This window comes from Bradyrhizobium sp. B097, from assembly GCF_038957035.1.
GTDB lineage: Bacteria > Pseudomonadota > Alphaproteobacteria > Rhizobiales > Xanthobacteraceae > Bradyrhizobium.
Window position 1 is genome coordinate 2,243,250 of record NZ_CP152412.1, and the last position, 113,625, is coordinate 2,356,874.

The 113,625-nt window shown below is 65.3% G+C and carries 104 protein-coding genes and 1 tRNA gene (2 of these 105 running past the window's edge); 66 read left to right on the forward strand and 39 right to left on the reverse strand.

Annotated elements, in window-relative coordinates:
• The 3 genes from AAFG07_RS10410 to AAFG07_RS10420 all read right to left on the reverse strand — a co-directional run.
• Positions 1–390: the 5' portion of a GNAT family acetyltransferase gene (locus tag AAFG07_RS10410; protein WP_342727186.1), read on the reverse strand. 51 nt of this gene lie to the left of the window's left edge; only the first 390 of its 441 coding nucleotides appear in the window; it begins with the start codon at positions 388–390; its stop codon lies off the left edge, out of view.
• A 14-nt stretch (positions 391–404) separates the two neighbouring features.
• Positions 405–1,832, reverse strand: a complete 1,428-nt coding sequence (locus tag AAFG07_RS10415; RefSeq protein ID WP_092124607.1) for an FAD-binding oxidoreductase — start codon at positions 1,830–1,832, stop codon at positions 405–407.
• Between the two features lie 111 nt (positions 1,833–1,943).
• Positions 1,944–2,930, reverse strand: coding sequence for an L-threonylcarbamoyladenylate synthase (locus tag AAFG07_RS10420; protein WP_342727187.1), 987 nt, complete (start codon positions 2,928–2,930; stop codon positions 1,944–1,946).
• 78 nt (positions 2,931–3,008) lie between these two features.
• On the opposite strand from AAFG07_RS10420, the gene AAFG07_RS10425 reads away from it, so the two are divergent.
• Positions 3,009–3,085, forward strand: a tRNA-Pro gene (locus AAFG07_RS10425).
• 291 nt (positions 3,086–3,376) lie between these two features.
• Here the strand turns inward: AAFG07_RS10425 and AAFG07_RS10430 are convergent.
• Positions 3,377–5,209, reverse strand: coding sequence for a PQQ-binding-like beta-propeller repeat protein (locus AAFG07_RS10430; protein WP_342727188.1), 1,833 nt, complete (start codon positions 5,207–5,209; stop codon positions 3,377–3,379).
• Positions 5,210–5,478: 269 nt separating this feature from the next.
• Here AAFG07_RS10430 and AAFG07_RS10435 point away from each other — a divergent pair, with 269 nt between their 5' ends.
• The 3 genes from AAFG07_RS10435 (at position 5,479) to AAFG07_RS10445 (ending at position 9,268) form a co-directional block, all read left to right on the forward strand.
• Complete coding sequence (locus AAFG07_RS10435) at positions 5,479–7,053, forward strand: sugar ABC transporter ATP-binding protein (protein WP_342727189.1); 1,575 nt, start codon at positions 5,479–5,481, stop codon at positions 7,051–7,053.
• A complete protein-coding gene (locus AAFG07_RS10440; RefSeq protein WP_342727190.1) occupies positions 7,050–8,042 on the forward strand; it encodes an ABC transporter permease in 993 nt (330 codons plus the stop codon). Before AAFG07_RS10435 ends, AAFG07_RS10440 begins: the two co-directional genes overlap by 4 nt.
• 74 nt (positions 8,043–8,116) lie before the next feature.
• Positions 8,117–9,268: a substrate-binding domain-containing protein gene (locus AAFG07_RS10445; RefSeq protein WP_342727191.1), complete on the forward strand. Its 1,152-nt coding sequence runs from the start codon at positions 8,117–8,119 to the stop codon at positions 9,266–9,268.
• Between the two features lie 80 nt (positions 9,269–9,348).
• On the opposite strand, the gene AAFG07_RS10450 is transcribed toward AAFG07_RS10445, so the two are convergent.
• The gene (locus AAFG07_RS10450) at positions 9,349–10,143 is read right to left on the reverse strand and encodes a DeoR/GlpR family DNA-binding transcription regulator (RefSeq protein ID WP_342727192.1); all 795 of its coding nucleotides are present in this window, start codon (positions 10,141–10,143) and stop codon (positions 9,349–9,351) included.
• A gap of 348 nt (positions 10,144–10,491) precedes the next feature.
• Here AAFG07_RS10450 and deoC point away from each other — a divergent pair, with 348 nt between their 5' ends.
• From deoC to serA, 9 genes are all read left to right on the forward strand, one after another.
• Positions 10,492–11,409 (forward strand): deoxyribose-phosphate aldolase, encoded by a 918-nt coding sequence (gene deoC / locus AAFG07_RS10455; RefSeq protein WP_342729116.1) that lies wholly within the window; start codon positions 10,492–10,494, stop codon positions 11,407–11,409.
• Between the two features lie 10 nt (positions 11,410–11,419).
• A complete protein-coding gene (locus AAFG07_RS10460) occupies positions 11,420–13,807 on the forward strand; it encodes an aldehyde dehydrogenase family protein (RefSeq protein WP_342727193.1) in 2,388 nt (795 codons plus the stop codon).
• Between the two features lie 80 nt (positions 13,808–13,887).
• Entirely contained in the window at positions 13,888–14,343 is a 456-nt protein-coding gene (locus AAFG07_RS10465; protein WP_342727194.1) for an RbsD/FucU family protein, read from the forward strand.
• Between the two features lie 4 nt (positions 14,344–14,347).
• Positions 14,348–15,271 (forward strand): ribokinase, encoded by a 924-nt coding sequence (locus AAFG07_RS10470; RefSeq protein ID WP_342727195.1) that lies wholly within the window; start codon positions 14,348–14,350, stop codon positions 15,269–15,271.
• Between the two features lie 7 nt (positions 15,272–15,278).
• Positions 15,279–16,154 (forward strand): sugar ABC transporter permease, encoded by an 876-nt coding sequence (locus AAFG07_RS10475; protein ID WP_298365488.1) that lies wholly within the window; start codon positions 15,279–15,281, stop codon positions 16,152–16,154.
• Positions 16,151–17,188: a carbohydrate ABC transporter permease gene (locus AAFG07_RS10480; RefSeq protein WP_342727196.1), complete on the forward strand. Its 1,038-nt coding sequence runs from the start codon at positions 16,151–16,153 to the stop codon at positions 17,186–17,188. Before AAFG07_RS10475 ends, AAFG07_RS10480 begins: the two co-directional genes overlap by 4 nt.
• A 49-nt stretch (positions 17,189–17,237) precedes the next feature.
• A complete protein-coding gene (locus tag AAFG07_RS10485; protein WP_312000884.1) occupies positions 17,238–18,677 on the forward strand; it encodes an extracellular solute-binding protein in 1,440 nt (479 codons plus the stop codon).
• Positions 18,678–18,760: 83 nt separating this feature from the next.
• Positions 18,761–19,852 (forward strand): sn-glycerol-3-phosphate ABC transporter ATP-binding protein UgpC, encoded by a 1,092-nt coding sequence (ugpC, locus tag AAFG07_RS10490; RefSeq protein WP_342727197.1) that lies wholly within the window; start codon positions 18,761–18,763, stop codon positions 19,850–19,852.
• A 356-nt stretch (positions 19,853–20,208) separates the two neighbouring features.
• The gene (serA, locus tag AAFG07_RS10495; protein WP_342729117.1) at positions 20,209–21,462 is read left to right on the forward strand and encodes a phosphoglycerate dehydrogenase; all 1,254 of its coding nucleotides are present in this window, start codon (positions 20,209–20,211) and stop codon (positions 21,460–21,462) included.
• 9 nt (positions 21,463–21,471) lie between these two features.
• On the opposite strand, the gene AAFG07_RS10500 is transcribed toward serA, so the two are convergent.
• Complete coding sequence (locus tag AAFG07_RS10500) at positions 21,472–22,911, reverse strand: short-chain fatty acyl-CoA regulator family protein (RefSeq protein WP_342727198.1); 1,440 nt, start codon at positions 22,909–22,911, stop codon at positions 21,472–21,474.
• 144 nt (positions 22,912–23,055) lie between these two features.
• Here AAFG07_RS10500 and AAFG07_RS10505 point away from each other — a divergent pair, with 144 nt between their 5' ends.
• Together AAFG07_RS10505 and AAFG07_RS10510 are read left to right on the forward strand one after the other, a co-directional pair.
• Complete coding sequence (locus AAFG07_RS10505; RefSeq protein ID WP_342727199.1) at positions 23,056–24,684, forward strand: isocitrate lyase; 1,629 nt, start codon at positions 23,056–23,058, stop codon at positions 24,682–24,684.
• A gap of 223 nt (positions 24,685–24,907) precedes the next feature.
• Positions 24,908–25,435, forward strand: a complete 528-nt coding sequence (locus AAFG07_RS10510) for a DUF4269 domain-containing protein (RefSeq protein WP_342727200.1) — start codon at positions 24,908–24,910, stop codon at positions 25,433–25,435.
• A 9-nt stretch (positions 25,436–25,444) separates the two neighbouring features.
• On the opposite strand, the gene AAFG07_RS10515 is transcribed toward AAFG07_RS10510, so the two are convergent.
• From AAFG07_RS10515 to AAFG07_RS10545, 7 genes are all read right to left on the reverse strand, one after another.
• The gene (locus AAFG07_RS10515; RefSeq protein WP_342727201.1) at positions 25,445–26,659 is read right to left on the reverse strand and encodes a PepSY-associated TM helix domain-containing protein; all 1,215 of its coding nucleotides are present in this window, start codon (positions 26,657–26,659) and stop codon (positions 25,445–25,447) included.
• On the reverse strand, positions 26,652–27,677 hold the full coding sequence (locus AAFG07_RS10520) for an extracellular solute-binding protein (RefSeq protein ID WP_342727202.1): 1,026 nt from the start codon (positions 27,675–27,677) through the stop codon (positions 26,652–26,654). The genes AAFG07_RS10515 and AAFG07_RS10520 overlap by 8 nt, the downstream gene beginning before the upstream one ends.
• 1 nt (position 27,678) lies before the next feature.
• Positions 27,679–29,904 (reverse strand): TonB-dependent siderophore receptor, encoded by a 2,226-nt coding sequence (locus tag AAFG07_RS10525; RefSeq protein ID WP_342729118.1) that lies wholly within the window; start codon positions 29,902–29,904, stop codon positions 27,679–27,681.
• A gap of 386 nt (positions 29,905–30,290) precedes the next feature.
• On the reverse strand, positions 30,291–30,524 hold the full coding sequence (locus AAFG07_RS10530) for a hypothetical protein (RefSeq protein WP_173641314.1): 234 nt from the start codon (positions 30,522–30,524) through the stop codon (positions 30,291–30,293).
• A 211-nt stretch (positions 30,525–30,735) separates the two neighbouring features.
• Positions 30,736–31,662 carry an acyl-CoA thioesterase domain-containing protein gene (locus AAFG07_RS10535; RefSeq protein ID WP_342727203.1) on the reverse strand — a complete coding sequence of 309 codons (927 nt, stop codon included), beginning with the start codon at positions 31,660–31,662 and terminating at the stop codon, positions 30,736–30,738.
• Positions 31,662–32,777, reverse strand: a complete 1,116-nt coding sequence (locus AAFG07_RS10540) for a hypothetical protein (RefSeq protein ID WP_342727204.1) — start codon at positions 32,775–32,777, stop codon at positions 31,662–31,664. The genes AAFG07_RS10535 and AAFG07_RS10540 overlap by 1 nt, the downstream gene beginning before the upstream one ends.
• Positions 32,778–32,832: 55 nt before the next feature.
• Positions 32,833–34,056, reverse strand: a complete 1,224-nt coding sequence (locus AAFG07_RS10545) for an ABC transporter substrate-binding protein (RefSeq protein ID WP_342727205.1) — start codon at positions 34,054–34,056, stop codon at positions 32,833–32,835.
• Between the two features lie 202 nt (positions 34,057–34,258).
• Here AAFG07_RS10545 and AAFG07_RS10550 point away from each other — a divergent pair, with 202 nt between their 5' ends.
• The 10 genes from AAFG07_RS10550 to AAFG07_RS10595 all read left to right on the forward strand — a co-directional run bounded on the left by AAFG07_RS10550 (position 34,259) and on the right by AAFG07_RS10595 (position 43,392).
• Complete coding sequence (locus AAFG07_RS10550) at positions 34,259–35,812, forward strand: long-chain fatty acid--CoA ligase (RefSeq protein WP_342727206.1); 1,554 nt, start codon at positions 34,259–34,261, stop codon at positions 35,810–35,812.
• A gap of 137 nt (positions 35,813–35,949) precedes the next feature.
• Positions 35,950–36,876, forward strand: coding sequence for a phosphotransferase family protein (locus tag AAFG07_RS10555; protein WP_342727207.1), 927 nt, complete (start codon positions 35,950–35,952; stop codon positions 36,874–36,876).
• Entirely contained in the window at positions 36,873–37,382 is a 510-nt protein-coding gene (locus AAFG07_RS10560) for a hypothetical protein (RefSeq protein ID WP_342727208.1), read from the forward strand. The genes AAFG07_RS10555 and AAFG07_RS10560 overlap by 4 nt, the downstream gene beginning before the upstream one ends.
• Before the next feature lie 188 nt (positions 37,383–37,570).
• Positions 37,571–38,830 carry a Rieske 2Fe-2S domain-containing protein gene (locus AAFG07_RS10565; protein WP_342727209.1) on the forward strand — a complete coding sequence of 420 codons (1,260 nt, stop codon included), beginning with the start codon at positions 37,571–37,573 and terminating at the stop codon, positions 38,828–38,830.
• Positions 38,830–39,327, forward strand: coding sequence for an aromatic-ring-hydroxylating dioxygenase subunit beta (locus AAFG07_RS10570; protein WP_342727210.1), 498 nt, complete (start codon positions 38,830–38,832; stop codon positions 39,325–39,327). Before AAFG07_RS10565 ends, AAFG07_RS10570 begins: the two co-directional genes overlap by 1 nt.
• A gap of 13 nt (positions 39,328–39,340) precedes the next feature.
• Positions 39,341–40,135, forward strand: a complete 795-nt coding sequence (locus AAFG07_RS10575) for an enoyl-CoA hydratase-related protein (protein ID WP_342727211.1) — start codon at positions 39,341–39,343, stop codon at positions 40,133–40,135.
• A gap of 3 nt (positions 40,136–40,138) precedes the next feature.
• Entirely contained in the window at positions 40,139–40,891 is a 753-nt protein-coding gene (locus tag AAFG07_RS10580; protein WP_342727212.1) for an SDR family oxidoreductase, read from the forward strand.
• A 1-nt stretch (position 40,892) separates the two neighbouring features.
• Positions 40,893–41,828 (forward strand): alpha/beta hydrolase, encoded by a 936-nt coding sequence (locus tag AAFG07_RS10585; protein ID WP_342727213.1) that lies wholly within the window; start codon positions 40,893–40,895, stop codon positions 41,826–41,828.
• Positions 41,825–43,018, forward strand: coding sequence for an acyl-CoA dehydrogenase family protein (locus AAFG07_RS10590; RefSeq protein ID WP_342727214.1), 1,194 nt, complete (start codon positions 41,825–41,827; stop codon positions 43,016–43,018). Before AAFG07_RS10585 ends, AAFG07_RS10590 begins: the two co-directional genes overlap by 4 nt.
• 56 nt (positions 43,019–43,074) lie before the next feature.
• Positions 43,075–43,392, forward strand: coding sequence for a hypothetical protein (locus AAFG07_RS10595; RefSeq protein WP_342727215.1), 318 nt, complete (start codon positions 43,075–43,077; stop codon positions 43,390–43,392).
• A gap of 13 nt (positions 43,393–43,405) precedes the next feature.
• Here AAFG07_RS10595 and AAFG07_RS10600 read toward each other — a convergent pair whose 3' ends face one another.
• From AAFG07_RS10600 to AAFG07_RS10635, 8 genes are all read right to left on the reverse strand, one after another.
• Positions 43,406–44,149: an NAD(P)H-dependent oxidoreductase gene (locus AAFG07_RS10600; protein WP_342727216.1), complete on the reverse strand. Its 744-nt coding sequence runs from the start codon at positions 44,147–44,149 to the stop codon at positions 43,406–43,408.
• Between the two features lie 202 nt (positions 44,150–44,351).
• Positions 44,352–45,512 (reverse strand): ABC transporter substrate-binding protein, encoded by a 1,161-nt coding sequence (locus AAFG07_RS10605; protein ID WP_342727217.1) that lies wholly within the window; start codon positions 45,510–45,512, stop codon positions 44,352–44,354.
• Positions 45,513–45,546: 34 nt separating this feature from the next.
• Positions 45,547–46,593 carry a branched-chain amino acid ABC transporter permease gene (locus AAFG07_RS10610; protein WP_342727218.1) on the reverse strand — a complete coding sequence of 349 codons (1,047 nt, stop codon included), beginning with the start codon at positions 46,591–46,593 and terminating at the stop codon, positions 45,547–45,549.
• Positions 46,593–47,465, reverse strand: a complete 873-nt coding sequence (locus AAFG07_RS10615; RefSeq protein WP_342727219.1) for a branched-chain amino acid ABC transporter permease — start codon at positions 47,463–47,465, stop codon at positions 46,593–46,595. The genes AAFG07_RS10610 and AAFG07_RS10615 overlap by 1 nt, the downstream gene beginning before the upstream one ends.
• On the reverse strand, positions 47,466–49,400 hold the full coding sequence (locus AAFG07_RS10620; RefSeq protein ID WP_342727220.1) for an AMP-binding protein: 1,935 nt from the start codon (positions 49,398–49,400) through the stop codon (positions 47,466–47,468). It lies immediately after the preceding gene.
• A complete protein-coding gene (locus tag AAFG07_RS10625; protein WP_342727221.1) occupies positions 49,400–50,194 on the reverse strand; it encodes an ABC transporter ATP-binding protein in 795 nt (264 codons plus the stop codon). Before AAFG07_RS10625 ends, AAFG07_RS10620 begins: the two co-directional genes overlap by 1 nt.
• Positions 50,191–51,045 carry an ABC transporter ATP-binding protein gene (locus AAFG07_RS10630; RefSeq protein ID WP_342727222.1) on the reverse strand — a complete coding sequence of 285 codons (855 nt, stop codon included), beginning with the start codon at positions 51,043–51,045 and terminating at the stop codon, positions 50,191–50,193. Before AAFG07_RS10630 ends, AAFG07_RS10625 begins: the two co-directional genes overlap by 4 nt.
• A 5-nt stretch (positions 51,046–51,050) precedes the next feature.
• The gene (locus tag AAFG07_RS10635; protein WP_342727223.1) at positions 51,051–52,361 is read right to left on the reverse strand and encodes an FAD-dependent oxidoreductase; all 1,311 of its coding nucleotides are present in this window, start codon (positions 52,359–52,361) and stop codon (positions 51,051–51,053) included.
• Positions 52,362–52,612: 251 nt separating this feature from the next.
• Here AAFG07_RS10635 and AAFG07_RS10640 point away from each other — a divergent pair, with 251 nt between their 5' ends.
• Complete coding sequence (locus AAFG07_RS10640) at positions 52,613–53,248, forward strand: TetR/AcrR family transcriptional regulator (protein WP_342727224.1); 636 nt, start codon at positions 52,613–52,615, stop codon at positions 53,246–53,248.
• A gap of 25 nt (positions 53,249–53,273) precedes the next feature.
• Here AAFG07_RS10640 and AAFG07_RS10645 read toward each other — a convergent pair whose 3' ends face one another.
• Together AAFG07_RS10645 and AAFG07_RS10650 are read right to left on the reverse strand one after the other, a co-directional pair.
• Positions 53,274–54,413: a thiolase family protein gene (locus AAFG07_RS10645; RefSeq protein ID WP_342727225.1), complete on the reverse strand. Its 1,140-nt coding sequence runs from the start codon at positions 54,411–54,413 to the stop codon at positions 53,274–53,276.
• 18 nt (positions 54,414–54,431) lie between these two features.
• Positions 54,432–54,851, reverse strand: a complete 420-nt coding sequence (locus tag AAFG07_RS10650) for a zinc ribbon domain-containing protein (protein WP_342727226.1) — start codon at positions 54,849–54,851, stop codon at positions 54,432–54,434.
• Between the two features lie 96 nt (positions 54,852–54,947).
• Here AAFG07_RS10650 and AAFG07_RS10655 point away from each other — a divergent pair, with 96 nt between their 5' ends.
• The 9 genes from AAFG07_RS10655 (at position 54,948) to AAFG07_RS10695 (ending at position 63,747) form a co-directional block, all read left to right on the forward strand.
• Complete coding sequence (locus tag AAFG07_RS10655; protein WP_342727227.1) at positions 54,948–55,604, forward strand: TetR/AcrR family transcriptional regulator; 657 nt, start codon at positions 54,948–54,950, stop codon at positions 55,602–55,604.
• Positions 55,601–57,151 carry an AMP-binding protein gene (locus AAFG07_RS10660; protein WP_342727228.1) on the forward strand — a complete coding sequence of 517 codons (1,551 nt, stop codon included), beginning with the start codon at positions 55,601–55,603 and terminating at the stop codon, positions 57,149–57,151. Before AAFG07_RS10655 ends, AAFG07_RS10660 begins: the two co-directional genes overlap by 4 nt.
• Positions 57,148–57,939, forward strand: coding sequence for an SDR family oxidoreductase (locus AAFG07_RS10665; RefSeq protein WP_342727229.1), 792 nt, complete (start codon positions 57,148–57,150; stop codon positions 57,937–57,939). The genes AAFG07_RS10660 and AAFG07_RS10665 overlap by 4 nt, the downstream gene beginning before the upstream one ends.
• Before the next feature lie 9 nt (positions 57,940–57,948).
• Entirely contained in the window at positions 57,949–58,722 is a 774-nt protein-coding gene (locus AAFG07_RS10670; RefSeq protein ID WP_342727230.1) for a crotonase/enoyl-CoA hydratase family protein, read from the forward strand.
• A gap of 2 nt (positions 58,723–58,724) precedes the next feature.
• The gene (locus AAFG07_RS10675; RefSeq protein WP_342727231.1) at positions 58,725–59,699 is read left to right on the forward strand and encodes a nitronate monooxygenase; all 975 of its coding nucleotides are present in this window, start codon (positions 58,725–58,727) and stop codon (positions 59,697–59,699) included.
• Between the two features lie 28 nt (positions 59,700–59,727).
• Positions 59,728–60,945 (forward strand): ABC transporter substrate-binding protein, encoded by a 1,218-nt coding sequence (locus AAFG07_RS10680; protein WP_342727232.1) that lies wholly within the window; start codon positions 59,728–59,730, stop codon positions 60,943–60,945.
• 165 nt (positions 60,946–61,110) lie between these two features.
• Entirely contained in the window at positions 61,111–61,599 is a 489-nt protein-coding gene (locus tag AAFG07_RS10685; protein WP_342727233.1) for a DUF417 family protein, read from the forward strand.
• Between the two features lie 533 nt (positions 61,600–62,132).
• Entirely contained in the window at positions 62,133–63,263 is a 1,131-nt protein-coding gene (locus AAFG07_RS10690; RefSeq protein ID WP_342727234.1) for a serine hydrolase, read from the forward strand.
• Positions 63,264–63,414: 151 nt separating this feature from the next.
• Entirely contained in the window at positions 63,415–63,747 is a 333-nt protein-coding gene (locus tag AAFG07_RS10695) for a hypothetical protein (RefSeq protein ID WP_342727235.1), read from the forward strand.
• A gap of 7 nt (positions 63,748–63,754) precedes the next feature.
• Here the strand turns inward: AAFG07_RS10695 and glgA are convergent, their stop codons facing one another.
• On the reverse strand, positions 63,755–65,209 hold the full coding sequence (gene glgA, locus AAFG07_RS10700; protein WP_342727236.1) for a glycogen synthase GlgA: 1,455 nt from the start codon (positions 65,207–65,209) through the stop codon (positions 63,755–63,757).
• On the reverse strand, positions 65,206–66,468 hold the full coding sequence (gene glgC, locus AAFG07_RS10705) for a glucose-1-phosphate adenylyltransferase (RefSeq protein WP_173641338.1): 1,263 nt from the start codon (positions 66,466–66,468) through the stop codon (positions 65,206–65,208). Before glgC ends, glgA begins: the two co-directional genes overlap by 4 nt.
• A 247-nt stretch (positions 66,469–66,715) precedes the next feature.
• Between glgC and AAFG07_RS10710 the strand changes: the two genes are divergently transcribed.
• The gene (locus AAFG07_RS10710; RefSeq protein ID WP_342727237.1) at positions 66,716–67,948 is read left to right on the forward strand and encodes a rhodanese-like domain-containing protein; all 1,233 of its coding nucleotides are present in this window, start codon (positions 66,716–66,718) and stop codon (positions 67,946–67,948) included.
• A gap of 727 nt (positions 67,949–68,675) precedes the next feature.
• On the opposite strand, the gene AAFG07_RS10715 is transcribed toward AAFG07_RS10710, so the two are convergent.
• The 3 genes from AAFG07_RS10715 to AAFG07_RS10725 form a co-directional block, all read right to left on the reverse strand.
• Entirely contained in the window at positions 68,676–69,506 is an 831-nt protein-coding gene (locus tag AAFG07_RS10715; protein WP_342727238.1) for a hypothetical protein, read from the reverse strand.
• A 744-nt stretch (positions 69,507–70,250) separates the two neighbouring features.
• Complete coding sequence (locus AAFG07_RS10720) at positions 70,251–71,549, reverse strand: serine hydrolase domain-containing protein (protein WP_342727239.1); 1,299 nt, start codon at positions 71,547–71,549, stop codon at positions 70,251–70,253.
• A gap of 107 nt (positions 71,550–71,656) precedes the next feature.
• The gene (locus tag AAFG07_RS10725; RefSeq protein WP_342727240.1) at positions 71,657–73,033 is read right to left on the reverse strand and encodes a PLP-dependent aminotransferase family protein; all 1,377 of its coding nucleotides are present in this window, start codon (positions 73,031–73,033) and stop codon (positions 71,657–71,659) included.
• A gap of 81 nt (positions 73,034–73,114) precedes the next feature.
• On the opposite strand from AAFG07_RS10725, the gene AAFG07_RS10730 reads away from it, so the two are divergent.
• On the forward strand, positions 73,115–73,540 hold the full coding sequence (locus AAFG07_RS10730; protein WP_342727241.1) for a DUF983 domain-containing protein: 426 nt from the start codon (positions 73,115–73,117) through the stop codon (positions 73,538–73,540).
• A gap of 149 nt (positions 73,541–73,689) precedes the next feature.
• Here AAFG07_RS10730 and AAFG07_RS10735 read toward each other — a convergent pair whose 3' ends face one another.
• Positions 73,690–74,937, reverse strand: a complete 1,248-nt coding sequence (locus AAFG07_RS10735) for a multidrug effflux MFS transporter (protein WP_342727242.1) — start codon at positions 74,935–74,937, stop codon at positions 73,690–73,692.
• 267 nt (positions 74,938–75,204) lie between these two features.
• On the opposite strand from AAFG07_RS10735, the gene AAFG07_RS10740 reads away from it, so the two are divergent.
• Entirely contained in the window at positions 75,205–76,539 is a 1,335-nt protein-coding gene (locus AAFG07_RS10740) for an MFS transporter (protein WP_342727243.1), read from the forward strand.
• Positions 76,540–76,645: 106 nt separating this feature from the next.
• Here AAFG07_RS10740 and AAFG07_RS10745 read toward each other — a convergent pair whose 3' ends face one another.
• The 4 genes from AAFG07_RS10745 to AAFG07_RS10760 form a co-directional block, all read right to left on the reverse strand.
• A complete protein-coding gene (locus AAFG07_RS10745; protein ID WP_342727244.1) occupies positions 76,646–77,278 on the reverse strand; it encodes an aspartate/glutamate racemase family protein in 633 nt (210 codons plus the stop codon).
• A 173-nt stretch (positions 77,279–77,451) separates the two neighbouring features.
• A complete protein-coding gene (locus AAFG07_RS10750) occupies positions 77,452–78,462 on the reverse strand; it encodes an amino acid ABC transporter substrate-binding protein (RefSeq protein ID WP_342727245.1) in 1,011 nt (336 codons plus the stop codon).
• Between the two features lie 50 nt (positions 78,463–78,512).
• Positions 78,513–79,868, reverse strand: coding sequence for an aspartate aminotransferase family protein (locus AAFG07_RS10755; protein ID WP_342727246.1), 1,356 nt, complete (start codon positions 79,866–79,868; stop codon positions 78,513–78,515).
• A gap of 5 nt (positions 79,869–79,873) precedes the next feature.
• Positions 79,874–80,749 (reverse strand): MurR/RpiR family transcriptional regulator, encoded by an 876-nt coding sequence (locus AAFG07_RS10760; RefSeq protein ID WP_342727247.1) that lies wholly within the window; start codon positions 80,747–80,749, stop codon positions 79,874–79,876.
• A gap of 195 nt (positions 80,750–80,944) precedes the next feature.
• On the opposite strand from AAFG07_RS10760, the gene AAFG07_RS10765 reads away from it, so the two are divergent.
• The 15 genes from AAFG07_RS10765 (at position 80,945) to hemC (ending at position 97,238) form a co-directional block, all read left to right on the forward strand.
• Positions 80,945–82,057 (forward strand): ABC transporter permease subunit, encoded by a 1,113-nt coding sequence (locus AAFG07_RS10765; protein WP_342729119.1) that lies wholly within the window; start codon positions 80,945–80,947, stop codon positions 82,055–82,057.
• Between the two features lies 1 nt (position 82,058).
• Complete coding sequence (locus AAFG07_RS10770; RefSeq protein WP_342727248.1) at positions 82,059–83,180, forward strand: ABC transporter permease subunit; 1,122 nt, start codon at positions 82,059–82,061, stop codon at positions 83,178–83,180.
• 298 nt (positions 83,181–83,478) lie between these two features.
• Positions 83,479–83,979 carry a hypothetical protein gene (locus tag AAFG07_RS10775; protein ID WP_342727249.1) on the forward strand — a complete coding sequence of 167 codons (501 nt, stop codon included), beginning with the start codon at positions 83,479–83,481 and terminating at the stop codon, positions 83,977–83,979.
• Positions 83,980–84,053: 74 nt separating this feature from the next.
• The gene (locus AAFG07_RS10780; protein WP_342727250.1) at positions 84,054–84,848 is read left to right on the forward strand and encodes an FCD domain-containing protein; all 795 of its coding nucleotides are present in this window, start codon (positions 84,054–84,056) and stop codon (positions 84,846–84,848) included.
• A gap of 24 nt (positions 84,849–84,872) precedes the next feature.
• Entirely contained in the window at positions 84,873–86,291 is a 1,419-nt protein-coding gene (locus AAFG07_RS10785) for an amidase family protein (RefSeq protein WP_342727251.1), read from the forward strand.
• A gap of 40 nt (positions 86,292–86,331) precedes the next feature.
• Positions 86,332–87,762 (forward strand): amidase family protein, encoded by a 1,431-nt coding sequence (locus AAFG07_RS10790; protein ID WP_342727252.1) that lies wholly within the window; start codon positions 86,332–86,334, stop codon positions 87,760–87,762.
• 216 nt (positions 87,763–87,978) lie between these two features.
• Positions 87,979–89,199, forward strand: a complete 1,221-nt coding sequence (locus AAFG07_RS10795; protein ID WP_342727253.1) for an ABC transporter substrate-binding protein — start codon at positions 87,979–87,981, stop codon at positions 89,197–89,199.
• Between the two features lie 593 nt (positions 89,200–89,792).
• Complete coding sequence (locus AAFG07_RS10800; RefSeq protein WP_342727254.1) at positions 89,793–90,545, forward strand: hypothetical protein; 753 nt, start codon at positions 89,793–89,795, stop codon at positions 90,543–90,545.
• Between the two features lie 124 nt (positions 90,546–90,669).
• The gene (locus tag AAFG07_RS10805) at positions 90,670–92,262 is read left to right on the forward strand and encodes an NAD(P)/FAD-dependent oxidoreductase (protein WP_342727255.1); all 1,593 of its coding nucleotides are present in this window, start codon (positions 90,670–90,672) and stop codon (positions 92,260–92,262) included.
• The gene (locus AAFG07_RS10810) at positions 92,259–92,669 is read left to right on the forward strand and encodes a cytochrome c (protein WP_342727256.1); all 411 of its coding nucleotides are present in this window, start codon (positions 92,259–92,261) and stop codon (positions 92,667–92,669) included. The genes AAFG07_RS10805 and AAFG07_RS10810 overlap by 4 nt, the downstream gene beginning before the upstream one ends.
• A gap of 19 nt (positions 92,670–92,688) precedes the next feature.
• Positions 92,689–93,177: a Rid family hydrolase gene (locus AAFG07_RS10815; RefSeq protein WP_342727257.1), complete on the forward strand. Its 489-nt coding sequence runs from the start codon at positions 92,689–92,691 to the stop codon at positions 93,175–93,177.
• Positions 93,178–93,305: 128 nt separating this feature from the next.
• Complete coding sequence (locus AAFG07_RS10820; RefSeq protein WP_342727258.1) at positions 93,306–94,724, forward strand: M20/M25/M40 family metallo-hydrolase; 1,419 nt, start codon at positions 93,306–93,308, stop codon at positions 94,722–94,724.
• A complete protein-coding gene (locus AAFG07_RS10825; protein WP_342727259.1) occupies positions 94,724–95,542 on the forward strand; it encodes an aspartate dehydrogenase in 819 nt (272 codons plus the stop codon). Before AAFG07_RS10820 ends, AAFG07_RS10825 begins: the two co-directional genes overlap by 1 nt.
• Positions 95,542–96,162 carry a bifunctional nicotinamidase/pyrazinamidase gene (gene pncA / locus AAFG07_RS10830; RefSeq protein WP_342729120.1) on the forward strand — a complete coding sequence of 207 codons (621 nt, stop codon included), beginning with the start codon at positions 95,542–95,544 and terminating at the stop codon, positions 96,160–96,162. Before AAFG07_RS10825 ends, pncA begins: the two co-directional genes overlap by 1 nt.
• 65 nt (positions 96,163–96,227) lie before the next feature.
• Positions 96,228–97,238 carry a hydroxymethylbilane synthase gene (gene hemC / locus AAFG07_RS10835; protein WP_342727260.1) on the forward strand — a complete coding sequence of 337 codons (1,011 nt, stop codon included), beginning with the start codon at positions 96,228–96,230 and terminating at the stop codon, positions 97,236–97,238.
• Positions 97,239–97,264: 26 nt separating this feature from the next.
• On the opposite strand, the gene AAFG07_RS10840 is transcribed toward hemC, so the two are convergent.
• Positions 97,265–98,053 (reverse strand): crotonase/enoyl-CoA hydratase family protein, encoded by a 789-nt coding sequence (locus AAFG07_RS10840; RefSeq protein ID WP_342727261.1) that lies wholly within the window; start codon positions 98,051–98,053, stop codon positions 97,265–97,267.
• Between the two features lie 32 nt (positions 98,054–98,085).
• Entirely contained in the window at positions 98,086–99,216 is a 1,131-nt protein-coding gene (locus AAFG07_RS10845; protein ID WP_342727262.1) for an SRPBCC family protein, read from the reverse strand.
• A gap of 170 nt (positions 99,217–99,386) precedes the next feature.
• Here AAFG07_RS10845 and AAFG07_RS10850 point away from each other — a divergent pair, with 170 nt between their 5' ends.
• Positions 99,387–100,337, forward strand: a complete 951-nt coding sequence (locus tag AAFG07_RS10850) for a LysR substrate-binding domain-containing protein (RefSeq protein ID WP_342727263.1) — start codon at positions 99,387–99,389, stop codon at positions 100,335–100,337.
• Between the two features lie 36 nt (positions 100,338–100,373).
• On the opposite strand, the gene AAFG07_RS10855 is transcribed toward AAFG07_RS10850, so the two are convergent.
• The 3 genes from AAFG07_RS10855 to AAFG07_RS10865 are packed head-to-tail and all read right to left on the reverse strand — an operon-like array spanning position 100,374 to position 102,972.
• Complete coding sequence (locus tag AAFG07_RS10855; RefSeq protein ID WP_342727264.1) at positions 100,374–101,117, reverse strand: DUF1045 domain-containing protein; 744 nt, start codon at positions 101,115–101,117, stop codon at positions 100,374–100,376.
• Between the two features lie 20 nt (positions 101,118–101,137).
• The gene (locus AAFG07_RS10860) at positions 101,138–102,310 is read right to left on the reverse strand and encodes an alpha-D-ribose 1-methylphosphonate 5-triphosphate diphosphatase (protein ID WP_342727265.1); all 1,173 of its coding nucleotides are present in this window, start codon (positions 102,308–102,310) and stop codon (positions 101,138–101,140) included.
• Between the two features lie 14 nt (positions 102,311–102,324).
• Positions 102,325–102,972 carry a chloramphenicol acetyltransferase gene (locus AAFG07_RS10865; protein WP_342727266.1) on the reverse strand — a complete coding sequence of 216 codons (648 nt, stop codon included), beginning with the start codon at positions 102,970–102,972 and terminating at the stop codon, positions 102,325–102,327.
• A gap of 210 nt (positions 102,973–103,182) precedes the next feature.
• Between AAFG07_RS10865 and phnC the strand changes: the two genes are divergently transcribed.
• From phnC to phnE (AAFG07_RS10885), 4 genes are all read left to right on the forward strand, one after another.
• Positions 103,183–103,998 (forward strand): phosphonate ABC transporter ATP-binding protein, encoded by an 816-nt coding sequence (gene phnC, locus AAFG07_RS10870; RefSeq protein WP_212311529.1) that lies wholly within the window; start codon positions 103,183–103,185, stop codon positions 103,996–103,998.
• A 75-nt stretch (positions 103,999–104,073) separates the two neighbouring features.
• On the forward strand, positions 104,074–105,003 hold the full coding sequence (gene phnD / locus AAFG07_RS10875; RefSeq protein WP_342727267.1) for a phosphonate ABC transporter substrate-binding protein: 930 nt from the start codon (positions 104,074–104,076) through the stop codon (positions 105,001–105,003).
• An 80-nt stretch (positions 105,004–105,083) separates the two neighbouring features.
• Positions 105,084–105,965 (forward strand): phosphonate ABC transporter, permease protein PhnE, encoded by an 882-nt coding sequence (phnE, locus tag AAFG07_RS10880; RefSeq protein WP_342727268.1) that lies wholly within the window; start codon positions 105,084–105,086, stop codon positions 105,963–105,965.
• Positions 105,965–106,813, forward strand: a complete 849-nt coding sequence (gene phnE / locus AAFG07_RS10885; protein WP_342727269.1) for a phosphonate ABC transporter, permease protein PhnE — start codon at positions 105,965–105,967, stop codon at positions 106,811–106,813. The genes phnE (AAFG07_RS10880) and phnE (AAFG07_RS10885) overlap by 1 nt, the downstream gene beginning before the upstream one ends.
• 165 nt (positions 106,814–106,978) lie before the next feature.
• On the opposite strand, the gene phnF is transcribed toward phnE (AAFG07_RS10885), so the two are convergent.
• The gene (gene phnF / locus AAFG07_RS10890) at positions 106,979–107,704 is read right to left on the reverse strand and encodes a phosphonate metabolism transcriptional regulator PhnF (protein WP_092124688.1); all 726 of its coding nucleotides are present in this window, start codon (positions 107,702–107,704) and stop codon (positions 106,979–106,981) included.
• A 116-nt stretch (positions 107,705–107,820) separates the two neighbouring features.
• Here phnF and phnG point away from each other — a divergent pair, with 116 nt between their 5' ends.
• The 8 genes in view from phnG to phnN are tightly spaced (at most 13 nt apart) and all read left to right on the forward strand, a layout consistent with a single transcriptional unit that may run on beyond the window.
• Positions 107,821–108,282, forward strand: coding sequence for a phosphonate C-P lyase system protein PhnG (phnG, locus tag AAFG07_RS10895; protein ID WP_342729121.1), 462 nt, complete (start codon positions 107,821–107,823; stop codon positions 108,280–108,282).
• A 4-nt stretch (positions 108,283–108,286) separates the two neighbouring features.
• On the forward strand, positions 108,287–108,895 hold the full coding sequence (gene phnH / locus AAFG07_RS10900; protein ID WP_342727270.1) for a phosphonate C-P lyase system protein PhnH: 609 nt from the start codon (positions 108,287–108,289) through the stop codon (positions 108,893–108,895).
• Positions 108,896–108,898: 3 nt separating this feature from the next.
• Positions 108,899–110,002: a carbon-phosphorus lyase complex subunit PhnI gene (locus tag AAFG07_RS10905; RefSeq protein WP_342727271.1), complete on the forward strand. Its 1,104-nt coding sequence runs from the start codon at positions 108,899–108,901 to the stop codon at positions 110,000–110,002.
• Positions 109,999–110,883, forward strand: coding sequence for an alpha-D-ribose 1-methylphosphonate 5-phosphate C-P-lyase PhnJ (locus tag AAFG07_RS10910; protein ID WP_342727272.1), 885 nt, complete (start codon positions 109,999–110,001; stop codon positions 110,881–110,883). Before AAFG07_RS10905 ends, AAFG07_RS10910 begins: the two co-directional genes overlap by 4 nt.
• Positions 110,876–111,673 (forward strand): phosphonate C-P lyase system protein PhnK, encoded by a 798-nt coding sequence (phnK, locus tag AAFG07_RS10915; RefSeq protein WP_050423104.1) that lies wholly within the window; start codon positions 110,876–110,878, stop codon positions 111,671–111,673. Before AAFG07_RS10910 ends, phnK begins: the two co-directional genes overlap by 8 nt.
• A gap of 8 nt (positions 111,674–111,681) precedes the next feature.
• Positions 111,682–112,380, forward strand: a complete 699-nt coding sequence (gene phnL / locus AAFG07_RS10920) for a phosphonate C-P lyase system protein PhnL (RefSeq protein WP_198964452.1) — start codon at positions 111,682–111,684, stop codon at positions 112,378–112,380.
• A gap of 13 nt (positions 112,381–112,393) precedes the next feature.
• Entirely contained in the window at positions 112,394–113,548 is a 1,155-nt protein-coding gene (locus AAFG07_RS10925) for an alpha-D-ribose 1-methylphosphonate 5-triphosphate diphosphatase (RefSeq protein ID WP_342727273.1), read from the forward strand.
• Positions 113,545–113,625 carry the beginning of a phosphonate metabolism protein/1,5-bisphosphokinase (PRPP-forming) PhnN gene (gene phnN / locus AAFG07_RS10930; protein ID WP_342727274.1) on the forward strand. Its footprint extends 513 nt past the window's final position, so only the first 81 of its 594 coding nucleotides appear in the window; it begins with the start codon at positions 113,545–113,547; its stop codon lies beyond the right edge, outside the window. The genes AAFG07_RS10925 and phnN overlap by 4 nt, the downstream gene beginning before the upstream one ends.

The following is a 113,625-nucleotide window of genomic DNA, read 5'->3' on the forward strand; positions in this document are numbered from 1 at the left end:
CGATTCCTCATAGCCGAGCGATCGGTAGAATGCGCCGGCCTTGGCGTTCTCCCGACGCACCAGCAATTGCAGCTTCGGCACGCCGGCATTGCGCAGCCAGTCCTCGGCCGCCGCCATCATGGCGCGGCCAAGCCCCTTGCCCTGGAAGCTGGGGTCGACTGCAACGTAATAGACCCAGCCGCGATGGCCGTCATGGCCGACCATCGCGGTTGCGACGATCGTGTCCGAGCTGCGGCCGACCAGCACGGCCGAGCTCGGTCCGCGCCGTGCCAGTGCGATGTCGGCGGCCGGATCGTTCCACGGCCGCGTCAGGCCGCACGCCTGCCACAGCGCGACGACATCGGCGACGTCGGCGTCGGTGATCTCTGCAATGGCCAGAGAGGAGGGCATTGTCGCCTGCACGGTCACAGCACCTTGCCCGGGTTCATGATGCCGAGCGGATCGAGCATCGCCTTGACCTGCCGCATCAGCTCGATCGCGACCTTGTCCTTGACGTCGGGCAACTCGTCGCGCTTGAGCACGCCGATGCCGTGCTCGGCCGAGATCGAGCCGCCCATCCGCAGCACGATCTCGAACACGACGGCATTGACGTCGTGCCAGCGCGCCAGGAAGTCGGCCGCATTGGCGCCGACCGGCTGGCTGACATTGTAGTGGATGTTGCCGTCGCCGAGATGGCCGAACGGCACCGGCCGCGCGCCCGGGATCAGCTTTACGACCGCCGCATTGGCCTCCGCGATGAAGGCGGGAACGGCTGCGACCGGCACTGAGATGTCGTGCTTGATCGAGCCGCCCTCCGGCTTCTGCGCCGCCGACATCTCGTCGCGCAGTTTCCAGAACGCCTGACGCTGGCTCAGATTGGCGGCGATGACGGCGTCATCGACGATGCCGTCTTCCATGCCCTGGGCCAGGATCGCCTCCAGCGCGTCGCGGGCATCGTCGCGCGACGACGACAATTCCATCAGCACATACCAAGGGTGCTTGCTCTCCAGCGGATCGCGGATATCGATGCCGTGGCGGATCGAGAAATCGACCGCGATGTCGGCGAGCAATTCGAAGCTCGTCAGGCTGCCTGCCGCCTCGTTGCGCGAGATCGACAGCAGCTTCAATGCCGCCGCCGGCGATTTCAGGCCGACATAGGCGGTCTCAACCGCGCGCGGCTTCGGAAACAGCCTCAAGGTTGCGGCGGTGATGATGCCGAGCGTGCCTTCGGCACCGATGAACAGGTTGCGCAAATCGTAGCCGGTGTTGTCCTTCTTCAGCTTGGACAAAGCGTTGAGCACGCGGCCATCCGCGAGCACGACCTCGACGCCGAGGGCCATCTCGCGCGCCACGCCATAGGCGAGCGCTCCGGTGCCGCCGGCATTGGTCGAAAGGTTGCCGCCGATGGTGCAGCTGCCTTCGGCGCCGAGCGACAGCGGAAACAGCCGGTCGACGTCAGCTGCCTTCTGCTGCGCGATTTGCAGCACGACGCCGGCCTCGCAGGTCATGGTGTTGGATTCGACATCGATGTCGCGGATCTTGTCGAGCCGCCGCAGCGACACCACGACCTCGCCATGATGCGGTGTCTGGCCGCCGACCAGGCCGGTGTTGCCGCCCTGCGGCACCAGCGCGATCCTGTGCTCGCTCGCAAGCTTGCAGATCGCAGCGACTTCGGCGGTCGAGCCCGGGCGCAGCACCAGCGGCGAGCGGCCGTGAAACAGGTCGCGCTCCTCGGTGACGTAAGGCTCGATGTCGGCGGCATCGGTCACGGCATATTTGTCGCCGACGATAGCGCGGAATTTTGCAAGCAATTCGGGCGGAAGCGGCGGCACCGCTGATTGGACGATGTTCATTTTTTCTTGGTCTTTCACTCAGTCGGGATCTTTATTGCGGCATGACCTCTGCGCAAACGCTTGGCGTTTGTCGCGGGGAAAACCGGCTTGCACCTTTCCGGGTCATGCTTGTTACCGCCCAACCGCTGCGCGGCGCAGCCGGTCATTGATGGCTTCGCCCAACCCGTCCTCGGGAATGGGCATCACGGCGATAGCATCTGCGTTTCTCGTGTCGAGCGTGCGAAGGTAGCCGAACAGATTGGCGGCGGCCTCGGCGAGATCGCCGCGCTCGGACAGGTTCATCTCCACGGAGGCGCATTCGCGCCGCCCGACCTTGACCGGTCCGAACGCCAGCAAGGCTTCACCGACATGGACGTCGCTCGCATTGAGCCGGACCGGTGTCCGCGGCGCATAATGTGACGCGAGCATGCCCGGGGCGATCGGCTGAGCGTCGCCTTCCGCATCGGGGGGCGGCGATTGCAGCGGATGGCCGAGCACGCGCTCGATCTCGGCCCGCGTCAGCCCGCCCGGCCGCAGCAGCACCGGATCGGAGAAGCAGCCGACGATGGTGGATTCGACGCCGACCTCGACCGGGCCGCCGTCGACGATCATGTCGATCCGGCCCGCCAGATCGCCGTTCACATGCTCGGCCGTGGTTGGCGAGACATGGCCGGAGAGATTGGCCGATGGCGCTACCACCGCACCGCCGAACGCCTTGATGATGTCGCGCGCCACCTTGTGGGCCGGAATGCGTATCGCGACCGTGTCGAGCCCGGCGGTCGCGAGCTCGGCGACCGGGCAGGAAAGCGCCTTCGGCAGCACCAGGGTGAGGGGACCGGGCCAGAACGCTTCCGCCAGTCGCAAGGCCTGCCCGTCGAACAGGGCGATCCGGCGCGCTGCGCCGAGATCGGCGACATGGGCGATCAGCGGATTGAAGGCCGGCCGGCCTTTGGCCTGGTAGAGCCGGGCGATCGCGGCGGCGTTGCCGGCGTCGGCGCCGAGGCCATAAACCGTCTCGGTCGGAAACGCCACCAGGCCGCCCTCGGCCAGGACCCCGGCCGCGGTCGCCGTAGCGGCGGCGCCGGCGGGCAAAATGTGCGTTTTCAGACCTGTATCCACTGTGACTCAATTCCTCAATTGGTTGCCTGTGGTCCCTTGCGGTCCCCGAAACCCGACGCTATAAGCCGGCCTCTTAGTCGGAGTGTGGCTCAGCCCGGTAGAGCACTGCGTTCGGGACGCAGGGGTCGCAGGTTCGAATCCTGCCACTCCGACCATTCTTTCAAGCACTTATAGTTTCTGTGTTTTTTGTGCGCAACGAAATGCGCATCGATTTCGGGCGCGGCAGCCATGTCGGTCGATTCGATTCGACGCCGCTCGGAACCTGACGCGCGACGATTGTTGGGCGCGAGGGCAAAGCCGCCTGACGTGATGTTGCGTAGCCACGTCACCAAGCACCAGAAGGCCTCCCGTCGGACCTGTCAGCCGATCCTGGCCGACATCAAAGCACGAATAGCCCGTGGCGAGTAGTGCTCAACGTGCCGTCGCAAATGCTGACATTGCGTTTGTCAGGGGTTGCCGACCTCGAAGGCCAGCAGGACGTTGCCGGGCAGGCCGCCCCATTGCGCGTAGCCGGAATTGACATACAGCATGCCGTCGACGACGACCGCGCCGGGGCCGTCCATGGCGCCGCCACGGGCCGGAACGCCATTCACGGTGGTGTAGTCGCGCGCGGTGTCGATCTCCCAAAGCAGCCGCGCATCATCGGTGGCGTAGGCGCGCAAGAAACCGCTCACGCCACCCGAGAAGACGACGCCGGGAATGAGGGTGATCGCCGCGGAGAGGGCGGGACTGCATTGGGGACGATCGCCACAGGCAACCGGCGCCACCTGCATCGCGATTTTCCCGGTCGCAAGATCGAGTCCGAACAGGCCGCCGCCTTCGCTTGAATTGAGACGCCTCGAGCCGTCCCTCAGGAACCGCACGTCCGAATTGGCGACATAAATTCGCTCCTGGTCCGCGGCGGAGCCCCACTCGGTTCCTCCCAATGGGCCACCTTGGCCGATCCGCGTCTGCCACAGGATCTTGCCCTCATGGTCGGGATCGAGCGCGTGCACCACGCCGGATTTCTGGCCGATCACCAGCACGCGTTGTCCGTTATGCAGGGTCACCAGGATGGGCGATTGTCCGAAGTCGTGGTCGGGACCGCGGTCCTGCGGACAGTTGGTCTGGTCGGTGCCGAAGCACGCCACGACGAAGCTGTCCTTCGGCGTCGCCTGCTGATGCCAAAGCATTCGCCCGGTCGCGAGATCGAACGCGAGGATGGCATCGCTGGTGTCGGTTGCCGGGTCGGCATAGCTGTTCGATGTCGCGACATAGAGCGCCTGGCGCTGAACATCGATCGTCGGCGCGGACCAGACCGACGCGCCGGCCGGACCGAACAGCTGGGTGCCGATGGCGTTCGTCCGCGTGGCCTGCGGCGCTTCGGGGATGGTGTAGGCCTTCCAGATCTGCGCGCCGGTTTCGGCCTTCAGTGCGACGACGCTGCCGCGAAACGTGCAGCATTGGTAGGTGGGGCGGGACCCGATGGCCTCTTCGATCGATGAGACGCCGACGTAGACGACGCCGGCATGGAAGGTTGCGGCACCGGTAATCCGGGCGGCCAGATGATCGTCGACCTTGCTCTTCCAGATCAGCGCACCGGTCGCAGCGTTCACGGCGTAGACGTTGGCGCGCACATCGCCAAAGAAAACGGCGGACCGACCATTATCCAGCGGGGCAACGCTGATAGCCGCCCGGACCGGCGCCTCGGTCGGAAACACCCAGCGGGTGCATCCACTCTTGGCGTAGAGCGCGTGGACCTTGCGGTCGCCGCCGCCCACGAAAAGCAAGCCACCGACCACAGTCGGTTGAGCGTTGGCGTTGGATGTGTCAGCGAATCCGAAGGCCCATTTCAGACGCAACCGGGAGACCTGGTCTGGCGTGAGGCCGGCCATCGCCGCCGGCTGAAACCGGCTGTTGTTGAGATCCGCGCCCCAGCCATTCCATCGTGGCCCATCGATCGGTTGCGGGAAACCGGCCTCGCTCTGTACGCATTGGCCGGCACTCTCGGCCGCGGCATGCGAGGCGACCTTTCCAGTGACGAGCGAGGCGATGGCCGCCCGCTCGTCATTGCTCAGCCCCTGCGCGAAAGATGACATCGCGCCCGTGGTGATCGCACCCAGGACCTCATCGAACGACTTCGATTGCAGCGCGGTGCGGCTCGGCGCGCGGATATCATTGTTGCTGCTGTCGTGACACTGCGCGCAGCGTTGCGCGTAGAGGGCGCCGCCGCCTTGCTGCGCTGTCGCAGGAAGGCAAGACCAGATCAGGACGACGGCAATCGCGGCACTCAGTTTCATCATGGTTCACCGACGTTGGCTTTGATGAGATGAGCGACTGAAGCGTAGCACAACCTGCCGGCTTCCATCGTGCTTGGGGAGGCCGGTGGCGTGTATCGGGCGGTGCCAGACCAGGTCGCGACCGGCCGCCCCCAATTCGAGCGCCAGACGGCGCGATCTCCCATTGACAGGCCGCCCGATGTGATAGAATTATAACACAATAAGTTGCAAAAATAACAAGATGTCATCATCGCATCAGCGTTCCGCGCGGCGATGGGAGGAAAATGGAATTGTCCGGTTCGATCGCGGCAGGGCCTCAGCCGTCGGCCTCGCTTTTGACGGTCGGTGGCATCAACAAGCGCTTTGGCGGCGTGCGCGCGCTGCGCGACGTCAACCTCGAGGTCCTCTCCGGCGAGGTGCATGCGCTGCTGGGCGAGAACGGCGCCGGAAAATCCACACTGATCAAGATCCTCAGCGGCGTTCATGCCGCCGACAGCGGCACGATCGAGATCGCCGGCAGGCCAGTGATGTTCGACAACCCGGCAAGATCGCGCGAAGCGGGGATCGCCGTCGTCTATCAGGACCTCAGCCTCGTCGAATCGCTGAGCGTCGCCGACAATCTATTGCTCGGCCGCGAGCCGCGCGCGCGGTTCGGCTTTGTCCGGAAGCGCGAGCTGATGGCCAAAGCCGAAGCATTCCTGGGTGAGCTCGGCATTCCCCTTGATACACGCGCGACGGTCGGCTCGCTGCCGTTCGCCTACCGCCAGATGACGGAGATCGCCAAGGCGTTGATGGGCGAGGTGCGGCTCTTGATCCTCGATGAGCCGACGTCCTCGCTGACATCGGATGAGGTCCGCATCCTGTTCGACGCGATCGGCAAGGCGACGCGCCGCGGCGTCGGCGTGATCTACGTGACCCATCGGCTCAACGAGGTGTTCGAGATCTCGCAGCGTGTCACGGTGCTGCGCGATGGCGCCAACGCGGGCACGTTTGTCACCGCCGATACCGACATGAAGCGGCTTGTCAACGCCATCATCGGCACCGATCGATCGGCGCCGGCAGCATCGCGTGCCGCGCCCGCGGCAACGCGTTCGTTCGATTCATCGCCGGTTCTGTCGCTGTCGGGTGTGTCGAATGACCGGCTGGCGGCGGTTGACTTGTCGGTGATGAAGGGGGAGATTCACGGCCTTGCCGGATTGATCGGCAGCGGGCGCACCGAGATTCTGGAGACGATCTTCGGACTTCGGCCCGCCGAGCGCGGCACGCTCGAGATCGAGGGCCGGCCGTGGCTGCCGAACAGCGCGGCCGATGCGATCGAGCAGGGCGTCGCGCTGGTGCCGGAGGATCGGCACGTGCAGGGCCTGGTGCTCGATCATTCGATCGAACGCAACATCACCTTGCCGCGGATTCCGCATTTCTCGCGCTGGGGCTTCATGCAGCAACGCGCCGCCGCCCGGCGCGCGGACGCCGCGGTCGCGCGGCTTTCGGTGAAAGCGCAAGGCGCTTCCAGCCTGGTCAGGACACTGTCCGGCGGCAACCAGCAGAAGGTCGTGTTCGGAAAATGGAATGATCCGCGGCCGCGCGTGCTGCTGCTGGACGAACCGACGGTCGGCGTCGACGTCGGCGCACGCGAGGAAATCTACGGCGTGATCCGCAATGCCGCCCGCGACGGCAGCGGCGTCCTGATCGTCTCCTCGGATCTCGTCGAACTGATCGAGCTCTGCGACCGCATCTCCGTGATCGTTGATGGACGCGTCGCGCGAACGCTCGCGCGCGGCGAGATCGATGACGCCGAAGAGCTCCACCATCTCCTGCAGATGTACCAGGCCTCCGGACAAGGCCTATTGCAAGAGCTGCCCGCATGACCGAACTGACCGCGCCCAATGTCGTCGCCGCGTCGACCCGAACCGATCGTCGCCGTAAGCTGCTGCAGAACCTGCTGCGCGGCGAGCGGCCCTACATGCTGTACATCGCCTTCGTCGTCCTGCTGGTCGTGTTCAGCCTGTCCTCGCCCTGGTTCCTGTCGCTGGACAATTTCCTCAACATCGGACGCCAGACGACGCTGGTGTCGATCATCGCGGTCGGCATGACCTTCGTGATCATCGCACGCCAGATCGACCTGTCGGTCGCATCGACATTGGCGCTGTCGGGCATGGCCGCGGCGCTCGCTATGAGCCAGATCAGCAACAGCTGGATCGTCGGCGCCGTTGCCGGGCTCGGCACCGGTGCGCTGGTCGGGTTGCTCAACGGCATCCTGACCACGCAGCTTTCGATCCCGTCCTTCCTGGTGACGCTCGGCTCGCTGAGCATGGCGCGGGGACTTGCGATGATGGTGACCAACACCAAGCCGGTCATCATCACCAACGAGACTTATTTCGCGATCTTCGGCGAAGGCACGTTCCTGGGCATACCCGTTCCCATTGCCTGGACGCTGGTGGCGATGATCGTCGGCATCCTGCTGCTGCACTACAACGTGTTCGGCCGTCGCATCTATGCGGTCGGTGGCAATCCGACCGCGGCGCTTTATTCCGGCATCAACACCAAATGGGTGACGACGGCGGCCTTTGTGCTGACCGGCGCGCTGGCCGGGCTTGCGGCGCTGGTGCTGTCCGCGCGCTCACATGCCGCGCGGCCCGACGTCGTGCAGGGGATGGAGCTCGACGTCATCGCCGCCGTGATCCTCGGTGGCTGCAGCCTGTTCGGCGGGCGCGGCTACATCCTGGGGACGCTGTTTGGCAGCCTCATCATCGGCACGCTCAACAACGGCCTCGTGCTGCTCGGCGTTAGCTCGCCAATGCAGCTCGTCATCAAGGGGGCGATCATCGTGGCCGCGGTCGCCTTCACGAAACGCTAGAGCACGATCCGGAAAATTGTAGGGGCAAGGTCGCCGGCCTCCGGTCAATCGGCGACCAAAAAAGGGAGGAAACAATGAAGCCAATCTTGCGACAAACCCTGCCGCTGACCGCGCTGATTGCGGCGACGGCCATTTCGATCGCCCCCTCGGCCCGCGCCGAAGTGCCGGCAAGCTGCGTCAAGGGCGTCGATCTCGCGACGCTTGGACCGAAATCAATCGTCGGTCAGGGACCGCACGGCGAAAAGGCCGCTTCGCCCGAGGTGCTCGCGCTGTCGGACGCGGACGCCGCCAAGATCAAGGAGAAGCACTTCAAGGTCGGCATCTCCATGCAGACCGTCAACCTCGACTGGGCGCAACTGCAGATCCAGGGCATCACCGACACGCTGAAGAAGTACGGCGTGACGGTGACCGGCGTCGCATCCGCCGAATATCAGGTCGACAAGCAGATCGCCGACATCGAGAACACCATCCAGCAGCACCCGGACGGCATCATCTCGATCCCGGTCGATTTCACGGCGACCGCGCCGACCTACAAGAAGATCGCGAAGGCCGGCATCAAGCTTGTGCTGATGGACAGCATCCCGACCGGCCTCAAGCATCCGGAAGAATATGCGTCGATGATCTCGGCGGACAGCCAGGGCAACGGCCAGATCGCGGCCCAGATCCTGGCCTCTTGCATGCCGCAGGGCGGCACCATCGGCCTTGTCAATTTCGGCGTCGACTATTTCAGCACGAACGAGCGCACCAAGGGTGTCCGCGAATGGATGCAGAAGAACCGTCCCGACATCAAGATGAAGCAGGTCGACTTCACCGATCCGCCGAAGGTGTCGCAGATCGCAGGTGACTTCCTCACCGGCAATCCTGATATCAAGGGCCTGTTCGCGGTCTGGGATCAGCCGGCGCTTGACACGCTGAGCTCGATGCGCGCGCAGAGCATCGACATTCCGGTCACGACCGTCGATCTCGGCTTGCAATCGGCGATCGAGATCGCCAAGGGCGGTCCTTTGAAGGCGACCGGCTCGCAGCGCCCCTACGATCAAGGCGTCGCGGAAGCGATGGCGATGATGAACGCGCTGCTTGGCAAGGAAACGCCCGGCTGGATCGGCGTGCAGTCGCTGCCGGTGACGCAGTCGAACGTGCTGGAATCCTACAAGACGGTGTTCAAGAAGGAGCCGCCGCCGGAACTGACCGACGCCTGCAACAAGGCGAAGCCGGCCTGCAACTGAGCCGCAGAAGTTCGATGCGTGGTCCCGCGAGCCCGCGCATCGTGAGCAGCCTGATCCGGGCGTGCCAGCCCCCGCTCGGATCAGGTTGCGCTGGTCACGTACTCGACAGGAAGGCTGCGGAAGTGCTTGCGCATCTCCGATGACGCCGCGCCGCCGACGATGATCCGCGAGAACGCGCCGATATCGGAGAAGAATGCCGACTTCAGACTGCCGAGCTTGCTCGCGTCGATCACCAGGGTGTTCTCCATCGCGGTCTCGATGACGGCCTGCTTGACGGCGACCTCGTGAAAATTCGAGCAGCTCGCGCCGCGGGTCCAGTGCACGCCGCCGGCGGAGATGAAGGCCTTGTTGATCCCAAGCCGCCGCAGATAGGACAGCCCGTCGTCCGACGCAAAGGACTGCGAGGAGGGATGATAAAGCCCGCCCATCAGCATCACCTGCGTGCCCGGCCGGCGCGTCACGATCGACGCCACGTTCATCGAATAGCAGATCACCGAGAGCTGCAAATCCTCGGGCAGGCAGTCCGCCAGCGACTGCATCGTGGTGCCGCAGTCGATGAAGATCGTATCGCCTTCGTTGATGGAGGCGGCGGCAGCCCGGCAGGCTAGGCGCTTGTCCTGGGTGTGCTGGTCGATCTCCTGCTCGAACGTGTACTTGATGCCGGTCGGCGACGCGGCATTGACGACGTAGCCGCCGAGCAAAGCGAGGGCGGCCTCCGGACCAGCAAGGTCGCGCCGCACCGTCATTTCGGAAACCTTAAGGAGCTCGGCGGCGTCCTTCAGGTGCAGCGCACCACTCGATTCGACCGCGCGGCGCAGCCTCTGCAGGCGCTGGACGCGTGTCTCGCTTGGTCGTGCGTTGGAGGTTTCAGCCATTTTGATCGCCGAGCTTGCTTATCCGATTGACAATGATCTTACAATGTTGTGAGTTTATCAACGTCGATTTGTTACAATAATAACATCCGGTCCGACGGGCTGATCCGGTGTCGAGACGATATCGTCCTCGGCAGGCGGCAACCCGGCGGCAAGATCAGGGGAGGATCACATGTTGCGATCGACACATTCAATCTATCTGGCCACCTCGTCGATTCGCTAGGACCGCAAGGCGTTTCCATGACGCAGAGCGTCTTCATCCAGAATCCGTCCCCGTTGGCCGCGCTGCCGCCTTCCCCGGGCGGCGAGCATCCGCATCAGCAGCCGCGCAACAGCGGCCGCGCGCTCGAGATGGATTGGGTCGACGACATCAGGATCAACCTGTCGGCCGCCGAACGGCGGGTCGCGAGCCTGCCAGGCCGACGAACCGTGAAGAAGGACGCACAGGCGGGGTGGCTGCTCAAGGCGGTCACCTGCATCGACCTGACCACGCTCAGCGGCGACGATACGGCCGAACGGGTGAAACGGCTCTGCGCCAAGGCCAAGGCGCCCGTGCGCGGCGACCTTCTCGAGCAGCTCGGCTTTGCCGGGCGCGAGCTGCATACCGGAGCGGTCTGTGTCTACGATCGGTTCGTCGGCACCGCTGTCGAAGCGCTCGATGGATCCGGCATCCCGGTCGCCGCGGTCTCGACCGGGTTTCCCGCAGGCCTCGTGCCGCATGAGCTGAAGCTGAAGGAGATCGAGGCGTCGGTCCGGAATGGCGCGCAGGAAATCGACATCGTCATCACGCGTGAGCACGTGCTGACCGGCGATTGGCGGGCGCTTTACGCCGAGGTCCGGGATTTCCGTGCGGTCTGCGACAACGCGCATCTGAAGACGATCCTGGCCACGGGCGACCTCAAGACGCTGCGCAATGTCGCCAAGGCCTCGATGGTCTGCATGATGGCCGGTGCCGACTTCATCAAGACCTCGACCGGCAAGGAAGGCGTCAACGCGACGCTGCCGGTGACGCTGGCGATGCTGCGGATGATCCGGCTCTATCAGGAGCGCACCGGCTACAAGATCGGCTTCAAGCCGGCCGGCGGAATCTCGACGGCAAAGGACGTGCTCAACTATCAGTTCCTGATGAAGGAGGAACTGGGCCGCGACTGGCTCGAGCCGGATCTGTTCCGCATTGGCGCCTCCAGCTTGCTCGCCGACATCGAGCGGCAGCTCGAGCATCACGTGACCGGCCACTACTCGGCTTTCAACCGCCACCCCGTGGGATGAGACTCCAGCGATGAGCGTCGCCAATTATTTCGAGACCATGGAGTATGGCCCCGCGCCCGAGGCGGACGGCGAGGCGCGCGCCTGGCTGGCGCGGCATGGCGCCACGTTCGGGCATTTCATCGCCGGCAAGTTTGTCGCGCCGCATGCGGGCAAACACCTCACGACAAGCGAGCCTGCCACCGGCAAGGTGCTGGCGCGCATCGCGCAGGGCTCTGCCGCCGATGTCGAGGCGGCGGTTAACGCCGCGCGCACCGCGCAGGTCGCCTGGGCAAAGCTTGGCGGCCATGGCCGCGCGCGTCATCTCTATGCGTTGGCGCGCATGCTGCAGCGTCACGCCCGGCTGTTTGCCGTGCTGGAGGCGATCGACAATGGCAAGCCGATCCGGGAAACCCGCGATCTCGACGTGCCGCTCGCCGCGCGCCATTTCCTCTATCACGCCGGCTGGGCGCAGTTGCAGGACCGCGAATTCGCCGATCAGGTGCCGATTGGCGTGATCGGGCAGATCATCCCGTGGAATTTCCCGCTGCTGATGCTGGCCTGGAAGATCGCGCCGGCACTCGCCGCGGGCAACACGGTGGTGCTGAAGCCGGCGGAGTTCACCTCGCTCACCGCGCTGCTGTTCGCCGAGCTTTCGGCCGAAGCCGGCTTGCCGCCGGGCGTGCTGAACGTCGTCACCGGTGACGGTGCCACCGGTGCTTTGCTGGTCGAAAATCCCGGTGTCGACAAGATCGCCTTCACGGGCTCGACCGAGGTCGGGCGCCTGATCCGCCAGTCGACCGCAGGGACCGGAAAATCGCTGACGCTGGAGCTTGGCGGCAAATCGCCGTTCATCGTGTTCGACGATGCCGATCTCGATGGCGCGGTGGAAGGCGTGGTTGACGCGATCTGGTTCAACCAGGGCCAGGTCTGTTGCGCGGGCTCGCGGCTGCTTTTGCAGGAGGGGATTGCGGAGACCTTCCGCAGGCGCCTGATCCGCCGCATGGAGACGCTTCGCGTCGGCATGCCGCTCGACAAGGCGATCGACATGGGCGCGGTGGTCGCGCCGGTGCAGCTCGAGCGGATCAAGTCGCTGGTCGAGACCGGGGTGAAGGAAGGCGCCGAGAAATATCAGGCGTCCGGTGCGATGCCGACGGAAGGCTGTTTCTATCCGCCGACCCTGCTCTGGAACGTCCATCCGTCCTCGACGGTTGCGACCGAAGAGATATTCGGCCCTGTCCTGGTGGCGATGACGTTCCGCACACCGGACGAGGCCGTGATGCTCGCCAACAACACGCGTTACGGCCTTGCCGCCAGCGTGTGGAGCGAGACGATCGGGCTCGCGCTCGACATCGCGCCGAAACTCCTGGCCGGCGTGGTTTGGGTCAATGCGACCAATCTGTTCGACGCCAGCGTCGGCTTCGGCGGTTATCGCGAGTCCGGCTTCGGCCGCGAGGGCGGCCGTGAAGGCATGTATGAATATCTCAAGCCGAAGGCCTGGAGCGGGCGTAAGGCCCGCGCCAAGGCATCGCCGCTGCCGACGGCGACCGGTACGAGCGCCGGATTCGACGTGCCGCCGATCGATCGAACGGCGAAACTGTTCGTCGGCGGCAAGCAGGTGCGCCCGGACGGCAATTATTCACGCGCAGTGCTCTCGCCGAAGGGCCGCCGTCTCGGCGAAGCCGGTGAGGGCAATCGCAAGGATATCCGCAATGCGGTGGCCGCGGCGCGCTCCGCCGAGGGCTGGGCGCGGGCGACGGTGCATAATCGCGCCCAGATCCTCTACTATCTTGCCGAAAACCTTTCCGCGCGCGGCGACGAGTTCGCGCGGCGCATCGCCGACATGACCGGCGTCTCGGCAGCAAAGGCGCGCAACGAGGTCGATGCGAGCATCGAGCGGCTGTTCAGCTATGGCGCCTGGGCCGATAAATTCGAGGGATCCATCCACGCGCCACCGCTGCGCGGCGTGGCGCTGGCGATGCATGAGCCGATCGGCGTGGTTGGTGTCGCTTGTCCCGACGAGGCGCCGCTACTCGCTTTCATCAGTCTGGTCGCGCCGCTGGTGGCGATGGGCAACCGGGTCGTCGCGGTGCCGAGCGAGCGGCATCCGCTCGCCGCGACCGATTTCTACCAGGTGCTCGAGACGTCGGACGTGCCGGGCGGCGTGGTCAACATCGTCACTGGTGACCGCGGCGAGCTGGTCAAGGTCCTTGCCGAGCACGACGATGTCGACGCGCTCTGGGCGTTCGGATCGCAGGATGCCTCGGTGGCGGCCGAACGGTACTCGATCGGCAATCTCAAGCGGACGCTCGTCGATCATGGCCTCGCGATCGACTGGTACGACAAGGCCGCGAGCGAGGGCCCGATCCTGCTCCGCCATGCCGTGCAGGTGAAGAACATCTGGATTCCGTATGGCGACTAGGGATGTCACCTTGCGGTGATATCGATCGGGGTCCGGACCGTCAGAGTTCGGCTAGTTTGACGACGAGGGAGGGACGCAACATGCTCAAGGGCATCAATCCACTGCTCAATGCCGACGTGCTCTATGCCCTGCGGGCGATGGGGCACGGTGACCGGCTGGTGGTGTGCGATACCAATTTTCCGGCCGACTCAATCGCGCGCCAGACCGTGCTTGGCCGGCTGCTGCGCATCGACAATGTGAGCGCCGCCCAGGCGGTCGAAGCCGTTCTCTCGGTGATGCCGCTCGATACATTCGTCGACGATGCCGCGATCCGCATGGAGATCGTCGGCCAGGCCCAGGAAGTGCCGCCCGTGCAGCGTGAGGTGCAGGCTGCGATCGATCGCGCAGAAGGACGATCCTGGCCGCTGGTCGGTGTCGAGCGCCATGCCTTCTACGAGAAGGCCAAGACGGCCTATTGCGTGATCGCCACCGGCGAGCGGCGCTTCTACGGCTGCTTCCTGTTCAGCAAGGGCGTGATTGCGCCGGACGGGGAGTGACGACATGAGCAAGCATGGCGTCGCCGTCCTCGGCGTCTTCGTCGTCGACCTGGCGTTCCGCGCCGGCAACATGCCGGCGATCGGCGAGACGATCGCCGGATCGGGATTCGCGATGGGACCCGGCGGCAAGGGATCCAACCAGGCTGTCGCGGCCGCACGGGCCGGCGCCAGCGTGAGCTTCATCTCGCGGATCGGCAGCGACGCCTTCGGCGAGCTTGCGATCAAGACCTGGGAGGCCGAGGGAATCCGGCCGCGCGTGGCCAGGACGGCGAACGCGCCGACCGGCGCTGCGTTCATTTATGTCCACGAGACGCGCGGCGACAACGCGATCATCGTGGTGCCGGGTGCGGCGGGCGGGATCGGTCCGGCCGATGTCGACGCGGTGGCCGACGCCATTCGCGACTCCAGCGTGTTCGTGACGCAGCTCGAGCAGCCGGTCGATGCGGCGCGGCGCGGGCTCGAGATCGCGCGCGCCGCCGGCAGCATCACCGTGTTCAACCCGGCGCCGGCGATCAAGTTCGACTCTGGCCTGTTTGCGCTTTGCGATTATGTCGTCCCCAACGAGACCGAGGCCGAAGCGCTGACCGGCATTGCGGTGGGCGATCTCGCCGGCGCCCGCCGCGCCGGCGATGCATTGCTGGCGAAAGGCGCCGGCACGGCGCTGATCACGCTCGGCGAGCGCGGCGCTTTATTTCATGCGCGGGACCGCTCGCTGCACGTGCCGCCCTTTGCCGCCGGCAAGGTGGTCGAAACCACCGGCGCGGGCGACGCCTTCGTCGGCGGCTTCGCGGCGGCGCTCGCTGATGGCGCCGATCCGCTCGAGGCTGCGCGGTTCGGTTCGGCCACGGCCGGAATCTCGGTGACGCGACCGGGCACTGCGCCCGCGATGCCGCGGCGCGCGGAGATCGACGCGCTGCTGAAGGGATGATCGCGCAATGATGCGGAATGATCCGATCAAGCATGTCTTCATCTGGCCGGCGGTGCTCGTCGTGCTGGCGATCTCGATCTTTCCGCTGATCTATTCGCTCACCACGAGCTTCCTGAGCTACCGCCTGATTCCGCCGATCCCGCCGCGGGTGGTCTGGCTCGGCAACTATGTCACGCTGTTGCAGGAGCCGCGGTTCTGGAACGCGATCTTCACGACGACGCTGATTGCCTTCATCGCCGTCGGGCTGCAATACGCGATCGGTTTCGGTGTTGCGCTGGCGCTGAACGCGCGGGTGCCGGGCGAGCGGCTGTTTCGTGTCGCCTTGCTGCTTCCCATGCTGCTCGCGCCTGTCGCCGTCGCGCTGGTGGCGCGCATGATGTTCAACCCGACGATGGGGCCGCTCAACCAGTTTCTGTCGAAGTTCGGCCTGGTCAACCTGCCGTTCCTCACCAATGGACATTGGGCGCTCGCCTGCATCATCGCGGTCGAGGTCTGGCAGTGGACCCCGTTCGTCATTCTGATGATGCTGGCCGGCCTGCAAACGCTGCCCGAAGATGTCTATGAGGCCGCCGAGCTCGAGAATGCCAGCGCCTGGCAGCAGTTCTGGGGCATCACCTTTCCGATGCTGCTGCCGATCTCGGCTGCGATCGTCTTCATCCGCCTGATCGAGAGCTACAAGATCATGGACACGGTGTTCGTGATGACGGGCGGCGGCCCGGGCGTGGACACCGAGACGCTGACACTGTTCGCCTATCAGGAAGGCTTCAAGAAGTTCAATCTTGGCTATACGTCGGCGCTCAGCTTCCTGTTCCTGATCGCGATCACGATCATTGGCGTCACCTATCTGGCGCTGCTGCGGCCTCATCTGGAGAAGCGCCGATGAGCGGACAGGGCTTGACCGGATTGTCGCCATGGAGCCGCCGCCTGGTCGCGGTCGGCGTCCTCGTCTGGTGTCTGATCACGGTGTTTCCGCTCTATTGGGTGGTGGTGACCGCATTCAAGACGCCGCCGGGCGTGGTCGGCGGGCCGACCTATCTGCCGTTCATCGACTTCACGCCGACCTTGCAGCCCTTCACCGATCTCTATCAGGGAATCCGCGGCGAGTTCTTCCACACCTTCCTGAATTCGACCATCGTCGGCTTGTCGGCGGCAGCCATCGCCACCGCGATCGGCGCGATGGCGGCCTACGCGCTGGTGCGGTTCGAGTTCAGGGTACGCCTTGGTGCGGGCCTCGTGTTCTTCCTGCTCGCGCTCGGCGGCTATCTGCTGTTCAACGCGACGTTCGGATTTACCCGGCCGCAGGCGCTGCTACTCGCGTTTCCGATCGCGCTGATCGCTGCTGTCGTCGCCAACCGCCTGCCGTTGCCCGGACCGATCCTCGGCAATGAGGACATTCTGTTCTGGTTCGTCAGCCAGCGCATGTTCCCGCCGATCGTGACGGCCTTTGCGCTGTACCTGCTCTACAGCGAGATCGGCCGGCTGGGTTTCCAGCTGATCGACAGCTTCGTCGGCCTGACGCTGTGCTACGTCGCCTTCTCGCTGCCGATCGTGGTCTGGCTGATGCGCGACTTCTTCGAGGCGGTGCCGATCGAGGTCGAAGAAGCGGCGATGGTCGACAACGTGCCGAGCTGGCGCATCTTCTTCGGCATCGTGGTGCCGATGTCGATGAACGGGCTGCTGGCGACGTTCATGATCACGCTGGCCTTCGTCTGGAATGAGTTTCTGTTCGCGCTGTTCCTGACCAATTCCAGATGGCAGACGCTGCCGATCCTGGTGGCGGGACAGAACAGCCAGCGCGGCGATGAATGGTGGGCGATATCAGCTGCGGCGCTCGTCGCAATCGTTCCCATGATGATCATGGCGGGCCTGCTCAGCCGGATGATGCGGTCGGGCCTGCTGCTCGGGGCCATCAAATAGCAAAAAACCTTGTAGGGAGGACTAGACGATGTTGCGACGGACGTTCCTGATGCTGACCACCTCGCTCGCGATGGCCTGCGCCGCGAGCCAGGCGAATGCTGCCTGCAGTCCGGATTACACCGGCGTCACCCTGACGGTGGCGTCGCAGACCGGACCATATATCGCGTCCGCGCTCAAGCTCGGCGCGGACGAATGGGCGAAGAAGACCTGCGGCAAGGTCAATGTCGTCGAGTTTCCCTGGTCCGAGCTTTATCCGAAGATCGCGACATCGCTCACGGCGTCGGACGCGACGTTCGATCTCGTCAGCTTCGCGCCGGCCTGGCTGCCGGATTTCGTCCCCTATCTCAGTGAGATGCCGAAGGAGATGCAGTCCGGCAAGGACTGGGACGATATCGAGCCGGCCTATCGCGAACGCCTGATGGTGTGGGAAGGCAAGATCTACTCGCAATCGATGGACGGTGACGTCCACACCTATACTTACCGCACCGACCTGTTCAGCGATCCCAAGGAGAAGGACGCCTTCAAGGCCAAGTACGGCTACGACCTCGCGCCGCCGAAGACCTGGAAGCAATATCTCGACATTGCGGAGTTCTTCCAGCGGCCCGACAAGGGCCTGTGGGGAACGGCGGAAGCTTTCCGTCGCGGCGGTCAGCAGTTCTGGTTCTTCTTCAGCCATGCGGCGGCCTACGCCAACAATCCGAACTATCCGGGTGCGATGTTCTTCGACCCCGAGACGATGGACGCGCAGATCAACAACCCGGGCTGGGTGAAGGGGCTCGAGGAATACATCCGCGCATCGAAGCTCGGGCCGCCCAACGCGCTGAACTTCTCGTTCGGCGAGGTGAACGCGGCCGTGGCCGGCGGCCAGGTGGCGGAATCGATCGGCTGGGGCGACACCGGTGTCATCGCCGCCGACCCGAAGCAGTCGAAGATCTCGGGCAAGGTCGGCTCGGCGATGTTGCCCGGTTCGGACGAGATCTGGAACGCCAAGACCAAGAAGTGGGATAAATTCCCGAGTGTGCTTCCGGGCCCGTTCATGGCATTCGGCGGCTGGCAGATCGCGGTGCCGAAGGCCGGCAAGAACCAGCAGGCGGCGTGGGACTTCGTCAAGACGCTGACGAGCCCCGAGGTGTCGGGCCAGGCAGCGATCACCGGCGGTAGCGGCGTCAATCCCTATCGCAAATCGCACACCGCCAATCTGCAACTGTGGAGCAAGATCTTCTCGCCGGAAGAGGCCAAGGAATATCTCGGCGCGCAATCGGACTCCATCAACGCCAAGAACGTCGCGCTCGACATGCGTCTGCCCGGCTACTTCTCCTATACCGAGGTGGTGGAGATCGAGCTCGGTAAGGCGCTGGCCGGCCAGACCACGCCGCAGGCGGCGCTCGACGCGATGGCGAAGGAGTGGAATCGCCTGACCGACGAATTCGGCCGGGCCAAGCAGCTTGCCGCCTATCGCGCCGCGATGGGCCTCCCGCCCAAGAACTAGCTTTCCAGTGAGACCTCCCGGATGATGCGCGAGCGTCATCCGGGACTTTACTTGCCGTCGACGAAAGGACGGAAAAGGATTCCATGGCGCACGTCGAGATCGAGAACGTCAGCAAGGCATACGGGCCCTACAAGATCATCGAAGGGCTCGACCTCAACGTGGCCGACGAGGAGTTTGTCGTACTGGTCGGCCCGTCCGGCTGCGGCAAGACCACGACTTTGCGCATGATCGCGGGACTGGAGGCCGTCACCAGCGGAACCATCCGCATCGGCAACCGCGACGTCACGCAGTTGCGCCCCGGCTTGCGCAACTGCGCGATGGTGTTCCAGAACTACGCGCTCTATCCGCACATGACGGTGGGGGAGAACATCGGCTACGGCATGAAGGTGCGGGGCGAATCGCGCGCCAGCATCGAGAAAGCCGTCAATGACGTGGCGCGCGTCCTCGATCTGGAGCAATATTTGCAGCGGCGGCCCAAGCAGCTTTCCGGCGGACAGCGCCAGCGCGTGGCGATCGGCCGTGCCATCGTGCGCAGCCCGGACGTGTTCCTGTTCGACGAGCCGTTGTCCAATCTCGACGCCAAGCTCCGCATCGAGATGCGGACCGAGATCAAGGCGCTGCATCGCCGTCTCGCCAAGACGATCGTCTATGTCACCCACGACCAGGTCGAAGCCATGACGATGGCCGATCGCGTCGTGGTGATGAACAGAGGCCGGATCGAGCAGGCGGCCGATCCGATCACGATCTACGAGAAGCCCAGCAATCTGTTCGTCGCGGGCTTCATGGGTGCGCCCAGCATGAACTTCATCGATGGCGAAATCGTCGCCCGCGACGGTGCGCTCACCCTCACCGCGCCATCCGGCACGGCGTTGCGCATTCCGAAGTCGCGTCAGGCGACCTATGCGGGCAGCGTCGGCAAGCCGGTGGTGCTTGGCGTGCGGCCCGATCATGTGTTGCAGCAAGGCGCGCCAGCGGGTTCTTCGGTCCGGCTGCTCGTGAAAGACGTGGAGCCGCTGGGGCCACACACGCTGGTGATCGGGACCGTCGCCGGCTTTGCGTTCACCGCGCAAATGCCGGTCGGCGTTGCCGCTGAGCCGGATGATGTCATCGACGTCGCGCTCGATCTCGAGCGTACGCATTTGTTCGACAAGGCGTCAGGGATGGCCATTTCCTGATTTGCTCTGGCGACGGCAACAGGATTGCGGTCATCGGAGCCGCGAAGTGAGACCAGCGCTCCAGACGTAACCTTCGGCGCCGAGCTAAGGCGACTGGGATTGAGCTCCGGCCGGTGAGCCGGAGCGGGCGTTCCCAGGAGCCGAAACGGGGCCTTTGCCGGCGAAATAGCCCAAGACATTTGGCCGAATCGGTTCCCGCTCGGTGTCTGGAGGCGGCGATCGAGGGGGCTTCGTCGGAAATCGCAGGGCGCGCCGCCCCATGGCGGCTTCTGATGCGATTGTTTTCCATGTTATCACCTGATCCGTCGAAACTGCGTTCGTGCCTAACCTGCCCGAACCTACGAGCCCGGATCTTGATGATGTTGTCGCTGCCCAAGACCAAAATACGCGTGCTGCTGCTGGAGGGCGTGAATGATTCCGCAGTCCGGATGTTCGAGGCGAACGGCTATACCGAGCTGCAACGTCTGCCCAAGGCGTTGGGGCCCAAAGAGCTCAAGCAAGCGCTGTCGGGTATCCATATGCTGGGAATTCGGTCGCGGACCCAGTTGACCGCGGAAATCCTCGAGGCCGCCGACCGGTTGCTCGTTGTCGGCTGCTTTTCGGTCGGCACCAATCAGGTGGACCTCGACGCCGCGCGAAAGCTCGGAATACCCGTATTCAACGCGCCATATTCCAACACCCGCAGCGTGGCGGAGCTGACCATCGCCGAGATCGTCATGCTGTTCCGGCGGATCTTTCCGCGTTCGGTCTCCGCACATGCCGGCGGCTGGGACAAGTCCGCCGAAGGCAGCCGTGAGGTGCGCGGCAAGACGCTGGGCATCGTCGGCTATGGCAACATCGGATCGCAGCTGTCGAACCTCGCGGAAGCCATGGGCATGCGCGTGATCTATTTCGACCAGACCGACAAGCTCCGCCACGGCAATACCGAGTCCGCGGAATCGCTTGACGCGTTGCTCGCAGCGAGCGACGTCGTCTCGCTGCATGTGCCGGAGACGCCGACCACCGCCAACATGATTGGCGCAGCCCAGCTCCAGTTGATGAAGCCCGAGGCCTATCTGATCAACAACTCACGCGGCACCGTGGTCGATCTCGATGCGCTGGCGAGCGCCCTGCGTGAGGGCCGGCTGGCGGGTGCCGCAGTCGACGTGTTTCCGGTCGAGCCGGTGTCGAACGAGGCACGCTTCGTCTCGCCGCTGCAGGGCCTCCCCAACGTCATCCTCACGCCGCATGTCGGCGGTTCGACGGAAGAAGCGCAGGATCGCATCGGCGGCGAAGTCGCGCGCAAGCTGATCGATTATTCCGATGTCGGGTCGACCTTCGGGGCGGTCAATTTTCCGCAGGTGCAATTGCCGGCGCGGCCGACCGGCACCCGCTTCATCCATGTTCACCGTAACGTTCCGGGCGTCATGCGTCAGGTCAACGACGCGGTTTCGCGGCACGGGATCAACATCCTGGCGCAATATCTGCAAACCGATCCGGAGGTCGGCTATGTCGTGCTCGAGACCGACGTGGTCGGCGGCGAGGGCGAGGGGCTGCTGGCCGATTTGAAGGCCATTGACGGCACGATCCGGGTGCGGGTGCTGTATGACGCGAACCGACCGCAGGGCTGATCGGTCGCGTCAATCCGCCGAGAAGCCGAACGGAACGCTCGAGGTTCTGAAATCGTCGGGAAGAATCTCGCGTCCGATCGGAGGCGCCGACCGCGCGGCGCATCGCGGGCGATGGCAGACCCGGCAGGCGACGCCGATCGGGGTCGGCTCATCCGCGTTCGGCCCCTGTCCGTCGCGCGTGTAGATCAGCTGGCCCGCATGCTCGGCGGCGCAGCCGATCGCGATCGCCCGCTCGACGCGGATGGCGCCGAACGCGCCGCCGCCGGCGGTCACGGTGCGGGCGATCGAGAAGAACCGCTGTCCGTCGGGCAATTCCAGCCATTGCGTGACGATCTGGCGTGGCGTCTTGAAGATATCGTGGACCGACCATAGCGGACAGGCGCCGCCGTGCTTGGCAAACGGAAAGCCGGCACCATCGAGCAGCTTGGAAATGTTGCCGGCCGGATCGACGCGGATCAGGAAGAACGGCACCTTCTCGAGACCCGGCCGCTGCAAGGTCGTCACGCGGTGCGCGATCTGCTCGAAGCTGGTGCCGAACTGGCGTGCCAGCGCCTCGAGATCGTAACGGCGCGTCTCGACCGCTTTGGCAAATACGGAATACGGCATGATGAGTGCTGCCGCCGCATAGGCCGCGAGTGCCCTGCGGGCCAGCAACTCGGCGCTCTTGCTGGTGAACTTGCCGTCTTCCACCGCCGCGCTGATCTCGCCTTCCAGTTCCAGATAGGCGAGTTGCTTGGCCAGCTGAAAATTGAGGCCTGCGGTGTCGAGCGAATCCTCGAGCAGCAACTGCCTGCGATGGAGGTCCAGTCGCCGGACCGAGCCGAGCATGACGTTCGGCGGCAGGTAGCGGACCTGGAGCTTGTGGCGCTCGCGAAGCCGCTCGATAAATCCGGCTGGTCCGGCCGGTTCATGGACGAGACGTTCGGCGGCATCGTCGAGGTTGGCGAAATTGTTGCGGCGGGCGGCGAGGAATCGCCTGACTTCCGCAACGGGATCGTTGGCGTCAAAATTCTCCTGACCCGGGTGCGACCCGCCACCCACCAGGTCCGGAGCCCTCCGCTCCGCAAGCGCCAGCTGTTCCTCGCGATAGGCGGTGTAGAGGCGCAGGAACGCTTCGGTCATTCCGGGATAGCTGACCGCGAGGTCGCTGACCTCGAGCGCCGGGATGTCGATGTCGGCAAACATAGGTTCCTTCAAAACCGACTGCATGCGCGCGGTGTGATCAGCGCCGCCGTCGCCGGCGAGATCTGCCAGATCGATCTTGTAGGTGCGGGCCAGGCGAAGCAGCATGTCCGCCGTCACAGGCCGTTGATTGCGTTCCAGCAGCGCGACATAGGGGGCGGAGATTTCGAGATCGGCCGCCATGTCGGCCTGGGTCAGCCCGAGGTCGCGCCGCAGCCGCCGCAGCCGCGGGCCCATGAAAACGGAACGGGCGCTCGAGGTTACCATCGCCTTATCCTGGGTTTGTAATATTCTTACAACAATACATCAGTTTCTTGTAAGTTATGACAAGTTTTCTGCGGCAGGTCTAGCTCCCCGTGAGGCTGGGCTTACAAAGAGACCAGTTATTTCGTCACCGAAGGGATCACGGACATGAACTTCCAACCGCGCGGGATCAGCATCCAGGGGCCGGCTTCGTATCAGAGCGAGCTTGAGGCGGCCGAAGCGCTGCTCAAGACCAAGGACACCTGGAACGGCGTCACCGCCGAGGCCGTGGCGCGCATGCGCCTGCAGAACCGCTTCAAGACCGGTCTGGATGTCGCCCGCTACACGGCTGCGCTGATGCGCGCCGACATGGCCGCCTATGACGCCGACAGCACCAAGTACACCCAGTCGCTGGGCTGCTGGCACGGCTTCATCGCGCAGCAGAAGCTGATCTCGGTCAAGAAGCACTTCGGCACGACCGATCGCCGTTACCTCTATCTGTCCGGCTGGATGATCGCTGCGCTGCGCTCCGAGTTCGGACCGCTGCCCGACCAGTCGATGCACGAGAAGACCTCGGTGCCGGCGCTGATCGAAGAGCTCTATACCTTCCTGCGCCAGGCAGATTCGCGTGAGCTCAACGACATCTTCCGCGCGCTCGATGCGGCCCGCAAGGAAGGCGACAAGGCCAAGGAAAAGGCGCTGATCGAGAAGATCGACAACTTCCAGACCCATGTCGTGCCTGTCATCGCCGACATCGACGCCGGCTTCGGCAATGCCGAGGCGACCTACCTGCTCGCCAAGAAGATGATCGAGGCGGGCGCCTGCGCCCTGCAGATCGAGAACCAGGTCTCCGACGAGAAGCAGTGCGGCCACCAGGACGGCAAGGTCACCGTGCCGCACGAGGTGTTCATCGCGAAGATCCGCGCTTGCCGCCATGCGTTCCTCGAGCTCGGCGTCGAAGACGGCATCATCGTGACCCGTACCGACTCGCTCGGTGCCGGCCTGACGCAGCAGATCGCCGTGAGCCACAAGCCCGGCGACCTCGGCGACCAGTACAACAGCTTCCTCGACTGCGAGGAGGTGACGATTGCCAATGCGCGCAACGGCGACGTCATCCTCAACCAGAACGGCAAGATGATGCGTCCGAAGCGTCTGCCCAGCAACCTGTACCAGTTCCGTCCCGGCACCGGTGCGGATCGCTGCGTGCTCGACTGCATCACCTCGCTGCAGAACGGCGCCGACCTGTTGTGGATCGAGACCGAGAAGCCGCATATCGAGCAGATCGCCTCGATGGTCGATCGCATCCGCAAGGTCATTCCGAACGCGAAGCTGGCCTACAACAACTCGCCGTCGTTCAACTGGACGCTCAACTTCCGTTGGCAGGTCTACGACGCGATGAAGGAAGCCGGCCAGGATGTCAGCAAGTACAACCGCGCCGAGCTGATGAAGGTGGAATACGACGGCACGCCGCTGGCGATCGAAGCCGACGAGCGTATCCGTACCTTCCAGGCGGATTCGGCCAAGCGCGCCGGTATCTTCCACCACCTGATCACGCTGCCGACCTATCACACGGCTGCGCTGTCGACCGACAATCTCGCGAAGGAGTACTTCGGCGAGCAGGGCATGCTTGGCTACGTCAAGAACGTCCAGCGTGCGGAAATCCGTCAGGGCATCGCCTGTGCGAAGCATCAGAACATGGCGGGATCCGACATCGGCGACGATCACAAGGAGTACTTCGCCGGTGAGGCCGCCCTCAAGGCGGGCGGCGTCCACAACACGATGAACCAGTTCGGCTAATCGATCGAACGGGTCAAGGCGACTATCGACTGGACAGGCGGGATTGCGAGGCAGTCCCGCCTGTCTGCTCGTTTAGCGGGGCGACTTCGACCACGGTGACGCGGTCGAATTCGCCCCGTAGCGTTTGCAGACCATCCCCTTAGGCTTACGCCCGCCGTCGAGGTTCCCCCATTCGCTGCCAGCGTGGTATTGCATCGCTGCGACCTTGAGGGCATGCCACGCGATGACTGTCGGGCACTATGCATCCGCCGTCACCAGCTCCGCCGTGATGGAGCTGCTCAGGCCGTTCGATCCCCGCATCGTCGGAACGCTGCCGCTCGGCCTTGCCGTGCCCGGCAGCGACATCGATATCGTTTGCCATGCGCCCGATCCGAACGCTTTCGCGAACATCGTTTGGACCCACTACCAATCGGCCGATGATTTCGTGCTCTACCGATGGGCCAAGGGAACGCGGCCGGCCATTGCCCGCTTTGTGTGGGATGGCTGGCCGTTCGAACTGTTCGGTGACCTGCGCCCGGTAAACCAGCAGCAGGGCTGGATCCATTTCGAGGTGGAGCGGAGGCTGCTTGCGCTTGATGACGGATGGCTGCTGCAAGCCGTCAGCAAGCTGAGGGCCGATGGCCTCAAGACCGAGCCTGCGTTTGCCGCCGTGCTCGGGATATCGGGCGATCCCTATCGCGGGTTGCTCGAACTCGCGGCGGAAACGGACGCCGCGTTGCGCGCCAGGCTCGCGGCGTGCGGCTTCGGCTGATCGCGAGGTTCATTCGCCGGGAACGAGGTGGCCCATCGGCTGTCGAGCGAGGCGCCGGTGCCTGCGACGGGACAGATAGAGCAGCAGACCAGTCACGGCGAACAGCGGCATCATGGCGGCGGCCAGCATGAAGGCGAGCTTGCCGGGCCAACCCAGGATGGCGCCGCGGTGGATGTCGAGCACGCCGGCAAGGATGCGCTCGCCAAACGTCTTGTCCGCGTAACGATCCGACGAGATGACGCGGCCGGTGACGGCGTCGATCCGGAATTCGTCGCGCACGCTCTCGAGCGAGGAATCGCGCGGCCATGACCGCACGCGCACCGCCGTGCCCGCGCCGGCCGACAGGGTCAGCAGGACCCGCCCGTAATCGTTGTTCTCCTGCTGCAGGAACGTGGTCCAGACCCGATCGAAGGCGAGCGGCTTTGCTTCGGCCTTTGCTTCGGTTTTGGCTTCGCCCTTGCCCGCGGCGGCCGCCGCGCCGCGTGGTGGCTTGGGCTGCATCGCCGCATCCGTGGCCTGCGGCCGCGCCAGGAGCCAGTTGGCGCCGGCCTTGTACCACTCGAACGAGTACCACAGGCCGGTCAACGTCATCACCAGATAGACCGGCAGCACCCAGGTGCCGATCACGGCGTGCAGCGAGCGGTGCAGGCCGCGCCCGCGCAGGCCCAGATTTGGCTTCAGCCACATCTTCACGCTGCGTGCGCGATGCGGCCAGCGCAGCACGAGGCCGGTGATCAGCATCACGATCAGGCAGACCGCGGCTGACCCGGTGATCTTGCGGCCGATGCCATTGCCGTCGCCGGGCAACAGCAGCCAGCGATGCAGCTTGCGGACGGTGGCGAAGAAGTCCTCGCCGCGCGGCGAGCCGAGCACATGTCCGTCATAGGGATCGACGTAGACCGAGGACGGCCGCGCGCCGCCTTCGCTGCGGGCGAAGCGGATCCATACGGCCGCTGACGGCTCGCTCGCCATCGTCACGGCGGAGGCCCTGCCGAAGTCGCCGGCCGACTGCAGCCGTGCGACCAGCTCATCCGGTGTCAGCCGCCGCGTCGCACTGGCGTCGACGCGCATGATGTGGCTGTTCAGGCTGGCCTCGATCTCGTCTTCGAACGCCATCGTCGCGCCGGTGATGCCGACCACGGCCCACAGCAGCGCCAGCGCAAGGCCGGCGAGGGAGTGGACCTGCAACAGCGCGGCCTTGATCGGGCGTCGGACATCACTCATCGAACCCGGCCTTTCGGATCAGTGCGATTGCGGCCGCTTGATGCACGGCGATCTCGTCGATGGGGAGAGCATCGGCAGCGAACGATCCGATTTCCTCCACGATCGGCGCCCGCTTTGCGGTCGCCAGCACGGGGTATTCCAGCTCGGCGGTGGAGAAGATCGTCTGGGCCTCGGGCGTGACGAGGAATTCGAGGAAGGCGCGCGCCGCGGCCGGATGCGGTGCGTGCCGGGCGATCGCGGCACCCGTCAGGTTGACGTGACTGCCGCCACCCTCAAACATGATCAGCACCGCCTTCACGGCGTCGGCCCATGCACGCCACTCATTGCCCTCGCGGCCGTCGCGGAGCTGCGCGAGCGCGACCGTGTTGCCGATCCCGATGTCGCAGCGCCCTTCCGCGATCTCGCGGACTACGTCGTTGTCCTTGCCGGTCGGCCTGTGGGCGAGATTGGCCTTCAGCCCGGCGAGCCAGCGCTCCGTCGCATCTGTCCCATGATGTGCAAGATAGGCCGCGATCAGCGCGACATTGTTCTGGTGCGCGGCCGGCCGCATGCACAATTTGCCGCGCCATTTGGGATCAGCGAGCTCTTCATAGCTGATCGCGGCGAACGGGTCGTCCTTGCGTGCGAACACCACACGCGGACGGATGGCGAGCGCGATCCACTGGTTGTTGTTGCCGCGCAGGTTCGCCGGAATCGTCCGGTCAAGGGCAGGAGAGGCAATCGCCTGCGTCAGCCCGCGCCCGGCAAGCTGGGTCGTCTTGTCGAGGCCGATGGTCAGCAGGACATCGGCGGGCGAGTTGTCGCCTTCCGCTGTCAGTCGCTTGACTAGGCTGTCTTCGACGAAGACGGTGTCGACCTTGGTGCCGGTCGCTGCCGTGAAGGCCGCGATGACAGGCGCGACCAGATTGGCTTCGCGGGTCGAATAAAGCGTCAACTCGTCGGCGCGGACCGGGGTGCAGGCGTACGCAAGCGCGGCCAGGGCGGCCAGCAGTCCGATCGCTGTCCGCGCCATAGCCATGCTAGAATTTCACCGTCGCCGAGAGCGAGAAGCGCCGCGCGTCGCCCATCGCCACGGCCAGATTGCTGACGGCCGAGGGATAGTAGACGGTATCGAACAGGTTCTTGACGTTGAACTGGTAGACCACCGGGAACGTCTGGACCTTGGTCTCGTAGGTCGCGAAGACATCCGCGACGGTGTAGGCCGGCAGCACGAAGCTGTTCGTGGCGTCGCCGGGCCGGTCGCCGACATAGCGCGCGCCGCCGCCGAGACGGAGCCGGCCGGGCAGGGTGGTGCCGAAATCATAGACCAGATAGAGCGAAGCGGTGTTGAGCGCGACGTTCTGCAGCGCGTTGCCGGCGAGCGTCGGATCCTCGGTGACGCGTGCATCGGTATAGCCATAGCTGCCGATCATGCTCCAATTGTCGGTCAGCCTGCCGGTGACGTCGAGTTCGACGCCGCGCGAGCGGACCTTGCCCGCGGTGCGGTACTCGACAATGCCGGTCGTGGGGTTGAGCTGCGAAACCAGCACGTTCTTCTTGTCGATGTCGTAAACCGCAAGCGTGCCGGAAATCCGCTTGTTGAAGTCGAACTTGACGCCGGTCTCCCACTGGGTGCCCTCTTCCGGGGCGATGTTGGAGCCGATCACGACGCCGCCGGTGAGCGGCGCGATGGTCGAGGTCGGCTTCAGCGACTGGGTGTAGCTCGCATACAGCGAGACCTCGTCGGTGAGCTTAAGGATCGCGCCGCCGAGCGGCAGTGCCTTGTCCCCCGAGACGTTGGTGTTGGTGATGAAGGGCCGTCCCCTGCCCGCAATCTGGTCGTATTCCATGTAGCGCACGCCGCCGACCAGCGCGAAGCGCTCGGTCAGATGCAGCGTATCCTGGAAGAACAGCGACCACTGGCCGAGCTTGTCGGTCTGGGCGCTGTCGGTGGCGGACACCGTGGTGCCCGGCGTGATCAGTCCATAGACCGGATTGTAGAAATTGAAGCTCGGCGTTGCCTGCCGGATCAGATTGTCGCGGTAGATCGTGCGATACTGGCCGTCGCCGCCGAACAGCACCTCGTTGCGGAAACCGCCGAGCCAGACATTGCCCTGCAAATAGGAGGTGCCGTAGCTCGCATTGCTGAGCGAGCCCTGCGTGCCGTCATTGCTGCGGGTCTCGACGCCGGTCTTGGTGTTGATGCCGGTGATGCGGAGCTGGTTGGCGCTGAATGTCTCGGTGTTGTAGCTGTAGGCCGCGAACAGCTTCCAGTCCTGGTTCAGCCGGTGCTCGACTGAGGCCTGCATCAGGTCCGAGGTGCCCCACACGTTGTTGAAGGGCTCGTCAAGCCGTCGCGTCGCCGGGATCGCCAGCGGCGCCTTGGTCACGGGATCGAACGCCGTGCCGCGGTCGAACGGCGTGATGAATTCGCGGTGTTCGTAGTTGAGCTGGACGGTGGTGTTCTCGCCGTACCAGGCCAGCGACGGCGCCACCAGCATTTCGCGGTGGCGTCCGAAATTGCGCCAATAATCCTCGCTCACGCCATAGCCGATGAAGCGATAGGCGAGGCCGCCATCGCCGATCGGGCCGGTGATGTCGATGGTGCCGTCGGCGCCGTTTTTGTTGTTGGCGAAGGTCGAGCCGAGCAGGGTGACCGAGCCGTGCTGATAGAGCTCGGGGCGCTTGCTGATCGTGTTGACGATGCCGCCGGGATCCATGATGCCGTAGAGCAGCGACGCGGGGCCCTTCAGCACTTCGACGCTTTCCACCGCGGCGTTGAGGCTGCGGCCCTGCACCAGCGGCATGCCGTTACGCATGATCGAGCCGTCGCGGTTGTCGCCGAAGCCACGGCGCATCACCGCGTCCTGGGTGCCGGCCAGAGTGTTGCCCTGGGTGACGCCGCTGACATTGGCGAGCGCGTCGTCGAGATTGCGCGGCAGTTGATCCTTCAGCACCTGCTCCGGCACGACGTTGACGGTCTGGGAGGTGTCGAGCGGCGAGGCGCCGCTGCGCAAGGTGGTCGAGCTCGGCATCGCGCGATAGTGCAGCTTGGCCTCGTTCAACACGGCGGCGGCAGCTGCCGCGCGCTCCGATGGTGTCGGGGGCGCCGGCTGGGCATTTCGGCTGCGCTGCCGTGCCGCAGCGGCCGCCTGTGTTCGCTGCGCCGACCGCGCCGAACTGGCTGCGGGCTTGCGCTTCTGTGTCGGTTGCTCGACCGTGACCGGCGGCAAGGGGACGCTCGATTGGGCGCTTGCCGGCGTCACCGCCGAGGAGATGTCGGCGAGCAGGAATGCTGCGCCGATCAGCAGGCGAGTGCGGCCCTTGTCGGCGGCATTTCGACGGTCGCCGACAACCCGGCCATCAGCATTCACAGGCACTCTTGCACTTCCGATTCACGCAAACTTATTCACGCCGCGCCTCTAGCAGTCGGCGGGCGCGAAAAGAACCGGAGCAGACTTGAATCCCTCTAACCGGATAGGATTTGAATCGTTCTAAGACAATGCAGGGCCCGCGCGCGTGCGCGAGCCCTGCATCTCATGACTTGATGTGACGTTAGCGCGTCAAATGGTCGCGTGATCCTGGTCTGAAGAGAGCGGTCGTTGTCCTGTCACGCCTCAAGCGTAGGATGACTCGTGTGGCGCGATGCGCCTCACGACATCGCGAGGCTGACGGGCGCCGAGCCGACCATCCCCGTGCTAACGCCGTCGCGTGCCATCGATTCGATTGCGCTCCAGTTCTCGCGGAAGATTCGCGCTGCCTCGTTGGCACTTTCCGCCTGGATCGTCAGACTGCACGCGCGTCTCGCGCCATTGCTGGCAAGCTGGAAGTAGAGAACATATCCAGACGGTTCCGCGCTCCGTGCGCCCGACGGTGCCTGCTGCATGTAGGTTTTCCCCAATCGTGTTTTTGTTGCGCCACCCATAGGCAGGATTGGACCGAGATGCGGCACAGTCGTGGTTCAAAATGCGCAATCCGCACGATTGCGCATTTTGTCCGCCGGTGTTGCCGGGATTCAACAGGTCATGGAACCGGCGATGAACAACGGCTGCAACTCAGCCGCGATCACGACACCGTCTCAACTGTTGCAGCATGACCTACGCGTCGCCATCCGGATGCACCATCAGGGATTCCTGGATCGAGGTCGCGAGCATCGACCCAGCGCGGTCATGGACGCGGGCGATGGACAGCCCACGGCCGCCATCGGCGCATGGGCTCTCGGTTTCGACATGCATCCAGGCGTCGGGCGAGAATGAGCGATGAAACCAGATGCAATGGTTGAGGCTCGACAGATAGAGCGGCGCGCGCGCCTGCAGCTCGCGCAGATGGCCGCCGACGCTGGAGAAGTTGAGCCACCAATCCGAGAGATAGGCGAACACCGCGGCCTGGGCGCGGGAACCGGCGGCGAGTGGCTGCCGGCATCTGATCCAGAAGCGCAGGCGCGGCTCTGCCGTCTCGGCCGAGAGCTGACGTTCGATCTCGGGGATGCGGAAATCCATGCTGGGTTTGATGTGCGGCGAATAAGGGCCGAGCGGCCGCAACTGCGCCATCAGTTCGTCGGGAATCATGGTCAGATCGGGCAGGCTTTCGGGATCTTCCGGCGGCGCAAACGGCGCTGCGTGTCGCGGGCCCGGCTGGGCTGCGCAGAACGTAGCCTGCGCGCTCAGCACGGTACGGCCGTCCCCCTGGCTGCCGACGATATGGCGGGAGGAGAACCGCTTGCCGTCCTGCAGAACCTCCGCGTCAAACGTGATGCGCCGGGTCGGATCGGCGCCGCGCAGGAACAAGAGCTGGAGCATCGCCGCCGGGCGATCTTCGGGCGCGCTCAGCGTTGCGGCCATCATGGCCTGGCCGAGGATCTGGCCGCCGTAAGAGCGCCCATTGAGGTTGCCGTCACCGAAGCGGCTGCGATAGCGCAGCGGCGCGATGGTCTCGAGCGAGACCAACGCCTCCGCGGCCTTGTCATCCCACGGATCGCACGCGGCGCCATGCCCTACCGCAGCGTGGATGTCTTGCCCGTCCATCACATCGCCGGGAATTTCTGCGGTCCCGGATAGAGCGGATAGCCGGCGGCGACGCCATATTCGCTGATGCCGAATCCAATCTCGTTGCCGCTTTCGAGCCGGACGACGTGGTCGGACAGCGTGCGTGCGATGGCGCGTGTCGCGGCATCGTCGAGGTTCCAGATGTCGTGCGCGGCAAGGTTCTCGCCGTGGTCGTCGCCATGGGTCCAGCCCTGCAGGCCGCCATACATGCCGGCCTTGAGATAAAATCGCGTCGGCAGTCCGTGCATCCTGACGCGGCGCGGCTCGCCGCGATCGAAGCTGAAGGTGAAGTCGGCCACAGCGATGGTCTGGCCGAGCGGATCGTCGGCCCATTCGATCGCGTGCTCGACCGAGGTCACCTCGCGATGCGAAACCGATCGGTCGGCTTCGCGGCGGAACTCAGTGCCCGAGAGGTAGTGCGGCTTGCCCGGCGTGCGCTCCTTGATGAAGATCGACAGCGCCGACGTCTCGAACTGGAACATCGACCAGGTCCAGAAGAAATTGCGATGGGTCGCGACCGGCGGCCTGGTCTCGTCGGTGCGCATCTCGGAGCGCAGGCCCCAGGAGCGGTCGCGCTGTCCCCACCATAGTTCGGGCTCGATATCGTAGCGCTTGCCGTCGGCGACGATCCAGCCGCGCCAACGGCCGAATTGCGAGACGCGCGCGAGGTCTTCCGCAACGACGCCGTCGCGCTCGCGAAAATTCTGCTTCTCCTGTGCCGCCGGAAAGCTTGCCTTGAACTCGAGCGCAAAGCTGATTCCGGACGGATTGTCGGCGAGCGACAGTCGATGCAGGCTGTTGCCCTCGACGATCTCGATCCTGAGCCCGCCGACTTCGGTCTCCAGCGGACGGGTCCCGAGCCGGCGCGAGGCACGGAAATTGTGCTGGCGGCGGCCGATGGTGATGCCGGCAAATCCGTCCATCACGTTGCGGTTCGGGTAATAGCCGAGCCCGACGTCGATCAGCAATTCGCTGCCATCGATCGGATGCGCGGTGTACCAATAGCGCTCGGTGAAGCGGATATCGCCGCCGCCTGCCTTGGCAAACGGCTGCGGCGTCTGGTGGCCGATGAGATCGTCCTGGGCTGTCAGCATTGTTCTTGTCCTTGGTGTTTGAGCCGGTTCGGTCAGTCGGATGAGAGGCGCGGGATCAGTCCTTGGCCGGGCCCGCGCCCACGATGTCGCCGAACAGCACCCAGGTCTTGCCATCGAAGCGGGCGAAGCGGCGTTCGGTGACCGCCGCATAATCCTGCGGCGTGGTCTGGATCGTGATGCCCGGGAGCAGCATCGGCAGCGCGATGCCGCTGAGGTTGGTGGCCTGCTTCAGCACGTTCTCCCGCGTGAGGTTGTCGCCGCAGCGCTGCAGGATGATCGCGCCGAGCTGGGCCGTGGTGTACCCGGTCACCGCGATCACGTCGTTCGGGTCCATCCCCGGCATGTATTTCGCCGCGAAGGCGAGATAGTCGGTCATGCCCTTGTCATTGGCCCAGGCCGGATCGTTCGGCGTCTTGTAGGAGGTCGTGGTCAGGATGCCGGTCGAGGCCTCGATCCCTGCCGGTACCAGCACGCCGGCGATCGAATTCGCGGTCGAGCCAAGGAAGATCAGCGGCTTCCAGCCGAGCTCGTGGATCTTGCGGATCGCCATCGAGGCGAATTTGTTTTGCGCGGCGATCAGGATGGTGTCGGCGCCGGACGCCTTCAAATTCACGATCTGGGAGTCGATCGTGGGCTCGGTCGATTGATACATCGCCTCCTTGACGATCATCGTGTCGGCCTTGGCGCCCAGTCCTTCCTTCAGGCCAAGGACAAAATCCTTGCCGATGTCGTCGGCCTGCAACAGCACGCCGATCTTGGCGTCCGGCTTCTCGCGCAGGACGTAGCGCGCGATGATCCGGGATTCGTTGACGTAGGTCGGCGAGTAGGGCGTCGTCCAGGGAAACTGCTTGGGATCGTTCCAGCGGGTGCCGCCGCTCTGCACCAGGAGCTGCGGGACGCCATTGCTGTTGAGGTATTTCTGGATCGCGGCGTTGGTCGGCGTGCCGAACGGCGCCATGATCGCGAGCACCTTGTCGTTCTCGACCAGCGCGCGCGTCACCTCGACGGTTTTTGGCGGACTATAGGCGTCGTCGCGCGTTACGAAATTGATGTGGCGCCCGTTGATGCCGCCTGTCTCGTTCAGCATCGTAAAATAGGCGAGCATGGTCTTCGGGAAGCTCGCATAGATCGACGCCGGTCCGCTGTAGGGCGCGTTGGCGCCGAGCAGGATTTCGGTGTCGCTGACCCCTGGCCCATAGGCCTTCTGGGCGTTCGCTGTTCCGAGCGCGCCGGTGAGCGCGAACGCCCACACGGCAAGCGTTGTGATTGGCTTCCGCATCTTCCCCTCCCATGACGCCCTCTTTTGCGGGGCTCGTTGATCCCTGCGGCGGTGCCTTCAAGGGCTTTACCCGTCGCGCTGGCTGTGTAATAATAGACCGTCTGTCCGGATTATCAACTGAAATCTCCGGGCGGCGTATCGGCTTCACGCATGACGGAAACATCCGCAGGCGCGCGCGGCCGCATGGCGGTGAGGAGGAAACATGAAGCTGACGCAAGCGCTCATCTCGGCGGTGCAGTTGCGCAAGGATGCGCCCGGCACCATCCATGCGGGACGGTCGCGAAGCTGGAAGGAGATCGGCCGGCGCGTCGCCTGCGCCGCGGGCGGTCTGCGGCGGCTCGGCATCGAGGCCGGCGATCGTGTCGCGATCCTTGCACACAATAGCGACCTCTATATCGAGGCGCTCTATGCCATCGCCTGGGCCGGCGCGGTCGCGGTGCCGCTCAACACCCGTTGGGCGGTCGCCGAGAACGCCTATGCGATCGACGATTCCACGCCAAAACTGTTGCTGGTCGACAAGGCCTTTGCCGAGATCGCATCAGGCCTGCGCGGCGCGAAATCACTCACCGCGATGGTCTATCTGGACGAGGGACAGGTTCCCAACGGCATGCAGGGCTATGACGAGCTCGTCGCGCATGCGCCGATTGAGGATGCATCCGGCGCCTACAACGATCTCGCAGGCATCTTCTACACCGGCGGCACCACCGGCTTCCCCAAGGGCGTGATGCTGTCGCATGCCAACATCATCTATGAATCGCTGGTCTGGATCTATGCGCTGCGGTTCCGCGAAGACACGCGGTATCTGCACTCGGCCGGCATGTTCCATCTGGCCGGCACCTCGCCGATGATCGCGCTCACGCTCGTGGGCGGCACTCACGTCACGATCCCGAAATTCGAACCTGAGCTCGCGATGAAGACCATCGCCGAGCACAGGGTGGATTACTGCCTGTTCGTGCCGACCATGCTCAACATGATGCTCAATCATCCGTCGTTCGGTAGCTATGATTTGAGCAGCGTCAGGGATTGCGAGTACGGCGCCTCGCCGATGCCGGATGCGCTGCTGGTCAAGCTGATGCGCGTGCTGCCGAGCTGGCGCTTTCACCAGGGCTACGGCATGACCGAGAGCGCGGCGCTGGCGACGATCCTGCCCTGGGAGTACCACGCGCTGGAAGGGCCGCTGGCGGGCAAGCGCAAATCGGCAGGGCGGGCAGCGCCCGGCGTCGAAGTCCGCATCATCGATCTCGCGGGCAACGAGGTTCCGCGCGGCACCGTCGGCGAGATCGCGATCCGCGGCGCCGGCGTGATGCTCGGATACTGGCGCAAGCCGGAAGAGAGCGCGCGGGTGCTGCGCAACGGCTGGCTGCACACCGGCGACGGCGCCTGGATGGACGAGGACGGCTTTGTCTATATCGTCGATCGCCTCAAGGACATGATCGTCTCCGGCGGCGAGAACGTCTATTCCGGCGAGGTGGAGAACGCGATCTTCCAGCACGAGCAAGTCAGGGAATGCGCTGTCATCGCGGTGCCCGATCCGCAATGGGGCGAGGCGGTGCACGCGATCGTGGTGCCGAAGGACGGCGCGCGGCTCGATTCGGACATGGTGATCGCGCATTGCCGCACCCTGATCGCGGGCTACAAATGCCCGCGTTCGGTCGACATCCGCCTCGAGCCGTTGCCGCTGACCGGCTCCGGCAAGATCATGAAGTCGGCGCTGCGCGAGGAGAAGTGGCAGGGCTATACGAGGTCGGTCAATTGATGCAGGACGCTGCCAAACGATCCGATGATGCGCCGGCCGCGCCGGAGCCTGTTCGTCCGATCACAGTTAATGACGATGCAGTGCGCGCTGCGCTCGCGCAGCATCTGTCGCGGATCTCAGGGAGCCGGACGGAGATCATGAGCTTCGGCCGCAAATCGTCCGGCTTCTCCTGGATCACCTATGCCTTTGTGGCCCGCTCCTCTGAAGGAGATCGCAAGCTGATCCTGCGCGTCGGTCCGCCGAACGGGCTGTTTGCGCCTTACTCGGTGCTGCCGCAGGTCTATGCGTTGCAAGCGCTGGCCGGCAGCGGCGTGCCGGTTCCGGCGCTGGTGTCGTCAGAACAGCATGGCGCCGAGATCGGCTTTCCGTTCTTCATCTGCGCGCATGTCGAGGGCGACGTCCCCGCACCCTGGGCCGCGAGCGAGCTCGATCCGGACCACAAGCGCGCGATCGCCCGGCAGTTCGTCGAGATTCTGGCGTCGCTGCATCGGATCGATGCAGGCACAACGCCGTTCGCATCGCTGCAATATGGTGACCAACGCGCCGAGCTGCGCGCGATCGCCGGCTGGCGTGCGTCGCTAGCGCGTCCGACCGCGCGTTACTATCCGCTGCTCGATTGGGGCGGGCGCTGGCTTGAGGACAATTGCCCGCAGCCGCCATGCCGCACCATCGTGCATGGCGACTACCGGATCGGGAACTTCATCGAGCACAACGGGCGGATCACCGCCATTCTCGACTGGGAGCTCACTCACCTCGGCGATCCCCATGAGGATCTGGCCTGGGCGATGATGCCGACCTTCAACGCCAGGAGCCGGAAGCTCTATGGCGTGCTCGAGCGCGCGGAGGTGGTCGATCTCTATCAGCGTGCCTCCGGCATTGCGGTCTCGGGCAAGAGCCTCGCCTTCTACGAGGCCTACGCGTTGTATCAGGCGGCGGCGATCCAGATGTGCGCGGTGCGCGCCTTCGAGGTCGATCGCTTCAACGACATGCGGCTTGCCGCGATGGCAAGCCAGATGCCCTCGATCGTGCGGGCCTTCGAGCGCGCATTGGAGGCCGCGGCATGAGTGCATCCTTCGAGCGGCTGATCGACGGCATCATCGATGCCCTGCAAAGCCATGTCGTGCCGAACAGCAACGACGATTTCGTCCGCGGCCAGGTGTTCTCCGCGATCTACGCGCTGAATGGGCTGAAGCTCGCGGCCGACTGGAAGGCCGGGCCGCTGCTGGAGCAGGTGCGTCTGCAGGATGATACGTTCGCGGCGGTCGAGCGACTGGCTGATGGCATGGCACATCCGGAGATTCCAGCGATACCGCGCATCCCAAGCAACATGTCCGACACTGCCGCGATCGAGGCGCTGCGCGACGATGGCGACCGGCAGCTGGGGCAGCTCCTGCTCTGGGCGAGCGGCGCGGACGCGCGCGCAGCCAATCGCGATCGCGCGACCGGGATCGAGCAGCTGATGCGCCAGGCGATCTGCGACCAGCTCAAGATCGAGCTTGCGACGACGCCGAAGTCGATGCTGCAGCAGATCGCAGGCGGCAAGCGCGACGGTGGCGTGGCACAGGGCTGAGACGGTTGCGTCGCCGTCCACCGGGGATTGCATCGTTGCACGCTGCTCCGGGAACCAGCCGCGGTGTCCGCAAAGAAGCTTGCAGGCTCGTTGTGCCCGTGCTATTCATTGACCGAACGGTCGTTCGGATTATTATTGGCGGCCGGTAAAGGCATCCGCTGCAAGCGGCCGGCGAGGGAGACGGAGCGATGAACATGATGACCGGCGTCTCGCCATGGGAGCGGCTGATCCGGCCCGACCGGGTGCACGGATCGCTGTACACCGATCCAGAGATCTTCGAGGCCGAGCTCAAGAACATCTGGTACCGGACCTGGGTCTATGTCGGGCACGAGAGCGAGGTCCCGAACGCCAACGACTACGTCGTCAAATCGATCGGCCCGCAATCCGTGATCATGACGCGCGATGAGCAGGGCAAGGTCAACCTGCTGCTGAACCGCTGCTCGCATCGCGGCAACCAGGTCTGCTCCTTTGAGCGCGGCAATGCGCGCTCGTTCACCTGTCCGTTCCACTCCTGGACCTTTGCCAATGACGGCCGCCTGGTCGGCTATGCCTTCCCCGACGGTTACGAGGGGCAGGACAAGTCGCAGCTGGCGCTCGGGCGGGTGACGCGCGTCGAGTCCTACCGCGGCTTCGTGTTCGGCTCGTTCGCGGCCGACGGACCGACCCTGAAGGAACATCTCGGCGGCGCCGCCGAGACCATCGATCGCCTGGTGCGCACCTCGCCGGAGGGCGAGGTCGAAATCACCGCGGGTTTCCTCAAGCATCGCGTCAAGGCGAACTGGAAGTTCATCCTGGAGAACGAGTGCGACGGCTATCACCCGGCCTTCGTGCACACCTCGATCTTCGGCGTCGCCGACAGCATGATCGGCAAGCTCTATGGCGGCGCCTCGACCGCGCTGACGCGTGATTACGGCAACGGCCATACCGAGATCGATCTGCGGCCCGAGTTCCGCAAGCGCGAAGCGCCGATGAGCTGGTTCGGCACCAGCGAGGAGCGGCTGCCCGACTATACCGCGCGCATGAAGGCCGCCTATGGCGACACCGCGGCGCGCGAGATCATGATCGACGGCACGCCGCATGTGATGATCTTCCCGAACCTGTTCATCGCCGAGATCCAGATGTTCGTGATCCAGCCGCTCGGCGTCGACGACAGCGTGCAGCATGTCACCGCGCTGCAATTCAAGGGCGCCCCCGATCTGAACCGCCGGCTGCGCCAGCAGACCATGGGTTCGGTCGGCCCGGCCGGCTTCCTGCTCGCGGATGATTCCGAGATGTATGAGCGCTGCCACCGCGGCGTGCAGGCGCGCAATCCGGAATGGATCTTCCTCGGCCGCGGCGAGAAGCGCCAGCGGCAGGATGAGTCCGGCTTCACGGTTGGCCACGTCACCGACGAGGTGCCGTCACGCGGCATCTGGACTCATTATCGCAAGCTGATGGAGCCTAACTGATGCTGTCGCGCGAGAGCAGCGCCACGTTGATGAGCGCCATCACCGCCTTCCTCTATCGCGAGGCGCGGTTGCAGGACGAACATCAATACGAGGCCTGGGAAAAGCTCTGGACCGACGACGGCGTCTATTGGGTGCCGGCCAACGGCGCCGACATCGACCCGGAGCGGCAGATGTCGATCATCTACGACAACCGCTCGCGGATCGCGCTGCGGGTCCGGCAGCTGATGACCGGCAAGCACTTCACCCAGACGCCGCAATCGAACCTGCGCCGGCTGATCTCCAACATCGAGTTGATGGACGAGCAGCCGGACGATGGCGACCTCGCGGTCGCCAGCAACAGCCTGATCTTCGAATCGAGCCTGCGCGACGACACGCTGTGGGCGGCGCGCAATGAATACCGGCTGCGCCATGTCGATGGCGAATTGCGGATGGCCAGCAAGAAGGTCATCCTCGTCAACAACGACAAGGCGATCTACACGCTCTCATTCCTGGTCTAGGGAAGGTCTCGCCATGATCGACAAGGGTCCCGTTCTGCTCGACATCGCCGACGGCATCGCGCGGCTGCGGCTCAACCGCCCCGACGCGGCCAACGGCATGAGTGCCGAGCTGCTCCGCGCATTGTGTGACGCCATCATGGTCTGCCACGGCCATCCGGATCTGCGCGTCGTGCTGCTGAGCGGCGAGGGCACGAACTTTTGTGCAGGCGGCGATGTCCGCGCCTTTGCCTCCAAGGGCGAGAAGCTGCCGGACTATATCCGCCAGGCCACCGCGTATCTGCAGAACGCGGTGACCGGATTGCTGCGGCTGGAGGCGCCGGTGATCGCCTCGGTGCAGGGCTTTGCGGCGGGCGGCGGCGGCTTCGGCCTGGTCTGCGCCTCCGACATCGTGATTGCGGCGGAATCGGCAAAATTCCTCGCCGGCGCGACGCGGGTGGCGATGGCGCCGGATGCCGGTGTCTCCGTCACGCTGTCGCGGCTGGTCGGCCTACGGCGGGCGATGTCGATCCTGCTGACCAATCCGGTGATCCCGGCTGCGGAAGCCCTGCAGATGGGCATCGTCACCAAGGTCGTGCCCGATGCCGAGCTCGCCGATGCATCGCTCGCGCTGGCGCGCGAGCTCGCGGCTGGCGCGCCCAAGGCGCTGGCGGCGACCAAGCGGCTGGTCTGGGCCGGCACCGGCACCAGCATCGAGCAATGCCTGTCGGAGGAGGCGCGTACCGTTGCCGAGCTCTCGGGGATGGCCGATGCGCGCGAAGGGCTCGCTGCCGTGATCGAGCGGCGCAAGCCTGTCTTCACGGGGCGCTGAGACGTGGCGGACATCCTGCCATTCGGGCGTCTCGATGGCCGCCGTGCCTTCGTCTCCGGCGGGGCGCGCGGCATCGGCGCGGCGATCGTCCGCAGCTTTGCCGGAGCAGGCGCCAGGGTCGTGATCGCCGATCTCGACGTCGCCGCAGCCTCGGAGCTTGCGCGCCAGACCGGCGCCGGCGTCGCCGGGCTCGACGTCAGCGATGCCACGGCCGTGCAAGCCGTGATGGCGCAGGACGGCCCGTTCGACATCGTCGTCAACAACGCCGGCGTCGATCAGCACGCCTTCTTCACCGACACCACGGCGGAGGATTGGGCGCGGCTGATCGCGGTCAACCTCACCTCGGTGCTGGCCTGCACCCACGCCGCGCTGCCGGCGATGCAGGCGGCGCGGTTCGGCCGCATCATCAATGTCACCTCGGAGGCGGCGCGGCTCGGCTCCAAGGGCGGCGCGGTCTATTCCGCGGCCAAGGGCGGCGTGATCTCCTTCACCAGGAGCATCGCGCGCGAGAATGCACGCTTTCGCATCACCGCGAACGCGATCGCGCCGGGACCGATCCGCACGCCGATGCTGGAACAAGCCGTGGCAAAAGGCGGCGACAAGATCCTGCACGCGATGACCGGCGCGACGCTGCTCGGCCGGCTCGGCGAGCCGGAGGAGGTTGCGGCCGCCGCGCTGTTCCTTGCCTCCGACCAGGCGGCCTACATCACCGGCGAGACGCTCGGCGTGTCCGGCGGCATGGGTATCGGCGGCTGAGATGGCCAACACAGGCGACGATATCGTCATCACGCCGGTCGATCACGCAATCGAGCGCGTGCGTGCGATCTATCGCGGCTGGACCCGCGACACATCGGTGGCGCAGATGCGCAGCGATTGGGATGCGGCCTTTGCCGGCTGCTCAGTGCCGGTGAGATGCGAGCCGGTTTCCGCCGGCGGCATCGACGGCGAATGGCTGGTGCCGCCAGGGGCACCGTGCGACAAGGCGGTGCTCTATTTTCACGGCGGCGGCTTCCGCATCGGCTCGGTCGCCTCGCATCGCGAGCTGGCAGCGCGGATCGCGGATGCATCCGGCTGTCGCGTGCTTTCGATCAATTACCGGCTCGCGCCGGAGCATCGGTTTCCCGCCGCGCTCGATGATGCGCTGACGGCCTATCAGCATCTGTGCGATCAGGGACTGCGTCCGGCCGATATCGCTTTCGCCGGGGACTCGGCCGGCGGCAATCTCGTGCTCGCTGCAATGCTGGCAGCGAGAGACCGCGGCCTGCCGCTCCCCGCCGTCGGCGCGCTGATGTCGCCGTGGACCGATCTCGCAGCGAGCGGCGCGAGCTATGAGAGCAGGGCCGAGGCTGATCCGATCCACCAGCGCGCGATGATCCTGGCACTCGCCAAGAACTATCTCGGTAAGGACGGCGATCCCCGTAATCCGCTGGCTTCGCCGCTTTATGCCGATCTCACCGGCCTGCCGCCGCTTCTGGTTCAGGTCGGGGACCGCGAAACCGTCCGCGACGATTCAGTGAACCTTGCTGCGCGCGCCAAGACTGCCGGCGTCGACGTCGAACTACAGGTCTGGAACGGCATGATCCACGTCTTCCAGATGTTCCCCGAGATTCCGCAGGCGCGAAAGGCGATCGCATCCCTCGCAGTTTTTCTGCGCAACCATCTTCACATCGGCCATGAGAGGGCGCCACAATGAACGTCATGACCTCGGATCCGCGCCAGCTCTCTGAGACCGCATTCCATTTCCCGGAGCCGCCCAATCTGCCCGAGGAGCTGCGCATGCTGCGCGAGCAGGTTCGCCGCTTCGTCGAGAAGGAAGTGGTGCCGCATGCCGAGGCGTGGGAGCGCGACGGCAAGATCCCGCGCGAGATCTATCGCCGCATGGGCGCGCTCGGCTTCCTCGGCATGCGCCATGCGGCCGAATATGGCGGCACCGACATGGGGCCGCTGGCCTCGATGGTGTTCGCCGAGGAGCTCGGGCGCTCGAGCTTCGGCGGCTTCACCTCGTCGATCCTGGTTCATACCGACATGTCGGCGGTGCACATCAGCCTGCGCGGCACGCCGGAGCAGAAGCAGAAATATCTGCCTGCGATTATCAGCGGCGAGACGGTCTGTTCAATCGCGGTGACCGAGCCGGACGCGGGCTCCGACGTCGCAGGCCTGAAGACGCGTGCGCGGCGCGACGGCGATCACTGGGTGATCAACGGCGCCAAGATGTTCATCACCAACGCGGTCTATGGCGATCTCCTGATCGTCGCGGCGCGCACCGATCCGCACGCCAAGGGCAGCCGCGGCATCTCGCTGTTCATCGTCGAGCGCAACACGCCGGGCATCACGGCAACCAAGCTCGACAAGCATGGCTGGCTCTGCTCGGACACCGCCGAGATCGCCTTCCAGGATGTGCGCGTCCCCGCTGAGAACCTGCTCGGCGAGGAGAACAAGGGTTTCTATGGCATCATGGAGACCTTCCAGAACGAGCGCATCTGCATCGGCGGCATCTGCGCCGGCGAGTCCGCCAAGGCGATCGAGCTGACGACGAACTATGTGAAGACGCGGCAGGCGTTCGGCGGCCCGCTGTGGAACCAGCAGGGCGTGCGACTGAAGCTCGCCCAGCTCGCGGCGAAGGCGGCAGCCGCGCGCGCGCTGGCCTATCAGGCTGCCGAGCTTGCGGCGGCCGGGCAGGAGTGTTTGCGCGAAGTGTCGATGGTCAAGGCGCTATCGCCGGAGGTGCTGCACGAGGTCGTGCATGGCTGCCTGCAACTGCATGGCGGCTCAGGCTTCATGCGCGGCACGCCGATCGAACGTATGGTGCGCGACGCCCGCGTGCTGACCATCGGCGGCGGCGCCACCGAGGTGATGCTGGAAGAGGTGGCGAAGCGGATGTGAAACGGGTAAAGATGTCATATTGAGCAGACGCACTTCATCCACCTTCAGATAGGTCGATGTCAGACCCCGAGCTGGTCAAAAGCTGGAAGGTTACTGAAACGCTGCTTGAGCGTGCACGACGTGCATTGCCGGACGCACCCGTAGACCACGAGCAAGCCTGCATAGCGTTTCTGGCCCAATACCGGGAGTTTCTGGAACACAACGAACTCGAGCTGGCGCTCGATGTCCTTGAAACGCTCGGCCATCTCAGCTCAGCCCGTGGCGGCTTTTGGCGCGATTTGGAGCGCGTCGCCGAAAATATGGGCCTGCTAGATCGGCTGCCCGCTCTGCAAAAAGCATTTTCTCAGGCGCCCATGCCGACCAAATCCCGATAGCACCTTTACGCGCTTAGCCGATAGGCTTGCCCTGACCGATGGTGCGCGCCGCGATCCCCGGCTTCAGCCGCCAGTCCTCGCCGAAATCCGCGAGCGGATGGAAGAACAGTGGCTCGGTGGTCTCGAGCTGGCGCAGCCTCTTGGCATAGTCGTCGAGATAGCGGTGCCGTGTCGCCTCGTCGACGAAATTCACCGAATACGACACGAAGGGTGGCAGCACCTTGCAGCCGGCATAGGCCAGCATGCCGTTCTGGATCGGCCACAGCACCACGTCGAGCGCACCGACCAGCCCATCGGGCGCGCACATGCCAGGATAGGCGGCGGTCGAGGTCACGATCATGGCCCGGCGGCCGGCGAGGCCGCCGGTATCGTAACGGCGACCGGCGCCATAGACCGTGCCGTTGACGAACACGCGGTCGATCCAGCCTTTCATGATGGCGGGGACAGAGAACCACCACAGCGGAAACTGCAGGATCAGGAGGTCGCACCACAACAGTTTCTCGATCTCGCCGACGATGTCGCCGCTGAGCGAGTCCTGTTGCAGATTGTGCTTCTGCTCGCGGTCATACTGCAGCCGATCGGGAAACCGCCGCTCGCCAAAGTCCTCAGCGGTCGCGACCGGGTTGAAGCGCATGGCGTAGAGATCGGAGATCCGGACCGTGTGCCCGAGCGCGGTCAGCTCCGCCACCGACCGCGCCAGCAGCGCAGCGTTGAACGACTGCGCCTCCTGATGGGCAAAGACGATCAGGACCCTCATCTTCTCACTTCACCGATTCTGATGCTCAACATTGCCGCAACGGCGCTCTGCTCCCTTTCCCGCTTGCGGGGGAGGGCTGGGGTGGGGGTATCTCCGCAGGAGACACTCATTGTGAGGAGAGAGCCCCCACCCGTATCGCATCTTCGATGCGATACGACCTCCCCCGCAAGCGGGAGAGGTGGGGGGAGTTCGCGGAAGCGGCTCATTGCACCGGCTTGAAGCTGAGTGTCGCCGTATCGGCCTGCATGATCTGCAGCTTCTGGTTGGAGAAGCGGACGCCGGGGCCGAAGCTGATTGGCGCCATCACGCCGGTCTCGACATTCCTGGTCTTCTCCAGCTCCGCGATGGTGCAGGCCCAGGTCGGTTGCTTGCCGCAGCGCTCGATCGCCGCGATCAGCACCTTCGCGGCGGCATAGCCGGTCATGGTGTAGCGATTGATGCCCTTGAACTCGGCCTCCGACACCAGCGGCTTGGCCTTCTCCAGAAATGCCTTGCCGGCTTCGCCCGCGAACGGCTCGACATAGTCGACCGCATAGATGCCGTCGCCGGCCGGGCCCATCAGCTTCAGCACCGGTTCGATGCGGCCGGGCCAGAAGATGCCGGTCACCGGCTTGATGCTGAGCTTCTCGAGCTCCTTCATCATCGCGATGTTCTCGCTGATGATGCCGCCGGCCAGGAAGACTTCGGCGCCGGAATCCTTCAGCTGCAGCATGTCGGACGAGAAGTCCTGCTGGCCCTTCTTGTAGTTGCCGCTGTAGACGACGTTCAGCTTCTTGGCCTTGACGACGGTATCGAAGCCGTCGCGCACGGTGATGCCGTAATCGTCATCCTGGGTGATCAGGCCCCATTTCTTGCCGGGGTTCTTGTCGGCCAGGAAGTTGACGAGGTGGATGATGCCTTCCTCGTAGGATTGCCCGACCACGAACACGTTCTTGCGCGGCGGCTCCCACAGGAATTTCACCGGCGCGACGTCGATCACGCTCGGGATGCCGGACTTCTCCAGCACCGGCATCACAGCGATCGACTGGCCCGAGCCGGAGATGCCGATCATTGCGAACACCTTGTCGACGTCGATGACCTTCTTGACGCCCTGGATGGTGCGTGCGGTGACGTAACCGTCGTCCTCCAGCACGTACTTGATCTTGCGGCCGTTGATGCCGCCGGCGGCATTGGCTTCTGCGATCGCGATCTTGTGGCCGATCGAGGCCGCGACGCCGAGCAGCGCCGGCGGTCCGGTCAGGGGCTCGACGTCACCGATCAGGATCTCGGTGTCGGTGATACCAGGGTCGGCGGCAGCAGCGGGACCGATGGCAAGGCAGGCTGTCGAGAGCAGCAGCGAGGCCGCCGCCAGATGTCTGATCATTGTCTCCTCCTCATGGTGTGCGTCTTTTTTTTGGTTAGTAGCGCAGCGGCCAGTGCACCCAGGTCCGCTTGATGTCGTGCCAGGCGCCGACCAGCCCCCTCGGCTGGAAGCGCAGGAACAGGATGATGACGAGGCCATAGAGCATGCTCTTCAGCTCCTGCGCACCGGTCGTGAAGGTCGCGTCCATCTGCGCGCTGAACAGGCTGAAGAGGAGCCTGGTCGCTTCCGGCAGCAGCACGATCAGGACGGTGCCGAGCACGGCGCCGAGCGCCGAACCGAGCCCGCCGACGATAAGGATCGCCAGCGCCTCGATCGAGAGCAGGAACGGAAAGCCTTCGACGCTGACAAAGGAGAGGTAGATGCCATAGAGCGCCCCGGCGATTCCGGTGATGAAGGCCGATGTGACGAAGGCGAACAGCTTGTAGGCATGCAGGTTGATCCCCATGACGCGGGCCGCGGTGTCGTTGTCCCTGATCGCGACGAAGGCGCGGCCGACCCGGCTGCGGCGGATATTGAGAGTGGCGAATAGCGTCAAGGCTGCAAAGGCGAGGCAGAGATAGGTGAAGGCGGCGTCACTGTCGAAGCTGATGCCGAGGATCTCGGGCCGCTGCACCTGAATGCCGCGGGCGCCATTGGTGAGCCAGCGCATCTCGAGGATCACGGTGTTGATAATGAAGGAGAAGGCGAGCGTGGTGATGGCGAGATAGAGCCCCTTGAGCCGCAGCGACGGCGCGCCGACGATCAGGCTGGCGAGCGCCGGCACCACGCCGGCGCCGAGGAAGCCGACCAGCGGCGGCATGTGGTACTTCGAGACCAGCACCGCGTAGGCATAGGCGCCGGTGACCAGGAAGCCGACATGGCCGAGCGAGATCAGGCCGGTGTAGCCGGTCAGGATGTTGAGCCCGAGCGCGCCGGTCACCGTGATCAGGATGATCATCAGGAACGACAGCGCGTAGGAATTCAGCAGATGAGGCGCTGCGATCAGCGCTAGCAGCAGCACGGCCGACCATAGCCACACCGGCGGGGAATCGACCAGCGCGACCAGTTCGCCATAGCTCTGCATGTAATCACCGGTGCGCATCAGACCCTCTCGATGTCGCGTTCGCCGAAGATGCCGAACGGGCGGATCATCAGCACGACGATGATCATGGCGAAGCCCGCGACCTCCTTCATGCCGGAGCCGACATAACCGCCCGCCAGGTTTTCCGTGATGCCGATCAGGAGGCCGCCGAGACCGGAGCCGAGCACCGCATCGAGGCCGCCCAGGATCGTGGCCGGAAACGCCTTCAGCCCGAGCTGGAACATCGCTGGCGACAGGTCGTAGGACAGCGCGAAGAACACGCCGCCGATGCCGGCGATCACCGACGACGCGGCCCAGGCCAGCGCATGGACCTTTGTGGCGCTGATGCCCATCAACAGCGCGGTGCGATCGTCGGCCGCGACCGCGCGCATCGCGACGCCGACCTTGCTGTAGCGGAAGAACGCCCAGATCGCGGCCAGTAGCGCCAGCAGCGTGACGATGACGGCGATTTGCCCGGTGCGCACGCCGATGCCGCCGAGATGCACGATGCCGCGGCCCATGCCGATATCGAGGCCGTGCGGGTAAGCGTCCCAGATGAAGTTGATCGCCGAACGCAGGATCACGGCGAGCCCGATCGTGACCATCACGGTCGCGAACACCGGCTCGCCCAGCATCGGCCGCATCACCAGGCGCTCGATGACGAGGCCGAGCAGCACCGCGGCGAGGATCGCGCCCACCGCGACGACGAACACATTGCCGCTGACCGTGGTCGAGATGGTCCAGGCGATATAGGCCGTGATCATGGTCATCTCGCCCTGCGCGAAATTGACCAGTCCGGTGGATTTGTAGATCACCGCAAAGCCCATCGCGATCAGGCCGTAGATTGCGCCGATCGCCAGCCCCGAGATCAGCAGCTGGATCAGATACTGCATTCAGCCCTCCGCCTGGTAGATGATGGCGAGCTCGCGCGCGAATTTCTTCTCGATCATGGCGCGACGCACCTTCTGCGTTGCGGTGAGCTCGCCGTCGTCATGATCGAGCTCCTTCTCGAGGATGGCGAAGCGCCTGATATTCTCGACCCGGGCGAAGCGCTTGTTGGTCTCGCCCACGATGCGCTCGACCAGCTCGTGCACTTCGGGCAGCTGCGACAGCGACTTGTAATTGGTGTAGGCCAACGCCCGATCGCGCGCCCAGCGGCCGACATTGTCGTAATCGACCTGGACGATGGCGCCGAGGTACTTTTTAGCCTCGCCGACCACGATCGCTTCCTTGATGAATTCGGAATCCTTCAGCGCATTCTCGATCTCCGACGGGGCGATGTTCTTGCCGCCGGCGGTGATGATGATCGCCTTCTTGCGGTCGACCACCGCGATCTCGCCGTTGTCTGTTATCTCGATGATGTCGCCGGTGCGCAGCCAGCCGCCTTGCTCCAGCGAGGCGGTCGAGGCCTTCTCGTCGAGGAAGTAGCCCTTGAAGACGCCGGGGTTGCGCAGCAGGATCTCGCCGTCGCTGTCGAGTTTCCATTCGGTCTGCGGCAACGGCACGCCGCAGCCCCCGATCCGGTGGTGGCTTTCGGTCTGGATGAAGGCGACGCCGCCGCTTTCGGTCAGCCCATAGCCCTGCGACACCGGACGGCCGATGATGTCGAAGAAGCGCAACGTCTCCGGCGAGATCGAGGCGCCGGCGCACAGCCGGTGCCGGCTGTAAGCGAAGCCGAGATGGCGCTGCAGATTGCGGAACATCAGGAGATAGAGCAGCCCGTAGGCGGCACGATCGAGCCAGCCTTCCTTGCCGGCCTGCCGGCGATCGGACAGCGTGCGGCCCCAGGCGAGGCAGGCCTTGGTGAAGCCCTGCCGCAGCCGGCCGCTCTCGCCGAGGCGGAACAGAAAGCCCTGCTGCAGCTTCTCGTAGATGCGGGGCACGCCGACAAAGAACGTTGGCGCGATCTCGCGGATGTTGATTGCGACGGTGTCGATCGATTCGGCAAAGGACACGGTGCCGCCGAGCACGAGATGCGTCACCGTGCCGTAGCAGCGCTCGGCGACGTGGCACAGCGGCAGATAGCTCACCGCTTCGAACGGCTTGTCCGCAATCCCGACGGTCTTGGCGTAGGCATAGGCGGCGTAGACGAGATTGCGGTGGGTCAGCATCGCGCCCTTGGGCGGGCCCGTCGTGCCCGAGGTGTAGACGAGGATGCAGACATCGTCCGGCGCGCCCTGGCTGATCAGGCGATCGAGGGTGGCGTTGGCCTCAGGGTTCGCCTCGGCGTAGGTCTTGCCGCGTTCGCATAGCGCGGCGAACGACATCAGCTCGGACTGGCGATAATGCCGCAGGCCCTTCATGTCGACGCAGACCATGGCCTCCAGATCCGGCAGGCCGCCATTGTTGGCCATCGCGTCGAGCACCTTGTCGGTCTGCTCCTGATCGCCGGTGACGACGACCCGGGCGCCCGAATGCTTGACGATATACTGCAGCTCGACCCAGGGATTGGTCGGATAGATGCCGACCGCGACCGCGCCGATCATCTGGGTACCGAGATCGGCGTAGAACCATTCCGGCGTGTTCTCGCCGGCGATGGCGACCCGGTCGCCCGGCTTGATCTCGAGCGCGAGCAGGCCGAGCGCGACCGCGCGCGCGGTCTCGTAATAGTGCCGCCAGGAATAGGGATTCCAGATGCCATAATCCTTCTCGCGCAGCGCCAATGCATCGCCATGCATGGCCGCGCGCTGGCGCAGCAATTGCGGGATAGTGATGGCGGCATCCGCTAGCGCCGCCTGCAGCGCGTCGGCGCCTGCCGCAGGCGCACTGCGCGCGGCGTTGGCCTGCAGCGGTGGGTGAACGGTGCGCAGGCTGTCCATCGTCGACATCACGCGCCTGCCTTTGCCATCGCTTCAGTGCGCTGGCCGCCGAGATAGGCCTCCGCGACCGCCGGATCGCGCCTGACTTCGTCGGGCGTGCCTTCGGCGATCTTGCGGCCGAAATTCAGCACATGGATGCGGTCGGAGATGTCCATCACGATGCGCATTTCGTGCTCGATCATCACGACGGTGATGCCGAGCTCGTCGCGGATGTCGAGCACAAAGCGCGCGATGTCCTCGGTCTCCTCCTGGTTCATGCCGGATACCATCTCGTCGAGCAGCAGCAGCTTCGGCTCGCAGGCGAGCGCGCGGGCGAGTTCGACACGCTTCTGCTGGCCGTAGGACAGCGTGCCGACCACGGCGTCCCGGATATGCTCGATCTCAAGGAATTCGATGATGTGCTCGACCCGTTGCCGGGCCGCGATTTCTTCCTTACGGGTGCGGCCGAAGAACACCACGGCGTCGAGCACGGTCGAGCGCAGATGGGTGTGGCGGCCGGTCAGGATGTTCTCGACCACGGTGCCGTGCTTGAACAGCGCCAGATTCTGGAAGGTGCGGCCGATGCCGACGGCGGCGAACCTCCACGGCGAAATGGTCGCAAGGTCGATGCCGTCGAAGGTGATCCGGCCACCGCTCGGCCGCAGCACGCCCGAGATCATGTTGAACAGCGTGGTCTTGCCGGCGCCATTCGGGCCGATCACGCTGCAGATCTCGCCCGCCGCGACTTCAAGGCTGACATCGGCGACCGCCTGCAGGCCGCCGAAGCGCTTGGAGAGGTTCTCGACTGTGAGCAGCGCGGTCACGACAGCCACCGCTTGCGGCGCTTGTAATGCTTGACGTCGCGCAGGCTCTTGCGGCCGGTGGAGGAGACGCCGAGGTAGAATTCCTGGACGTCCTCGTTGGCGGTGAGCCTTTTTGCCGTGCCGTCGAGCACGACGCGCCCGGTCTCCAGGATGTAGCCGTAGTCGGCGATGTCGAGCGCGCGCTGCGCGTTCTGTTCGACCAGCAGCACGGTCATCTTCAGCTCGTCGCGCAGCCGGACGATCACCTCATAGATGCGGTCGATGATCAGCGGCGCGAGGCCGAGCGACGGCTCGTCGAGCGCCAGCAGCACGGGATCGGTCATCAGCGCACGGCCGATCGCGAGCATCTGCTGCTCGCCGCCGGACATGTAGCCGGCGATCTGGTCGCGCCGCTCATGGAGCCGCGGGAACAGCGCAAACACCGTGTCGCGGCGCTCGCGCGCCTCCGCGCCGGTCCTGGTGTAGCCGCCTATCTGCAAATTCTCGTCGATGGTCAGCGCCGCGAACACGCGGCGGCCCTCCGGCACCTGCACGATGCCGCGGCGGACCAGTTCGTCCGGCGCGAGGCGATGCACCTCGTCGTCGCGGAAGCGGATGCTGCCGTTCTCGATCACGCCTTCCTCGGTGTAGAGGATGCCGGACATCGCTTTGAGTAATGTCGACTTGCCGGCGCCGTTGGAGCCGAGCAGGGCGACGATGTTGCCTTCGGGCACTGCGATCGAGACATCGCGGATCGCCTCGATCGCGTTGTCGTAGACGATCCGGATGTTACGGAATTCGAGCAGGCACTCCGGCGCCGGCGCGGCCTGGGGCGCTGCCGTTGGCGTCGAATGCGGAATGGTCGTCGGCATCGCGCTCAGACCCGGCCGGCCGACCGGTGCGGCCGCGCGGCGAAGATCGCATCGGTGACGATCTTCGCGGTCTCGGCACAGGCCTGCGTGCCGCCATTGCCATACTGCTTCACCGCATCGCCGACGCACCACAGGCCTTCGATGCCGGTTTCGCGCGGCAGATCGTAACCGGCACAGCTGCGTTGCGCCGGCCAGTCGTCGCGCATCACCCGGATCGAGAGGATTTTCGCGTGGTCGAAATTGGCGAACTGCTCGCGGAGATCTTCGAGCGCGAGCGCGACCTCGGCATCGGAGTCGAAATCGCCGAGGGCCGGCACCGGCACGGCATAGGCGACGTAAAGATGCCAGCCGGGCGGCGCCAGCTCGGGACAGGTGGCGGAGAGGTTCGCCATGTTGCAGAGCCGGCGCGTCTTGCCGAAGGTGACGATGCCTGGATGGTTGATCAGCGGCTCGCGGCTTGCGATGTTGATGACGATGTTGGCGGCCGGGCGAAGGTCGTTCTTCACCTTGGCGATGTAGTCCGCCGGGAACGCCTCGCTGCCGGCGAGCGCGACGGTGGCCTTCGGTCCGGCGTTGCTGATGACGAGGTCGGTGTCGATCCGCACCTTCTCGCCGTTCCGGAGCACGGTGACGCCTTCGACGCGGCCGTTGGCGGTGTGGATCGTGGTCGCCGGCGTGCCGAGCCAGATGTCGCCATTGCGCCGGATCGCGCCGCCGAGGCTGTTCCAGACGCCGATCGTGCCCTGCGGGCAGAAGCCGAATTTCTTGAAGGCACCCTTGCTCGTGAAATAGGTGAGGAAGGCGCGGGCCGGCAGCTCGGCGGCGTTGCAGGCGAAGATCGCCGCGCAGAGATTGCGAAACAGTGCGTGCACCGTGGCGTTGCTGGTGTAGCCCTTCAGCCAGTCCTCGGTCGATTGCCGCCCGTCGGGCAGGTTGCCGGAGCGGGCATCGGCGAATTTCTCCAGGATGCGCGAGGCTTGTTTCGTGAGCTGCCCGAGCAGCAGCGACCAGCCGCCGCGGCCGACATCGATCACCTTGCCGTCGATGAAGAACGAGCTCGCAGGCTCCGGCGCGCGGATGTCGAGCGGCGCGCCGACGGTGTGGAAGGTTTCCTCGAACACGCCGCCGAACTCGATCGCGATCGCGCCGATATTGACTTTGAAGCCGTCGATCTCCTCCGTCGAGGCGCGCCCGCCGAGCCGGTCCTTGTCGTCGACGACGAGCGTATGCAGCCCGCCATGGGCAAGCCGCGCCGCGGCGCACAGCCCGCCGGCGCCGGCTCCGATCACGACAGCATCGACCTTATGAGAATCCACGCGAAGCCTCCCTCGATGCCGCCGGGTTGGTTCCGGCGTGCGCAATCTGCTTGCTTGATGGCAGGCACTCTAATATAATCCGACCGGTCGTTCAAATTATTTTTTGACGCAGGTCGCGCGCCGTGGCGAGCGATGGAAGAGTTCTGGTGGATGGCGCCCGCAAAGGGGAGGAGGGCGTGGAGCGGCAGTAGTATAGAGAGACGGGTGTCGTCCGATTCCGGCGGCGCCGATGGTGTACGAGAGAAACAGGTATGGCGCGGACGCGCTCAGAAAATTACGACGAGATCCAGCGGGGCATCCTCACCACCGCCTGCGGCCTGTTCGCGCGGCAAGGCTATATGCGCGCCTCGATCGCCGATCTTGCGGATGCATGCAAGCTGTCGCGCGGCGCGCTGTATCACTATTTCGACTCGAAGGAAGCGATCCTGTTCGCGATCCTGGATGCGCATATCCGCGAGATGATCGCCGATGTCGAGGCCGCGATGGCCGGCAAGACGGCGACGCTGGAACAGTTCCGCGCCGCGATCCAGGCCATCGTCGCGCTCAATGCGCGCTCGAGCGACGAGCAGCGCGTCATCCTCAACGACCTCTCGTTCCTCGGTGAGACCGAGCAGGATGCGATCAAGGCGCTGGAGCGCCAGCTCGTCGACACGGTCTCGGACCTCCTCGTCAAGCTCGACAAGGAAGGCAAGATCGTCAAGCGGACCAAGAAGATCTACAGCATGATGCTGTTCGGCATCCTGAACTTCAGCCACACCTGGTACGACCCGAAGGGCGGCGTCGACCCCGGCGAGTTCGCCGACATGGTGGTGGACCTGTTCCTGTACGGTTTCACCATGCCGGTGCCGGCAAAGGACGCCGCGCGGCCGCAGCGCCAGCGCGCGTGAGCTGGCGCGTCATCGAGCGGCGGCGTCACCGTTGCAGGATGTGCACGTAACAGACCGCGCCGACGCCGACCATATGCGCCAGCCCAATGCGCGCGCCGCCATGCTGGCGTGGGCCGGCCTCGCCACGCAGCTGCATCACGATCTCGCCGATCTGGCCGATACCGGTGGGACCGATCGGGTGCCCCATCGCAATCAGGCCGCCCGAGGGATTGATCGCGCATTGCCCGCCGATATCGAGCGCGCCGTCCTTCAGCATGCGAACGCCATGCCCCTCGGGGCAGAGGCCGATGCTTTCGATGTAGTGCAGCTCCTCGACCGTGAAGGCGTCGTGCAGCTCGATGATGTCGAGATCCTTCGGTGTTAGCTTGGCCTGCGCCAAAGCAAGGTCGGCGGTCTCCTTGGTGAGCGCCGCGTCAAAGCCGGCGCCGGGCGGATAGACCCGCTCACTGCGGCCGACCGAGGCCGTGGTGCGAATGGCGCGGCCGGCGTCGATGCCTAGCCTGCGAATGCCGTCCTCGGATGCGACGATCACGGCGGCGGCGCCTTCGCCGATCGGCGTGCATTGCAGCGACGTCAGCGAGCCCGACACCTTTTTGCCGCCGAGCACCTCGTCGAGCGTGCGCTCCTGCTGCCGCTGCGCATTGGGGTTTTTGGCGCCGTTGCGGTGGTTCTTCACCGCGACCCGCGCGATGTCCTCGGTCGAGGCGTTGTGGCGGACCGCGTATTCATTGGTCAGCAGCGCGAAATGCGTGAAGGGGACGATGGCGTCCTCGGCGAGATTTCCGATCCCGGTGTCCGGGCGCCGCACCGGGTTGCGCTTGTCGACGCCAATTGCCAGCGCAACGTCGGAGATGCCGCTCGCGACCTCGATACAGGCATGGCGGAACGCGGTCGATCCGGAGGCCGACGCATTCTCGACATGCATCAGCGGCGCGCCGGTCGCGCCGAGATGGCGCAGCATCGGCCGTCCCGACGCCATGCCGAGCAGCGCGGTCGCAACATAGGTCGATTCGACCGCAGGCCATTCGATGCGCGCATCGGCAAGCGCGGCGCGGATCGCGGTGAGGCCGAGCTCCACGTAGGGCGTCTCGCTCGGGTTTTGGTAGCGATGCCAGCCGATGCCGACGACGTAGACCGGCCGCAGCTCGTTGAGTGATCGTGTCATGGCGAATCTCCGGATCAATCAGGATGCGATGCTGAAGCGGAGATCGAGTACGGTCTCGCCGCTCTCGTTCTGTCCGATTGCGGCGAGCCTGCCGCTCACGCGCTGGCCCGGCGCGACGGGCGCGCTGTCCTCGGCCAGCAGGGTGCGAATGACTGGGCCGTCGTCGAGCGCGACCTTGACGATGGTGAAGGGAGCCGGCCGGTTCTTGTCGGCGTGCAGGTGAACGGTCGCTTCCGCAAGCAGCGTTCCCTTGGCCGAGAGTTCGCAAGGCGTCAGCGCATCGCCGTGGCTGCCGCAGCGCTCGCAGCCATAGGTCTGCATCGGGAAGAAGACGTATCCGCAGCGGCAGCGGCCGCCCTTGAGGCGGACTATCGCCCCCGCCTGGTCATGAGATGCTGCGGAATACAGCCCTGGTTTCAGTAGCTTGTTCGGTTGCATGCGTTTCCTCCAAGAAATTTGTTGACTGACCAACAAACATTAATCTAGCTTGAATGCAAGCAAGAAGTGGCCGCACGGCAAAGGGAGCGAAGCTGAATGGCACGAGCAGTTCGACGCGCGCAGGAGCAGCGAGATAACGCGCCGGTGTCGGTGTCACGGCGGACGCAGGTTGAGCGGCGCGATGAAGCGGAGCGGCGGATCCTCGAAGCGGCCGCGCTGATCGTTGCTGAAAACGGGCTCGAGGCGATCACGCTGGCGGAGGCCGGCGAGCGCGCCGGCTACAGCCGCGGTCTGCCGTCGCACTATTTCAAGACCAAGGCCGATCTGATCTCGGCGCTCGGCACCTACATCATCGAATCCTTCATCACCGAACGCCGCGCCTCCGCGCCGGGGCTGACCGGCTACGCCAGCCTGCTCTCGTCGTGCCGATACTACTTCGTGATGCCGGCGCGGAATCCTGTCATGGCGCGCGCCTTTCATGCCGTGCTGGCCGGCGCGCTCACCGTGCCGCCGATCACGGCCACCGTGGCGAAACTCAATCGCGAAACCCGAGGCGAGATCGCCGCTGCCCTGCGGGCGGGAATGGCCGAGGGCCGGTTGCGCGCCGATATCGATCCGGAGACCGAAAGCGCGTTGATCCTCGCCACGCTGCGCGGATCGGTGGCGCAGTGGCTGGTCGATCCGGAGGGACTGGATCTCGAGGTCGTCAGCGCGCAATTCATCGCGACGCTCGAACGGAGGCTGGCGAAATGAGCATCCTGCCGAACAGCGTCGAATACTGGGCTGCCAATCGCCCCGACGATGTCGCCTTCGTCGAGGGCGATCACCGGATGACATGGTCGCAGCTCAACGATGCCGCCAACCGCGTCGCGCATGGCCTGGCGGCCAGGGGCGTCGTCGCCGGCGACATCGTGGTGTTGCGGACCCAGATCCGGATCGAGTGGCCGATCCTGAGCGAGGCGATCGGCAAGCTGCGCTGCTCGCTGCTCGGCCTGAACTGGCGGCTGACGCCATCGGAGACGCAGTACGTGCTGTCCAACAGCGGCGCCCAGGTCATCGTCTGTGACGATGAGGATCCGGCGGCGCTGAAGCCCGCATTCGAGGGTCTGCCGATCAAGCTTGCGGTCTCGATCGGCACAGTGTCGCCTGGCTTCGTCGCATTCTCCGAACTGCTCGAAGCGTCCGCCGAGCCGCCGCTGCATTCAACCGGCCGGCCGCCGCTGATCCTCTACACCTCAGGCACCACGGGCCTGCCCAAGGGCGTGGTCTCGGTGGTGCAGCCGGGCGTGCAGATGGATCAACGCACCAGCGAATATCTCCGCGACGTGGCGCAGACCCGGCGTGGTCAACCGGGCGGCGTCTCGCTGCTGACGCTGCCGCTGCATCATGGCGCCGGCCCGTCGCAGGTCTGGGGTGCGATCCAACTCGGCAATCCGGTGATCCTGATGCGCCGCTTCGATCCGGAAGGCGCGCTTCGCCTGATCGCAAAGCACCGCGTCACCAACTGGACCGGCGTTCCCACCATGTACAAGCGCCTCGCGGCGTTGCCAAAGGACGTGCTCGACGCTCACGACGTATCGTCGATCCGCGCCTTGTCGGTCGGCGCAGCGCCGGTGCCTTACGAGCTCAAGCGCTGGATCATCCGCTATTTCGGCTCGGGCGTCCTTGGCGAAGGCTACGGCGCCACCGAAGTCGGCATGATCAGTTTCCTGCCGCCGGAGATGCAGGAACGCAAGCCTGGCTCCAGCGGCCGCCCGCACAAGCATGTCGACATCTCGATTCGCGATGCCGAGGGGCGCGAACTGCCGCGCAACCGGTCCGGCGAGATCTGGATCAGGACGCCGGTGACGATCAGCGCCTACCTGAACGGCAAGCCGCTCGGAACCGATACGCGCGACGACCACGGCTATTTCCGCGTCGGCGATGTCGGGATGCTCGATGACGACGGCTACCTGTTCATCACCGATCGGGCCAAGGACATGATCATTGCTGGCGGCGTCAACATCTATCCGGCCGAGATCGAGGCCGCGATCCTCAGGCATCCGGACGTGCAGGACGTCGCTGTCATCGGCATTCCCGACGACGAGTTCGGCGAGCAGGTCAAGGCGTTCTGCGAGCTGAAGCCGGGTCACACGGCGGACGAGGCCGCGATCCTCGATTTCTGCCGCGACCATCTTGCCTCGTACAAGCGGCCCAAGACGCTGTCGATCGTCGATGAACTGCCACGCAACACCATGGGCAAGCTGCTCAAGCGCGAATTGCGCGAGCCCTACTGGAAGGGACGGGAGAGAAACGTATGAGTGATATTCTTGATCTGAACGGCAAGGTGACGCTGATCACCGGTGCGGGCCAGGGCGTCGGGCGCCAGATCGCGCTGCACTTCGCCGCGCACAACGCGGCCGGCATCGTCGTCAACGACTATTTCCTCGATCGCGCCGAGCAGGTCGCGCGGGAAGTCAATGCCGCCGGCGGCAAGGCGATCGCGGTGCAGGCCGACGTCACCGATCTTGCCTCGGTCAAGGCGATGGTCGGCAAGGCCGAGCAGGCCTTCGGTCCGGTCGATGTTCTCGTCAACAACGCCGGCAACGCCGGCGCGACCCCCGATCCCGATGCGCGCAAGCCGTTCTGGGAGACCGGCCCCGAGGTCTGGAACAGCTTCATCGGCGTCAACCTCTACGGCGTCATCAACTGCGCCTCGGCCTGCATCCCGCAGATGATCGAGCGCAAGGCCGGCCGCATCGTCACCATCATCTCGGATGCCGGCCGCGCGGGCGAGGCGGGCCTCGAGGTCTATTCGGGCGCAAAAGCGGGCGCCGCGGGCTTCACGCGTGCGGTCGCGCGCTCGCTCGGCCGCCACAACATTACGGCGAACTGCGTGGCGATTGCCGCGACGCTGACGCCCGCGATCGAGGCGCGGCTGAAGGCCGATCCCGAGCGGCAGAAGAAGATGATGGAGAAGTACGTCATCCGCCGCCCGGGCCTGCCGTCCGATGTCGCCAACATGGTGCTGTTCCTTGCCTCCGATGCGAGCGCGTGGATCACCGGCCAGACCTACCCGGTCAATGGCGGCTTTACCTTCGCATTGTGAGGCGCAGCGATGACCACTGAGAGTGAACAGGTCGTTCTGACCGAACGGCGCGGCCACATCCTCGTCGTCACCCTGAACCGTCCCGAAGCGCGCAACGCGTGCAACGCTGCGCTGGCGCGCGGCATCTGCGATGCGATGGATCTGCTCGACGCGGAGGATGCGCTGTTCGCGGGCGTCATCACCGGTGCGGGCGGCAACTTCTCGGCCGGCGCCGATCTCAAGGCGGTGGCGCGCGGCGAGCGCGGCGTGACCGAACGCGGCGGCTTCGGATTGTTTCGCCGGCCGCCGCGCAAGCCGCTGATCGCAGCCGTCGAGGGCTATGCCGTCGGCGGCGGGCTCGAGCTCTGCCTGTCCTGCGATCTCATCGTCGCCGCGCGGGACGCCAAGATGGGACTGCCGGAAGTCAGGCACAACGTCGTTGCCGTCGGCGGCGGCCTGTTCCGGCTGCCGAAGCGGATCCCCTATCACGTCGCCATGGAGCTGGCGCTGACCGGGCAGTTCAAGGGCGCGGAATACTTCGAACGCCTCGGCCTCGTGAACCGGCTCGTCGAACCCGGACAGGCGCTCGAGGCGGCGGTTGCCTTCGGCAACGAGCTCCTTATCAACGGCCCGACCGCGCTCGCCGCGTCGAAGGAGATCATCTTCCAGGCCGCGAACTGGACCGATGAAGAGGGCTGGACCGCGCAAGGGCCGATCGCCGAACGCGCGCTGAAATCCGAAGATCGCACCGAGGGGCTGAAGGCATTCGCCGAGAAGCGCAAGCCGGTGTGGAAGGGGCGCTGATCATGCAGGCCGCTGCCCGCCGGAGCGCGCTCCCCGCTGCGATCGCGGATCGACTTCGGTTGCCGCTGATCGCGGCGCCAATGCTGCGCGTCTCCGGCGTCGATCTCGTGACGGCGGTCTGCCGCTCCGGCGCGATCGGCGCGTTTCCAACCGCGAACGCCCGCTCGGTCGAGGAGCTCGATGCCTGGCTCACCCAGATCGAGCGCAATGTCGCCGATCTCGGCCGGCCGGCCGCGCCGCATTGCCCGAACCTCATCATCCGCCAGCCGCGCTTCAAGGATGATCTCGCCTGTCTCGTCCGGCACAAGGTCGAGATGGTCATCACCAGCGTGGGGTCGCCGGCGGCGGCCGTTCAGCCGTTGCAAGATGTCGGCTGTCTCGTGCTCGCAGACATCGCCTCGCTGCGGCATGCCGAGAAGGCGATCGAGGCGGGCGCCGACGGCCTGATCCTGCTCACCGCAGGTGCCGGCGGCCAGACCGGCTGGGCCAATCCGTTCGCCTTTGTGCGCGCGGTGCGCGCCATGTTCGACGGTCCGGTCGTGCTCGCGGGCGGCGTGACTGACGGCACGGCGCTCGCGGCGACGCGGCTGCTCGGCTGCGATCTCGCCTATATGGGAACGCGCTTCATCGCGGCGCGCGAGAGCATGGCGAGCGACGCCTATCGGAGAATGCTGGTCGACAGCACGCTCGACGACATCATGCTGACGAAGGCCTTCACCGGCCTCGAGGCCAGCATGCTGCGGCCCTCGATCGTTGCGGCGGGTCTCGATCCGGCAAATCTCGACGAGTCCGTGTCGGAGGCGCGCGCGCGCGAAAAGTTCGGCGGAAAGGGCGATGCGGGAGCACCGCGGCGTTGGATCGAGGTCTGGAGCGCCGGTCATTCGGTCTCCGGCGTGCGCGCGGTGACGGGAGCGGCCGACATCGTCGACGAGATCGCCGCGCAATATCACATGGCATTCGAAAGAGGCGCCGCATAAGGCGCCCTAAATCCAGTGGAGGAAACCGATGAAGACGATCAGCCGTCGAACGCTGCTCGGGACGGCAGCGGCTGGGCTCGCGGCATCCATTGGCGGCAAGGCATTTGCCGGCGCCTCCTATGATCCCGGTGCCAGCGATCAGGAAATCCGCATCGGGCAGTTCGGCCCGCTCAGCGGCCCGGTGTCGTCGTTCGGCGTGCTTGCGAACGCCATGGATGCCTATTTCCGCATGCTGAATGACGGCGGAGGCATCAACGGCCGCAAGATCAAGTTCATCAACCATGACGACGCCTACAGCCCGCCGAAATCGGTCGAAGCAGCACGGCGCCTGGTCGAAGGCGACGAGGTGCTGTTCATTGCGGGCGCGATGGGAACGCCGGGCAACATCGCCGTGCAGAAATACATGAACGCGCGCAAGGTCCCGCAGCTGTTCCTTGCGGCGGCCGCCAGCAAGCTGTCGGACCCGGCGGCCAATCCATGGACCATGGTCGGCGGATCGACCTACGAGATCGAGGGAGGTGTCGTCGGCCGCTACATCGCCGCCACCATGCCCGATGCGAAGATCGGCCTGCTGTATCAGAACGACGATGCCGGGAAGGCAACGCTGGCAGGCCTGAAAACCGGTCTCGGTGCCAGGACCGCGCAGATCACGTCGGAGCTGAACTACTCGGTCGGCGATCCGACCATCGATTCCCAGATCGTCCAGATCAAATTGTCCGGCGCCGACGTGGTGTTCCTCATCACCATCCCGAAGATGGCGAGCCAGGCATTGCGCAAGATGGCCGCGCTCGAATGGCGGCCGCAAATATTTCTCGGTGCTGGCAATGCCTCGGTCCGCGCGACGCTCAAGCCCGCCGGCTTCGAGACCGCGCAGGGCATTCTCGCCTTCGCGACGCGACAGGACCCCGGCAATCCGCTCTGGGCCGACACGCCTGACATGAAGCAATACATGGCGTTCCTCGACCGCTACGTCCCGAACGCCGATCGCGCCGACGACCTTTACGCCATCGGCTACACCGCCGCGGCAACCGCTGCCCACGTCATCAGGCAATGTGGCGACCAGCTGACGCGGGCCGATATCCTGCGCCAGGCGACCAACCTGAAGAGCTTCGCCGCGCCGCTGCTGATTCCCGGGATCACCCTCAACACCACGCCGAGCGACTATGTGCCGATCAAGCAGTTTCAGCTGATGCGGTTCAAGGGTGAAGCCTACGAGAAGGTCGGCAAGTTGTTCACCGCGGCTTGAGGCTTCCGCCGCCCGCCGGCCCTGTCGATCACCTCGTCTGCACATCCTTGTGAAGGACGTGACGTCCTCCCGCACGTAACGCGCGCGGGGCGCGCTGCGTAATCCTGCCACCAACGCCGTAACCGCGGCTGATGATGGCATCGCAGCGAGGGAAGAAACATCCGCATGAATCTGTCGTTCAACATCGCCGAACAAGGCGAGGGGTCTTATCGTCTGCTCGCGATCCTGCGCTGGGTCATGGTGGTGATCTTCGTGTCGTTCGGTATGCAGAAGTTCACGCTGCAGTCGGCGCAAGGCATCGTGCAATTCATCAGCAACAGCCCGTTCGTCTCGTGGCTATCGGTGTTCGGCCTTCGCGGCGAGGCCTATGTGCTCGGCGTCACCGAGTTCGGCATCGCCGTGCTGCTTGCCGCCGGCGCGTTCAGCCCGATCCTGTCCGCGATCGGCGCATTGATGGGCGTGATCACCTTTGCGGTGACCTGGTCGTTCTTCTTCACGACACCCGGGGTGGTCAAATGGAGCCTGTCGACCGACCCGATGGCCTGGAACCTGGCCGGCGAGTTCCTGTTCAAGGACATCGTGCTGCTCTGCGTCTGCCTCGTGCTGCTGCTGGCGTCGTTGCCGCGGTTGATCGTCCGGTCGCGGACCGGATAGGCGCGCGCGCCGCGCGTTCGATAGTTAAGCCATGCTTAACCGCGGCATCGCGCGCGTCCTGCACCGGGAACAGGACAATCGGTCGCACGCAGCCGTGTCTTGCAAATCGAATCTCATGGGCCTATGCAACCCTTGATTGACGAATTGTTGCTAGTAAGAAACCGTCCCCCGGTTGGGAGCGGAATGTGACGAAGTCAGACATATCGGCGGCGAGCCTGGCAAGCGTCAGCATTGCCTCTCCGTCGCTGTGCGTTTCTCGTATTTTCAAGCGCCCCGCATTTTTTAGTTCCATTGCAGTTCCCGCGCCGTGGCTGGAGTGGGAGGGCGGTCGCGATCGCGGGTTCCGGGATTGACCGCCGGAACAGCGATCGGGCCGCCCGTTCCCCAGCCGGAATGGGTAACGGTGCAAGACGCGCGATCGTGAATTCGGACGCGTGGGTTCCACCGCTAGGGTCGCGATGTCGCCATCTCGCGATGGCTAAACAGGTCCACCTGCGGGTCACATCGCAAACATCGTCGCGAATTCGTTCTACATGAGACAATGGCTCTTCGTCCGGATCGCGGCCGTCCTGCTTGCCGTTGCCGCCAGCGTGCTGACGGGCGCGCGGGCTGATTCCGACATGGATGCGCAGATCAGGGACATCGTCACGACCGAACTGGCGCCGACCGCGACCGCGGCCGATCCGGGCGGCTTGGCCGCGGCGGTCTATGCCGGCGGCCGAGTCGCCTTCTTCAATTACGGCTTCGCCGACACTGCGGCAAAGCGGCCGGTCACCTCGGACACGCTGTTCAACCTCGCCTCGCTGCGCAAGCTGTTCGAGGCGACACTGGTCGCACTCGGCACCGAGCGCGGCGAATTGCGGCTGGACGATCCCGTCGGCCAATATCTGCCCGAGCTGCACGGGGACTATATCAGCCGCGTCACGGTGCGCGAGCTCGTCAACCATACATCCGGGCTGCTGCTGCCGACCGATCATCCGCCATGGCCGAACGAGGCCTTCAGCCGCGATCAGTTCATCGCGATGCTCAATGCCTGGACGCCCCAGACAGGAGAGCAACCGGGCAAGCAGCGCATCTACAGCCATGCCGGCTATGTCCTGCTGCAGCTGGTGCTGGAGCAGCGCTATCGCATGCCGATCGCGACGTTGATCGAGAGCCGTATCCTCAAGCCGCTCGGCATGACCTCGACCTTCGTTCCGGATCGTGGCGAGGATAATCGCGCGGCGATGGCGCCGGAGATCATGCAGCGCATGGTCCAGGGCTACTCCCATGACGGTACGGCGATCGGCCCACCCGGCAATCAGCAGAGCTATTACGATTTTCCCGGCACCGGCCAGATGTTCTCGTCGGCGCGCGATCTCGGTATGCTGCTGCGCGCCTGTCTCGACGGCGCGGTGATCGATCCCGAATTGCGCGCGGCATTGCAGGTGACCATGCGCGAGAGTTTTCGTGTCGATGCGACGTTCGGGCAGGCGATGGCGTGGGAGCATGTGCGGCTGGACGGTGTCACCGTCATCGACAAGCCCGGCGGCCTCAACAATGCCTCGGCCTATATCGGCCTGGTGCCGGCGCGCCGGTTCGGCATCGTGCTGCTCGCCAATCGCGGCGACTATCCGCACGAGATCGCGCGCTACAGGATCCTGCCGGCACTCGCGCGACTTTGATCAAAACCAAGATACTTTAGCTATGCCGCGTGCCAATCCGATGACACGGCCTGCCCGGCCGGGCAGGGGATGCATGCAAAAATCGTCATGGCGCGGAACTGCGATCGGCTATATAAACCGGTAGCTTCTTCTCCTGCTTGAAGAGGCTGACATGACCGATTTACAAAATTCTGATTTGCACGCTCCCGATTTGCATACTTGGCTTTCGCAGCAGCCCCACGGCCTGCGGACCTACCGAACCCTCCAGGACAAACTCGAGACCTTGAGCCAGCATCAGCCCGAGCAGCGGGCGATGTGCCGGCTGCTGAGCGGTCTCGTCGGCAACTACATCGAGGCCTTCGATGAGGAGCCGTTGCCTGTCGCGGTCGCCGACCGCGCCTTTGGCCGCCTGCTCGATCTCGTCGCAAGCCTCGATCTCAAGGGCAATCCCGATCGCCGCCTGGCCGATATCAACCGCATCGCGTCCTGCGATCTGTTGAATTGATCGCGCGTCATCCTCGCGCGGCGGCGAGCTCGCGGTAGAGCGCGGCGTAGCGGCCGGCGCGATTGTGCCAGGAGACATCGGTGGCCATGCCGGCCTGCTGCAGCCGGCGCCAGGTCACCTTGTCGTTGAACAGCAGGTTCGCTGTGCGCAAGCCATGGGCGAGCGCTTCCGAGGTCACGGGTGCAAACTTGACGCCGGTCGCAGCACTGCCGGTGACCGCGGCTTCGTCGAAGCCCAGCACGGTGTCGGCAAGGCCGCCGACATTGGCAACGATCGGGACCGCGCCGTAGCGCAGCGCGCAGAGTTGGGTGAGGCCGCACGGCTCGAACCGCGACGGCACCGCAAGCGCATCGGAGCCTGCCTGGATCAGATGCGCCAGCGCCTCGTCATAGCCGATCACCACCGCGATCCGCCCGGGATTGTCGCGCGCCAGCGCGGCGTAGCGATCCTGCAGATCGCGATCGCCGCTGCCGAGCAGCGCGAGCTGAATGCCTTCGCCGAGCAATGTCGGAATGTTCTCCAGCAGCAGGTCGAGACCCTTCTGCCATGACAGCCGGCTGATGACGCCGAGCAGCATCGCATCCGGCGCCGGCTCGAGCCCGAACCGCCGTTGCAGCGCCGCCTTGTTGGCCGCGCGCTCCGCGATTTGCCCGACGCTGAAGCGCGCCGCGATGGCGGGATCGGTGGCCGGATTCCACACATCGATGTCGATGCCGTTGAGGATGCCGCTCAGCACGTCGGAGCGTTCGCGCAGCAGGCCGCCGAGCCCCATGCCGCCTTCGTCGCTCTGGATCTCCTGCGCATAGGTCGGCGACACCGTGGTGATGCGGTCGGCGAATTGCAGGCCGGCCTTCAAGAGACTGATGGTGCCGTAATATTCGACGCCGTGGAGCGAATAGGCCTCGCCCGGCAGGCCGAACGCAGCCAGCATGTCCGGCGAGAATTGTCCCTGATAGGCAAGGTTGTGCACGGTCATCACCGTGCCCGGCCGCGGTTGTGCGCCATAATGCAGATAGGCCGGCGCGAGCCCGGCCTGCCAGTCATGCGCGTGCACGATGTCGGGGGCGAAGCTCTCGATCGCACCCCGCCCGATTTCGGCCGCCATCCGCGACAGCGCCGCAAAGCGGATGCCGTTGTCGGGCCAGTCGCGTCCGTCGGGACCGAGATAGGGATTGCCGGGGCGCGCATAGAGATGCGGCGCGTCGAGCGCAACGAGATCGAGGCCGTCATGGGTGCCGCCGAGCACGCGGATCGGCCCGCCGTAAAATTCTCCCCAGTTCAGCAGCGTTTCCGCGGAGGCCAGCGCCTTGAGCACATCGGGATAGCCGGGCACCAGCGTCCGCGTCGCGACGCCGTGCTGCTTCAGCGCCGCCGGCAGCGCGCCGACCACGTCGGCGAGGCCGCCGGTCTTGACGATCGGGTAGACTTCCGAGGCGACCGCGAGGACGCGCATCGGCGTCATGTCGGGAGCCTGTCGATCATCGGTTGCGTGATCAGCGTGATCCCGTTCTCGGTGGTGCGGAATCGCTTGCCGTCGAACTCGGGATCCTCGCCGACCACGAGCCCTTCCGGAATCCGCACGCCGCGATCGATCACGACGTTTCTGAGCCGCGCGCCGCGGCCGACATTCACATAGGGCATGATCACCGCGTTCTCGACATTGGCGTAGGAATTGACGTGGACGCCGGTGAACAACAGGGACCGGCGCAGCGCCGCGCCCGAGATGATGCAGGCGCCCGAGACCAGCGAGGTGACGGCCTGGCCGCGCCGTCCGTCCTCGTCATGCACGAACTTGGCGGGCGGGGTGATCTCGGCATAGGTCCAGATCGGCCAGGCGCGGTCGTAGAGATCGAGCTCCGGCACGACGTCGGTGAGATCGATGTTGGCGCCCCAATAGGCGTCGACGGTGCCGACGTCGCGCCAGTAGGAGCGGGGATCGTCGCCGGAGCGGACACAGGAATCGTTGAACTGATGCGCCACCGCGCGGCCGTGCTTGACGATATAGGGAATGATGTCCCTGCCGAAATCATGGTTGGAATTCGGATCGGCGGCATCGCGGCGCAATTCATCGAACAGGAATTGCGAGTCGAACACGTAGATGCCCATGCTGGCGAGCGACTTGTCGGGCTTGCCGGGCATCGGCGGCGGATCGGCCGGCTTCTCCAGGAACGACTGGATCAGGCCGTTGTCGTCGACATGCATGATGCCGAAGCCGCTGGATTCGGTGCGCGGCATTTCGAGGCAGCCGACCGTGACGTCGGCGCCGCTCTCGACATGCTGCTTCAGCATCACCTCGTAGTCCATCTTGTAAATATGGTCGCCGGCCAGCACCAGGATGTACTTGGTGCCGTGCGCCTCGAGGATATCGATGTTCTGGTACACCGCGTCCGCCGTGCCGAGATACCAGTTGGTCTCGGAGACGCGCTGGCTTGCGGGCAGGATGTCAAAGCTCTCGTTTCGTTCCGGGCGGAAGAAGTTCCAGCCGCCTTGCAGATGCCGGATCAGGCTGTGCGCCTTGTACTGGGTCGCCACCGCGATGCGGCGGATGCCTGAGTTCACGGCGTTGGACAGCGCGAAATCGATGATGCGGGACTTGCCGCCGAAATACACCGCCGGTTTGGCGCGTCTGTCGGTCAGCTCCTGAAGTCTGCTGCCGCGTCCGCCGGCCAGCACATAGGCGAGGGCGTGACGCGACAATGGTTCATTTCCGACTGATCTCATGGTCATCCTCCCAGAACTTCAGGCTGGCCCCGCTACCTTCTCTTGTCCGGAAGGCCTGATCGGGCGCCAACGGGGCCGATTGGAACGTTAGCAAGCGCGCCCCGGTTGGGCAAAGCGGGATGGCGGATTTTCGTTCCCCGAATCCCGGCCGCTGAAGATCGGGGTTGCGGGCTGGTTAAGGCTATTGACGGCGCGCGATTTCGGCCTAGAGCAAGCCTGCGCATTTACTGCCCAAGGCCGGCATCTCATGACAGTTTCTTCCGTCACACCCCAAACCATCCGCACAACGCTGCTGTTGCGCCAGGAGATCGCGCTGCTCGATGTCAGGCACGAGGCCGAATTCGCCACCGGCCATCCGCTGTTTGCCGCCAACATGGCGGCCGGCCGGATCGCGCTCGAAGCCGAGCTGCGACTGCCGCGCAAGGACGTGCCGATCGTTCTCTATGACAATGGCGAGGGACTGGTCGCCGCCGCGGCCGGCGCGTTGCAGGCGCTGGGCTACAGCAACGTTGCGGCGCTCGCGGGCGGCTTGCAGAGCTGGAAGGCGGCCGGCTACGAGGTATTTGAGGACGTCAATTCCTACGCCAAGGCCTTCGGCGAACTCGTCGAGTCGCGCAGGCACACGCCCTCGCTGAGCGCCGACGAGGTCGCCGCGTTGATTTCAGACAAGGCCAACATCGCGATCCTCGATGTTCGTCGTTTCGACGAATACGCCACCATGAATATCCCGGGCTCGGTCAGCGTGCCCGGCGCGGAGTTGGTGCTGCGCGCAGGGAGCGCGGCACCCGATCCCGACACCACCATCATCGTCAACTGCGCCGGCCGCACCCGCTCGATCATCGGCGCGCAGTCGCTGATCAATGCCGGGCTGCCGAACAAGGTGCGGGCGCTGCGCAACGGCACGATCGGCTGGACGCTTGCGAAACACGAGCTCGAACATGGCGCCGGCAAGCGCGGCGGTGTCGGGCCGTTCGAAGGTGCCGCCGACAATGCGCGCGACGTCGCCTATCGCGCCGGCGTCCGCCGCATCGCCGCGGCTGAATTCGCGGCGCTGGAAAAGGACGCACACCACACGCTGTATCGCTTCGACGTCCGCGACGCCGAGGAGTACGCCGCCGGTCATCTGGCCGGCTTCCGGCATTATGCCGGCGGCCAGCTGGTGCAGGAAATCGACATGGCCGCTCCGGTGCGCGGTGCCCGCATCGTGCTGACCGACGACCGGAATATCCGCGCCGACATGACGGCGTCCTGGCTCGCGCAGATGGGCTGGGAGGTCTATGTGCTCGACGGTGGCTATGACGGTCCGCTGGAAGTGGGGCCGCCGCGCGTCGTGCCGCGGCCCGATCCCGCGCATCGTTACCGCCGTCCCTATGAAGGCACCGGCGTCGCCGAGCAGGCGATGCAGGCCTATCTCGATTGGGAGTACGGCCTGGTGGACCAGCTGCGCCGCGACGGCACGCACGGGTTTTACGTGATCTAGCCGATGACATGGTGACGGCGGCGCGACCGCATCGGTGCCGAGTTGCTGGGGCACGCCGCCAAAATATCGAAAACAACCCCATGCAAAGTAGCCGGTGGCCGCCGGCGGACACGGCGCCTTGACTCGTCGGGCAACTCAGCGGTATTGTTCTATTATTCAGAAATCGTGCGGACGCACCTCAGCTTGCCGCAGTGTCATCACCCGCGCATGCGGGTGATCCAGTATTCCAGAGACCGTAGTGTTTGAGCCGAGAGGCTGCGGCGTACTGGATCGCCCGGTCGATGACGGGTAATGCATAGCGCAGCCACCATCGAAGCTGTCGTCCCTGCGAAAGCAGGGACCCATACTCCGCGGCGACAGTTGTAGGGGGATTCGTCGTTCGAGCGCTCCATGACCGTTGGCATTTGTGGTTATGGGTCCCTGCTTTCGCAGGGACGACGATGGGGATGGTTCGCGATTCAAGGCGTCACATCACGCGGTGTCATCACCCGCGCATGCGGGTGATCCAGTATTCCAGAGACCGTAGTGCTTGAGGGAGAGGCTGCGGCGTACTGGATCGCCCGGTCCATGTGCGCAATTGCGCACAGGCCGGGCGATGACAGCGGTGGACGAGAATCTACGGCCACGCTCCGGACGACGCTTGCGTCGTTCGTCGCGCGTCGACCTCCCCGCGCAAGCGGGAGAGGTACAACGAGTCAGTGGAGCGAGATCGCGATACTCTTGGTCTTCACTTCGGCAATGCCACCGGCGTCAGCTTGAACGGGCCGGGGTCCTTGCCCTTGTTGTCGCCGATCACGTAGGACAGCTTGCCTTCGGCCACCCAGCCGACATCGCCGACCAGCGTCACCGAGACCGGCTCGGCCAGACCATCCTTGATGGTGTCGATGGTGGCCTCGCTGCCCTTCACCGTGACCTTGTCGAGCTTGCCGTTGCCCTCGATCAGCAGGAAGCCGCCGCCATGGGCGCGTAGCGCGTCGGCGTGATCGAGCGGCCGCGACGGCTTCAGCTCCGTCACGGCGCCGGCCTTGCCGTCCTTCATCTCGATCTTGAACAGCTTTGCCGGGATGAAGGTCGTGACATAGAGGTTGCCGTCGGCGCCGATCGCGATGCCGTCGAGCCCGACGCCGTCCTTGGCCGGGGCGAGTTGCGGATCGGTCGCGAATGTCGCCAGCGCCGTGCCGCCGGGCTTCAGGCTGTAGACGAACGGCGCGAAGGAATCGCTGACATAGGCGGTGCCGTCGGCACCGACCACGATGTCGTTGCAGAACGATTTCGGATCGCTCAAGGCGAAGCTGCCCTTCGGCGCGCCGCTCTTGAGATCGAAGGTCTTCAGCCAGGCGCCCTTGGCGTCGCTCGGCCCCGCGACGCCCATCGCGCTGATGTCGTTGGAGCAGACATAAAGCGTTCCGCTCTTCTCGTCGGCGAGCACGCCCAAGGTCGAGCGGCTGTCGGCGGCACCCGGTTTGACCAGTTGCTCGGCCTTGCCGCCGGAGATCTTGGTCACGCCGCCATGGTTGAAGCTGCCGACATAAAGCGTGCCGTCGGAGGTCGAGGTCACGCTCTCCGGAAAACTCTTGTCGGGAACCCCGACCGGAGCCGTTTCGGCGTGCGCCGCGCCGGCTATGCCAAGCGCAAGGATGATGGAAGCAGCGCCCGCTAGACTCCTATTTTGACGCGTTTTCTTCACGCGAACCGGTATCCACTTCGCTCGAAAACGCTCCAGAGATGCGCGGCGGATCTTGAGCAGTTCTCCCGTTGCGCGCGGATATCCCGCGTCGCCTTTCTTTTTTATCATGATCGCGTTTCCTCAATGAACCTGGTTGGACCAGGCAGGAATTGTGAGGCGATCGTCTCCGGTCGATGGTTGTCTGCAGGGTTCCCGACCGGATTGTTCACCCGCCTGCCTTGTCGTCTCGATATATACGATAGTATATAGCGAGAGGAAAGCTGTAGAGAGGGAAGCAGCGAGCGCCGGAGGCGCGTCATGGAACGAGAATTGGCGTCACGTCACCAATGCGTGTGCTGCGCTGGCGTCATCGACGGGCTCGCCGACGATGGCGCGATCGGGCTCGAACCACGGATCGGCTTGTTTACCGATGAGTGTGTGTTCGTCTGCAACGAATGCACCGCGAGCCTGATCGCGGCCGCAGCAGGGCGCAGGCAAGAGACGGTTCGGCGGAGGTCGTAAGGCGGGATGTTTTCACCCCGTCATTGCGAGGAGCGCAAGCGACGAAGCAATCCATCTGTCCCCTTGCGGAGAAATGGATTGCTTCGCTCGCAATGACGGAACCAGTGACTGATCTCAGTCCGGGCTAAACGCGTCGTACACCAGCTTCCTGAACGCCGGCGTGATGCGCTGGCGTTCGTTCTGGGTCTGCTCGAGCATGATGTAGATCATGTCGAGCTTCGGATCGACGCCGAAATAGGTGCCGCTGCCGCTGTCCCATTTCAATTCGCCGATCGAGCCGGGCGGCGGCGGCTTGGCGATGCCGGGATCGGTGCGCACGGCGATGCCGTAGCCATAGCCAAAACCGTCGCCGGGAAAGTACCAATAGTCGCGGCCGACGCCGGAGCCCGGTCCGATATGGTCCGTCGTCATGGTCTTGAAGGCGGCAGGGCTGAGATAGCGCTTGCCGTCGAGCTCGCCGCCGTTAAGCAGCATCTGCGCGAAGCGCGCATAATCGAGGATGGTCGACACCAGGCCGCCGCCGCCGGATTCCCACTCCGGAAGCGCGCGCCGGTCGTTCTCCCCCGCGATCAGGATCGTGTCCGACGGCAGCGGCTCGGCCAGCCGCGTCCGTTCGGTCTCCGCATCGAGCACGTATCTGGTGTCGTTCATCTTCAGGGGATCGAAGATGCGCTCCTTCTCGAACTGATAGAGCGTCTTGCCCGCGACGATCTCGATCACCCGACCGAGCACGTCGGTGGAATGACCGTAGCGCCACATCGTGCCCGGCTGCCGCGACAGCGGCAGCTTGGCGAGCCGCGCCACGAATTCCTTGTTGTCGAACTTGCCGTCGAACAGATGTCCTGCGCGGTAGAGCTTCTGGATCCAGTCGGCGCCGATATATTCGTAGGTGATGCCCGAGGTATGCCGCATCAGGTCCTCGATCGTGACCGGGCGGATCGGCGGCACCAGCTCGAGCTTGCTGAGATCGTTGCCGCCATCCGGCTCGATGCCGACCTTCACGTCGGCGAACGCCGGAATGTATTTCGACAGCGGATCCTGCGGCGACAGCCTGCCTTCGTCGACCAGCATCATCGCGGCGGTGTTGGTGATCGGCTTGGTCATCGAATGCAGCGCGAACATGGTGTCCGGCCGCATCGGCGATTTGGTGGTGACGTCGCGATAGCCGAAGGTCTTGAGATAGACCGGCTTGCCGTGCTGCTGGATCAGGATGGCGGCGCCCGGAATTTTTCCTGTCGCAACCTCGTTGTCGAAGAACGCGGTGATGCGTTCGAGCTTCTCCGGCGACGGGGCTGGGGCATCGGTGGCGCGGGCCACGCTTGATGTGACAAGTGCAAGACAGAAGATCGCGGTCGCAGCCCGACGAAGCGTCCGCACGGCAAGCCGCGCTGCCGGATCATATTTGCACGACATTGAAAAGCCCGCCCCTGCCTGATGCCCTGAACGCCGCAGTTTTAGCGCAGGCGCCCCCGCACCATAATCATTTTCGGGCGAGTTTATTCCCTAACGATGGTCGAAATTCATACAATTTGCGTGGCGCCGACCGGCGTGCGCACGGCATTCGACAGCACCTGCAGCGCTTGGCTCAGTTCGGCACGATTGCGCGCGGCGCCCAGCGAGACGCGCAGGCCGCGCGGCGCGGCATCGCCTGCCGCAAAGGCATCTTCGCCGACCACGGCAAGGCCATTGCGCATCAGATGCGACAGCAGGTCGGTCCCGTCGAAGTGTTTCGGCAACGGCATCCAGAGATGGTGGCTCGCCGGCCGCGCCGCATAGCTGACACCCTTGAGGAAGCGGGCCGCAAGCTGCTGGCGCGCGACCGCCTCGTTGCGGATGGCGCGGATGATGTCGGTCGCGACACCGGAGCGCAGCCATTGCGTGACCAGCGCGACCATCAGCGATGGCGGCATCTGCATGGTGGCCTGCATACCGGCGCGCATCCGCTGCTCGGCGCTGGCATCGGGCGCCAGCAGATAGGCGACGCGCAAGGCCGGCGCGATGCATTTGGCGATACTCGCGGCGAGGTAGGTGCGTTCTGGAATCAGGGTGGCGATCGGCGCCACCTGCGGTTCGAGCGGGCCGTAAACGTCGTCCTCGATCAGGACGCAGCCGCGCTTCCGGATGATATCGGCGATCGCCTTGCGTCGCGCCGCGTCCATCGTCGCCGTGGTCGGGTTCTGCTGTGTCGGCACCAGATACACCGCCTTCGGCTTGTGCTTGCGGCAGGCGTCGTCGAGAGCGTCGGGTCTGGCGCCTTCAGCGTCCATCGCAACGCCGACCAGGCGGACATCGAGCCGCGCGGCCGCGGCCTTGATGCCGGGAAACGTCAACGCCTCCGTCAGCACGACATCGCCCGGCGAAGTCAGCGCCAGCAAGGCGTTGAAGATGATCGCCTGCGATCCCGGATAGATCACGATCCGCTCGGCCGATGCCTGCGGCACGCGCGGCGCGAGCCACGCGGCGCCGGCGTCGCGTTCGTCCGCGGTGCCGCCGGGACGCGCATAGCCGAGATAGGCTGAAAATCCGGCCTCGGAGCGGATGGTGGCAAGTCCCTGCGCGATCCGCAGGTCGAGATTGGCCTCGACCGGCTGCGGCGGCAGGTTCATCGACAGGTCGATGTTGACGGGGGCGGGCAGGTCGGACGCTGCGCGCGCCGTGGTCTCCGAGACGAAAGTGCCTTGGCCGACCCGGGCGTCGAGCAGCCCGCGCCGCCGCGCCTCGCCATAGGCGCGCGTCACCGTGGTGAGATCGATATCGAGCGCCGACGCCAGCGCACGGTGGGTCGGCAGCCGCTGGCCGCGGACCAGCCGGCCGCTTGCGATATCTGCGGCGAGCGCATCGACGATGCGCAGGAACATCGGGCCGTGCCATTCCGAAACTGTAGGGATCCAATCCATGCAATCCGACGCTTTGTCTTTGATTGTATGCTCTAGAATTCATATTGTATGGATCATCAGATCAGGTCAAGGACGATGGTCATGACGGAGACAGTTTCCCTTCCCAAGGCAATGTGGCGCGGCTTCACGATGAAGTGCCCCAACTGCGGGCGCGGCCATCTGTTCGGCCGCTTCCTCAAGGTGGCGGATCATTGCGAGGTCTGCGGCGAGGACTTCACCCCGCAGCGCGCGGACGATTTCCCGGCCTATCTCGTGATCGTCGTGGTCGGCCACGTCGTGGTGCCGGCGCTGCTCTGGATGGAAATGACCTACGCGCCGCCGGCCTGGCTGCAACTGGCGATCTGGCTGCCGTTCACCCTGTTCAGCGCGCTCGGGCTGCTGCAGCCGACCAAGGGCGCGATCGTCGGCCTGCAATGGCAGCTCGGGATGGAGGGATTCGCGGCGACGCGGCGTGCAGCGGCGCCGGTGCGGGCGCGAAGCAATGCCGGACGGGCTCGCGGAGCCTGACGCGATCTTGGAATCGTAGCCCGGATGAGCGAAGCGACATCCGGGAACAGTGGTCCCGCATATCGCTTCGCTCATGCGGGCTACAGCGCTGCAACGAAATTAGAATCGTAGCCCGGATGAAGCGAAGCGAAATCCGGGCTACGGGTTCATCAAATCGGATGATGATGCGGCCGGAACATGCGGCCCTTCTCCGTCACCAGCACCACGGCGAGCGCGGCCAGCGTGCAGAGGAAGAAGCCGGTCGCGAACGGCAGCAGCGTGCCGTCATAGTCCTGCCCGATCGTGGTGCCGACGCCGATCCCGAGCAGCGTGGTGATGGTGCCGTAGAGCGACGACGCGGTGCCGGCGATCTTGCCCTGCGGCTCCATCGCGAGCGCGGTGAAGTTCGCCATCATCAGCCCGAACGCAAACATCATCAGGCCGGCCAGCACCATGAACAGCGGCAGCGACAACGTGTCGGTCTTCACCGCGAGGAACAGCGCGCCGGCGACGACGGCAAAACCGGTCAGCGCGGCGTGCGAGATCACCCGCATGCCGATGCGGCCGACGATGCGCGAATTGAGGAAGCCGGCGATCGCGACGCCGACGGCGCAAGCCGCGAAAGCAACCGGGAAGTAATGTCCGAGCTTGAAGACCTCGGTGAAGATCTGCTGCGACGAGAACACGAAGGCAAACAGCGAGCCCTGCACGCCGCCGGCGGCGAGCGCGTAGCCGAGCGTCTGGCGGTTGGTGACGGTCTGGCGAAACGCGGAGAGCACCTCGGGGATCGCCAGCGACTTGCGCAGTTCGAGCGGCAGCGTTTCCGGCATCCGCATCGCGCTCCATGCCAGCGCGATCACGCCGTAGATCATCAAGAGCACGAAGATGCCGCGCCAGTGCGTCAGCAGCATCACCGCCTGGCCGAATGACGGCGCGATGACAGGCACCGCGATGAACACCATCATCGCCAGCGACATCACGCTCGCCATCCGCCGTCCGGCATAGCAGTCGCGCACGATCGAGGTTGCGATCACGCGGGTCGCCGCGGTGCCGAGCCCTTGCAGTGCGCGCGCCAAGAGCAGCGTCTCGAACGAGGGCGCCATGATCGCGAGCAGGCCGGCGATGGTGTAGACGGTCATGCCGCCGAGCAGCACCGGGCGGCGGCCGAAGCGGTCCGACAGCGGGCCCATCACGAACTGGCCGACGCCGAAGCCGACCAGGAAGATCGACAGCACCATCTGCGGACGGTTGGCGTCGGCGATCTGGAACGCGGACCGGATGTTCGGCAGCGCCGGCAGCATCATGTCCATCGCCAGCGGGTTGAGCGCCATGATGGAGGCGATGACGACGACGAATTCCGGAAAGCCCATCGGGCGGTGGCCTGAGGACACCCAGGCATCGGCATTGATGTCAGACACTTAAAACCTCTTGGAGACTCCCAGCATAGCGGTCTTGCTGCATTGCACAATCGGCGTTTTGGGATGGGAGACCGTCGGCGGCGGGTGAGGTAGCCGGGTCATGGAACCGGCCCCAGGCTATTGGTTGGTGCGTTATCGTTGCTGCTGCAACTATTTTACTCGTCCCGCGCCGGAAGCTCTGCTATCCCGGTACCAGCATCCGTGCGGGACAGGCGCATCGCGGCCGATCATGCCCGTACGGCCAAAAAACGGGTTTGGGGAGGCCACATGTCCATCGAAATCTCCGCGCGCTCGCGCGGCGCGACGCTGTCCGATGAGGAGCGCAAGGTCCTCACCGCAACGCTCGTCGGCACCACGATCGAGTGGTACGACTTCTTCGTCTACGCCCAGGCGGCAGGCCTGGTGTTCGGCGCGCTGTTCTTCGCACCGATGAATGCGAACAATCCGCTGCTGGCGCAGATCGTCTCGTTCGCGACGCTCGGCCTCTCCTTCCTGTTCCGTCCGCTCGGGGCCATCGTCTGCGGCCATCTCGGCGACCGCTTCGGGCGCAAGAACATGCTGGTCGTCACGCTGCTCTTGATGGGCGCTGCGACCGCGCTGGTCGGCCTCTTGCCGACCTACGCGCAGATCGGCGCCTGGGCGCCGGCACTCCTGATTCTTCTCCGCATCCTGCAGGGCTTCTCGGCCGGCGGCGAGTGGGGCGGCGCGGCGCTGATGTCGGTGGAATCAGCACCTTGCGACAAGCGCAGCTTCTTCGGCTCGTTCCCGCAGATCGGCACGCCGCTCGGCATGATCCTGGCAACCGGCGTGTTGTGGGCGCTGACCGCGACGCTCGGCAAGCAGGCGATGATCGAATGGGGCTGGCGGATTCCGTTCCTGCTCTCGATCCTCCTGATCGTCGTCGGCATCATGATCCGCCGCACGGTCGAAGAGTCCCCGGTGTTCCTGGCGATGCAGCGCCGGCACAAGGAATCCTCCGCGCCGCTGCGCGAGCTGATGCGTAATCACAGCAAGGAAATCCTGCGCACCGCGTTGATCTTCATGGCCAACAATGCGGCCGGTTACATCCTGATCGCGTTCATCATCAGCTACGGCACCAACACGCTGAAGATGCCGTCGGAGCAGCTGTTGCTGATCGGCACGCTGGCGGCGGTGAGCTGGTTCATCTTCACGCTGCTCGGCGGCATCCTCGGCGACAAGATCGGCCGCGTGCGCTGCTTCCAGATCGGCTACGGGCTGATGGTGCTGTGGGCAGTGCCGATGTGGTTTTTGATCGACAGCAAGAACCTGCTGCTGTTCTTCGTCGGCGCGGTCGGCCTCACCATCGCGCTCGGCCTGTCCTATGGCCCGCAGGCGGCGCTCTATGCCGAGCTGTTTCCGGCCAAGGTGCGCTATTCCGGGGTCTCGATCGGCTACGCACTCGGCGCCATCTTCGGCGGCGCCTTTGCGCCGATGATCGCGCAATGGATCATCGGCAGCTACGGCCAGTCCTGGCGCGTCGGCGTCTACATCGCGGTGCTGTCGCTGATCTCGCTGATCACGGTGTCGACGATCAAGGATCCGCAGGGCGTCGATCTCAACGTGAATGACGTGGGGGCTTAGCGTTTGCAGCGGCTCCGTCATTGCGAGGAGCGATAGCGACGAAGCAATCCATGGCTCCGCGTATGCCGCACAATGGATTGCTTCGCTTCGCTCGCAATGACGGGGCTCAAGCGCCGAGCATTGCCTTCAGCTTCAGGACCGCGCTGTCGGGCGTCGTCAGCACCTCGCGGCCGGTGACCTCGGCGACGCGCTCGGCCGCCGGGGCCATGCTGTACTGTGCGAGCGCGATCAGATCGCAGTCGCGCAAATCCCTGGCCGCCTCGACCACGATGCGGTCATGCTCGGCGCGGTCGCCGCGATCGAGCGCGGCCAGCGCGCCCTCGGCGAGTTTTGGCACCAGCGTAACCTGCGCTGGAAATTCCGGCGGCATCGACACCAGCGTTGGCGGGAAGGTCGAGAGCAGGCCGATGCGTTTTCCCTTCGCCACCGCCTGTTCGATCATCGCCTCGTTCGGCTTCAGCACCGGCATCGGCGCGTGTGCGTGCGCCACCGCCTCGATGCAGGGCCCGAACGCCGAGCAGGTGAAGAGAATGCCGTCGGCGCCGGTGCTTGCTGCGTAGCGGCCCATGGTGAGGAACCGCTCGGTCATGCGGTCGGAGAGCTTGCCGTCGCGCGCAAGATCGGCCGAGAGGCTGTCGTCGAGCAGGTTCATCAACCGCGCCTCCGGCCAGTGGCGCGCGAACGAGGCTTCGATCGGCACGATCGAGTGCTTCAAGGCGTGAATGAGAGTGATGCGCATGGTCGCTGTTTTCTTCTCCCTCTCCCCGCTCTTTGCGGGGAGAGGGTTGGGGTGAGGGGCTCTATCGTCGTGACAGGTGAGAGGAAAGCATGCGGTGGCTCCCCCTCACCCGGAACGCATCTGGCGATGCGTTCCGACCTCTCCCCGCGAGCGGGGAGAGGTAACAAGAAGCGTCACTTGAACGGGATCGCGTACATCAACCCGCCCTTGCTCCAGGTCGCGTTCAGGCCGCGCTCGAGCTTCAAGGGGCTCGCCTTGCCGACATTGCGCTCGAAGATCTCGCCGTAATTGCCGCCGGCCTTGATCGCCGCGACCAGCCATTTGTTGTCGAGGCCGAGCCGGCTGCCGAGATCGCCGGACGCGCCGAGCAGGCGCTGGATTGCCGGGACCTGCGACTTCGTCATCTCGTCGACATTGGCCTGGGTGACGCCGAGCTCTTCGGCTTCAACGAGGCCGTAGTGCAGCGAGGTGATGATGTCGCTCCAGACCTCGTCGCCGTTGCGGGTGAACGGGCCGAGCGGCTCCTTGCTGATGGTCTGCGGCAGCACGACGTAATCTTCCGCCTTTGGCGCGGCGGTCGCGACCGCGCCTGCGAGCGCCGAAGCGTCCTGGGTCATGGCATCGCAGCGGCCGCCGAAGAAGGTCTGGTACATGGTGTCGGGGCGATCGAACACCAGCGGCTTCCAGTCGATGCCGTTGGCGCGGCCGTAATCGCCGAGCGTCACCTCATGCGTGGTGCCCTGCGCGACGCAGACCGTGGCGCCCTTGAGATCCTTCAGCTCCTTCACGCCGAGGTCCTTCTTCACCACAAAGCCTTGGCCGTCGTAGAAATTGACCGGGCCCTGGCGCAGGCCGAGCGTGGTGCCGCGCAGATAAGTCTGCGTCGAGTTGCGGTAGAGCACGTCGATCTCGCCGGACTGCAGCGCAGTGAAGCGGTTCTGCGCGGTCAGCGCGACGTAGCGCACCTTGGCGGGATCGCCGAGGATGCCTGCGGCGAGCGCGCGGCAGTAATCGACGTCGAGGCCCTTGAAGTTGCCCTGCGAGTCCGGCGCCGAGAAGCCGGCAAAGCCGGTCGAGACGCCGCACACCAGCGTGCCGCGCTGCTTGACGGTGTCGAGCGTCGCCGCGCTTGCGCTCGCGATGCCGGCGACGAGAACAGCTGTCGTGATCAATCCCCTGTACATCTTACTCCTCCCTCATGCTTGAGCATGACCTTCTCGGAAAATCTTCCGGATCATGCTCCGTGACCAATGTCCTTCAACGCGCTGTCGACCGCAGCGCCTAGTCTTTCGACGATCATGTCGATGTCGCCGGAAGTTGCGATATAGGGCGGGGCGAGCAGCACATGGTCGCCGCGCTGGCCATCGGCGGTACCGCCCGACGGATAGCAGCCGAGCCCGCCGGCAAACGCTGTGGACTTGATCCGCTGATGCAGCTTCAGCCTGGGATCGAACGGCTGCCGCGTGCCGCGGTCGGCGACCAGCTCGATCGCCCAGAACAGGCCGCGGCCCCTGATGTCGCCGACATGGCGGTGATTGCCGAAGCGCTCAGTGAGCCGCTGTTCGAGTTGGCGGCCGCGCGCCTTGACCTGGTCGAGCAGCTTCTCCTCGCTGATCACCTTCTGCACTTCGAGCGCAGCGGCGCAGGCGAGCGGATGCGCGAGATAAGTATGGCCGTGCTGGAACGCGCCGGAGCCGTTGCGCACGGTGTCGACGATGGCACCGCTGGCAAGCATCGCGCCGATCGGTTGATAGCCGCCGCCGAGGCCCTTGGCGACGGCCTGGATGTCCGGCGAGATGCCTTCCTGCTCCCAAGCATGCAACGTGCCGGTGCGGCCCATGCCGCACATCACCTCGTCGAGGATCAGGAGCGCGCCATGGCGGTTGCAGATATCGCGCACCGCCCTGAAGTAGCCTTCCGGTGCCGGCACACAGCCGGCGGTGGCGCCGACCACGGGCTCGGCGATGAAGGCGGCAACGTTTTCGGGGCCGAGCCGCTGGAATTCGGCCTCGAGCTCGGCGGCGAGGCGGGCGACGAAGGCGGCCTCCGATTCATGGTCGCGCTTCTCGTGATAGGCGAAGGCCGGGGTGACGTGGCTGAACGCGGGTGACAGCAGCGGCGCATAGGGCTCGCGGCGCCAGGCATTGCCGCCGGCCGACAGCGCGCCGAGCGTGTTGCCGTGATAGCTCTGGCGGCGCGCGATGAAGCGCGCACGCTTCGGCTCGCCGCGCTCGATGAAATATTGCCGCGCCAGCTTGATCGAGGCCTCGATCGCCTCCGACCCGCCGCTGACGAAATAGACATAGCCGAGGCCGCCGGGCTCGTGGCCGACCAGCCGCTCGGCGAGCTCTTCCGCGGGCTCCGACGAGAAGAAGCCGGTATGCGCATAGGCAAGCTTGGACGCCTGCTTTGCGATCGCGGCGAGAATCCGCGGATGCTGATGCCCGAGACAGGACACCGCGGCGCCGCCGGAGGAATCGAGAATGCGGTGGCCGTCCTCCGCGATCAGCCAGACGCCGTCGCCGCCGACCGCTTTCGGCGGGGTTTCGCGCAGGCTGCGATGCATCACGCGGCTCTTGTTGGCTGCCATGACACTCATCCTTTCTCGACAAAGTATTGTGACATCTCGGCGAGGCGGCCCTCGGTCTGCTCGAGCCTGCGCTTGGCACCCGCGCCGCCCAGCGTGAAGGCGACGGCGGCCAGCGACTGGGCGACTGCAATCGCGCCGGTCAGGCTCGGGAAGAAGCCGGGCGAGGAGGCGGCCTCGAACAGCAGGAGATGATCGGCGCCCTCGGCCATCGGCGCGCTGATGGTGTCGGCGATCGCGATCAACGTGGCGCGCGCCTGATGCGCTGCACGCGCGGTTTCGACGCTGACCAGGGTGTAGGGCGCAAAGCCGATCACGACCACGGCGTCGCCTGAGCGGAAGGCGCCATGGTCGAGATCGAACGGGCCGGAACCGCCGACCAGCTGCACGGTGTCGGGGCGGAACAGGCGAAGCTGGTACGTCAACAGTTCCGCAACGCTGCGGCAGCTGCGAAATCCGGTGATCCAGATCCGGTTCGCGGCGTGCAGCGCACGCGCGGCGTCCGCAATCGCGCTCGCGGAAATCCGTGCAAGCCCCGCAGCTTCCGCCTCGATCTTGTCGTGCACCAGCTGGACATCGGCATTCGGCCCGGCGCGGCGGCCCTTGGCGCGGCCGGAGAACGGCGAGGCCTGCGCCGGCCGTCGCGCCTCGGTGAGTGCGGCGCGCAATTCGTCCCAGCCGGAATAGCCGAGCGCCTTGGCAAGACGGGTGAAGGATGCAGGATCGGCGCCGGCGACCGCGGCGAGCTCGCGCATCGAGCGGGTGGTGGCGTCGTAATCATTGGCTGCGACAAAACGCCCGACCTCCTGCAAACGCATCGGCAGCGACGGCAATGCGCTGCACAATTCGTTCAGGGGCGATGGTTTCGGCTGAGCCTGGGCCATGAAACATATGTTGCACGAATATCAATTTGGTGCAACATATGAAGTGCGCAGCCCCGAATACGCTCTTGCGCATGGCAGAAGATCGCTTCTCACTGGGATCCTTGTGCTGTGACGACATCGACGCCGAAACGCTCTCCCGCCCGGGCTCCAAGTCGGTCCTGGCGGCTTTCGCTCAGCGACCCCCGCGTCGCCGGCCTGTTCTGGCAGATCCTGGTGGTCGCCATCGCGGTCGCCATCGTCGCCTGGCTGTGGTCGAACGCGGTCCATAATCTCTCGGTGCGGCGCATCTCGACCGGCTTTGCCTTCCTCGGCCGCGAAGCCGGCATGCCGATCGCGGATTCCTGGATCGATTACTCGCCGAAGAACACCTACCTGCGCGCCTTCATCGTCGGCATCGTCAACACGCTGCGTGTTGCTGTGATTGGCATCGTGCTGGCGACCGTGATCGGCACGCTGGTCGGTATCGCGCGGCTGTCGTCGAACTGGCTGCTGGCGCGGCTCGCTGCCGTCTATGTCGAGGTGCTGCGCGACCTGCCGCTGCTGCTGCAGCTGTTGTTCTGGTACGTGCTGATGCAGGGCCTGCCGGCGGCGCGCCAGGCCTGGAAGCCGGTCGAGGGCGTGTTCCTCTCCAACCGCGGGCTGATCCTGCCGTCGGTCCCGTTGCAGGAGGCCAATTGGTGGACGATCCTGGCGCTGGTCGCAGGCCTCGTCGCGCTCCATCTCGTCAGGCGCCGCCTGATCGCGCAGCAGATGCTCGACGGCAAGGCCCGGCCGGCCTGGCCTTACGCGCTCGGCCTCGTCGTCGCGCTGCCCGCGCTGGTGTCGTGGCTCTCGGGCGCGAGCTGGAGCATCATGCTGCCGGAGCTCCGCGGCTTCAACTTCGTCGGCGGGCTGACCCTGGCGCCGGAATATTTTGCGCTGCTGATCGCGCTCGTCACCTACACCTCGGCGTTCATCGCCGAGATCGTGCGCAGCGGCATCCAGGCGGTGCCGCGCGGGCAGTCCGATGCCGCCAAGGCGCTCGGGCTGAAGCGCAGCTTCGTGTTGCAGCAGATCGTGCTGCCGCAGGCGCTGCGCGTCATCATCCCGCCGATGACCAGCCAGTATCTCAACCTGACCAAGAATTCCTCGCTTGCGGTTGCGGTCGGCTACCAGGACATCGTCTCGATCGCCAACACCACGCTGAACCAGACCGGGCAGGCGATCGAGTCGATCGCGCTGATCATGATGGTGTTCCTTACCATCAGCCTCGGCATCAGCCTGTTCATGAACTGGTACAACGCGCGGATCGCGCTGGTGGAGCGCTGAGATGAGCTCGGTCGCGCACCTTCCGCAGGATCCGCTGCCGATCGGACCGCGACCGGCGCCGCGGGCGCTCGGCGGTCATCTTACCGCGTGGCTGCGTGCCAATCTGTTCGCCTCGATCCCGTCCAGCATCATGACGCTGCTGCTGCTGTTCGTGCTCGGCAAGGCCTGCATCGGCCTCTGGCAATGGGGTATTGCCAACGCGGTCTGGATCGTCTCCGGCAACGACAGCAGCGCCTGCCGCGCGCTGCGCGGCGTCGGCGCCTGCTGGGCCGTCGTCCCCGAGAAGTACCGCTTCATCCTGTTCGGCACCTATCCGTTCGACGAGCAGTGGCGGCCGGCGCTCGCGGTCCTGATCTTCATCGCGCTGTTCGCGGTTTCGAGCCGCCGCAGCTTCTGGCGCAAGGAGCTGTTCCTGCTGTGGGCCGCAGCCTTGATCGCAATCGGCTGCCTGATGTGGGGCGGCTTCCTCGGCCTCACCTTTGTCACGCAGGACCGCTGGGGCGGGCTGCCGGTGACCTTGATCCTCGCGACCTTCGGATTGGCGTTCGGTTTCCCGCTCGGAATTTTGGTCGCGCTCGGCCGCCGCTCGAAATTGCCGGCGATCCGCTCGCTCTGCGTGCTCTATGTCGAGTTGATCCGCGGCGTGCCGCTGATCAGCTTGCTGTTCATGGCGAGCGTGATGTTCCCGCTGTTCATGCCTGACGGCGTCAACATCGACAAATTGCTGCGCGCGCAGGTCGCCTTCATCTTCTATGCCGGCGCCTACCTTGCGGAAGTGGTGCGCGGCGGCCTGCAGGCGGTGCCGCGCGGACAATATGAGGCGGCCGACGCACTCGGGCTGTCCTACTGGGAAAAGAACGCGCTGATCGTGCTGCCGCAGGCGATCCGCCACGTCATCCCGCCGCTGGTCAACACCTTCATCGCCTTCTTCAAGGACACCAGCCTGGTGCTGATCATCGGCATCTTCGATCTATTGACGACTGCGAAGACCGCGATCGTCGATCCGGCCTGGCAGTCCTTCAGCGTCGAGGTCTATGTGTTCGTCGGCGTGATCTACTTCGCGTTCTGCTTTGCGATGTCGCGCTACAGCCGCGGCCTCGAGGCACAGCGCGGAGCGAACTGAGCGAGCTGGTCCTGCTTTGATTTTTGCAACGGCCTGTTCTGGCCTTAAGGATGCAGCAACCAAAACTTGGCCGATGGTTCGCGCCGAGCGCGGCTGGCACAGAGTGCACTAGGCGCTGTTCCGTCCCTAACCTATTTTGATTGCCATTCGATTCGCGAACGCGCGCGATGACAGAAATCATTGTCCGCGTGGGCATCGTCCGATTTGGACTAAGCGCCGCGCAACGGCTGCCGTTACCTTTTTGATAGGAATGCATGGTGCCTGCCTGACAGGCTTATTTCGATTTTGCTGTACGCCAATGGCCGAAGACAACGCCGTCTATCCGGAGAGCACCCGAAGCCAGGTCGACGATGCCCTGCAGGGGTTTTCGACCGATGAGCTTCGCGACCTGCTGACAGAGATCGAGCAGTTCTTGCGTCCTGAAGCTAAGCCGCGCCGACCAGGACTGCGGCTGGCGGGAGGCACATACATGAATGAGGCCATCGCGCGCGCAAACACGGATCACGACCTGGATCTGCTCAAGCGTCCAAGCGTTCCAGCCAATACGAGATCAATCCCCAACAGGCGGTCGCTTGAACAAGAAGACAGGCTCGTCCGCCGAACGGAGCAAGTTGCGTTTGCCGAAGCCAAGGCCGCAACGTGCCGGGCTTGGGCAGATCGTCAAAGGCGTCTGACGGAATCGTTTGCCCCCGGATCGGTTGATCGAGAACTGGCTGAAAGGCTGCTCGCCAATTTCGAAGCGCTCGCACGGTTCATTGACGGATTCTGTCGCCGGATGCGCCTCACGCCGAACCAATAGCCGGCTTCAAGACCGTCCCGGTTGGGGCCACCGAGGGGCTTGCAGAGCCGCCTCGGCCTATTTATGATCATAAAATGGATAAATCGGCTCTCCCCTCCCTGGACCCGTCGCGGCGCGCCTCGATCAAGCGCAAGCGCTCGGACGCGGTCGCCGATCTGATCCGCAGCCACATCTTCCAGGCCGGCTTGCAGCCGAACGACCGGCTGCCGCAGGAGGTTGAGCTGATCGAGATGTTCGGCTGCAGCCGCTCGACCATCCGCGAGGCGCTCAAATCACTGGAAGTGCAGGGGCTGGTGCAGAATACCACCGGTCCCGGCGGCGGCGCGCGGGTGGCGCCGGTGTCGATCAACCGGATCGTCGGCCTGCTCAGCAACTACTTCTATTTCCAGTCGATCTCTACCGCGCAGATCTACCAGATCCGCCGCCTGATCGAGCCGGAGCTCGCCTTCAGCGTGGTCGGCCACCTCACGGCGGCGCATTTCGCCGCGCTCGACAAGGCGATTGCGGTGCAGGAGCATCATCCCGGCGGCATCGCGGACTGGGAGCACCACCGCCACGCCGAGATCGATTTCCACGACATCCTGATCGAGGCCTGTCCCAATCCGCTGCTCGGCCTGGTCGCCCGCTTCGTCAACGAGGCGATCCGGCATCTGATCGGCAAGCTCGGCGTGCAGGAATTCGCATCCAGCTTCACCTGCGAGAATATCGAGTTTCACAAGCGCCTGATGGCCGCGTTCCGCTCCGGCAACGCCGCGCGCGCCCGGCGCGTGATGCTCGACCATGTGCTGAGCGCCGAAGCCGTGGTCGTCCCCCCGGAAGACCGGCGCATGGATCTGCCGGTGTTTTACCAGCCGTTGCGGCTCGACTGAACAACAGCGTTGGAGGAAGTGGTCATGGTCACGCGGCGCGAGAATGAGTTGTGGAGCTGGTCGGCCGTCGATCTGGCGCGCGCGATCGCGACGCGTGTGATCTCGAGCCGGGAAGCCGTGCAATCCAGCCTCTACCGGATCGCGCAGGTCAATCCGGCGTTGAACGCCATTGTCGAGGTGCTCGCCGATGAGGCGCTGGCCGCGGCAGATGCTGCGGATGAAGCGGTGAAATCCGGCGCCGAGCTCGGCATGCTGCACGGCGTGCCGGTCACGATCAAGGTCAATGTCGATCAGCGCGGCCACGCCACCACCAACGGCGTCGTCGCATTCCGCGACGTCATCGCCGCCGAGGACAACCCGGTGGTCGCGAATTTCCGCAAGGCCGGCGCCGTCATTGTCGGGCGCACCAACACGCCGGCCTTCTCGCACCGCTGGTTCACCAACAACGATCTGCACGGCGCAACCTATAATCCGTGGAGCCGGCACCTGACGCCGGGCGGCTCCAGCGGCGGCGCCGCATCGGCCGTCGCTTCCGGCATGGGCGCGATCGCGCATGGCAATGATTTCGGCGGCTCGATCCGCTATCCCGCCTATGCCTGCGGCGTCGCCGGCCTGCGTCCGACGCCGGGACGAATTCCTTCGTTCAATCCGTCGGCGACTTCGGATCGTCCGATCACCGCGCAGATGATGTCGGTGCAGGGGCCGCTCGCGCGCTCGGTCGCCGATCTACGCGCCGGCCTCGCCGCGATGGCGCAGCCGGATGCGCGCGACGGCACATGGCTGCCGGTGCCGCTGCAAGGTGCGCCGCTCAAGCGTCCGGTTGGCGTTGCGATCGCGGCGGCGCCGTTCGGCGACGAGGCGCCGGAGGTCAGCGCAGCGGTGCGCGCCGCCGGACGCTGGCTCGCCGAGGCCGGCTTTGCCGCGGAGGAGACCTCGCCGCCGCGGCTCGCGGAGGCCGCCGATCTCTGGCATCGGCTTGTCATCAATGAGGAGCGGCGCGTGCTGGCGCCGATGATCCGCAAGTTCGGCGACGATCGAAGCCGCTACAATCTCGACGGCCATATTGCCTATGCGCCAGAGCTCGATGGCGATCAGGTGCTGGCCTGCTTCGAGCAGCGGCTGGCCATCGTGCGGGCCTGGCAGCTGTTCCAGGAGCGCTGCCCGGTCATCATCCTGCCGGTCTCGGCGCAACTCCCGTTCCGCTTCGATCAGGATCAGGAAGACGCAACGGTGGTGCGCGCGCTGCTCGATGCGCAGCGGCCGCTGCTCGCCGTCCCCGCGCTCGGCTTTCCGTCGGTCGTGGTGCCGACGGGGACCGCTGGCGGCGTGCCGGTCGGCGTCCAGGTGATCGCCGGCCGCTTCCGCGAGGATGTCTGTCTCGCGGTCGCCGAGGTGATCGAGGCGCGTGCGTCGACGCTGACGCCGATCGATCCGCGCGACTGAACCAACAACAAAGCACTCAACACAACCGGGAGAACAACACGTGACGAATGCACCGATCTGGCAATGGTCCGCCGTCGAGACGGCGGCGGCCATCAAGAAAAGCGAAGTGACGTCGGAGCAGGTGGTTCGCGCCCATCTCGACCGCATGCACGCGGCCAATCCGGCGCTCAACGCCGTCGTCGTCGACCTCGGCGCGTCAGCGATGAAGGCGGCCAAGGCCGCCGACGAAGCGCTGGCGGCGAGCAAAGGGAAGGGCGGCGCCGTGGGACCGCTGCATGGTGTGCCGGTCACGATCAAGATCAACATCGACGTCGAAGGCCAGGCCAATTCGAACGGCGTGGTCGCCTTCAAGGACAATATCGCGCCGGGCGACTCGCCGGTGACGGCCAATCTCAAGAAGGCCGGCGCAATCATCATCGGCCTGACCAACACGCCGGAATTCTCGCTGCGCGGCTTCACCGACAACCCGCTGCACGGCTTGACGCGAAATCCCTGGAACGCGGATGTGACCTGCGGCGGATCCTCCGGCGGCGCCGGCGCGTCGATCGCGGCCGGCATCGGCACCATCGCGCATGGCAACGACATCGGCGGCTCCCTACGCTGGCCGGCGCATTGCAATGGCATCGCCACCATCAAGCCGACCCAGGGCCGGATTCCGGCGTTCAACCCGAGCGCCACGGCAGAGCGGCCGCTGATGGCGCAGTTCATGTCGTCGCAAGGACCGCTGGCGCGCCACGTCGCCGACGTGCGCCTCGGCCTCGAGGTGATGGCGCAGCGCGATCCGCGCGATCCCTGGTACGTGCCGGCGCCGTTGACGGGGCCGAAGCCTGCCGCACCGGTCAAGGTCGCGCTCGCAAAGATCCCTGAGGACATGGCGACCGATCGGGGCGTGATCGCGCTTCAGCGCAAGGCGGCCGATCATCTGGCCGATGCGGGCTACGCGGTCAGCGAGGTCGAGGTGCCCGATCTCAACAAGGTCTGGCAGCTCTGGTGCGATCTGATCATGACCGAGACCCGCATCCTGCAGCAGGACCAGATGCTGGCGACCTCCAGTGCCGACTTCCAGAAGACGTTCCACGGCTTCATGGCGTTGGCTAACCCGCTCGACCAAGCCGGCTACATGAAGGCGATCGCCGAGCGGTCGCGCCACATCAGGAACTGGATGACGTTCCTCGAGCAGTATCCGCTGGTGCTGATGCCGACCACGGTGCGTAAGACGCCGGAGGTCAATGCCGATCTCGGCGGCGATCAGCGCGTCAAGGACTTGTTCTGGAACGACCTCCGTTTCATTTCATCGATGAACGTGCTGGGTCTGCCGGCGGCCGTGGTGCCGGTCGGGCTGCATGAGGGCTTGCCGGTCGGCGTCCAGATCGTCGGCTCGCGCTATCGCGAGGACATGTGTCTCGATGCGGCCGAGGCGATCGAGCGCAAGGTCGGCATCCTGGCGAGACAATTGTGGGAGCGACGCTGAGGCGATTTCGAAACCATCCAGCACTGTAAAGAACGCCGCGGCGAGATCTCGCCGCGGCGTTCGCATGATCGGCGACGCGCGTGTCGGCGCCCGGCCATGTTCCTCCTCCCGGAATTCTCGCGCGGAATCGCAGAGCGCCATGCCGGCCACGGGGTTGTCGGCGATCCCTGATTGCTTCAGGAGTTCGTCCGAACCATCCGAACCCTTGGGAACGAAATGTCCATCACGAAACGCTCGCATGTCCTGGTCGCAATTGCCGCCGCGTGTCTCTCCTTTGCGGCCGGCGCTGCTCGCGCGGAGGACGGTGTCCTGCGGGTCGGCATCATCACCGACATGAGCGGGCAATATTCCGACGGCAATGGCCCGGGATCGGTGATCGCGGCACAAATGGCCGCGGAGGAGATCGGCGGCAAGGTCGCCGGACGCAAGATCGAGATCATCTCCGCGGATCACCAGAACAAGCCTGACGTGGCGACCGGCATCGTGCGCAACTGGATCGACAACAAGGGTGTCGACGTGATCGCCGAAGGCGTCAACTCCGCGGTGGCGCTCGCGATCCAGACCGTGACGCGCGAACGCAAGAAGCTGTTCCTGATCTCGGGCTCCGGTTCATCCGACCTCACCGGCAAGCAGTGTTCGCCGACCAGCGTGCAGTGGACCTACGACACCTATGCCTCCTCGAACGCCACGGCGAAGGCCGTGGTTGCGCGTGGCGGCACTCCCTGGTTCTTCCTCACCGCGGATTACGCGTTCGGCCAGGCGCTGGAGCGCGATGCGAGCAAGGCCGTGACATCGGCCGGCGGCAAGGTGCTCGGCGCGGTCCGGCATCCGTTCGACACTGCCGATTTCTCGTCCTTCCTGCTGCAAGCCCAGTCGTCCGGCGCCAAGATCCTGGCGCTCGCCAATGCCGGCTCCGACTTCCGCAACGCGGTGTCGCAGGCCGACGAGTTCAACATCCGCGCCAGCATGCAGCTCGTCGCGCTGCAGGTGACGCTCACCGACGTGCCCGCGCTCGGCCTCGCGCATGCGCACGATCTGCTGTTCACCGATTCCTTCTATTGGGATCGCACGCCCGAGACCCGCGTCTTCGCCCAGGAGTTCTTCAAGCGGCATGGCGCGATGCCGACGGCCTATCAAGCCGGCGTCAACTCGGCGCTGCGGCACTATTTCAAGGCGGTCGCCGCCTCCAACTCGGTGGATTCGGAGACCGTGATCGCGCAGATGCGCAAGACCCCGGTCAATGATTTCTTTGCTCAGAACGGCGTGGTGCGCGAGGACGGCCGCATGGTGCACGACATGTTTCTGATGCGCATCAAGAAGCCGGAAGAATCCAAGAGCAAGTGGGATCTCTACGAATATCTCGCGACGGTGCCGGGCGACCAGGCCTTCCGTCCGCTCGATGAAGGCGGTTGCCCTTACGTCGCCAAGGCGCATTAGGACGCGAGGCGCCGCAGAATGCTGTGAGGTGAGCACGTCTCTCAGGCTCCCTCTTCCCTTGCGGGGGAGGGTTAGGGAGAGGGGTGGCCACGGGCGAGCTGAACGATCAGGGCACCACCCGCGCAATCGCGTTCACTCATCGCTGTGACGAATTCGGAGAGAGCGCGCCGTGTGGTACCCCTCTCCCTAACCCTCCCCCGCAAGGGGGGAGGGAACCCGGCCGCCGGTGCGTCCCTCACGCGCGCGCGGGCACTGCGTTGCCCGACGGCGCAAGCCTCTCCGCTGTCCCTGCGCCTTCTTCGAGGTGAAGGAGGAACAAGATGCAGGACTCGGCAAATCATTCCGCGATAACCTGAACGTTTGGCTCGGCGGCTGCGCAAAGCATTCGGTGTCGTCCCTGCGAAAGCAGGGACCCATAACCACAAATGCTGATTGTTGCGGCAATGCCCGTGCGACGAGTCCCTTCAACAATCCCCGCCGCGGAGTATGGGTCCCTGCTTTCGCAGGGACGACAGCTGTGATGACATCGCAATATTCGAGCGTATCCTCCCTGGCTGAACACCATCGCGACGACCGCATCCAACAGAGGCACCATGACCAACACCATCGAGGCTCCCGACGGCGGCTACCGCTTCATGCCCGGGGTCAGTCAGTATTCCTGCGGCGTCGGTGCGCTGCCCGGTTATGCCATCGAGCGGGTCAGGTTCTCCGAACCGGTACCCTTGAGCGCAGGGTTTGAACGGATAGCCGAGATCATCAGGGACGCCGGCCGTCCGCTGACCGCTTTCGCGGCCTGCGAACTGCGCTCGCCGGCGCCGTTCACCGAGGAGGGGTTCAAGGCCTTCAACGAAATCTATATCAAGACGCTGATCGCCTGGGGCGTGATGCGCGACGGCGTCAATCCGGTGGCGCGCAGCAACGTCTGTCCAAAGCTCGATCCGCCCGCCGAGCCGTCGTTCCACGCTTTCTGCTACACGGTGCCGGCGGCGAAGGATGCACCGACGAGCTTCGTTGTCGCCGGCAGCGGCGAGTCGGTCGAGGGCAAGGCCAATTATCGCGATCATACTGTCGCGCTCGGCGACACCAGCCCGGCTGGCATCCTGGCGAAGGCGAAATTCGTGCTTGGCGAGATGGAACGCCGGATGAGCGCGTTCGGCGCCTCCTGGCGCGACACCACCGCGGTGCAACTCTACACCGTGCATGACGCCTACCCGGTGCTCGAAAGCGAGCTGGGCCGCCGTGGCGTGCTTCGCAACGGCCTGACCTGGCATTTCGACCGGCCGCCGGTGGTTGGACTCGACTATGAAATGGATTGCCGGCGTGTGCAACTCGAACGCGTGGTGTGATGTGTCGGTCGCGTGATGCATCAAAAGCGCGTGTGGGCGGATGTGTAAGCGCGTGCCCTTTCTTGACACGGGTCGCGTCAACCGTTTCCCTTCGCCATCGAAATCATCGGCTGGGTGAACGCGGGTGCAGAACCAATCTGTGATCAGGCGGCGGGATTTGCTGGCGCTGATCGGGACCATCGCCGGCAGTTCGGCGATGTATCAGGCGATGACGAGCCTCGGCTTCGCGTCCGAGTCCGCCTACAAGGGACCGCTCAAGCTCGCGGGCGACGTGAAGGGCGCTTCGGTGCTGATTCTCGGCGCTGGGCTTGCCGGCATGACGGCGGCGCTGGAACTGCGTAAGGCCGGTTACAAGGTCCAGATCCTCGAATTCAACAACCGCGCCGGCGGCCGCAACTGGTCGATCCGCAGCGGTGACAGTTTTACCGAGCTCGGCGGCTTCAAGCAGACCTGCCAGTTCGAGCAGGGACTCTATCTCAATCCCGGCCCGTGGCGGATTCCCTATCATCACCGCGCGCTGCTCGATTACTGCCGCCGGCTCAACGTGACACTGGAACCCTTCATCCAGCTCAACCACAATGCCTATCTGCACGCGACGCGTGCATTCGACGGCAAGCCGCAGCGCTTTCGCAGCATCAAGGCGGATTTCCAGGGCCAAGTGTCGGAGCTGCTCGGGAAAGTCACGCAGCAGGGCAGGCTCGACGAGTTCGTCAGCAAGGAAGACCAGGAGATCCTGCTGCATTCGCTGCGTGACTGGGGCGCGCTGGATCGCGACTACAAGTACAATGCCAACCTCGGCTCCGCCGAGTTCCGCGGTTATGCGCGCGATCCCGGCGGCGGCTTGATGGGCGATCCGCTGCCCAGCGACCCGATCTCGCTGCAGGAACTGCTGCGGTCGCGGATGTGGCGCTATTTGCAGTCCTATGCACGCTACGACTTCCAGACCACGATGTTCCAGCCGGTCGGTGGCATGGACATGATCGGCAAGGCATTCGTGCACGAGGTCGGCGATCTCATCCGCTATAACGCCAAGGTGACGCAGATCCAGCAGAACGGCTCCGGCGTCACCGTGAGCTATGTCGACACCGCCAGTCCCTCCGCGGTGCAGCAAGCGACCGCCGACTGGTGCATCTGCACCATTCCGCTGCCGATCCTGAGCCAGCTGCCTCTCGACGTCAGCGGGCCGATGAAGAATGCGATCGATTCCTTGCCCTACGCCGCCTCGGTGAAGGTCGGGCTGCAGTTCAAGCGGCGGTTCTGGGAGGAGGATGAGGCGATCTACGGCGGCATCAGCTACACCGACCTTCCGATCAGGAACATCGGCTATCCGAACTATGGCTTCAACCGCGGCGGCCGCGGCGTCCTGCTCGGCGCCTATTTGTATGAGGGCGCCAATTCCTTCGAGTTCACGGCGATGACGCCGGCCGAGCGGGTCGCCAGCGCGGTCGAATTCGGCGCCAAGATCCATCCGCAGTACAAAAGCGAGTTCGAGAACGGTGTCGCGGTGGCGTGGCATCGGGTGCCGTTCACGCTCGGCTGCGCCGGTGAATGGACCGAAGCCGGGCGGGCGCAGCATTACCGCAATCTCTGCCAGATCGACGGCCGCATCGCGCTGGCGGGCGAGCACGCTTCGCAACTGCCGGCCTGGCAGGAGGGCGCAATCCTGTCCGCACTCGATGCCATTACCCGATTGCACGAACGCGTGGTGAAGACATGATGGTGCGGACAGGAACATCGGTTATCGCGGCGCTCGCACTGCTGTCGGCGACCGCGGCCCTCGGGCAGGACAGCGGGGTGACCAAGCGCACCTTCTCTTCCGGCTACCGTTTCGTGGAGATGACCGGCGAGGAACTGTTCGGCAATGTCTGCCAGGGCTGCCACATGCCGGATGCGACGGGCGCAAGCGGCGCCGGCACCTATCCCTCGCTCGCCGGCAACAAGACTCTCGAGACCGGCAGCTATCCGATCTACCTCGTCGTCAATGGCCGCCGCGGCATGCCGGCGTTCGGCGACATGATGACCGATGGTCAAGTCGCCGCCGTTGTGAACTATCTGCGGACGCACTTCGGCAACACCTATCACGACGCGGTGACACCTAAGGACGTCCAGGACGCCCGCCGCTAACCACTTTGGAGAGAGTTCGATGAAATTCATCGGTATCGCACTGGGGGCCGCACTGGCGGCGATGGCGACCGCTGCCTCGGCTGACGTGGTCAGGCATCCGATTCCCAACTCGACATTCCCGATCGCGCAGGCCGTGACCGTCACCGGCAACACCACGACGGTCTATGTCAGCGGCCAGGTGCCGCCGGTCGCCAACAAGGATGCCGATCCGTCGAGCCCGCAGGCCTATGGCGACACCAAGACCCAGACCGTGGGCGTGCTCAACCGCATCAAGGCGGTTCTGGAAGGCCAGGGGCTTGGCATGGGCGATGTCGTCAAGATGCAGGTGTTCCTGGTCCACAACACGGCTGCGCCGATGGACTTCAAGGCCTTCATGGAGGGCTACACCCAGTTCTTCGGCGGCAGCCAGCCGAACCTGCCGGCGCGCTCGGTGGTCGGCGTCGCTGCGCTCGCCAATCCCGGCTTCCTGGTCGAGATCGAGGTGATTGCGGTCAAGGATGCGAAATAAGGACTCCAAATAGCGTGCGCGAAAGCGCGGAGCATGCGCGCGGAAATTGAAGGGCTCGCCGTCTTGCCAAAGCGCGTGCCGCCTGTCTGAATTCGCCGCCGGTGTGGTGGAAATTCTGGGAGAGCACGATGTCGCACAAGACCCGAAACATGGTTCGATCGCTGCAGATCGCGGCAGCGTTCGCTCCGGTCCTGCTCGTGTCCGGCGCCGGCGCGCAGGGACTGACCGAGCAGCAGCAATTCGCCCGCGGCATCTACCAGGAGCTGGTCGAGATCAACACGACCACCGCGACCGGCGATACCCAGAAGGCGGCGGAGGCGATGGGCGCGCGGCTGCGCGCGGCGGGCTTCCCCGAGAGCGACGTGCATGTGTTCTCGCCGGCACCGCACAAGGGCAATCTGGTGGCGCGGTTGCACGGCTCCGGCGCGCGCAAGCCGATCCTCCTTGTCGCCCATATCGACGTCGTGCCCGCCAACCGCGAGGACTGGTCGGTCGATCCGTTCAAGCTCACCGAGCAGGACGGCTATTTCTACGGCCGCGGCTCCGGCGACGACAAATACATGGCGTCCGCCTTCATCACCAATCTGATCCGCTACAAGAAGGAGGGCTACAAGCCGGACCGCGACATCATCGTCGCGCTCGAGACCGACGAGGAGATCCTCGATGCCAACGGTCTCGGCATGCAGTGGCTGATCAAGAACCACCGCGACCTGATCGATGCCGAGTTCGCGCTCAACGAGGGCGGCGGCGTCGGCCTGAAGAACGGCAAGGCGATCCGCAACAGCGTGCAGACCAGCGAGAAGGTCTCGATCGGCTACCAGCTCACCGTGAAGGATCGCGGCGGCCACTCATCGCTGCCGCGCAAGGACAATGCGATCTATCGGCTCGCCGAAGGCCTGGTGCGGCTCTCCAAATACGACTTCCCGATGAATCTCAACGAGACGACGCGGATCTATTTCACCAAGACCGCCGAGGTCGACAAGTCGCATGCCGACGATATCAAGGCGATCCTGGCGCCGCAGCCTGACCCGGCGGCGCTGGCGCGTTTGTCGGAGAATCCCGGCTACAACGCGCAGCTCCGCACCACCTGTGTCGCGACCATGCTGGAGGGCGGCCACGCCATCAATGCGCTGCCGCAGCTGGCGACCGCCAAGGTGAATTGCCGGATCCTGCCCGGCGAGCCGGTCGAAGGCGTTCAGGCGACGATCGAGCGCGTGCTCGCCGACAAGCAGATCGAGGTGACCCCGACCGGCAAAGCCGTGCTGAGCCCGCCATCGCCCTTGAACGAAGAGATCATGGGATCGGTCGAGAAGCTGTCGAAGGAGTTCTGGCCGAATGCCGAAATCGTCCCCGTGATGAGCACCGGCGCCACCGACGGTAGCTATCTGCGCAATGCCGGGATTCCGACCTACGGCCATTCCGGACTGGGATCCGATGTCGATGACAACCGGGCTCACGGCAAGGACGAGCGCGTGCTCGTCAAATCGTTCTACGAAGGCGAGGAGTACCTCTATCGCCTGGTCAAGATGCTCGCCGGCGGGAAATGATGGCTGACGGAAAGACAAAGATGCGGGTTGCGGTCGCCGGCCTCGGCGCGATCGGTACCGACGTCGTCAAGGCGCTCGATCAGGGCATCGAGGGCCTGACGCTGGTTGCGGTGTCGGCGAACAGCCCGGACAGGCACCGCGGCTGGATCGAAGGTCTCAAATCTGCGCCGAAGCTGGTGCCGATCGAGCAGCTGGCCGAGGTCGCCGACATCGTGGTCGAGTGTGCACCGAGCAGACTGGTGCGCGCGATCGTGGCGCCGGTGGTCGCGCGCGGCAAGACCGCGATCGTGCTCAGCGTCGGCGCGCTGTTGCAGAACGAGGACCTGGTCGACCTCGCCAAAGCGCACGGCGGCCAGATCATCGTGCCGACCGGCGCGCTGATCGGGCTCGATGCGGTGACTGCGGCCGCGGTCGGGACCATCCATTCGGCAAGGCTGGTGACGCGGAAGCCGGTCGCGGGCCTCGTCGGCGCGCCGCATCTGGTTGAGAACAACATCCGGATCGACGACATCACCGAGCCGCTGCGCGTCTTCGAGGGCAGCGCGCGCGACGCGGCGAAGGGCTTTCCGGCCAATCTCAACGTCGCGGTGGCGCTGTCGCTCGCCGGCATCGGGCCCGATCGCACAAGGGTCGAGATCTGGGCCGACCCGACGGTGACGCGCAACACCCACCGGATCGAGGTCGATTCCGATTCCGCGCGGTTCTCGATGATGATCGAGAACATCCCCTCGGACAATCCGAAGACCGGCCGCATCACGGCGCTGTCGGTGATCGCCTGCCTGCGCAAGCTGCGCGCGTCGTTGCGGATCGGCACGTGATGCACATCCAGCCCGACGATCTGCTGCTGATCATCGACGTGCAGAACGATTTCTGCCCCGGCGGCGCGCTGGCGGTCGCCGACGGCGACGCCGTCGTGCCCGTCGTCAACCGGCTCGCCGGGCGCTTCGATCACGTCGTGCTGACCCAGGACTGGCATCCGGCGGGCCACAGCTCGTTTGCGACCTCGCATCCAGGCGCGGCGCCGTTCTCCTCGATCAGCATGCCCTATGGGCCGCAGACGCTTTGGCCGAATCATTGCATCCAGGGCACCGCGGGCGCCGCGTTTCATCCCGACCTCGTAACCGACCGCGCCGAGCTCGTGATCCGCAAGGGGTTCCGGGCCGCGATCGATTCCTATTCGGCGTTCTTCGAGAACGACCTGACAACGCCGACCGGGCTCGCCGGATATCTGCGCGAGCGTGGCCTCAAGCGCGTCGTGATGGCCGGGCTCGCGACGGATTTTTGCGTGCAGTATTCGGCGCTCGACGCGCGGCGGCTCGGCTTCGAGACCGCGGTCGTGCTGCCGGGCTGCCGCGCCATCGATCTCGGCGGCTCGCTTGCTGCCGCCACACTGGCGATGCGCGAGGCCGGCGTGGCGCTTGTTGAGGAGATTCCCTGAGCGCGGCCAAGCCGGGGCAAAAACCATTGTTTTGACTGGCCTTTTGTTCTAATCCCCAGCCGTTGATGATCACGCGCAGCGGAGCTTTCGTGTCGGGACAGGTTTTGCGGATAGGGACGCGCAAGAGCGCGATGGCGCTCGCGCAGACGGACGAGGTCGCGCGGCTGCTGCGCGCCTCGGCGGACGACCTTGCCGTCGAAATCGTCAAGTTCGAGACTCGCGGCGACCAGGACCAGACCAGCAAGCTGTTGCGCCACGGCGGCAAGGGCGGTGCCTTCGTCGCCGAGATCCGCGAAGCCATGCGTGCCGGCACGCTGCAGGCGGCAATGCATTCGCTGAAGGACGTGCCGGGCAATGAGGAGACGCCGGGTCTCGTCCTCGCCGCGATGCTGGCGCGCGATGCCGCCAATGACAGCCTCGTGTTGCGGCCGGGCCTGACGCTGGATGCGTTTCGCGCCTCGCGTGGCAAGGGCTTCATGATCGGCACCAATGCCGTGCGCCGTGCCGCCTATCTGCGGAGGCTGTTTCCGGAGGCGACGGTCATTCATTTCCGCGGTGCCGCCGACACGCGAATTGCAAAACTCGATCGCGGCGCCAAGCAGCGGCTGCCCGATGGCGGCGAGGTGGGGCCGGCGGATGCGCTGGTGATGGCGCGTTCCGGCCTCGAGCGCATCGGCATGACCGCGCGCATCGCGCATGATTTCTCCGTCGACGAGATGCTGCCGGCGGTTGGCCAGGGCATCGTAGCGGTCGAATGCGTCGCGACCGACTGGGCGACCCGGGCGCGGCTTGCCGGGATCGACAACGCGCCGTCGCGCCTTGCGGCCGAGGCCGAGCGCGAGGTGCTGTGGGTGCTCAACGGCCATTGCAATTCACCGATCGCCGGCCACGCCACGATCGCGGGACGCGAGATGACGCTGCGCGCCTCGGTGCTCGACGAGGCCGGTGCCGGCTTCATCGAGGTGACGCGGCGCGGACCGGCGGACCGGCCGCGCGAGCTCGGCCGCGCCGTCGGGATGGAGCTGCTCGCGAAGGGCGCCGCCGAGATCATCGCCCGCACCCGGGTGGACGAGTAGCGTCCGCCGTCGTCGCGATCGATTGCTCAGGCAATGTCGGCGAAATCGCCGTGCCGGCCCTTGCCCGCCGCGAAGCGACGTGCGCCGGCCTCGGTCTCGCCGCTCGCAACCGTCGCAAGCCCGAGACGGAATTCGTTCAGCGTGGCCTGGTCCCAGCCGAGCTCCCATTGCTCGATCGCGGAGAGCCGGTCGCTGCGCAACGCCGCCTGCGGCAGGCGGCACAGATCATGGGCGAGGCTGCGCGCCTCGGTGAGCGCCGTGCCGGGTGCGACCACGCGGTTGGCGAGCCCGATCCGTCCGGCCTCTTCGCCGGAGACGCCGCGTCCGGTGAGGATCATGTCCATCGCGCGGCTGTGCCCGATCAGCCGCGGCAGGCGCACGGTGCCGAGATCCATCAACGGCACGCCGAAGCGCCGGCAATAGACGCCGAAGGTGGCATCGCGAGCCGCGACCCGGAGATCGCACCAGATCGCAAGCTCAAGCCCGCCCGCCACGGCGGGTCCCTCGACTGCGGCGATCACCGGCTTCGACAGCTTCATCCGCGTCGGGCCCATCGGGCCGTCGCCGTTCTCGACACGGTGACCGCGATGACCGGCCGCGGTCCGCTTCAGGTCGAAGCCGGCGCAGAATGCGCCGCCCGCGCCGGTCAGGATTGCGACCGACAGCGACGGGTCGCGATCGAAGGTGCGAAACGCCTGTGCCAGGCCCTGCGCGGTCTCCGGATTGACCGCGTTGCGCGCCTCGTCATAGCGATCGATGGTCACGATCGCGATGGCCTGCTCGGTTCGGTATTTGACGGTCGGGTGGTCCAGCATGCTCGGTCCTCGATACGCAATGTTGGAGCGGATCAGCGTGCGCTTGCACGGGCCTCGATGATCGCAGCCAGGTTCTGGTGAAAATGCCTGATCGCGCCTTCGAACAGACCGAAAGTGAAGTGGGCATTCGCCCGGGTGGCGAGCCCGCGCTGCGCGGCGCAGGCCATCTCGCGATCTTCGGCCGCGCCAGCGGTGACGAAGTCGCGTCCCTGGGCGACCGCGGCACGGCCGTCTTCTGCGGCGATCTGGTTCGACAGCGTGTAGGTGACGAGCCGGGTGCGGTCCGCGGCGAGCGGCTCGAGCACCGTCATCAACCGGTTGGTCGGGAAGGTCGACAGCATCACGTTCGGAAACAGGTGATAGACGTGCGTCAACATGCCGGTCGTCTTGCGCTCGCCCGGCGGCACGTTGCGCAGTTTCTCGATGCGCCGATAGGGGAAGCTGATCCGGCTGTTGCGGCCGAACGATTCGATCACGTTGAGATTGTCGTATTGCAGCGGATAGAACGTATCCTGATGCGTTGATCGGATGTGGTAGCCTTCGAGGAATCCTTCAGCGACAATCTTCCAATTGGCCTCGACCTCCTGCGTCGTAGTCGCGTAGAGCTTCCAGTCGTCGCCGAACAGCGTCGGCATGCCGCCGGCGTCCGACGTTGCAGCGGGATCGTCCTGCGAGACGAACACCAGGCCGTCGCGCTCGATGCAGGTGAGCGGCACGAGGCCATGCGTGCTCTTGTCGAGGCCGGGAAAGCCGTATTCATCGGGGATGCCCCTGAGCCGGCCGTCGAGGCCGTAGGTCCAGCCGTGATAACGGCAGGTCAGCGCCTTCCGGCAGCCGGCGCCGTCGACGAGCTGCACGCCGCGGTGGCGGCATGCATTGCGGAAGGCGCGCGCGACGCCATCCGCGCCGCGGATCGCGACAACGGGCGTCAACGCCGCATCGCGCGCGACATAGGCGCCGATCTCGGTGAGCGCGGCGGACGGGCAGAACGGCGTCAGCGTACGGCGGAATACATGTTCGATCTCGGCCGCGAAGCGATCCTGCGACAGATAATGCGCGACGGGTTCTTGCCAGACGCCGTCGCTGAGATCGGTCGATTTGGCGTCGATATGCCTGAGGATACGGTCGACGATGGATGCTTCGTCCGCGAGCTGTATCGTCATCGCCGTCCTCCCGCTCGGTTGACCGGGCTTGCCGCCGGTCCGTTTCGAGGGACAGGATTTCGTATTGCGCCTCGCGCGACAAGCGAAACGAACCGGGTTCGGATGAATGTCATTCATCCGAACTTACTTTTCGCGCGACATCGACGGTGGCCGGCCGCTAGGATCGGCTGATGAGCAGGAACAACCCGGGGCCGGGGCGCCGGCGACCATTGCGGGGGAGGGACGACCTCGCCGCAGCGAGCCTTCGGCCGGCGCATTTGCTGGCACTGCAGGCGTTTGATGTCGCGGTCAGGCTCGGCAGCTTCAAGGAGGCTGCCGACGTGCTCAACGTCAGCGCCTCGGCAATCAGCCACCGTATCCGCAATCTCGAAGTCCATCTCGGCGTTGCGCTGTTTCACCGCGCCCATCGCGTGGTTCGACCGACCCATGCCGGCGAGAAGCTGGCCGCTGCGACCGGTCGCGCCTTCGCGCTGCTGGCACAGGCGGAGTCGGCAGTCGAGGCGGCTGGCCAGCACCGGCTGCGGCTGAAGGTGCTGCCGCAATTCGCGTCGGCCTGGCTGATCCCGCGGCTGTCCTCGTTCCTCACCCAGCATTCCGGGATCGATCTCGCGATCGAGACCTCGAACCGCAATGTCGATTTCGACACCGAGACATTCGATGCCGGCATCAGCTTCGGCCCCGACAAGCCCGAAGGCGTCGTCGCAAATCGCCTGATGGAGGTGAGGACCGTTCCGGTCGGTGCGCCGGCGCTGGCGCGGCGGTTGAAGCTGCGCACCGCAGGCGACCTCGGCCGCGCCGCCCTGATCCATGTGACGACATTCCCCGCAGCCTGGCCACTCTGGTTCAGGCATGCCGGCGAGCCTGTGCCGTTCGCCACGCGCGCGATCTCGGTCGACAGCTTTGTGGCCGCGCTGCAGGCTGCCGAACGCGGCGCGGGCGTCGCGCTCGCGCTCGAACCCTTCATCGCCGAAAGTGAGCGCCGCGGTACGATCCGCCGGCTCTTGCCGGTCGGTCATGTCACCGGTAGCTATTGGCTGGTTCATCCGCCGGGCGCGCAGCGCAATCGCGCGCTGCAGACATTCAAGAAATGGCTGTTGGCCGAGCTCGCGAAGCCCGATTAGCGCTTCGGTTCTGATTCAATCAGCACCGAAGCTCTCTTATTTTGACGCGTTTTCTTCACGCGAACCGGTGTCCACTTCGCTCGAAAACGCTCTCGCTCGCAACGGCCAGCTGCCGATGATTCGGAAGCGAGAAGCTGGATCCGCTTGCTTGAACAGCGCGACGCGGTCGATCGCCAGCCGCGCAAGCTCGATCGCCGCGAACCGCTCACGCAGCCGCGCCACGATCGGGCCCCGCCGCTCGTCGCTCAATCGCCCGGTCAGCGTCATGTGGAAGCGGAATTCCTCCATGACGTAAGGGTAGCCCCAGCGGTCGAGATAGTCGCGCTGGCGCTCCGTGAGCCGCTCGGGCTTGCGCCGCGTGCGATCGTCCGGCGTCAGCGGCGCACGGAAGATGTCGAATTCGGTGACGCAATCGGCGGCGAGCTGTTGCAGATCATCGGAGCGGCTCGCCGGGATCACGGCGATGAAGCCGCTGATGGCATCGACAACAGGTTCGATCATCGGAATGCGCCGCGCGCGGCCGGCGAACGCAGCGCAGGCGTCGAGGAGCTCGGACTCGTTCCTGTCGTCAGCGAGCGAGGTCGGCGCCTTCAGCGTGGCGTGGAAGCCGTATTTGCGCGGATCCTCCGTCACCTCGCGCCAGTCGGGCGCAACGCCATTGGGAAACGGCAGGTCGTCGCCTGACACGGCATCGTAGCCGAGCAGAGCCGAACCGAAGCGGTGCAGGGCGCTGTCGGGTGACGGCGCATAGTAGATCGCGTAGCGCGGAGTGTTGGCCATGGCGGCAGAATAAGTCCTGACTATGCTGCCGCAACCGTTTTGCGCGGCGCGAGCGAATGAACGAGGCAGCCCGGGTCCGCGAGATGCACCAACCGTCCGGCCGCGATCACGGCGACGATGCGTGGCCGCAACGGCACCTTGTCGTCGACGACGATGATGTCGGCGCGGCGGCCGGCGGCGAGCACGCCGCGATCGGCGAGCCCTGCCGCGCGTGCCGGCGCCGATGCGATCAGGTCCCAGGCCTTGGCGAGCGGCAGGATGCCATCGGCGGCGAGGCGGAACGCCGCGAGCAGCTGCGCCGGATAATAATAGTCCGACGCCAGCACCGAGCAGAGGCCCTGTGCGATCATGTCGGATGCCTTGGTCCAGCCGGTGTGGCTGCCGCCGCGCACCACATTGGGCGCGCCGAACACGATGAAGTCGCCGGCAGCGGCGGCGTCGCGCGCGGTCTCCTCATTGACGGGGAATTCGGCGATCGTGGCACCGAGCGCGCGAAACTCCTGGCGCATCGCCGGGGTGTTGTCGTCATGCGAGAGCATGCGGATGTTTGCCGCACGTGCAGCGGCAGCCAGCCGCGCGATCGACGCCGGCACCTCGGGACGGCGCGCCACGATCCGATCGAGCATGTCGTTGACGGCTTCGAGCGAGAGCCCGGTGCGTTCGGCCAGCTGGTTGCGCTTCTTCGGCTTGACGTTGCTGTGGTCGTTGAAGGCGAACAGGTCGATGCGGCCTTCGGTGAGCCATTTAATGATCTCGGCTTCGGCTTCGAGATTGTGGGTCTCGTGACGCAGGTGGAAGCGCGTATCGGCGGCGAGTTGCGGCCGCAGCGCCTCGATCGCATCGAGCAGCTTGCGCGCGTTCTCCGCGCTGCGCAGGCCGGGCTCCCACGACCAGGTCGTGCCATGGAACACGGTGGTGATGCCGTTGGCGATCGCCTGCCGGTCGCTGTCAACAAGCGCCACGTCGGTCGGGAAGTCGACGCCGGGGCGCGGCATCATCTGCCGCTCGAACGCATCGCCGTGCAGATCGATGATACCGGGCAGCACCAGCAGGCCGCCGGCATTGATGTGGAGCGCGGCGCGGCTCTGTTCGGCGTCGAGCGCGCCGATGTCGCGGCCTGAGGTCCGCAGCGAGGTCTCGATCAGGGCACCGTCAACCAGCGCGCGTCCGCCCTCGATGAAAATGTCCGTCACGACACGGTGCTCCGTTATTGATTCTGTGATTGGGATACGGCCTCGGCCTCATACTTGTCGAGAAATTCCTCGACCGCGAGCGTGCGAAAGTCGGGCAGCACACGACGAAGTGTTTCGTGATCCCAGTCCCACCACGCGAGTGCTGTCAGGCGATCCGCTGCTGTCTCGGAGAAACGCCGTTTCACCGGCCGCGCCGGATTACCGGCAACGATGGTGTAGGCCGGCACATCCTTGGTCACGATCGCGCCTGCAGCGACGACAGCGCCGGTTCCGACGTTCCGGCCCGGCAACAGGATCGCACCGTGACCGATCCAGACGTCATGGCCGATATGCACGTGATGCGCACGTCGCCAGTTGAAGAAGTCGGTGTCGTCGCTCTCGCCGGGAAAATAGGCGCTGGCGCGGTAGGTGAAATGTGCCTGGGTCGCGCGATGCATCGGGTGGTTGCCGGGATTGATGCGGGTCATCGCCGCGATCGAGCAGAACTTGCCGATCGAGGTGTAGGTGATCTGGCTGTCGTTCACGACGTAGGAATAGTCATCCATGCTGACTTCAAGCAGGATCGTGCGCGCGCCGACCTCGGTATATTTGCCGAGCTTGCTCTCGCGCACCGACGCAGTCGGGTCGATCGTCGGCACAACCGAGAGTGTTTTTCCGACCATCAGGGCCTCCGCAAATCTTGTAAATCTTTGGGCTTCCGGGGGATGCGGGCTCGTCATCGGGACGCTTGATGACAACATCATGACGTTGCGATGACGGCAAGGGAGCGGCAAGGGATGGGTGTGGACGATCGCCGCACTGCAACGTCACGTCACATAACTGTTAAACACCGGGGATAGCGATGGCTCAACGCGGCGCGGTTGGAGCATTACATGCTGGTGGTGGAAGGTTTGACGTGCCGGTTCGGCACAAAAGCCGCAGTCGACAATGCGTCTTTTTCGATCGCGCCGGGCAGCTTTGTCGGCGTGATCGGCCGCTCCGGTGCTGGCAAGTCGACCTTGCTGCGGATGATCAACCGTCTCGCCGATCCGACCTCCGGCCGTATCCTGTTCGAAGGTACCGATGTGACCGCGCTGCGCGGCAAGGCGCTGCGGCAGTGGCGGGCGCGCTCGGCGATGATCTTCCAGCAATTCAATCTCGTCGGCCGCCTCGACGTGCTGACCAACGTGCTGATGGGCCGGCTTGCCCAGATCCCGTCCTGGCGCTCGCTGGCGCAGGTCTGGCCTGAGCAGGACAGGGCGCTTGCACTGTCCGCGCTCGAGCAGTTCGACATCGCCCAGCTCGCGGCGCAGCGCGCCGATCAGCTCTCCGGCGGCCAGCAGCAGCGGGTCGCGATTGCCCGCGCGCTGGTGCAGGAGCCAGACATCATCCTTGCCGACGAGCCGATCGCTTCGCTCGATCCGCGCAACACCAAGATCGTGATGGATGCGCTGCTGCGCATCAACAAGCATTTCGGCATCACGGTGCTCTGTAACCTGCACTCGCTCGACCTCGCGCGAAGCTATTGCGACCGCCTGATCGGCATGGCGGCGGGGCGCGTGGTGTTCGACGGCGCCCCCGCAGCGCTGACCGACCATATTGCCCGCGAGCTCTACGACCTCGAGGCCAATGACGTCATGGGCGCGGCCCCGATGCCCGCGCCCGATGGCGCAACTGCTCCGGCGCTCGGCACCGCTGCCGCGGCCTGAGCGTCGCATTATCGAAAATCAGGGCAACCGGGCATTTCGTCCGGCCAACAGGCGTAACTACCAAAGAGGGGTAACATGATCACTCGTCGCATCATTCTGGCCGGCGCCGCCGCGCTGGCATTCGCTGGCTCGGCTTCGGCCGAGGACTGGAAGGCCAAGTATCCGGAGATCACCTTCGCGGTGATCCCCGCCGAAAACGGCTCCGGCGTCACCGAGCGCTACGGTCCGCTCACCGAATATCTGTCGAAGGAACTCGGCATCAAGGTGAACCTGCGCGTCGCCAACGACTACGCAGCCGTCATCGAGGGCCAGCGCGCCGGTAACATCCAGATCGGCTACTACGGCCCGGCGTCGTTCGCCCGCGCCCGCCTCACCGGCGTCAAGACCGACGCGTTCGTGATCGACGTCAACGCCGATGGCTCGAAGGGCTATTATTCGGTGTTCTACGTGCTCGCCAAGAGCCCGTACCAGAAGGTCGAAGACCTCAAGGGCAAGAATATCGGCCTGGTAGATCCCAACTCGACCTCCGGCAACAACATGCCGCGTTTCAAGCTGAACCAGATGGGGATCGATCCGGAGACCTATTTCTCCAAGGTCGTCTTCACCGGCAGCCATGAGAACGCCGTGCTGGCGCTGGCGCAGGGCACCGTCGACGTCGCCGCCAACTGGTGGAATGCCGACGACGATTCCAACCTGACCCGCATGCTCGCCAAGAACATGGTGAAGTCGAGCGACGGTACGCCGCTGAAGAAGGAGGACTTCCGCATCATCGTGAAGTCCGACCTGATCATCAACTCGCCCTACGCCTATCTCGAGAGCCTTCCCGACGACATGAAGGCGAAGATCAAGCAGGCCTTCCTCGACATGCCGAAGAAGGATCCGGAAGCCTTCAAGAAGCTGTCCGACGGCAAGAACCTGCCGTGGCAGCCGGTCACCAACGCCGACTACGACAAGACCATCGAACTGATCAAGTTCGTCGACGCCCTGCGCAAGAAGGGCTCCTGATCGCACGTCGCCGCTGAACGGGGCCGGGTTCGACAACCCGGCCCTTTTCGTTCATCCCTCGAGCAGACCGGCCCGCATCGATGGCGACCGCCATTTCCATCCTTCCAGCACAGCAACTGGCGACGCTGAACGATGCCTATCGCAAGGCGGTCGCGCGCAAGCGGCTGAAGGCGACGGTGGCAGCCGCGGTGTTCTGCGCGGCGCTGTTTATCGCAGCGCTCGGCGCCGATGTGAACCTGCACACGTTCTTCACCTATTTCGGCAACTTCGTCAGCTATTTCGACCGCATCCTGACGCTGGATTCCGGTGCGCGGGTCTGGACCGATCCGGTGGAATGGTTCTGGGGCCTGAAGAAATGGCTGCGGCTGCTCGGTGAGACCCTGCTGATCAGCTATGTCGGCACCCTGACCGGTGCTGTGCTCGCCTTTGCGCTGAATTTCTTTGCCGCCCAGAACACCTCGCCGGGACCATGGGTGCGCTTCATCATCCGTCGCCTGCTCGAATTCGCCCGCACCGTGCCCGGCATCGTGTTCGCGCTGATCTTCGTGATCGCATTCGGCCTCGGGCCGATGGCCGGCGTGCTGGCGATCGCGATCCACACCACCGGGGCGCTCGGCAAGCTGTTCGCCGAGATTGTCGAGAATGCCGACATGAAGCCGGTCGAGGGCATCCGCTCCACCGGCGCCAGCTGGCTGTCCTGCATGCGCTTTGCCATCCTGCCGCAGGTCTCGGCGGGCTACGCCAGCTACGCGCTGCTGCGCTTCGAGATCAATGTCCGCGAAGCCTCGGTGATGGGCTTTGTCGGCGCCGGCGGCATCGGCCAGGAGCTCGTGGTCGCGATCCGCAAGTTCTACTATTCCGACGTCAGCGCGATCCTCGTCACCATCATCGTCACCGTCTTCATCATCGACATCTCGACCGGCTGGCTGCGCGCCCGGCTGTTCGGCAAGGAGAGCCGCTGATGAGCCAGCTGCCGAAGCCGGACACCGCGGACCTGCGTGCGAAATACCCCGGCGTGTTCGAACGCCCCGCGTCGGCGCGGCTGGCGATGCCGGCCACGATCGTGGCGGCGCTCGCGATCTTCGTCTACGGCCTGGTCGATCTCGACTTCTCGCCGGCGAAGCTGATCTCAGGGATGAGCCAGCTCGGCTGGATCACCATGATGATGATTCCGCCGAATCCCGGCGCGTCGTTCCCGCTCTATATGCAGGCGCTCTGCGAGACGCTGTCGATCGCGCTGCTCGGCACCACGCTTGCGGCACTCTTTGCGTTGCCGGTCAGCTTGCTGGCGGCGCGCAACATCATCCCCTCGAATCTGATCCGCTTTCCGGTGCGCCGCTTCCTGGATTCGATCCGCGGCGTCGATACGCTGATCTGGGCGCTGGTCTGGATCAACGTCGTCGGCCTCGGACCGTTCGCCGGCGTGCTGGCGATCATGGTCTCCGACTTCGGTGCGTTCGGAAAGCTGTTCTCCGAGGCGATCGAGGCCGCGGACCGCAAGCAGGTCGAGGGCATCCGCGCCTCCGGCGGCAACGCGCTGCATGAAATCCGCTTCGGACTGTTGCCGCAGGTGCTGCCTGTGATCGCAGGCCAAGTGCTCTACTTCATCGAGTCGAACACCCGTTCGGCCACCATCATCGGCATCGTCGGCGCCGGCGGCATCGGGCTGCAACTCGCCGAGCAGATCCGTGTATTGGAATGGCAGAAGGTGTCGTTCCTGATCCTGATGATCCTGATCGCGGTCGCCGCGATCGATTTCATCTCGAGCAAGCTGCGCTTTGCCATCATCGGCCAACGGGCGGTGGTGTAGGAGGTCACCTCGCCCCGCGCTTGCGGGGAGAGGTCGGATTGCGCTCGGCGATGCGAAGCAATCCGGGTGAGGGGTGTGTCCCCGTATTCACATCTGTCGGATTCGCGGAGGCAGCCCCTCACCCCAACCCTCTCCCCGCAAGAGCGGGGCGAGGGAGCAGAGAGATCAGCTATTCTCGACCAGGAACTCCACACGCTCGGCGGCGAAGCGCGAGCGCTTGGTCACCAGCGGGCGGTCCAGCATATCGACATCGGTCGCGTCGACCACGAGCACCGGCCGGCCCAGCGGCAGATCGAGCCGCGCGGCGTCGGTCGCATCGGCAATCGCCGCGGTGATCCGGGTCGAGGCGCGGTGGTAATCCTTCACGCCGTAGTGCCCGAGCAGCTTCGTCATCGAGCGAACGTCGGCGAACACGCTGCCGGCATCGGGAAACCGCTCGGCCGACAGCCAGGTGGTGGACACGCAGATCGGCGTCCGGTCGGCGAGCCGCACCGCCTCGATCCGGATCAGCGGCGCGCCGATCTTCAAACCCAGCTCGCGCGCGATCTCGCGATTGGCGACGTCGCTGCCTGCATCGATCAGCTGACCCCGCGGCTCGTGGCCGCCGGCGCCGACGATCTCGGAGAATCGCGTGCGCGAACGCAGCGGATAGGCGAGGCGCTGGGCTTCGACATAGGTGCCGCTGCCGCGCTCGGCGCGCACCAGGCCGCGCTCCGCCAATGCGGCGAGCGCTCGCCGCACCGTGTGACGGTTGACCCGGTAAGTCTCGGCGATCTCCATCTCGCCGGGCAGCTTTTCGCCGGCGGCAAAGCGGCCATCTGCGATGCCGCGCTCGATGCCGTCGGCGACTTGCCGCCACAAGGCGACGCCGGAACTTTCCTGCATGCTCATGGCGCGGTGATACCAGAAATCTTCGGTTTGTCACGAAACAGTCATGGCGCTCGGCTATCAAGTTGTCTATTATCATAGACAACTTGATGCAAGCAAGGTTGCCCATGAATTCGACCATGAGTTCGACCGGACCAGACGGCAAACAGGCCCAGCGCAAGGCCGCGATGACGGTGCTGGCGCACTCCGCCGCGGCCGACATCGCAGGCAGGCTCGCGGCGATCGCGGTGCCCAGCCATGAAAACCTGCGGGAGCCGGAGAATGGCCTCGTGATGATGCGCGGGCGGATCGGCGGCGACGGTGCGCCGTTCAACCTCGGCGAGGCGACGGTGTCGCGCGCGGCGGTGCGGCTTGCGACCGGCGAGGTCGGCTTCGGCTACACGCTCGGCCGCGATGCGCACAAGGCGCAGATGATAGCGCTGTGCGACGCCATGGTGCAGTCGGCGGCATTGTCCGGCGAGGTGGAGGCCAAGGTGATCGCGCCGTTGCGTGTCGCCATGAACGCCGAACGCGCCCGCAAGGCCGCCGAGACCGCGGCGACGCGGGTCGATTTCTACACGATGGTGCGCGGTGAGGGGTGATGCAATGACGACGATTGCCGAAATGCCCGCAGGCTTTGCCGACAAGGTGCTGTCGGCGCAATCCACGTTCCGTTCCGTGATGGATGCGATGGCGCGTCCGGGCAGCGTGCAGCGGGTCGCCGCTGATGTCGGAACGCCGGCCGGCATGATGCGCGGCTCTGCCGCGATCGCGCTGACGCTGTTCGATCACGACACGCCGATCTGGCTCGATGCTGCGATGTCGGCGATGCCGGACGTCGCCCGCTGGCTGAAGTTTCACGCCAGCGCGCCGGTGGTTACGGATTCCGCGATCGCAAGCTTCGCGCTGATCGGCGATGCGGCAAGCCTGCCGGCGCTGGAGCGTTTCGCGTTCGGCAGCAGCGAATATCCTGACCGCTCGACCACGCTGATCCTGCAGGTCGGCAGCCTGACGCAGGGCCCGGCCTTCGAGCTGAAGGGTCCCGGCATCGACGGCAGCGCGCTGCTGCAGGCGATGATCAAGCCGAGCGACCTGTTCCAGCGGCTGTCGATCAATGAAGCGCTGTTCCCGCGCGGCATCGACGTCGTGCTGGTCCATGACGACAAGATTGTCGCGATCCCGCGCACCACGCGGCTGATCGCAAGCGGAGTGTGAGCGATGTATGTAGCCGTCAAGGGTGGCGAGCGCGCCATCGAGAACGCTCATCGGCTGCTCGCGCATGAGCGGCGCGGCGATCGCGATGTGCCCGAGGTGACTCTGGCGCAGATCTCCGAGCAGCTCGCGCTCGGCGTCGACCGCGTGATGACCGAAGGCTCGCTCTACGACCGCGAACTTGCGGCGCTCGCGATCAAGCAGGCGCGCGGCGACATGATCGAGGCGATCTTCCTGGTTCGCGCCTTCCGCGCCACGCTGCCGCGGTTCGGCGCCACCGAGCCGGTCAACACCGGCGCGATGCAGGTGCGGCGGCGCATCTCCTCGACCTTCAAGGACGTTCCGGGCGGCCAGATCCTGGGGCCGACCTTCGACTACACTCATCGCCTGCTCGATCCGCAGCTCGCGGAAGGTTTTGTGCCGGAGCAGCCGGCGACCGCGGAAGCATCGCAGGCGGCAACGCCGCGGGTCACCGACATTCTCGGCCGCGACGGCCTGATCGAATCGTCGCCGCAGGCAGATAGCGACGCGGCGGTCGGCGACCTCACGCGCGAGCCGCTGAGCTTCCCGGCTGATCGCGATCTGCGGCTGCAGAATCTGGCCCGCGGCGACGAAGGCTTCCTGCTCGCACTCGGCTATTCGACGCAGCGCGGCTATGGCCGCAATCATCCCTTCGCCGGCGAGATCCGCTTCGGCGAGGTCGAGGTCGAATTCTCAGCCGAAGACGTCGGCTTCGCGGTGCCGCTCGGCTCGATCGAACTCACCGAGTGCCAGATGGTCAACCAGTTCAAGGGCTCGACGACAGAGGCGCCGTGCTTCACACGCGGCTATGGCCTCGCCTTCGGCCAGAGCGAGCGCAAGACCATGTCGATGGCGCTGGTCGACCGCGCGCTGCGTGCGCGCGAGCTCGGCGAGGAGGCGGGAGCGCCGGCGCAGGACGAGGAGTTCGTGATGTCGCACTCCGACAATGTCCAGTCGACCGGATTCGTCGAGCATCTCAAGCTGCCGCATTACGTCGACTTCCAGTCCGAGCTCGGCCTGCTCCGCAAGCTACGGCAGGAATTCGCGGAAGCCAACGAGGCCGTGGAACTGCAGGAGGCCGCGGAATGAATGCGCCGACGTACAATTTCGCCTATCTCGACGAGCAGACCAAGCGGATGATCCGCCGCGCGATCTTGAAGGCGATCGCGATTCCCGGCTATCAGGTGCCGTTCGCGAGCCGCGAGATGCCCATGCCCTATGGCTGGGGCACCGGTGGCGTGCAGGTGACGGCGGCGATCCTCGGCCCCGACGACGTGCTGAAGGTGATCGACCAGGGTTCGGACGATACCACCAACGCGATCTCGATCCGCAAGTTCTTCGGCAAGACCGCGGGTGTCGCGACCACGACCTCGACCACGGATGCGACCGTGATCCAGACCCGGCACCGCATTCCGGAGGCGTCGCTGCACGCCGGACAGGTGCTGGTCTATCAGGTGCCGATCCCCGAGCCGCTGCGCTTCCTCGAGCCGCGCGAGACCGAGACGCGGCGCATGCACGCGCTCGCCGAATACGGGCTGATGCATGTCAAGCTCTACGAGGACATCGCGCGCTTCGGCCACATCGCGACCGCCTACGCCTATCCGGTGAAGGTGAATGCACGCTACGTGATGGACCCGTCGCCGACGCCGAAGTTCGATAATCCGAAGATGGACAATTGCGCGGCCTTGCAGCTGTTCGGCGCCGGCCGCGAGAAGCGCATCTACGCGATCCCGCCCTATACCACGGTGGTCTCGCTGGATTTCGAGGATCATCCGTTCACGCGCTACCGCTTTGATGCGCCCTGCGCGCTGTGCGGCGCCGATAGTTCCTATCTCGACGAGATCGTCACCGACGACAAGGGCGGGCGGATGTTCGTCTGCTCCGACACCGACTTCTGCGAGCAGCGCCAGGCCGCCGGCCATCACGGCACCGAGAGCGCGGCGCCGCACAAGGAGAAGGCGCATGTCTGAGCTCTCGAGCCTCGACAACGACCAGCCGCTGCTGGTGGCCGAGGGGCTTGCGAAGAATTACGGCCGGCTCCCGGCCTGCCGCGATGTCTCGTTCGCGCTCTATCCCGGCGAGGTGCTGGCGATCGTCGGCGAGTCCGGTTCGGGCAAGTCGACCCTGCTGCAGCTGCTTTCCGCGCAGCTCGCGCCGAGCGCGGGGCGGGTGTCCTACCGGATGCGCGACGGCGTGCTGCGCGATCTTGCCGAACTCGGCGAGGCCGAGCGGCGCTTCCTGTTCCGCACCGACTGGGGCTTTGTGCACCAGGACCCGGCGCAAGGGCTGCGCATGGGCGTGTCGGCCGGCGCCAACGTCGGCGAGCGGCTGATGGCGGTCGGCTGGAATCACTACGGCCGGATCCGCGACACCGCGTCGACCTGGCTCGATCGGGTCGAGATCGATGTCGGCCGCATCGACGATGCGCCGAAGACCTATTCCGGCGGCATGCGGCAGCGGCTGCAGATCGCGCGCAACCTCGTCACCGAGCCGCGGCTGGTGTTCATGGACGAGCCGACCGGCGGCCTCGACGTCTCGGTGCAGGCGCGCCTGCTCGACCTGATGCGCAATCTCGTCAGCGAGCTCGGCCTTGCCGCCATCGTCGTGACCCACGATCTCGCCGTCGCGCGCCTGCTGTCGCATCGCGTGATGGTGATGAAGGGCGGCCGCGTCATCGAGACCGGTCTCACCGACCAGGTGCTCGACGATCCCCGCGAGCCCTATACGCAGCTGCTCGTTTCCTCGATACTTCCGCCATGAGCTTGTCAATGACCGCGATGATCGAACTTGCCAACGCCGAGAAGACCTTCACCATGCATCTGCAAGGCGGCGTCGAGCTGCCTGTGGTGCGCGGCGTCTCGTTCCACGCCGATCCGGGCGAGTGCGTGGTGCTGTCGGGCCCGTCGGGCGCCGGCAAATCCTCGATCCTGAAGATGATCTTCGGCAATTATCGCTGCGACAGCGGCCGGATCGGCATCCGCCATCGCGGCAAGGTGGTCGACCTCGCGACCGCCGAGCCGCGCCAGGTGCTGAGCATCCGCCGCTCGACCATCGGCTATGTCAGCCAGTTCCTGCGCGCGGTGCCGCGGGTGGCGACGATCGATGTCGTCGCCGAGCCGCTGATCGTCAACGGCGTGGCGCGCGAGGAGGCCCGCGAGCGCGCCGGGCGCCTGTTGCGCCGGCTCAACATTCCGGAGCGGCTGTGGACCTTGCCGCCCTCGACCTTCTCCGGCGGCGAGCAGCAGCGCGTCAACATCGCGCGCGGCTTCATCTCGGACCTGCCGATCCTGCTGCTGGACGAGCCGACCGCTTCGCTCGATGCGGCGAATCGCGCAGTGGTGGTCGAGCTGATTGCGGAGAAGAAAACCAAGGGCGTCGCGATGGTCGCGATTGTCCATGACGACGAAATCCGTCATCTGATTGCCGACCGCATCGTCGATGTGACCTCGTTCGCCGCTGCTGCCTGAAGGACCGTTTGAAATGACCGCCAAGCAAGACACCATCATCGGCAACGCCCGGCTGGTCCTCGCCGATCGCGTGATCGAGCAGGGCTGGGTTGCGATCGTTGACGGCAAGATCGCCGAATTCGGCGAGGGCAGGGCGCCCGAGGCCGCCGAGGACGCCGGCGGCGATCTCCTGATGCCCGGGCTGATCGAGCTGCACACCGATCATCTCGAAATGCACTACGTGCCGCGGCCGAAGGTGTTCTGGAATCCGGTCGCTGCCGTGATCTCCTATGACGGGCAGCTCTCGACCTCGGGCATCACCACTGTGCTGGATTCGCTGCGGGTGTGGCGCGAGGACGGCGCCGAGGATGTCGACGGCCGCGCCGGTGTGCTGGCGGCGGCGATCTCGGCCGCGCGCGAGGAGGACCTGCTGCGTGCCGATCACTTCCTGCATCTGCGCTGCGAGGTGCCGATGCCTGATGTCGTCGCCGAAGCCAAGGAGCTGATCGAGCGGCCCGACGTGCGGCTGATGTCGCTGATGGATCATACGCCGGGCCAGCGCCAGTTCCGCGACGAGGTGAAGCTGCGCGACTACTACCGCGGCAAGGGCGGCGGCATGACCGACGCCCAGCTCGACGTGCTGTTCGCCCGGCGCTTCGCCTATCAGAAGGAATATGCCGTGGCGAACACCCGCGCGATCGTCGCGCTGGCGCATCAATACAAGATTCCGCTCGCGAGCCACGACGATACCACGGATGAAAACGTGGTCGACGCCGTCAACGACAAGGTCGCGGTCGCGGAATTCCCGACCACGATGGAAGCCGCGCGCGGGCTGCACGCCGCCGGCATCGACATCCTGATGGGCGCGCCGAACGTTGTGCGCGGCGGCTCGCACTCTGGCAATATCGCCGCCGTCGATCTCGCCAATGAGGGCATGCTCGATATCCTGTCGTCGGACTACATCCCCTCCAGCCTGCTGATGGCCGCCCTGCAACTGCCGCGGCATGTGCCGGCGATTGATCTCGCCTCCGCTGTCCGCACCGTGACCAAGACGCCCGCCGAGGCGGTCGGTCTGTCCGATCGCGGCGAGATCGCGGTCGGCAGGCGCGCCGATCTGATCCGCGTGCACGTCGCGCGCGATCTGCCTGTCGTGCGCAGCGTCTGGCGCGAAGGGGGGAGGGTCGCGTGACCGGTACGTCCGTCGTCGCCGAGCAGCGCGCCGCGATCGGTCCCGGCCGGTTGATCCTGGTGGTCGGCCCGAGCGGC

Excerpts from the sequence above, each read along its gene's own strand:
- AAFG07_RS10415 (WP_092124607.1), bottom strand. The coding sequence starts at position 1,832 with ATGAACATCGTCCAATCAGCGGTGCCGCCGCTTCCGCCCGAATTGCTT.
- AAFG07_RS10430 (WP_342727188.1), bottom strand. The coding sequence starts at position 5,209 with ATGAAACTGAGTGCCGCGATTGCCGTCGTCCTGATCTGGTCTTGCCTT.
- AAFG07_RS10440 (WP_342727190.1), top strand. The coding sequence starts at position 7,050 with ATGACCGAACTGACCGCGCCCAATGTCGTCGCCGCGTCGACCCGAACC.
- AAFG07_RS10445 (WP_342727191.1), top strand. The coding sequence starts at position 8,117 with ATGAAGCCAATCTTGCGACAAACCCTGCCGCTGACCGCGCTGATTGCG.
- AAFG07_RS10450 (WP_342727192.1), bottom strand. The coding sequence starts at position 10,143 with ATGGCTGAAACCTCCAACGCACGACCAAGCGAGACACGCGTCCAGCGC.
- deoC (WP_342729116.1), top strand. The coding sequence starts at position 10,492 with ATGGATTGGGTCGACGACATCAGGATCAACCTGTCGGCCGCCGAACGG.
- AAFG07_RS10460 (WP_342727193.1), top strand. The coding sequence starts at position 11,420 with ATGAGCGTCGCCAATTATTTCGAGACCATGGAGTATGGCCCCGCGCCC.
- AAFG07_RS10465 (WP_342727194.1), top strand. The coding sequence starts at position 13,888 with ATGCTCAAGGGCATCAATCCACTGCTCAATGCCGACGTGCTCTATGCC.
- AAFG07_RS10470 (WP_342727195.1), top strand. The coding sequence starts at position 14,348 with ATGAGCAAGCATGGCGTCGCCGTCCTCGGCGTCTTCGTCGTCGACCTG.
- AAFG07_RS10475 (WP_298365488.1), top strand. The coding sequence starts at position 15,279 with ATGATGCGGAATGATCCGATCAAGCATGTCTTCATCTGGCCGGCGGTG.
- AAFG07_RS10480 (WP_342727196.1), top strand. The coding sequence starts at position 16,151 with ATGAGCGGACAGGGCTTGACCGGATTGTCGCCATGGAGCCGCCGCCTG.
- AAFG07_RS10485 (WP_312000884.1), top strand. The coding sequence starts at position 17,238 with ATGCTGACCACCTCGCTCGCGATGGCCTGCGCCGCGAGCCAGGCGAAT.
- ugpC (WP_342727197.1), top strand. The coding sequence starts at position 18,761 with ATGGCGCACGTCGAGATCGAGAACGTCAGCAAGGCATACGGGCCCTAC.
- serA (WP_342729117.1), top strand. The coding sequence starts at position 20,209 with ATGATGTTGTCGCTGCCCAAGACCAAAATACGCGTGCTGCTGCTGGAG.
- AAFG07_RS10500 (WP_342727198.1), bottom strand. The coding sequence starts at position 22,911 with ATGGTAACCTCGAGCGCCCGTTCCGTTTTCATGGGCCCGCGGCTGCGG.
- AAFG07_RS10505 (WP_342727199.1), top strand. The coding sequence starts at position 23,056 with ATGAACTTCCAACCGCGCGGGATCAGCATCCAGGGGCCGGCTTCGTAT.
- AAFG07_RS10510 (WP_342727200.1), top strand. The coding sequence starts at position 24,908 with ATGACTGTCGGGCACTATGCATCCGCCGTCACCAGCTCCGCCGTGATG.
- AAFG07_RS10515 (WP_342727201.1), bottom strand. The coding sequence starts at position 26,659 with ATGAGTGATGTCCGACGCCCGATCAAGGCCGCGCTGTTGCAGGTCCAC.
- AAFG07_RS10520 (WP_342727202.1), bottom strand. The coding sequence starts at position 27,677 with ATGGCTATGGCGCGGACAGCGATCGGACTGCTGGCCGCCCTGGCCGCG.
- AAFG07_RS10530 (WP_173641314.1), bottom strand. The coding sequence starts at position 30,524 with ATGCAGCAGGCACCGTCGGGCGCACGGAGCGCGGAACCGTCTGGATAT.
- AAFG07_RS10535 (WP_342727203.1), bottom strand. The coding sequence starts at position 31,662 with ATGGACGGGCAAGACATCCACGCTGCGGTAGGGCATGGCGCCGCGTGC.
- AAFG07_RS10540 (WP_342727204.1), bottom strand. The coding sequence starts at position 32,777 with ATGCTGACAGCCCAGGACGATCTCATCGGCCACCAGACGCCGCAGCCG.
- AAFG07_RS10545 (WP_342727205.1), bottom strand. The coding sequence starts at position 34,056 with ATGCGGAAGCCAATCACAACGCTTGCCGTGTGGGCGTTCGCGCTCACC.
- AAFG07_RS10550 (WP_342727206.1), top strand. The coding sequence starts at position 34,259 with ATGAAGCTGACGCAAGCGCTCATCTCGGCGGTGCAGTTGCGCAAGGAT.
- AAFG07_RS10555 (WP_342727207.1), top strand. The coding sequence starts at position 35,950 with ATGAGCTTCGGCCGCAAATCGTCCGGCTTCTCCTGGATCACCTATGCC.
- AAFG07_RS10560 (WP_342727208.1), top strand. The coding sequence starts at position 36,873 with ATGAGTGCATCCTTCGAGCGGCTGATCGACGGCATCATCGATGCCCTG.
- AAFG07_RS10565 (WP_342727209.1), top strand. The coding sequence starts at position 37,571 with ATGAACATGATGACCGGCGTCTCGCCATGGGAGCGGCTGATCCGGCCC.
- AAFG07_RS10570 (WP_342727210.1), top strand. The coding sequence starts at position 38,830 with ATGCTGTCGCGCGAGAGCAGCGCCACGTTGATGAGCGCCATCACCGCC.
- AAFG07_RS10575 (WP_342727211.1), top strand. The coding sequence starts at position 39,341 with ATGATCGACAAGGGTCCCGTTCTGCTCGACATCGCCGACGGCATCGCG.
- AAFG07_RS10585 (WP_342727213.1), top strand. The coding sequence starts at position 40,893 with ATGGCCAACACAGGCGACGATATCGTCATCACGCCGGTCGATCACGCA.
- AAFG07_RS10590 (WP_342727214.1), top strand. The coding sequence starts at position 41,825 with ATGAACGTCATGACCTCGGATCCGCGCCAGCTCTCTGAGACCGCATTC.
- AAFG07_RS10595 (WP_342727215.1), top strand. The coding sequence starts at position 43,075 with ATGTCAGACCCCGAGCTGGTCAAAAGCTGGAAGGTTACTGAAACGCTG.
- AAFG07_RS10600 (WP_342727216.1), bottom strand. The coding sequence starts at position 44,149 with ATGAGGGTCCTGATCGTCTTTGCCCATCAGGAGGCGCAGTCGTTCAAC.
- AAFG07_RS10605 (WP_342727217.1), bottom strand. The coding sequence starts at position 45,512 with ATGATCAGACATCTGGCGGCGGCCTCGCTGCTGCTCTCGACAGCCTGC.
- AAFG07_RS10610 (WP_342727218.1), bottom strand. The coding sequence starts at position 46,593 with ATGCGCACCGGTGATTACATGCAGAGCTATGGCGAACTGGTCGCGCTG.
- AAFG07_RS10615 (WP_342727219.1), bottom strand. The coding sequence starts at position 47,465 with ATGCAGTATCTGATCCAGCTGCTGATCTCGGGGCTGGCGATCGGCGCA.
- AAFG07_RS10620 (WP_342727220.1), bottom strand. The coding sequence starts at position 49,400 with ATGTCGACGATGGACAGCCTGCGCACCGTTCACCCACCGCTGCAGGCC.
- AAFG07_RS10630 (WP_342727222.1), bottom strand. The coding sequence starts at position 51,045 with ATGCCGACGACCATTCCGCATTCGACGCCAACGGCAGCGCCCCAGGCC.
- AAFG07_RS10640 (WP_342727224.1), top strand. The coding sequence starts at position 52,613 with ATGGCGCGGACGCGCTCAGAAAATTACGACGAGATCCAGCGGGGCATC.
- AAFG07_RS10645 (WP_342727225.1), bottom strand. The coding sequence starts at position 54,413 with ATGACACGATCACTCAACGAGCTGCGGCCGGTCTACGTCGTCGGCATC.
- AAFG07_RS10650 (WP_342727226.1), bottom strand. The coding sequence starts at position 54,851 with ATGCAACCGAACAAGCTACTGAAACCAGGGCTGTATTCCGCAGCATCT.
- AAFG07_RS10655 (WP_342727227.1), top strand. The coding sequence starts at position 54,948 with ATGGCACGAGCAGTTCGACGCGCGCAGGAGCAGCGAGATAACGCGCCG.
- AAFG07_RS10660 (WP_342727228.1), top strand. The coding sequence starts at position 55,601 with ATGAGCATCCTGCCGAACAGCGTCGAATACTGGGCTGCCAATCGCCCC.
- AAFG07_RS10665 (WP_342727229.1), top strand. The coding sequence starts at position 57,148 with ATGAGTGATATTCTTGATCTGAACGGCAAGGTGACGCTGATCACCGGT.
- AAFG07_RS10670 (WP_342727230.1), top strand. The coding sequence starts at position 57,949 with ATGACCACTGAGAGTGAACAGGTCGTTCTGACCGAACGGCGCGGCCAC.
- AAFG07_RS10675 (WP_342727231.1), top strand. The coding sequence starts at position 58,725 with ATGCAGGCCGCTGCCCGCCGGAGCGCGCTCCCCGCTGCGATCGCGGAT.
- AAFG07_RS10680 (WP_342727232.1), top strand. The coding sequence starts at position 59,728 with ATGAAGACGATCAGCCGTCGAACGCTGCTCGGGACGGCAGCGGCTGGG.
- AAFG07_RS10685 (WP_342727233.1), top strand. The coding sequence starts at position 61,111 with ATGAATCTGTCGTTCAACATCGCCGAACAAGGCGAGGGGTCTTATCGT.
- AAFG07_RS10690 (WP_342727234.1), top strand. The coding sequence starts at position 62,133 with ATGAGACAATGGCTCTTCGTCCGGATCGCGGCCGTCCTGCTTGCCGTT.
- AAFG07_RS10695 (WP_342727235.1), top strand. The coding sequence starts at position 63,415 with ATGACCGATTTACAAAATTCTGATTTGCACGCTCCCGATTTGCATACT.
- glgA (WP_342727236.1), bottom strand. The coding sequence starts at position 65,209 with ATGACGCCGATGCGCGTCCTCGCGGTCGCCTCGGAAGTCTACCCGATC.
- glgC (WP_173641338.1), bottom strand. The coding sequence starts at position 66,468 with ATGAGATCAGTCGGAAATGAACCATTGTCGCGTCACGCCCTCGCCTAT.
- AAFG07_RS10710 (WP_342727237.1), top strand. The coding sequence starts at position 66,716 with ATGACAGTTTCTTCCGTCACACCCCAAACCATCCGCACAACGCTGCTG.
- AAFG07_RS10720 (WP_342727239.1), bottom strand. The coding sequence starts at position 71,549 with ATGTCGTGCAAATATGATCCGGCAGCGCGGCTTGCCGTGCGGACGCTT.
- AAFG07_RS10725 (WP_342727240.1), bottom strand. The coding sequence starts at position 73,033 with ATGGATTGGATCCCTACAGTTTCGGAATGGCACGGCCCGATGTTCCTG.
- AAFG07_RS10730 (WP_342727241.1), top strand. The coding sequence starts at position 73,115 with ATGACGGAGACAGTTTCCCTTCCCAAGGCAATGTGGCGCGGCTTCACG.
- AAFG07_RS10740 (WP_342727243.1), top strand. The coding sequence starts at position 75,205 with ATGTCCATCGAAATCTCCGCGCGCTCGCGCGGCGCGACGCTGTCCGAT.
- AAFG07_RS10745 (WP_342727244.1), bottom strand. The coding sequence starts at position 77,278 with ATGCGCATCACTCTCATTCACGCCTTGAAGCACTCGATCGTGCCGATC.
- AAFG07_RS10750 (WP_342727245.1), bottom strand. The coding sequence starts at position 78,462 with ATGTACAGGGGATTGATCACGACAGCTGTTCTCGTCGCCGGCATCGCG.
- AAFG07_RS10755 (WP_342727246.1), bottom strand. The coding sequence starts at position 79,868 with ATGGCAGCCAACAAGAGCCGCGTGATGCATCGCAGCCTGCGCGAAACC.
- AAFG07_RS10760 (WP_342727247.1), bottom strand. The coding sequence starts at position 80,749 with ATGGCCCAGGCTCAGCCGAAACCATCGCCCCTGAACGAATTGTGCAGC.
- AAFG07_RS10770 (WP_342727248.1), top strand. The coding sequence starts at position 82,059 with ATGAGCTCGGTCGCGCACCTTCCGCAGGATCCGCTGCCGATCGGACCG.
- AAFG07_RS10775 (WP_342727249.1), top strand. The coding sequence starts at position 83,479 with ATGGCCGAAGACAACGCCGTCTATCCGGAGAGCACCCGAAGCCAGGTC.
- AAFG07_RS10780 (WP_342727250.1), top strand. The coding sequence starts at position 84,054 with ATGGATAAATCGGCTCTCCCCTCCCTGGACCCGTCGCGGCGCGCCTCG.
- AAFG07_RS10785 (WP_342727251.1), top strand. The coding sequence starts at position 84,873 with ATGGTCACGCGGCGCGAGAATGAGTTGTGGAGCTGGTCGGCCGTCGAT.
- AAFG07_RS10795 (WP_342727253.1), top strand. The coding sequence starts at position 87,979 with ATGTCCATCACGAAACGCTCGCATGTCCTGGTCGCAATTGCCGCCGCG.
- AAFG07_RS10800 (WP_342727254.1), top strand. The coding sequence starts at position 89,793 with ATGACCAACACCATCGAGGCTCCCGACGGCGGCTACCGCTTCATGCCC.
- AAFG07_RS10810 (WP_342727256.1), top strand. The coding sequence starts at position 92,259 with ATGATGGTGCGGACAGGAACATCGGTTATCGCGGCGCTCGCACTGCTG.
- AAFG07_RS10815 (WP_342727257.1), top strand. The coding sequence starts at position 92,689 with ATGAAATTCATCGGTATCGCACTGGGGGCCGCACTGGCGGCGATGGCG.
- AAFG07_RS10820 (WP_342727258.1), top strand. The coding sequence starts at position 93,306 with ATGTCGCACAAGACCCGAAACATGGTTCGATCGCTGCAGATCGCGGCA.
- AAFG07_RS10825 (WP_342727259.1), top strand. The coding sequence starts at position 94,724 with ATGGCTGACGGAAAGACAAAGATGCGGGTTGCGGTCGCCGGCCTCGGC.
- pncA (WP_342729120.1), top strand. The coding sequence starts at position 95,542 with ATGCACATCCAGCCCGACGATCTGCTGCTGATCATCGACGTGCAGAAC.
- hemC (WP_342727260.1), top strand. The coding sequence starts at position 96,228 with ATGATCACGCGCAGCGGAGCTTTCGTGTCGGGACAGGTTTTGCGGATA.
- AAFG07_RS10840 (WP_342727261.1), bottom strand. The coding sequence starts at position 98,053 with ATGCTGGACCACCCGACCGTCAAATACCGAACCGAGCAGGCCATCGCG.
- AAFG07_RS10845 (WP_342727262.1), bottom strand. The coding sequence starts at position 99,216 with ATGACGATACAGCTCGCGGACGAAGCATCCATCGTCGACCGTATCCTC.
- AAFG07_RS10850 (WP_342727263.1), top strand. The coding sequence starts at position 99,387 with ATGAGCAGGAACAACCCGGGGCCGGGGCGCCGGCGACCATTGCGGGGG.
- AAFG07_RS10855 (WP_342727264.1), bottom strand. The coding sequence starts at position 101,117 with ATGGCCAACACTCCGCGCTACGCGATCTACTATGCGCCGTCACCCGAC.
- AAFG07_RS10865 (WP_342727266.1), bottom strand. The coding sequence starts at position 102,972 with ATGGTCGGAAAAACACTCTCGGTTGTGCCGACGATCGACCCGACTGCG.
- phnC (WP_212311529.1), top strand. The coding sequence starts at position 103,183 with ATGCTGGTGGTGGAAGGTTTGACGTGCCGGTTCGGCACAAAAGCCGCA.
- phnD (WP_342727267.1), top strand. The coding sequence starts at position 104,074 with ATGATCACTCGTCGCATCATTCTGGCCGGCGCCGCCGCGCTGGCATTC.
- phnE (WP_342727268.1), top strand. The coding sequence starts at position 105,084 with ATGGCGACCGCCATTTCCATCCTTCCAGCACAGCAACTGGCGACGCTG.
- phnE (WP_342727269.1), top strand. The coding sequence starts at position 105,965 with ATGAGCCAGCTGCCGAAGCCGGACACCGCGGACCTGCGTGCGAAATAC.
- phnF (WP_092124688.1), bottom strand. The coding sequence starts at position 107,704 with ATGAGCATGCAGGAAAGTTCCGGCGTCGCCTTGTGGCGGCAAGTCGCC.
- phnG (WP_342729121.1), top strand. The coding sequence starts at position 107,821 with ATGAGTTCGACCGGACCAGACGGCAAACAGGCCCAGCGCAAGGCCGCG.
- phnH (WP_342727270.1), top strand. The coding sequence starts at position 108,287 with ATGACGACGATTGCCGAAATGCCCGCAGGCTTTGCCGACAAGGTGCTG.
- AAFG07_RS10905 (WP_342727271.1), top strand. The coding sequence starts at position 108,899 with ATGTATGTAGCCGTCAAGGGTGGCGAGCGCGCCATCGAGAACGCTCAT.
- AAFG07_RS10910 (WP_342727272.1), top strand. The coding sequence starts at position 109,999 with ATGAATGCGCCGACGTACAATTTCGCCTATCTCGACGAGCAGACCAAG.
- phnK (WP_050423104.1), top strand. The coding sequence starts at position 110,876 with ATGTCTGAGCTCTCGAGCCTCGACAACGACCAGCCGCTGCTGGTGGCC.
- phnL (WP_198964452.1), top strand. The coding sequence starts at position 111,682 with ATGACCGCGATGATCGAACTTGCCAACGCCGAGAAGACCTTCACCATG.
- AAFG07_RS10925 (WP_342727273.1), top strand. The coding sequence starts at position 112,394 with ATGACCGCCAAGCAAGACACCATCATCGGCAACGCCCGGCTGGTCCTC.